The organism is Streptomyces sp. Ru62 (genome assembly GCF_002920615.1).
Classification (GTDB): domain Bacteria; phylum Actinomycetota; class Actinomycetes; order Streptomycetales; family Streptomycetaceae; genus Streptomyces.
On record NZ_PQSU01000008.1, the window covers coordinates 172,507 to 274,244 of the forward strand.

Consider the following 101,738-nt stretch of genomic DNA (forward strand, 5'->3'; position numbering starts at 1 on the left):
AAGGCCGACCTCGCCCGGTACTGCGCCCACCGTCCGAGCGTCCTGTACTGGGTGCTGCAGCCCGGCGCGGACACCGGAGGCATCGGCATGGGCCTGGTCCGGATGGTCCGCCCGTGGAACGAGTGGCTGCTGGTGTGGGGTTACGACATAGAGCAGCCGCCGCCGAGTGTCGACGAGGAGGCCGCCCGGAAGATCGTGCGCGACCTCGTCGGCGATCCCGACCTGCCGGTGGAGATCACGTCGACCTCGCTGTGGACCGTCAACCACGCCTACGCCGAGGAGTATTCGACCGGCAGGGTCTTCTGCGCCGGCGACGCCGTGCACCGCCATCCGCCGTCCAACGGACTGGGCTCCAACACCTCCGTCCAGGACGCGTACAACCTCGCCTGGAAACTCGCGATGGTGATCCGCGGCGAGGCGGGACCCGCGCTGCTCGACAGCTACACCGCCGAACGCGCCCCCGTGGGGCGGCAGATCGTCGAGCGGGCCAACCTCAGCCGCGACCAGTTCGGGCCGATCTTCGATGTGCTCGGTGTCGGCGGCGGCAGCGACGCGGAGGCCATCGCCGAGGGGATCGCGGCGCTACGGGAGGGGACACCCGAGGGCGCCAAGAAGAGACGGCAGCTCGAAGAGGCGATCCAGCTGAAGAACTACGAGTTCAACGCGCACGGCGTGGAGATGAACCAGCGGTACGTCTCCACCGCGGTGCTCCCCGACGACAGCCCGGCCGAAGTGTGGCCGGCCGACCGCGAGTTGGTGCACCAGCCGACGACCCGGCCGGGCGCCAAACTGCCGCACGCCTGGCTGGTCGACGCCCAGGGCGAGCGCGTCTCCACGCTGGACGTCGTCGGCCACGGTCTCTTCACCGTGCTGACCGGCCTGTCCGGCGGTGTCTGGGAGACCGCCGCACGCGCCTGCGGCGACGCCCTCGGCGTACGGCTGCGCGTGGTCCGTGTCGGTGACGACAACTACCGTGACGCCTACGGCGAATGGAGCCGCGTCAGCGAGATCGCCGAGGACGGCGTGCTGCTGGTACGCCCGGACGGACACGTCGCCTGGCGCCGCACCACCGCCGCCGAGACCGACGAGGCGGCACGGGAGGACCTCCTCGGCGCACTCCGCCACGTCCTGGCGCGTTAGGGGAGCATGCGCTCGCGGAACACGTGCCGACGCCGGTGAGGCCCTGGCAGACGTGACGGACGGACGGTCGTCCGTCGGGCGGGGCTGTCCCGGCCGAGGACGTCAGCCGTCCACGCGAGGGCAGCAGCCGCGACGACACCTCCCTGGTCCCCCCCTCGCCACGCCGGAACCGGCGTTCCGCGCGGAGGGCACCCTCACCGCCGCCTACGCCTCGCCGCAAGGCGGCGGGGCGGGCGTCGACCGGGGGTGAGCCGCCGGCGCGGGTGCGGCCGGCGGCGGTGACGGGCCCCGAGCCGCAGTACCTCGGGCTCGGGCCGGCCGACGCGATCCGCAGGGTGCTCGCCAAGGCGGACCTGGGAGTGGTCGCGCACCAGCCGGCTGCGGCCGGCACGGCGCGGGCACGTGGCTGGCGGCGCTGTGCACCGGGGTGGGCCGGGGAGGGGCGCTGGTGCCGGAACGCTGGGAGTCGGGCGCCCCGGTCAGCCCGAGCGGCGCAGCGCGGCCGGGGTGGTGCCGAGCCGGGCGCGCATCACCCGGGTGAGGTGCTCCTGGTGGGAGAACCCGCAGGCGACGGCCACCTCGGCGATCGGGTCGGTACCGGTGCGCAGCAGTCGGCACGCCCGCTCCAGACGCAGCGCGAGCAGGAACTGGTGCGGCGACTGTCCCGTGCTCGCCCGGAACTGCCGGGTGAACTGGCTGCGGCTCAGCGAGGCCGCGTCGGCGAGATCCGCGATCGGCAGCGGTTCGGCCAGCCGCTCCTCCATGAGCGCGCGGACGGCGGCGAGCCGGCGTGCGGACAGTCCGGACCGTTTGTCCGCAGGCACCGCCTCCCGGACACCGTGCCGGCGGACGAGCTGCGCGGCGAGCATCCCGGTCAGATGGTCGGTGTAGGTACGGGCCGACGGCTCCCACGAGCGCACCGCGCCGGCCAGCGCGAGCAGGAGCTGCTCGGCCAGGGGGTCGGTGGTGCCTAGTTCCTCGGACAGCTCCACGGGCCGTCCGTCGTTCGCCTCGCACAGCGCGTCGTCGGTGAGGTAGGCGTGGACCGTGTCGAGCGTGCCGCCGAGTTCGACGGCGAGGGTACGGCCGGCCGGCTGCAGGAAGAGCCCACCGGCCGGGATCGTCCGCGACCGGGTGTCCGCGCCCTGTCCCCGCCGCACGGTGACGGGGCCGCTCAGGTGCAGGATCAGCAGATGAGTGGGGGCCGGATCGAAGGCGGCACGGTAGGGCTGCTCCTCCTGGGTGGAGAGGTACAGCCGCTCCCACCCGAGCCCGGCACTGCTGTGCCGCGTCCGCACACCGGGTTGCCGCAGGATACCGACGGTGTCGGCCAGACCCAGCTCCGCCATGGTGCGACCTCCTCGTGGCACCGGATGTAGTTGAATCATAAACGGCAACGGCGGGGGCGGAAGGGGGCGCACCCCGATTTCCGGCCACTCCCGTCACGAGCAGCTCGCGTGACAGGGCGGTCACCGTCGGTCCCGACCTGTCCTCGCGACGCCCGGCAAGGGGGTCCGGACCACGGGACGGCACACGCAGGGCGGCCCGGACGCAGGCGCTTTCTCGGGGCGTGCACCGGCCTCGGGATCGCCTCGCTGACGGTCGCCGCCTGTGACGCGTCCGCCCCCACGCACGGGCACCACCGGGCGGCCCTCTCCCACCGGCCAGAAGTGGACCGGGACCGGTCCGGGACCCCGATTGGTGCATCACGTCCCGGGGTCCTGCCCCGGCCGTCGCCGGCTACGCGGACCGGGTGAGCGTGACGCCGGGCGAGGAGTGCGGCCTGTACGTCTCGACGACCGCGTCGTCCTTCCGGGTCTCGGCCTTCCGAGTCGGCTGGTACGGCGGCACCCAGGCCCGGCTCGTGTGGTCGTCCGAGCGTGTACGCGGCCGTGTCCGGCCGGAACCCCGCTTCCTGTCGGACACCCGCACCGTGCGCGCGGACTGGCCGCGCACGCTCACCTTCGGCACGGCCGGCTGTCCGGAGGGCGCGTATCTGCTGCGGCTGGAGGCGGACAGCGGCCACCAGCGCTACATCCCGCTGATCGTGCGTTCCACGCAGGGTACGGGCCGAACGGTCCTGATCCACGCCTCGGCCACCTGGCAGGCCTACAACCGGTGGGGCGGTTACAGCCTCTACGCCGGTGCCTCCGGCGCGTACGCCACCCGTTCCCTGGCCGTCAGCTTCGACCGCCCCTACGACGCCGACGGCGCTGAGAAGTTCATGGTGTACGAACGGGCGGCGGTGGTGCTGGCGGAACGGCTCGGCATACCCCTCGCCTACACCACCGGCACGGACGTGCACCGCGACCCGGAGATCCTGCGCGGCGCGGCCACGGTGGTCTGTCTCGGGCACGACGAGTACTGGACCCCGGAGCAGCGCCGACATGTCACCCAGGCCCGCGACGCCGGCACCAACGTGCTGTTCCTCGGCGCCAACATCTGCTTCCGCCGGGTCCGCCTGGAGCAGGGGCAGACGCAGCCGGACCGTACGGTGGTCTGCTACAAGTCCTCCGCCGGGTCCGACGCCCTCTACACCGCCCAGCCCGCCCTGGTGACCACCGACTTCCGCCAGAGCCCGGCGGCGGACCCCGAGTCCTCCCTCACCGGAGTGCTCTACGAGGGCTACCCGACGGACGCGCCGTACGTCGTCCACGCGGCGGACCACTGGCTGTACGAAGGAACGGGCCTACGGCCCGGCGACGGTCTCGACCACCTGGTCGGCGTCGAATACGACCGGGTCACACCCGCGGCCCCCGTCCCCGAGCCGCTGGAGATCACGGCTCAGGGTCCGGGCATCCATTCCGTGATCGCCACGGAGAACGCCCTGCGAGCCTTCGCGCGGGGCCCCGCCGCCCATCACCGCCCGGCGGCCCGCACGAACGTCAGCGAGCTGTGCAAGACCCGGACCTGAGGCGGCCTCAGCGAAACCCGGCCCCTGCGACAGCGCGAAGAGCGGCGACGGTCGACACCACGGCGATGTTCACCCGGAGGCGGGGAACCCGCAGCACCCGCGATCGCTCCCCTCAGTCGCGACTGAAGGCGTAGGCGCGCTCCACCCGCGCGACTTCCACGCTGTACGAGGAGTACCAGCGTTCACGTCCGAGCCGCTGTGCGTCGAGGTGTTCGGGGTGGGCCTTCCATGCCGCTATCGATGCCTCGTCCGCGTAGTAGATGACCACGAGGTCCCGGCCGTCCTCGTCCGTCAGCGACTCGCGGCCGAGATAACCGGGCTGCGCTTCACCGAGTTCGGCCATCCGCTTGCTCATCGCTGCGTAGCCTTCAAGATCCGCGGCGGGCCGGGTGGTGATGATCACTGCGTAATACGGCGGCTCGGGACGGACGAACGAGGTGGTCATGTGAGAAGCCCTCCGTCTGTAAGGAGTGTGAGGCGCCAAGGCTACTGACGTGTTTCTTCGGTGGCTACCGCCTCAGTCGGTGAACATCACAAGGGCCGAGCGGCGGCCGAGCGGCCGAAGCGGATGCATGCCGGGTGTGCCTTCTCTGTCGGGGGAGAGGTGCCGGTTGGCACTTACCTGGACAGCAACGCCCGGTTCGACGAGCCCAAAGATGACCGCCATGGCCACCGAACGTCTCACGATTCATGAGTCATGCGTCGGGCCTCACACCTCGCCCCCCGGCCGCCGCACGTGGTGTGCGCGATGCCGTCCGGTCCCACCAGGCCGGAACGAGGGCTGTCAGCATCAACAGCGCGGTCAGGACGAATGCCCAGGGGTAGCCGGTCGAACCGGCCACCAGGCCGAAACCGACCGCACCGACGCCCATGCCGGCGTCGTAGGCGACATTCCACAGGGCGCTCACCGTCCCGTACCCGGAGGCGGGGACCCGGGAGTACATCAGCGTGATGGTTGCGCTCTGGGAGATGCCGAAGCCGGCTCCGAAGATGGCCGCACCCACGACGACCGCGACGGGGACGCCAGTGAGGGCAACGACGAGGATGCCGGCGGCCGACGTGATCAGTCCCGGCACGACCAGCCCGGCGGCTCCACGCCGGTCGGCGCGCCGACCGGCGAACCAACGGGACGCGGTCGCGGCGGCCGGTTGCACGAACAGCGCTGCGGCGACCACGCCGGAACAGCCTGGCGCCACCGCCAGCGGCAGAAAGGTGACGACGATCCCCGCGCCCACCGCGGTTGCCGCGAACACGACCGTCGGACGGCCGAGCGGCCCGGAACGAGCCCCGGCGAAGAGCCCCAGGGGCGGCCCCGACACCGCTTCCCGGCCGGGCAGCCCCGGGACGGCGGCGATGGAGACCAGGCCGATCAGTGCCGCAGCCACGTAGACGGGCCCGTATCCCGCGTTCGAAGCCAGCCAGGTTCCGAGCGGCAGACCCACCAGTGAGGGCACACCGGCCATGACGCCGATCAGGGCCAGCCCCTCGCCACGGCGTTCGGGCGGGATCAGCGACGCCGTCAGCGCCCCACCCGCCACCAAGGTGAACGCGAAACCGAGCCCCCGGACGAAACACACCGCCACGATGCACACCATGCTGCGCGACACGGTCAGGGCCAGCGCAGGAGCACCCAGCAACAACAGCCCCGCCCCCAGCAGCACCCGGTAGCCACAGTGTGCGGCCAGCCATGGGGACATCAGCTCGCCGGCCACCGTGGCCAGCATCAGCACACCCGTGACCAGACCCGCCTTGTCGCTGCCCCCGCCCGGCAGGCCCTGCGCGTACGCCGGGACGACTGACAGCAGCAGATAGAAGCTCGCCGAGGAGCTGACGACCGTCACAAAGCGCAGTAGCAGCGCCCGGGTCACCAAACGCGGCCGCGCCTCAGCAACTTCCTCTCGGTCACGGTCACGGTATTCAGGATCGACGGAGGAGGCCATGCGGTGAAAGCTAGGGGACGAAACCGCCGTAGGCTCCCCGTTCTCAACCTCTTCAGCGTCCCGGCTCGTCGCTGGAATCTGTGGCCGGCGCCCCCTCGGCCGCGCGGCCTGGACCCAACGTCGTCACTTCAACCACTCCGAACTGGAGCTCGTCCGACCGCGGAGCCGCGCGATGCTGGATGCCGTACGGCCGTCCCGGCACCCGGAGCCGCGCCCGGGGTGGAGCGGGTCGACCTCGCGGCAAGCTGTCTCAATCGGCTGGGTCGCAAGGAGTCCGACACCGCGCTTGATCGGGGACCTGCCAGCGGACAGACTGCTCTCCATGGGATCGGTAGGCATGGCCACCAGGGTGCAGATCGGGACCCGGCGATGAGTGCCGGCCTGCCCTTCTTTCGCTATCACCCGGACCCAGTCGCAAGCGGGTCGATCCGGGCGACCCCCGAGACGTGCGCCTGCTGCAAGCGCAACACGGGCTGGATCTACACAGCCACCTTCTACACCGCCCAGGACGTCAGCGGCCGCTTCTGCCCGTGGTGCATCGCAGACGGGAGCGCTGCCGAACGCTTCGCGGGTGAATTCACCGACTCCTACGGGCTCGACGGTGTCAGCGAGGACGTCTTGCACGAGGTCACCCGCCGCACCCCTGGTTTCCATGCCTGGCAGGATCCGCACTGGCTCGTCCACTGCCAGGACGCGGCCGCCTTCGTGGGCGAAGTCGGGTACACCGAGCTCGCGGCGCATCCCGAAGCCCTCGACCAACTGCGGGCCGACATGCGCCTCGACGGCTGGCACGACGAAAGCCACCTTGAACACTTCCTCGCCAACCTGGGCGAAGGGGCGACCGCCATGCTCTTCCGCTGCACCGTCTGCGGCACCCATATCGCCTACGCCGACGCGTCCTAGCGACGATCACGCCCTCGCTCGATGACCAACACCACAACGGCATCTGTGCGCAACCTCGGCAGAAACGCAGCCGCGCCCCGCGCCGCCCCGACCACATGATCGCCGGCAGACGACCCAGCTTCGACCGCGAGACGCACCGTCGACGCAACACCGTGGAGCGGACGCCAACAGAGGCACGACAAGACCGCCACCTCCTACGAAAGTGGCGGTCAGCCTGGCTCGTTCCGGCTCCGGGCGATCGATTAGGTTTGCTCCATGTTCGAAGGAACGCTGGTAAGACTGCGCGCGCTGCGCTCCGAAGACGCTGAGCACCACGTGCGGTGGCGCAACGACCCAGAGGTGGTGCGCTGGGCGGCCGGCGGTGACCCGTTGTTCGGCCCGGTCACAGCGGAAGCGATCCGGCTCGGTTTCGACACCATGCTGCGACTGAACCCCAGGGAGTCGGCCGTGTTCACGGTCGAGGACCTGGCAGACGGGAAGGTGATAGGCATGGCCGACTACCGCGACCTGGACCCCTACGTGGGAGTGGCCACCCTGGGAGTCACCATCGGCGAGCGGGAGTTCTGGGGCCGTGGCCACGGCAGTGACGCGCTGCGGCTGATCGTGGGCCACCTGTTCGGGGCGTACTGCCTGAGCCGGCTGGAGCTGGACACCTGGAGCGGCAACGAGCGTGCCGTGCGCGCCTTCACCAGGCTGGGCTTCCGCGAAGAAGGCCGCCGCCGGTCGGCTGTGCTGGTGGAGGGGGAGCGCTACGACCGCGTCCTCTTTGGAATGCTGCGCGAGGAGTGGGCGGACCCCGCGTGACGCCGTACACGCCCTTCAACTGATCACTGTCCAGGCCGGCGACCTCCCCGACCCGCCGACCTTCCGTCCGCCTGTCGGCGAAGAACCGCAGCACCCGGCCCCCCGCGAAGGTGCTCGCCATGGGTGGACGGCCTGGAACAGCCGCTGCAGCTAATCGGCATCGCCCTCCGCAGACCTCACCGTCCGCGAGAAGCGACTCCCGCCTCCTCCTCGACCCTCGGCAGACCGGACGTGGACAGAACCAGCCCCGCTACCGACACATGCACCTCCAGGCCACCTCATTCGCCGATCCGGTGCCAGCAGCCGAGCTGAGTGCACAGGCAGGAGCCGTGTAGATCAGCCCAGTTCGATACGAACGGGGTACAGGTAGCCCCCGTATGCGTCAACCGGCCTCCCGGATGGTGGTGGCCGAGAAGATCCGCAAAGGTGAAGGGGCTCTGCACACGTACAGATAGGCTCTGCACACGTACAGACGAGGAGGCTTGCCATGCAGACTCGCCGCGCCGTCGTGCTGTCGGCTGTTGCCGCCGTCACCCTGTCCGCCGTCTCCGCACGAACAGCTTCCGCTGCGCCGCGCGAGGCCGGGCTTGTGCGGCTGAGACTGCCCGCACTCAGTGGGCCGTTCCCCGTGGGCACGATCTCACTGCGCCTCGTCGATGCCTCACGCCCCGACCCCTGGATGACCTCCCAGCCGTACCGCGAGCTCATGATCGGCATCCGCTATCCGGCTCGCGCCGTCGGCGCGTACCCGACCGCACCGCAGATGCTCCCCGGGGAAGCCGCCGGGTTCGCCGCTTTGAACAACTTCTCCGGTGTGCCCGGCGATGAGGTCGACTGGTCGGCCACTCGCACGCACGCTCATGAAGGCGCCCCGGCCGACCGGGACGGAGGCCCGTACCCGGTGGTCTTCTACTCACCCGGTGCCGGAGACCCGCGTTCCCTGGGTACCACGCTCTGCGACGACCTTGCCTCCCGGGGCTACGTCGTGGTGACACTCGACCACACCTACGACGCCACGGCTGTTCAGTTCCCCGGCGGTCGCGTCGAAAGCACCGTTCTTCCCGCGGAGTTCGCCAAGGCGTACCCGGACCTTGACCGCATCACCGCGCTCTTGCAAAAGACGCTGGCCGTACGAGTGGCCGACACCCGCTTCGTCCTCGACGCACTGCCCAGTGCGCTGCCCCGGCATCTGCGCGGCACGCTGGACCTGGACCACGTCGGCATGTTCGGCCAGTCCGCAGGAGGCTTCACCGCCTTGCAGGCGATGCACGACGACCCACGCATCGCAGCAGCAGCCGACTTCGACGGCGTTCTCGCATACGTCCAGGACGACAGCACCCCCGGCAACCTCTCCACCGTCGCCGCCAACGGCCTCGACCGCCCGTTCCTGCTGATCGGCAAGGAAGGCAACGACTGCGGCACTGTGCCGTCCTGGGACTCCCTGTGGCGGCACAGTCACGGCTGGCACCGGGGCCTGACCCTGCAGGGCGCAGGGCACGCGACCTACACCGACGCGGAGGCAGTCATCCCGCAGATCGCCCACCGGCTCGGCCTCCCCCGGAAGACTGTCGTCGAGAACATCGGCACCATCGCGCCGAGGCGCGCGATCAGCGCCCAACGGACCTACCTCGCTGCCTTCTTCGACCGCTGGCTGCGCGGCCGGGACGACCAAGGTCTGTTCGACGGGCGGTCCGACCGCTACCCGGAAGTGCGCCTCTTCTCCCGATGACCAGTGGTCGAGGAGCAGGGCGTGGGCGAAACTCCACCACACGGCCCCACCGCATGCTCCTGGACACCGCTCGCGGCCACACGGGCACGGCCACGTCACGTGGCCGCCGTGACGCACGCGGGACAGCGCGGCGCGGCCGCGCCGAACGGTCAGTCACACGTGTGCCGGGCACGGCCGGGCCCCGGCCAACAGCACATCAGTGGGTCAACAGGACCGCGGCGGCCAGCATGACCAGCACGGAGACACCGCAGAACGCCAGGTGTGAGCGCGGATAGTCGTATCGCTCGCGCGTCACCCCTTCGTTGATCTCGTGCGCCCACACCGCGAACAGCTTGCGAGTCGGGTACATGCCGATCGTCAGCCCGAGGAGCGCGAACGAGCACAGGACGAGCATGTCTGCCAGGTCGAAGCCGCGCCAGGATCCGAAGCTCACCGCTCCAACACCGCACACCACCCAGATGAAGGGATAAACCCTCCAGAACCTCTGGATGGGTATCCATTTCGCCATGGCGGAGCAGTGGATCACCAGTGCGGCGACAGCCAACAGCCACGGCCCATCCGTGGTAACCGACGTGAACACGGACTCCCCCTGAGTCATCTTGAACCCGCAAAGACTAGCAGCGAGGTGAGAGGAAGCTCGTCGGTCGGCGCCGGCGGTGCCGTCGGCCAGCCCCGCCGCTTAGCTGCCGGGCCTACGGTGGTCGCCGTGGCCGGTGAGGGGCGGCCAGGCCGCCGGGGCGTCGAGAAGGGGACCGGATATGACTCGTCACATCCCCTTGACGACCACGACCCTCGCCAGACATGAAGCAGCGTCGGCAGAAGAAACTCTCCCGCGACCTCCTCGAAGCAACTCTGCTTGCTCCTAAAGGCGGGTGCCTCCCCTGACACTGAGAGCAGGGGAGCGTGGCTCGGAGGGGACACCCTTGTGCGCGGCCGCGTGCTGGGGACACACCGAGACGGTGCGTGAACTGTTGAGTCGGGGGGCCGACCCGAACCTACGCGAAGACTACGGTACGGGCTGGTCGCCCTTGGAATGGGCGACCAACGGTCCTTTGACGAATAGGCCCGACGTGTCTCAGTCGCGCGCATCGAAAGGCCGTCGGATGAACTCCGGCTCGCCGAGCCGGCGTTCCATCTGCTGCGAACTCAGGTCCTCCACTCGGGTCTGGATCCAGTGCAGGTTCCCCAGTGGATCGCGCACCCGCCCGACCCTGTCACCGAAGAACAGATGCGTGACCTCGGTGACAGAAGTGTCGCCGGCCGCGACAGCCTGTCGGTGCACCTCGTCGGCGTCCTCGACGTAGAGGCGGAGGAAGCCGGGGGTAGGCGGCCACTCCGGCCGCGCGTCGAACATCATCACCGCCGAGTCACCGATCCGTACCTCTGCGTGCTCGATGCGTCCGTCCTTGTCGGCGAGACACGCGAGTTCCTCCGCGTCGAACGCCCTCTTCATGAAGTCGATGAGTTGCACGGCATCGCGAGAGATGATCCAAGGCGTCACGGTCTGGTAGCCGTGCGGAACAGGCTTGACGGACATGTGGGTAGAAGACGCCCTGACGGATGACCACGCAAACCCCCCACCGCAGCCCCCAAATCCAGGACAGAGAGGGCCTTTCAAGGCAGATCGGTGCGGCCCAGCCACTTCGGCTTGACTGGCACGCCGTCGGGGTATCGCTCCTCGGACGGCGAGGCGGACGGCATGATGTCCACGGGCTCAGGCTCGGTGGCCTCGCGTGTATCCATCGACTCCTTCGTGGGCTCGCATGCGTTCGTTGGCTTCGCCGGTGCGGCGGTGTCCTCCAGCAACTCCGCGGCCGTGAACCGGGTGCCCGAGGACCGCCAGGCGCCGTCATCGACGACCATCAGGAAGTCGTCGCCGTCGCGGAAGAGCCGGCGGCGCTTTCGCCTCTTGGGATGATGAGCCAATGCGTGCCGAGCATGCCGTTCCAGCTCCGCCAGAGCTTCTTCGTACGTACCTTCCACATATGCCAGCACGTGTGTCTCCGTGATGTAGCTGTCCCAGTGCTTCACGTTCGTCTCGCGGATCAGCCCCCAGGTCGCCATCGGCACCCCCTTCCATGGGATCAGTACGAAGCGCGGCGCGTACGTCGGCGTGGGCTGCCGACGTCGCCAAGCCTGTGATGCCCAGGCACGTGGCAGCGAGAACCAGAGTGGCCCGACGTGATCCCGACAGCCGAAACTTGCCCCGGCCAGCCCTTGGAGCGGCTGTCCCGCAAACCGAACAGGAGGGGGCTCAACGCACTGACGCAGAGTAAACACGCGGCGCCCTTCACCTCGCATCCGGTGAGGATCCACAGGGGGCTCAGGCGGAGTGCCACGCATGCTGTTTCGTTGCGCCAAAATCCGGAGAGGACGGCAAGCGCCCCCACCCGCAAGTCGCCCCCGCACTGGCTCACGCCTCCGACGAACGGCAAGCCGGACACCCTGCGAGCAGCATCCCGCAGTGTCGCCACCGGCAACTTCGCGACCATCCGTCGTACGCCGGAACTCGTCCGGCGGTCCGACCCTCGGCTCTACACGCTGATCCTGCCGCTCAGAGGCCAAAGCGGGGTTGCCCAAGCTGACGCAGCACTCCTCGAACTGCTGACCGCGCTGTTCGCCCACCACCTCGACGCGGACGACAGCAGCGCGCCCAACAGTGCGCGGCACGCTCTGGTCCTGCGGATCCAGGCATTCATCCGGCAGTACCTGCGAGATCCCCAACTGACCCCGCCGGCCATCGCCGCCGCACACCACATCTCCGTCAGCTACCTGCACCGTGGATTGCCTCTCGCTGGGCCTTCTCCCGAGCCGCCGACTTCAGCCGTGCGTTCCGCAACGCCTATGGCGTACCACCAAGGGACTACCGGGACCACGCCTCAACCCAGCTCTCCCTGCCTCCCGCTCCCTGACACCCCGCGGCAGAACACGACCCCGGGGGGAGCAGCGACGTTCACCAACCCAGCGCGCTGCGCCCGAGTCCGCCGGGAGGCGTGAGCGGGCGGTGGAGTGAGGGGAGGATCGGTCAGCGTTCGGCCGTACCAGGACAACACCTCTCGCCACTCACCCGCAGCCCATGCTGCACATTCCACGTCCACGCCGCCCCCTGCTCTCCGTTCAACCCGGCCGGTCATCCAGCCGACAGGAGCCCTCTGAGGCTGCCGATGGGTGCTGGGGTGTGTTGCCGGATGTGAGCGCCTGTGCGCCCCACCTGCACTCTGCCCGAGTCCCGCAGGTTCGGCGCACGGTCGACCGCATGGGGGCTACCAGTGAGCTGGAGTGCGTGGGTCGCGGTGATGGCAGCGGCTGCCCGCACGGGGCCGTACTGACGATCGACGCGAGGATCCCGGTGTACCGGTGCGATGACTGCCGGTACTACTGGGAGCTGGATGAGACGGAGCCGGGGCGCCGGGCGGAAGCGGATGATGCGCTGACCCGGCCGCTGGGGGATCCGGGAGAGGCCGGCCAGGGATCGGCGGCGTAGTCCGCGCGCGTCATGTTCGTTCAGCCCGTTGCCTGACGAGCCTACGGGGTCGTTCAGGGCCTGCGGCCGTGGAAGGTGCGGCGCAGATCGCTGACCCAAGCGTCGGGGTTCTCCCAGGGGATGAAGTGGCCGCCGTGGTCGTGGGCGTTGACGTTGACGTGGTTGAACCAATCGGCCTGCGGGCCGTTCTTGAACGCCCGGACGCGCTCGTCGGCGGTGTGGATGCCGGGCGGGTTCTCGTACGTGACGAAGGTGAGGCCGACCGGGGCCTGCACGACCGGGGTGCGGCCGTGGGCGGGGGACCAGGGATAGCGGTTGGCGTTGGCGTAGTAACGCATCGACGTGGCGATGGAGTTGTTCACCCAGTAGATCGTGGCGTGGGTGAGCAGGTCGTCCTTGGTGAAGACGGATTCGAGATCGCCGCCGTTGTCGCTCCAGGCGTTCCAGCGCTCCAGCAGCCAGGCGAGCAGCCCGGCGGGTGAGTCGCTCAGCCCGTGGGCCAGGGTGGCACCGTCGAGCATGTGCACGGCGAGGTGGGACGCGAAGCGGTGGTCCAGCTCGATCATGCGGGCACGCACGTCGGCGGGCTGGTCGTCGGTGAGGGGCTGATTCCGGGCGAAGTCCCAGGCACGGGGACCGGTGAAGAAGTCGAGCGGCAGCCCGGAGCCGATGTGGATGCCGTAGAGCTCGTCGGCGTACTTGTGGCCGAGCTGACTGGAGACGACTCCGCCGATGTCGCAACCCCCGGCGGCGTACTTCTCGTAACCCAGGGTCTCGGTCATCAGGGTGTGCCAGAGGTCGGACACCTTCCAGAAGTTGACGTCAGGAAAGCCGGTGAGCGGGCCGGGGAAACCGAAGCCGGGAAGGGACGGCACGATGACGTCGAACGCGTCGGCGGGGTCACCGCCGAACGCGGCCGGATCGGCGAGCGGGTCGATCACCTTCGACCAGTGCCAGAACGTCCACGGCCAGCCATGGGTGAGGATCAAGGGGATCGGGCGAGGACCCCGGCCGGGCTTGCGTATGAAGTGCACCGGGACACCGGCGACGCTCACCTCGTAGTGCTCGTACACGTTGATGGCGGCCTCGGCCTTGCGCCAGTCGTAGCCGTCCCGCCAGTAGGCCACCAGCTCACGGAGACAGCTGTCCGGGACGCCGTACGACCAGTCCTCATTGCCCTCCTCCAGCGGCGGACGAGTCAGCGTGAGACGGGCGCGCAGGTCATCGAGGACCTCATCGGACACACGGATCGAGGTGGGCTCCAGAGGGAAGGCGCGCGGGATGGTCATGGCGTGATGCCTTACTGGATTGGATAAGGGGTAGCGGTGCTGTCGGCCTGTCGGCCTGTCGGCCTGTCGGCCTGTCGGCCTGTCGGCCTGTCGGCCTGTCGGCCTGTCGGCCTGTCGGCCTGTCGGCCTGTCGGCCTGTCGGCCTGTCGGCCTGTCGGCCTGTCGGCCTGTCGGCCTGTCGGCCTGTCGGCCTGTCGGCCCGTCGGGTTGGTGGGCAGCGAGCCTGGCCATTTCAAGGAGCGCGGGCAGCGATGCGGCGGGTGCCTGGCTACGGCGCGGGTCGAGCTGGCCGACCAGACCACCGATGCGCTCCCTTCGCCGCGACACGACCATCCTGGCACCGGAGGGCATGACGTGCGCCAGCACCGCCCGCAGTCCGAGAGGCCCGGGAAGCCCACCGGTGAGTACGCGATCCCCGCCATTGTGCGGATGGCGTCCGAGCAGGGACACCGGGGCCTGCCGGGGGCTGCCGCTCGGAGGCGGGGGACTTACGCAGGGTGAAGGTGGCGATCGGCACGGCGCCGGCGAGCAGCGCCCGGATCGACGAGAGCTACGTCGCCTTCCTCCGAGCTGATGAAGAGTTCGACGCGATCTCGGCGCGCCTGGAGAAGAAGTCCCGTACTGGTCGAATCCTGGCAGGTCCGTCGAGGGCGGAATCAACCACAGTTATGGCGGTCGCTTCGCAGCTGTGACGCAGTGGACCTGGCAGCAGCGCCCCGTGCCGACCGGCCCTGCATGCACCGGGGTCGTAGGCAGGCTGCTCGGCGACTGGGTGATCAGGTGGTGGTCACCTATGTGTGTGATCGGTTTCCGGAGGGGGCGTGTTGCTGAGGCAGGGCGCCCGCGCCACCTCGCTGTCCGGTTCGGGGCAGTCGCCGAGGTCGGGTCCTTCGAGGATGAGGTCGAGGAGCAGGGCGGCACGGTTGGGTGAGTGCCGGTGGTGCCGATAGTGCTGGTAGAGGGTCTGGCGGGTGCCCCCGGCTCGCTCGGCCGGCGGGGCATAGCTCAGTCCGGTCGGCCCGACCGCGGGCAGGAGCTCCCGTGCGATGGTCACGACGCGGGTGCGTCAGCACTGTCCGCCCACGGGCGGAGAGAGCGGCACGTGTCCGGATTCAGCCGTGCGGACCGGCCACTGCCCGGGCCGACGGCGTCCATCGGGCCAGACCGCGTCCGACTCGTGGACGGATGATCGAATGACACGGCCCTGGTCGGGGTAGAACGGACGATGGCGTCTTCCCGCAAGGGCAGATGCCGCTACTCATCCCGGCCGGCACCCCCGGCAAGATCGAAGGACGCAGTATGGCCAGCGGCACCGTGAAGTGGTTCAACTCCGAGAAGGGCTTCGGTTTCATCGCCCAGGACGGCGGCGGACCGGACGTCTTCGCCCACTACTCCAACATCACCGGCAACGGCTACCGCGAGCTGGTCGAGGGCGAGACGGTCACGTTCGACGTCACCCAGGGCCAGAAGGGGCCCCAGGCGGAGAACATCGTCCGCGGCTGACGTCCCGCGCCGGCCCGCGCAGCCGGCGTAGAGCGGCACCACCGAATCGGGGGGGAGCAGCTCGGTAACTCACTGGGTTCGTAACCCAGAGGTCGCAGGACCCCGCCACGAATTTCTAGGGGCTCGGCATCAGCCGGGCCCCCAGACGCGTTCCTTCGACCCCACGTCGAACATTGGCGAGAACTGCTTAGCCGAGGTAGGCGGCCCACTCGTCGTAGGGCGGATGCGCCGCGTACCCGATTCGGTCGAAGCCGTTGAGCCGTGGCGGACCCGAGCACAGGACCGCCACGCCGACAAGCGGCCGCTGCCGTCGCCCGTAAGGTACATCTCGCACATCGTTACCCGGGATCGTTGCAAGGCACCTCGGTGTCGGACGGTCGCAGCCACAGCGCCTACCGTGGCGGGCCCAGTCCCTTGAAGGATCGAAGCCGAGCTGCTCGATCACCGCTGACGGGTGGCTGCCATGGGCCGCCGGTGCTGGCCGCCAGGTGGAGGAAGTAAGCCCGGCTGTCGGCGGCACGAGCAGGTAGCCGGCCGTGCCGCGGCCCCGCCCTCCGACAGCCCGGCCCCGCGACAGCCGGTGAGGTGCGGACACCCCTCCAATACACCGTGAGACATGGCCTTCGGCGGGTAGCCGCTGCTGTGATCGACGCAAGGCGCCGACGGCGTCCGCTTCGCGGGAAAGGAGAGAGCGCCTATGGCTACCGGCGCGGACTCGGCGAGGATCACAGCGAAGGTCCACGGCAGGGACATCACATTGGACGGTCCCCTGTCGAAGGACGAGATCCGGAACAGGATCTGGTGGTGGCGGAGCGCCGACGCCGACCCCCGGACTTCCAAGGAACGGGAAGACGGTCAGCAGGAGCACGACGACTCCCACAAGGACGTGATCACGACCCTGGGCGGGTACTACGAAATCTCCGCTGACCCTTGTACGCCCGAGGCCGAGAGACTGGTGGAGTTGGTGTACGACGAGCTCAACCCGGACGAGTGACTCAGCGCGGCACAGGCAGAGCCGGGATACAGGTCTCCGCCGTGAAGAAGTGCCCTCAGCCGAGTGCGGCAGCAAAGTGCATACGGTGATCAGGTCGGGGCACACGACTCCCTGGAGTACGCATCCACCGCTTCCAGCCGTGCAGTCCTCAGGCGGATGCGCGCTCACGGACGTCGCGGGCCCCGTCAAACGGCCCGCCTTTCGAAAAGGTTGTCGCTGTGTTGCTGCCTGCGGAGAAGGAACTACGCGCGGTACTGGCCCGCTTCGCCGACGCCCGCTTCCGCCATGACCTGCACCCCACCGGTCACTCCAGCCGAGAGCTGGAGGACGCCTCCTACACGCTGTGCGTGATGACCGGCACCCAGTCGGTGGACCAAGCCCTCATCGCCGCCGACGCGCTCCTGGAACGACTGCGAGCGGACCGCACGACGACGACCAAGGCGACGCAGACACTCGCCGCCTGACGCCAAGCCACCGCGCGGTCTCCGCACCCCGCCGGAGCACAAGCTCGCCGTGGCCTCCGGCTCGGCACGGCACGGCGTCGCGGGTCGGGGATTGCTCCGGGATCGGCTCGCCCTGGCAGCAGGACCCGTTCCACCCCGGCCCGTGCGGGCGGTGCGGCGATGTGGGTGGCGTCGGTGCGCAGGGACGTTGAAACGGTAGAGGGAACAGCGGGTTCGGAGCCCCAGACCGCAGAGGTCGAAGAGACCGCGGAGCGCCGCCCGCGGCGTGAAGAACCGCACCTTGCCATCCCTGTCGCGGGACGACCTCATCCTCGCGGGGAGTGTCACGGAACAGGCCCCGTGCACCCGCCGGGGGACTGCGAGGCGCCTGGCTTGCGGTACGCCGGTGGGTTCCTCGGGACCTTACACAGGGTGATTACTCGGTACCACTGGTAAGGCAATCCGGGCAGAAGCCTAATGCCTGAATTGTCCCGCCTTCGGGTGTGTGTGGGGCATGAGGAACGGGTAGGGGCGCTGCCGGGCCCCGCCGCACCACTGCCGACGCGGCCCGGCAAGAGGGAGAAGATCATGCAGATGACTGGACGGATCGCGATAGTCGGCGCTTCCACGGTGCTCGCCGCCGGCGCCATGGCGATCGGCGGCGGTCCCGCGACGGCGATCACAGCCCAAGCGCCCGAGGAGCATCCGGCCGTCGGCGCAACCGGTGGCACTCAGCACTCCTCCGACCGCCACCATGCCGCCCGGCAGCCCGCGGACCCTTGGATCGAGGACCAGCTGGCGACCTTCTGCCCATCGTCCAAGCAGCGGCTCGCGGTGTACGACCCCTGGGTGAAGGACCAGCTCGCGCTGTTCCAGAAGACCGGCCGGTGAGCGATGAGCGGGGAGGAGCCCACTCGCGAAGCTCGGTGGCCGCAGCTGCCGGGCCAGGCGGAACTGTGCGGCTGATCAATGGCGTGCCGCAAGAGCCGAAGGGGCGGGCGATGGCCAGGCCCAGCTGGGGTTGGCTTCGGAAAAGCTCCACGCCGCCGGTGCAGACCCCGGGGCATGAGGCCCTCATGCGATCCGAATAGGTCGGCCACTTCCTGAACGGAGCCATCGCGCAGCGACGTCGCCCCGGCCCGGGTCCTGGGACACCTTGAGCGCGACGGGGATGTGCTCCAGCAGAGCCCTGGGCTACTGCGGCCAACCAGACCCTGGTGAGAAGTCGGCCACCTAGAAGGCAGCCGGCCGCCGACCCTGCCGCGCCCGGGCCAGGTACCGGTGTGCCGACCTCGCCATCCAGAGTCCGTCGGCCCGATATGTGGCCCTCGCAGCAGCTCGCGCACACCGTCTGTGCCCTCGACGACGAGCAGCTCGTCGTCGAGGGCCGTGCTCCACTGCCCGTTGTGCGAGGACCCCGCCCTGCTCCCTGCCGTGGAGCACCCCGCCCTGCTCAACCTCGGCACCCTCAACGCCGGCAGTTTCGCCGTCGAGCGGTAGGTGTTCGCCCTCGCCGACACCGACGCCCGAGTGCAGCACACAGCCGCTGACGCCCCCCCGCCTGTCGTTCCCCGCCACCGACCGTGGCCCGGGCAGCCACGTGCACGGGCTGCACTTCGCGCGCGTGGGGGTCGAGGGGCGCTCGACGAGGACGCCGAGCCCGAGCCGTGCAGGTGACCTTGAGGGCCGGGCGATCCGCTGGCAGCAGCCAGACCGTACATTCGGACCACGTCCAGTGACGTGTCCACGACAAGCTCGGCAGATCGATGCAGAGCCGGCGCTGGGCATGCTGCCCGCCCGGGAGCGAGCCGAGGCGATCGTGAGTTCGGGTCGGTGTACGGAGGGCCGGGAGCACGTCGGACACCTGACCACGTCAGCGACGGGCTGGTCGGCTGACCGCCCGGCAGGGAGCCGCAGCTCGGGTTCGACACCGGATGGCGCGCAGGTTGGCCCAGGACGCGGCAGCTCGGACCGCGGTCACATCCGCCGTGCTCGGCTGTGGTCCGCGTCCGCGGTGGCCGCATACGCACTCACACTCGTTCCCGAGATCCCGCATACCGAGATCACCCGGGCGCACCTGCCGCAGAGGCTGGGGTCCGGCTCCGGCATGACCTGGTGGCGCCGCCTGGCTGCGTCGAACGAGGCAGGCATGCGGGACCAACCGCACGCGGTGCTGCTGAAGAAGCTGCGGTCGGCCAAGCATCAGGACAGGTCGCGGATGGTGATCAACTCCTTCCACCTGCAGGTGATCAACTCCTTCCACCTGCAGGCGGCCCGGCGGGATCCACAAGGAGAAACGTTCGCCTCCCCGCGAGGCGGGTCGCTGCCGTGAGACGCCGCTTATCCTGGGAGTACGGGCCGCTCACGGGAACCTGGGAGGTGTGCCCGTGTCCCGCTCTCCCCGCTTCCATCTCGACGTGGCAGGCCACTCCGTCACGGTGCAGACACGCTTGGCCACACATGAGGCCGAGCTGCTGGTGGACGGCAAGGTGGTCGGCTACGAGTGCACCCAGGCGGGACACCGCAGGCTCACCACGCTCACCGCCGAACTCCCCGGTGACCCACCCCAGCCCTTCGACGTCACTCTCCGCACCGGCGATGCCACCGGGCATACGGCCACCTGCGTGCTGGAGATCGCCGGGTGCAGACACCCTATGCCCGAGGTGCCCCTGGGACGAGGCGACACCATGCGGCCCGGTGTGTACCGGCCCTCACTGCGCCGGATACGCAGACTTCTGCGTCACAGTCTCCCGCGACACGCCCGCCGCCGCTGACAGGGTGCATCCATGGGACGTGCGCGCCACCTGCGGTAGTCCGTGCCTGGCGATCCATGTCGACCGCCGATGGGCCCGACCCGCGGCTGGCGGCTTCTCGTGCTGGTCCCCCCCGGAGTCGATGGGCGCTATGCGGGAGTGGAGGTGGTCGGCGGGGTCACCGACCGAGGCTGCGCACCTGAACCGGAGAGCGGAGTCGCCGGGGTCGTGAACGGTGCAGGCATGCTGCCTTCACTGTCTGTGTGACGTAGCTGCTGGGTGGTGTGCAGCGCGGCGTGAAGCAGGAGACGCGCGGGCAGCCCCAGGCCGCTGGCGTCGATGGCCATGCCAAGGAGAGGCGTGGCGAGGGGAGTGAGGGTGCGGACAAGTGACTGCACCGATGGAACAAGTGAGGTGCGGGGAAGCGTGATGACGAGAGTGAGAGGCACTGCGGTGTCCTAGAGCCGATCAAGCCGATCAAGCCAAGTCGAAGGCGGCTTGTTTTGCCGGTTTTCCTCAGGACAGTCCGCTTCGGAGGCGCGTAAATGGCCTCAATCTCTCATCTGTGCCAACAAAAGGTGAACGCGGATGGTGATCTACTCGGACGACTCGGACGGTGATCGCCGATTCCTGCACGGTTGGCCGTTGATCCGTAAACGAACAGACCCTGAATATGCATGCATCGGACATAATGAAAGAGGGGGTCAGCGAGAGTGATGGAGTGATCACATGACCCAGACGACAGCCCAGCCCCCCGCAGCAGCCCCCGCGGACGCGATCGCCGATCACACCCAGCATGACCACGACCGGCACACGATCACCATTCCGCTCGACAACGTCGCCCACGCCGCGCAGAAGGCGGTCACCCTTCCCATCACCGCCGCCCAGCGCATTCTGCCGGCCAAAGGCGGACTTCCCCTCTACGCCGGGCTCGGCGCCCTCGCTCTGGCAGGCGCCCTGGAGTGGCCCGTTGCCGCCGGAATCGGCATCGGCTACGCCGTCCTACGCCGCGGAGGAGCATTCCCGCCCCCACCATCGGCACGCCAGACATCCGCAGAGGCAGTCACGATCGACAAGCCCACAACCTCACCGCCCGGAGCCGACTGAGATTCCCTGAAGCACACACCGGCACTGCGGAAACGATGGTGACTCGCGACCCACGGTCGCCGGGCGCGCCGACGGCGCCGGGCGGCCGATATTTGTTCCTGCCCCCGCTTCCACACGGCCCGCTCCCGCACGGCCGCCATCCCCAAGGTCAGGCCGTGGCCTCGGCCAGTCTTTTCATGCCAGGCTGGTCGGTCACGCAGCCCACCAGACCAAGCGCCCGGGCCAGCGCCAGGTCGCGTTCATCGTTGACGGTCCAGGCCATCACGTCGATACCGGCAGCGCCGCACCTGTCCACAATGGCCTGGTTCAGCTGCCGCAACTCCACGCTGACCAGCGTGGAACCGACCTGCTGAGCGCGGCCGACGAAGGTTTCGCGGTGCGCGCTGGCGCCTGCCACCAGCACTGTGCGGGCCTGCGGCAGCAGGCTGCGGACCTCGATCAGCGCCGTGTCGTGGAACGACAGCACCGAAACCCGGTCCAACAGGTCGCGCTCGGCCAGCACTTTGGCCAGCGACCGGGCAGCGGCCACGTCCTTGATCTCCGCCTGGATCGGCAGCGTCGGCCCGACGGCGTCCAGCACCTCCCCGAACGTGGGGATCCGCTCACCGAGCCCGGCATCGAGCTCCTTGAGCCTTTCCAATTCCTGGTCGGCGATCGGACCGGAACCGTCCGTCGTGCGCTCCAAGGTCTCGTCGTGCATGACGACCAGCTCGCCGTCCTTGCTCAGATGCAAGTCCAGTTCGATACCGTCCAGACCCTCACGTTCAGCCCGCAGGAAAGAACGCAGGGTGTTCTCCGGCTCGGCGGCCATGACACCACGATGGCCGATGATGAAGAAAGACACTTGGTTGCCGTCCTTCGCAGTGATGATCCCGGGTAGCCGCACGAGCGCCCTACCCCCGTCGGACAGCGGGCGACCACCCGTCAGCACGCCCCACCCTAACGGGCCCCATCCGCCCGCACCTCCCGCCCCCGCCCAACCGCACCACAGCACACCTCAAAGCAGCATGTCTCCTCGGAGCTCGCTCACCAGCAGCAAGACCACACCCACACGAGGGGCCACCCGTTCAGGAACACGGACGTGGACGGACCGAAGGCACCCACATGGCTGCACGTCCGGACAGGCTTGACGGACTCGGTGCGGCGGCCTTACCCCGGAGCGCCGTCGTTGACCTCGTCGCCGGCCGCGGGCCCCGCGCTCTTCCTCTGGCCGGCGATCCTGGTGCTGCGCAGGCCGAAGGCCGAGACCGCCGCTCCCAGCAGCACCATGGCCACCGGTACGACGAGCGCGGTGCGGTAGGCGTCCAGCACCGTGCCCGGTGAGGCATCGGCACCGGCCGCGGTGGCCCCGTACACCGCGGTCACCGCGGAGATCCCGACCGCCGAGCCGAACTGGGTGAAGGTGTACAGCAGCCCGCCGGCCAAGCCCTGCTCCTCCTTGGCCACGCTGTCGGTCGCCGCGATGGTGAGCGGACCGTAGGCGAAGGCGAAGGCGGTACCCGCGATGATCAGGCTCGGGAACATCGCCGCGTAGGACCAGTCCATTCCGACCGGCAGGAAGAGCCCGTAGGCCACGACCGCCAGCAGGAAGCCGCCGAAGACCACCCGGCTGTTGCCGTAGCGGTTCACCAGGCGGGGTATGAGGGTGGGTGCCAGCACGGCGTCGCAACCCATGGCGATCAGCGCGATCGCGGCCTGCAAGGAGGACCAGCCGCGCAGCTCTTGCAGGTAGAGCGTGACGATGAACTGGAAGCCGAAGAACGCGCCCAGGAAGAGCAGCGCGGCGAGGTCGGCCCGCACCATCGTGGCCTTGCGAAAGATCCCCAGCCGGACGAGCGGCGCCTTGGCGCGTCGTTCGATCAGGATGAACGCCGCCACCAGCACCAGCCCGGCGGCGAGCGCGCCGAGGGTCAGCTCGATCCCTTCGCCGCGGTGCTCAAGCCGAATGATGCCGTAGGCGAACAGCAGCATCGTGGCGGCGGCGCTGGCCGCGCCCGGCAGGTCGTAGCCGCGCTCTGCGGGCCCGGAGCGGCCCTCGGATGGCAGCAGCCTGAGCGCCGCAAGCAGGATGGCGCCGGTCAGAAACACTGGGGCGAAGAACACCCAGCGCCAGCCGACTTCGGTCAGCAGCCCGCCGATGACCAGTCCCAGCGAGAAGCCGCCGGCGCCGACGCCGGCGAAGACCAGCATGGCCTTGTCGCGCTGCGGCCCCTGTGGGTACGAGGTCGTGATGATCGACATGGCGGCGGGGGTCATGAAGGCCGCCGCCACGCCGGTGGCGAACCGGGCCGCGACCAGCATCCAGCCGTCGGTCGCCAAGCCGCCCAGCAGGGAGAAGACCAGGAAGACACCCAGCCAGGTGAGGAACATCCGCCGCCTGCCCAGCAGATCCGCGGCGCGGCCGCCGAGCAGGGTGAAACCGGCGTAGCCGAGAACGTAGCCACTCATCACCCAGGCCGCGGTGCCGGTGGTCAGGCTCAGGTCGGCGCGGATGGTGGGGATGGCAACGGCCAAGATGGCGACGTCGCTGCCCTCAAGGAAGATCGCGCCGCACAGGACGAGCAACAGGGCCCAGGAACGTCTGCCCGTGCGGGCCGCGGGGATGGTGGACACGGCTGCGCTCCTCACCCGTTGAGCCGCATGGTCACGTCCGGTTCGTCAGGAACGGACGCTGTCCGTCGCTGAAGTTGCCCAAGTACAGCCACGTCGTCCGCGCCCGCACGTCAGACCCTCCATCCCGGAGCCTCCGCCATCACCATGGCCGCGACCGTACCGAGCAACAAGCAATCGGGGCCACACCTTTTGTCTGTGCCGCACTTTGGGCTGGGTGGTCAGTGCAGAGGTGAACAGAGCTCAGCGATTGACTTCGAGGTTCGTCAGGACGAGCAGGGCGTGCAGGAGGTGGGTAGCGCGGACGGAGTTGGCTCGTACCTTCCTGAGGGTCCGCCTGTTCTTCTTGGCCGTCACGAGCCTGGCGATGGTGGCCTTGACCGAGTGCGGGGCGTCGAAGGTGACGATGGTGCCTGCGAGTTCCAGGGGTGCCAGCAGCGGGCGGAAGTGCCTGGTTTCGTTGTACGGGGGCGCGGGTGACGGCCGACAGAGGTGAACACGCAGGTCAGCGAACCGGCCGTTGTCCAGCGGACGCAGGTTCTCCAGCGCAGCAGGGACAGGGGAAGATGCAACAGCAGGCATGGGACACTCTCGTGATCATCCGGCTAGGACGCCGGCCCAATATCCTGCGCGAAGTATGGACTGGACGTTTCGGTCGGCGGCGTAGGCCCAACACATGATCACCGGAGTCACCAGGGGGAGCCCGCAGCATGACCGGCACCACAGAGGCCCTCAGCGGGTCGGCTGCAGTCGAGGATGCAGTACGAAGTGTCACGCGCCCGTTCTACGTATACGCCGTGCTCGCCAACTCGCTGTTCCAGCGCGGCGTATTCGTCCTCTTCCTTCAACAGCGAGGCTTCTCCGCCGGGCAGGTGGCCCTACTCCAGACACTGCTCTACCTGGTCAGCGGAATTGCGGAGTTGCCGACGGGCATCATCGCCGACCGAATCGGCAGGCGTGCCGGCATCGTGATCGGGCAGGTGCTCATAGCTGGATGTCTGCTCGGTCAGGTGGCGTTCTCCAACTACTGGGTCTTTCTGGCGCTGTTCATCGGGCAGGGCGTGGGCATGGCATGTGTGTCCGGTTCGGACACCGCCCTGCTGTACGACCTTCTCGTGCGCCGTGGTGCAACGGCCGGCTACGTCAAGGTCAAGTCCCGGTTCACCATGCTCGGGACGGTCACCTCGGGAGCCGCCATCGTCCTCGGTGGTCAACTGCAGCAGATTTCCTGGGGAGTCGTCTACGCCGGTTCGGCGTCGTGCCTCGTCCTGGCCGTGGTGATCCTGATGTCACGGGTGCCCGAGATCCGCGGCGCGGACGCGGTGGACGAGCAGGACGGAACCGAGAAGGAGCACGGCGACGCCACAGCATGGCGGGCGATGCTTCGGGTCGCCACGCCGGCGCTCGTGACGCTTGTCGTGGTGTCCGGATTGATGCATGCGACTTTGACGCCGTACATCATTTTTACGCAGAAGACCCTCTCAGATCAGGGAGCGGGCACCGCATTGGTCAGCGTGGTCATATCGGCGGGATTCTTCGTCGGCGGGCTCACTCCGCTGCTGTCGGACCGCGCGGACCGGCGCATCGGGTATCGGATCATCGTCCCGGTGTCTCTCCTGACGCTCGCCGTGGCGCTCGGCCTGAGCGGCCTGGGCCTTGTCTGGGTCACCGTCGCCGCGTTCCTGACCCTGGTCGGGATACCCGAGATCACCGCCGTGCTCGTGGACAACGTGTTCAACGAGGCCGTGCCGTCGCGCCATCGGGCGGGCCTGCTGTCGATGATCGCATTCGTGGAGTCGGCGCTCATCGGCATCGGCTATCTCGTCCTCGGCGCGCTCATGGACGGGCTGGGCTCCAGTGTGGGCATGGCCACCTATGCCGCTGTCCCCCTGCTGGCATGTCTCCTGTGGCTCCCGGTGCTCTTCCGAGGGGCACGGGTGACCACCGAGATCTCCAAGCCCGCCGACCAGGAGGCATCCTGAAACAGACCATGTCGAGCAACGCCCCTGCCCGATGGCGGGGGCGTTGCTCGTTGACATGTCGCTCTCAGTCGGCGACGGAGTTGTCATCACGACGATCAGCGCCGAAAGGGATGGGAAGAACCGCGCCACTATGGCAGCCGTTCAGCCTGGATCCACCGCGCAACGGTCGGCCTACCGACGGCGAAACGACTCGTCTCGCCTCCCAGACCGACCCCGGCCCATGTCGGTTCCGCGCCCGGCGACCATGCCGCACGCCGGTGCACATCCGTGCACCGGCGTGAAGACGACGGCGGACCGGCTCGGCTCGGGCGCGTGGCTCGGTCGTTCCCCGGCGCCGCTACCCGACGCCCTTCACCGTGGGGCTCGGCCGCTCCCCGTCACCCTTCACCGCGCGGCGCTCATGATCTCCAGGGCAGCCGGGTGCCGGTCAGTGCGGCCCGTGGCCGAGCAGGGTGGCCCGCAGCTCGTGCTCGGTGATCTGCTCGGCGGGGCGGGGGAGCACCCAGCGGTGGGGTTCGCCATCCATGGGCAGCACCGCTACGACGGTCTCCAGCTGTGGGCGGTTGGTCTCGCCGCGGCTGAGCTGACGGATGATGACGGCTGTGTCGTCGTCCAGGTCGAGCAGGGCGCGTACGGCATTGTTCAGTTCACGCAGGCGCGGGCTCGGCCAGGCGATTCCTGGGCGTGGTTGCAGGTACATGGGGGTGTCCCTCGGGTGGTTCAGCCGGATGGTGTGCGGGTGGTGGCGCGGGCGGCCGCCCCGACGGGCGGCCGGGCAGCGCGACGGCGTCCGGCCAGGGTCACCTGCCAGATGGCGAGGAGGAGCAGCGTGCCGGTTTCGGCGAGGAGGCTGAGGACGGCTTGTGGCGCGGGTTGCAGACCGTGCTCGGTGAATCCGAACACGCCGACGGTCCGCGAGGCGGCGAAGCCGCCCAGAGCGCCGAGTGCGACGCCTGCCGCGGCGATCCTCAGCAGCAGGGGCGGTGTTCCGATCAGCAGCAGGACGGCGAGGGCGATGGAAGCGCCGGCCTGGAGCAGGAACAGGGGGCCGATGACGGGGATGAAGCGGTAGCCGTCGATGTAGAGCTGGGCGTGGAGGTATCCGGCGGCGGCGAGGGTCGCGGCGGTCGCCGCCCGCAGGGCGGGGTTGAGGAGTCGTCGGGTGTTCATGTGAGCCTCTGGTCCGTGATGGCCAGTTCTCGCTCGCCCCGGCGGTAGCCGACGGTGCGGATACCGAGTGCCTCTTTGAGCTGACGGGCGGGGACGACCTGCGGGGTCGGGGCGGGAGCGCGGCCCGGATGGGGCAGGGGGTAGGCGGTGGTGGTGGCGGAGTGGAAGGTGATGTTGCCCTCCGTCTTGGTGAAGAGCTGGTGGACGTGCCCGTTGAGGCAGGTGACGGAGGAGAAGCGGCGCAGGAGGGCGATGACCTTCAGGGCGTCGTCCGTGCTCCAGCCCCACCGCGGGTACATGGCGAACAGCGGGATGTGGCTGAAGACGACGATGGGGGTGTCCGACGGCACTCCGGCGAGGTCCTTGCGGACGAAGTCGATCTGGGCGTTGCCGAGGTGGCCGAGCTTCTCCAGGCTCAAGGTGTTGACCAGGGCGATGAAGTGCACGCCGTGGGTGTCGAAGCTGTACCAGCCGTCGCCGAGCGTGCCCGCGCCGAAGGTCCGCCGGTAGGCGCGGCCCGCGTCGCCGATGGAGTCGTGCTCACCCGGCACGGTGAAGACGCGGTCTGTCCGCATACCGCTCATCATCTGCTTGACCTGGTCGAACTGCCCGGCCGTGGACAGGTGGGTCAGGTCGCCGCTGTGCATCACGAAGTCGGGTCGGAAGCCCAGCGTGTTGACCTGGTGGATCGCCTCGGAGAACGAGCCGGCCACGTCCGTGTTGGCCGGACCCTGGAACCCGATGTGGCTGTCGGAGACCTGTACGAACCGCAGCGCCCCGCTGTCCGCGGCGGCGGCCCCGGCGATGCCCCGGGCGGTGCCTTCCCGGGAGTCGGCGATCTGGCTGATCACCTGTCCACTGGCTACGGTGAGCACCACGGCGCCACCGAACCAGGCGGAGTGGCGCATGAGTTGACGCCGGGTCATACCGTGCTCGGTTCCGGGCCGGCCGGTGTCATCGGCCGGTGCTCCGTCGTGGCTGTTCCAGTGGTCGGTCATCGGGTCACTTCCACGGTGGCGGTCATGAACGGATGGATGGTGCAGAGGTAGGCGTAGGTGCCGGGCTTGGTGAACGTGTGGCGGTAGGTGGCGTGGGTGGCCAGGGCGGCCGAACTCAACGGGCCGCCCGATCCGGTGCTGGTGACGGTGTGGGCCTCGGTGTCCTGATTGGTCCACGTCACCGTCGTGCCCACCTTGATCCTCAGCGTGGCCGGGGAGAACGCGAAGTTCTTGATCGCCACCGCGTTGCCGGTGACCGGCGCGCCCTGCGCGCCCTTGGTCGAGGGACTCATGGGCATGCTCATGCTCGGCATCGCTGAGGCGCCGGGAGCAGAGCCCGCCGCGCCCCCCGGCCCCGTGGCGCCGGGCATGCCCGCCATCCGGTGCCGGCCCGAGCCGGGTGTGAGGGCACCGACTCCGGTCGCCGGGGAATGCGACGACTGGCCGCATGCGCTCAGGAGCCCCAGAGCGCCGCCGGTGGTGACGATGACGACGGCCATCCCGGCCGCCGCGCGTGACCGGCGGCCTGGAGTGCGAAGGTTCAGATACATGGTGTTCCTTCCTCGTTGATCAGGCGGAGGCGTGGACCGCGCCGGATCGGCGCGCGCACCCGCGCGAATGTGTGGTGGATGCCGTGTTCGTGGGCGCGTGCCCGTCACCGGCCCGGCCGGCGGACGAACGGGCGAGCCGCCCCATGCACGCCGCTCGCCTCGACGTGCCCCGCGCCGTACTTCCGCCCCTGTGCGCCGTGAGCGTGTGGTCGGGGCGAGGTGGACGGCGCCGGGAGCGCTTCCGTCGCGTGACGTGTCCCGGCCACCTCCGCCCCCTCCTCTGCCACGCGGGGAACCGGTGAGACATCGCGTCGGAGTCGGCTCTTGTCCGGCTTCACGGACGGCGGGGGCCCCACGGTTCGACAGATGTGCACCTTTTCCGGACGAATCGGTATCGCCGCTGGTCAGCAAGGGTCACCGACGTCACACACGCTGGGTGCCGACGGTGCCGACGGTGCCGTGCGGCCCGGCAGGGACACCTCGCCCACGAGACTCGCTGAACGTCACCCGCGCCTCACCGTGCATTACAGGACAAAGGCGTACATGTGCGCGACGATCGACTCATGCCCTGGAACCAAAAACGTGGCCCGCGGACCCGTCCGGATCGCTCCGCGGACCGTGTCTCTGGTGAAGGGACCCTTTCGACCGCGGACGAGGAACTGCTGCGCGCGCTGTACGCCGAGCACGCGGGACCCCTGTTCCACTACGTACTGCGGCTGACCTCGGGAGACTGGCAATGGGCGGAGGACGTGGTGCAGGAGACACTGCTCCGGGCGTGGCAGCACCCCGCCGCGTTCGACCCCGCACGCGGCCCCGCCCGGGCGTGGCTGTGCACGGTCGCCCGGCACCTTGTCATCGACGCCCACCGGGCCCGGCAGGCGAGGCCCGCCGAGACCGGCGGCGAGGCGCTGGAGCAGGCCGCCGAGCAGAACCCGGGCGAGGACGAGATCGATCAGGCACTACAGAGCTGGGCGGTCGCCGACGCCGTCCGGTCGCTGTCCCCGGACCACCGCGCCGTCCTCCTGGAGACCTACTACCGGGGCCGGACCATGGCGGAGGCGGCACGGGTGCTGGGCATCCCGCTGGGCACGGTGAAGTCGCGGACGTACTACGCCCTGCACGCGCTGCGGCTGGCGTTGCAGGAACGCGGGATCGAGCCATGACAGAGGCGTGCGGGAGGTGGCGAACGTGAGTGCGGAGCACGACGATCTCCGGCTGGCGCTCGGAGCGTACGTCCTGGGCACCCTGCCACCGGAGGAAGCGGAGCCGGTGCGTGCCCACCTCGCGCACTGCGCCGAGTGCCAGGCGGAGCACGCCCGGCTGGCGGGACTGCCCGCGCTGCTGGCGACGGTGACCCTGGCGGAGGCTTCGGGGCGTACGGTGCCGACGGCCGACGGGAACCTGGCCGACCGGCTGGTGGCACGGGCGGGCGAAACCGTGCGCGGCCCTTCCCCGGAAGGGCCCACAGCGCCCGCCGTGCCCGTGACACCACGGACGCCGGAGAGAGGCGTACTGGAGAGACTGCTCCAGCAGGCCGCGACCCGGCGCCGCAGAACCCGGCGCCTGCAACTGGCCGGCGCGGCCGCCTCGGTGGTGCTCGTCGCCGCAGCGGCCGGCGGCACGTGGCTGGCCACCGTCGGCACCGTGGGCAGCGTGGCGACGCCGCCCGGGCCGAGCGCGCCCACGTTCACGCGCACCTTCTCCGGAAGCGATCCCGCCACCGGCGTCTCCGCCTCGGTGAAGGTCTCGCCCTCCGCTTGGGGCAGTGTCCTGCAGGTCTCGGCCAGGGGGGCGCCCGCCGGGACCACCTGCCGGCTGCAAGCGGTCGGGCCCGGCGGAGTCAGGGCGGACGGCGCCACCTGGTGGGCCGGCAAGTACCCTTCCGACACCACGATCCCCGGGACGGTCGCCATGGCCCCCGAGGCCATCCAGCACTTCGAGATCATCGCGGACAACGGCCAGAAGCTGGTCACGATCCGGGCGTGACCCGACGACGTCCGCCGGTTGTGACCGCGGGGCGGCACGAGATGCCGGGAGGGGGCCGGGCAGCCGACGGCAGGTGAGCCGCTACGACCGGTGGACCAGCCCGAGGGAGCGCGCACAGGACGCCGGTGCATGCCCTCCTCCGGCACGCGCCTGGGCACCCGCATGGCCTGCTCCGGCGCATGCGCGGCCCAGCGCCCCGCCCGGCACCGACCACAGGCCGGGGAGCGAGCTACTCGTGCCCGGTCCGCCCGCGTGCGGCGGCGCGTTCCGGCAGAGGGGCCGCGTGAGCCCGGCTGGGCCGCCGTCCTGATGTGAAGGGCAAGAAACCGAACAAATGGGCCGACCACCCGAACCGTTCGGCATGCGTCACCCGTGAAACCACATGAGCGCGCCATGCGGGATCAGCCCGCCGACAACCCGAAAGGGTGCTGCTGGTGGTCCCCTTCCCGGCCTCCGGACACTCACAGAAGAGCCAGAAGACCATGCTCCTGACCGACTCCCCCCGCACCAGTCCACAGCCCGGCCGGCCCTGCCGCCACGAGGCGCTGCTCACCCTGCCCGCGCAGGAGGCGCACGTCTACGCCGTCCGTCACTTCACGGCGGATCTGCTGGAAGCCTGGCAGGTACCCGCGAGCGAGCGGGACTCCGCCGTTCTCATCGTCGACGAACTCGCCGCCAACGCCGCCCAGTACGGCCGCGAGCGCATGACCCTGCGGCTCGTCCTCCACGACGGCACGCTGCACATCGTGGTCACCGACTCCGGCGGTGCGGTGGAGCGCCACCGCCCCGACATCGCCTCCGACGAACACGGCCGCGGCACCGGCATCGTCCAGTACCTTGCCCAGTCGACCCAGGCCCGCCAGACAGGCAGTGGCCGCGAGGTCCGCGCCTGCCTGAGTGCACGTCATGACCAGGAGGAGTGACCATGGACATCACCCCGGACAACGGTGAGGGCATCGACGTCCCGCCTGTGCACGAGGCGTACGCCAATGCACCGGGCCTGCGCCGCGAGATGCACCAGGTGCTCGCACTCGATGCCGAGCGCGACGGCCGCCGGGCCGGGCCCGGCACCGGTTCCCCGGCCGATGCGACGGCCGCCCAACGCGCCCGACTGCTGCGCCGGGCCGCCCTCATGGACCGCCTGGCCTCGGCCACCCCCGGTCCCGGCCCGGTCGCGGCCGCCGCGGAAACCGCCGAAGAACTCGTCCTGCACGACCGCCGCCACCCCGACCTCGTGGCCGGTCCGCACCATCCCGACGCGATCACACTCGCCCACAGCCGCCGCCTCTACGTACGCCAGGAGTACGCAGCCTGGACGGCTGCCGGGCACCCCGGAACCTGAACCGGCCCCGGCCCGGTCAGGACCAGGCTCCGAGCCGACCGGAAGAAGGAAAACATGACCAGCAACGACTGCGACACCTGGCACGTCTCCGCGCCAGCCGGCCAACCCCACTCACCTCACCTCCCCGGCCCGACCGCCGTGGGGGAACGCGCCGACCGACAACAGGAACGGTCACGCCGTATCGGCGCCGACGCGTTCGAAAGGGCGGTGTGACGATGTTCCGCAACGCGCTGGAACCCTGGCACCTGCTGGTCCTGGTCGCGGTGGTGATCATGATCTTCGGCTCGAAGAAGCTGCCCGACACCGCCCGGGCGCTGGGCAAGTCCATGCGGATCCTCAAGAGCGAGGCCAAGGCGATGAAGGACGACGGCGCCTCGGACGAGGCACGCCCTGAGCCGGAGCCCGCACCGGAACCGCGGACGACCCCGGACGCTCCCACAGACGCCGCCACCGCCCGCACCACGCCCACGGACGGCACGACCGGCCACCGCGGCTGAGCCCGGCCCTGCCCTGCCACCTCACGGCCCTCCCCGCTCCCGGCCCTGCCGCGCCCGGCCCTCCCGGGCTGCCGGTCCGTCCGCGCGGGGGACTGCCCCAGACCGTTGGTGACCGGTCCGCCGCACGAGATGAGGAAGGACACGGCATGCCCCAGTCGGTCCGCGACCAGAAGAAGGACTCCGAGCGGCGGATGCCGCTCGCGGAGCACCTTCGTGAGCTCCGCAACCGGCTCGCCAAGGCCGTCCTCGCCATCCTGCTCCTCACGGTCGCCGCGGCCTTTTCCTACAAGGGGATCATCAACTTCCTCACCAGGCCCGTACTGGCATCGGTGGGCTGCCCGACCTCATTCGCCGATCTGGCCGGGCGGCCCACGCACACCACCTGCGCGCACATCACGATCAACGGCCTGCTCGCGCCCTTCACCCTGGCGCTGAAGGTCTCGCTGGTCGGCGGTGTCGTGCTGGCCTCTCCGGTATGGCTCTACCAACTGTGGGCGTTCGTCGCCCCCGGCCTGCACAAGCGCGAGCGGAGATACGCCTACGCGTTCGTCGGAACGGGCGTCCCGCTGTTCCTCGGCGGCGCCTTCTTCGCCTACCACGTGCTGCCCAGGACCGCGAGGGTGTTGATCGGCCTCACACCGCACGGGGTGAACAACCTGCTGCCGCTGGACGATCTCCTCGACCTCGTCACCCGCATGGTGGTCGTCTTCGGTCTCGCCTTCGAGATGCCGCTGCTGCTGGTGATGCTGAACCTCACCGGAGTGCTGTCCGGTCGGCGGATGCTCGGCCGGTGGCGCGCCATGGTCGTGGGCATCACGGTCTTCTCGGCCGTGGCGACGCCGAGCACCGACCCGCTGACCATGCTGGCGCTGGCCGCGCCGATCTGGGCGCTCTACTTCGCCGCCGTCGCCGTTTCACTCCTCGGTGACCGGCGCAAGGCGCTGCGAGAGCATCCGATCTAGACCAGGCACTCTCGTTCGGATCACCGGGCGGGCCAGAGGACGATGCCTGTCCTCGGTGTGCTCGCCGGCGCCGTCCACAGATCCCCTCTCGGCGCGATGATCAACAAGGGGCTGAGCCACCGCGGGCCTACGCGGCGATCACGGAAAGCAGGACGGCTGCGTGCGCGCGGTGATCCGGCCGGGCGGCCGACCGTGGCCCCCACCGGCGCTCCTTGCACCGGTTTGCCGTCTGAGCAGGTGGGGACCCGGTTGACCATGAGTACTACGCCACGCCGCCGCCCGCGGACGCGGCAGAGCCGCCTCCTGCGGCTGCTGGACCGCCTGGAGCGGGAGCCCAGGGCCGACGCGCTGATCGCCACGGTCCGCAAGGGGGTGCAGGCCCTGCCGCTCGGCGACGGGCGGGATCTCCTGCACGGCAGGTGGCTGGGACACCCGGTACATCCGCTGATGGTGCAGGTGCCGATCGGCAGCTGGTTGTCGGCGGCGGTACTGGACCTGTACCCCGGCCGCTCCCGCGAGGCGGGGCTCCTGGTCGGCGTCGGCCTGGCCTCCGCCGCGCCAGCGGCTCTGGCGGGCTGGGTCGACTGGGCGGAACTGCACCGCCAACAGCAGCGTGTCGGACTGGTGCACGCCTTCGCGAACTCGGCGGCTGTCGGTCTGTATGCCGCCTCGCTCACCAGCCGCGTCCGAGGACGGCACGCAGCAGGCCGGGCCTATGGCTTCCTGGGCCTGACGGCGGTCGCGCTCGGCGGCATGCTGGGCGGCCACCTGGCCTACCGCCAGGCGTCCGGCGCCAACCACGCCGAAGAGGTCCCGCACGTCGTCACTCAGGGCTGGCACCGGATCGGAACCGTGAGCGAGTTCCCGGTCGGCCGGCCGGTACGGCGCAGTGTGGACGACGTCCCGGTCCTGGTCGTCCGGGAAACCGGAGGGCAGATCCACGCCCTGGCCGAGCGCTGCAGCCACCTTGCCGGACCGCTCTCCGAAGGCACGATCAGCGACGGATGCGTCCAGTGCCCCTGGCACGGCAGCGTCTTCCGGCTCTCGGACGGCTGGAACGTCCGCGGCCCGGCCACCGCACCGCAGCCGTCCTTCGACACCCGGATCACCGACGGCCACGTCGAGATACGACTGCGCCAACAGGACCGGGACGGGCAGGCGCCGGACGAGGTCGAAGCGGGGCAGCGACGCACGGGCAGCTGACGGCTGCCGCACACGACGTCCGCACGGGCTGCCGCAGCGCACCAGAGGCAGTACGCGCCAGGACATGACCGGCTGCTGTGCGGCCACCCCGCAGCCATGGGAGGCTCCGCCACGTACACGATGGTCCGGCGGGCCTCCGCTGTGTGAAGCTGCTGTCTCCGACCACGGTGACGTTCGGCCCGACCACCACCAGCTCCAGCCGCACCGCCAACTCCGGGACCGCCACGACCTGGTCGATGCGCGCCTACGACTACGTCGGCAACTGCCGCACCTCCTCGCCGGCTGTCCTCCACCAGCTACCTCGGCGGCAAGTCCCCTTCCAGCTCGGGCCATGCGTACGTCTACGTCGACGGCACCGAGGTGGCCACTGTCGACCTCAAGTCGGCAACCACCTTGTACCGGCAGGCGATCTGGACCAGGAGCTGGTCCAGCAGCGCCAAGCACACGATCAAGAGCGTCCCGTCACAGGGGCAAGTAGGGACGGGGGACGCGGGTGCCACGGTACGAGGGCGTGCGGGAGGTGGCCGATCATCGGTCCGGCTGTCGGGATGTGCCCGTGAGGCCCTTGACCGGGTCCCGCTTCGACGGAGGATGGGCGAAGAGAGCGGTCTGCGTGGTGAAGTGTGGGCCTCTGACAACTCCGACAGCAGGGAGCGTCTCTTCCGATGACCACACAGCCCGCACGCCCTGAGCGCAGCGGTCCCAAGACCGCCTCGGTCGTGGATGTCTCGCCGTTCAAGCCTTCTCTCGTCAAAGCGGTGTTCAGGGACGTGACTCCGATGCACGTCTCTCGGTCGGCCGCGTGGGCCGCCGCGTCGGTGACGCGGACAGTGCTCACGGAGATCATCGACGGCGCGAGGAGAGCGGCGGCGGAGGAGGCCCGGAAGAAGCTGATTCCCTCTGACCTTCTCTCGGCCATCGACCGGAACGTCGAGCTGGAGGTGGGGAGCAAGTGGTACGACCACAGCCCGACGTTCCAAGGCCTGACCGGTGTTCTCTACGACGCCGAGGGCATCATCGTGCCTCCTCGCAAGCGCAGCAGGTCGCGCAAACCGAGTGCTGTGGTCGGCGCCCACAGGTTCGAGGCCGGGGTCAGGAAGCTGCTGCGGAGCCAGGGGGCGACGGCCGTCCCAGCGATGGTCCGCGACCTGGACGGAATCGCGAGCGTGTTCCTGACCGACCTCGCCCGGGACGCGGCCATGGTCGTCCGCGAGGGCGGGGTTGAACGCTTCGGCACGGTCACCCCAGTGATGTCGGGCGAACCGGCCCCACTCCCGTTCCTCAAGGGTCCCCTCCCGGCCCTGTCCACCCGCAGAGGGGACGGGCGGACCATCGGCAGGGATGACATCCTGGCCGCGACCAGGATTCAGTTGTTCGGCGGCAACCTCAGGCAGCGAGCCCTCACCGAAGCCCGCGAGGTGACGCAGCACACTTCGTTCGGCTGAGCGGGTGCGCCCGACAGCGCCGCCCGCACCCTCGTCTGTCACCGCAGGCTCGCCGCATGAGACGGCCCCTAGGAGGCGGTGGTCCCACTGAAGGGCGGGGCCGCCGAGCGGGAGTCAGCGTCTCCGGTGGCATCGGGGCCGTACGGTCCCGGCTGTCGCGGAGTGTCCGTGCGGTGTGCTTGGTGAGAACCACATATTGGATTGACCAATCCAGAAAAGGCCGTACAGTGTGAGCATGGGACGCACCAGGGAGTTCGACGCAGACCAGGCCATCGACCGCGCGATGGACCTGTTCTGGCGCCGCGGCTACGCCGACACGTCCCTGCAGGACCTCCTCAAGGAGCTCTCGATTGGCAGTGGCAGCCTCTACGCGGCGTTCGGATCGAAGGAGCAGCTTTACGCCAGGGCCCTGGAACGCTACTGCGCACTCCAGGCCGGAGCTCTCGTGGAAAGCCTGGAGAACGCGACCGAGATCCGGCCCGCGGTGCGCCAGGTCCTCATGGGCATGATCGAAGCGGACCTGGCCGACCCCTCCCGAGGCTGCCTCGTGGTCAATGCCGCCACCGAGCGCGGCGACGACCCTGCCACCGTGGAGCGCGTCGCTGCCGCCCTGCGGCACGTCGAGTCGGCCCTGGCGGGGGCCCTGGAGCGAGCGAAGACGCGGGGCGAACTGTCGGCCGACAAGAATCCCGTGGAACTGGCCCGTTTCCTGACCACCTTCGTCCAGGGACTCCGCGTCGTCGGTCAGGCGCGTCTCGGCCGGCCCTTCACGCAGGACGCCCTGGAGACGGCCCTGCGCGTCCTGGACTAGGTCCGCCGCCTCTCCGCCGTATCGTCACCACGGTGGCGCCCGACGCGCCATCGGCACCCACTCCTGCACTCATACTTTAACAACCAATCCAGAAAAGGATGTCGTCATGGAACTGCACCTGAAGGACAAAGTCGCCGTCGTCACCGGGGCGAGCAAGGGCATCGGCCTGGCCGTCGTCGAGGCGATGAGCCGCGAGGGCGTCCGCGTCGTCGCCGGAAGCCGCAACTCCACGCCCGAACTCGACGCGCTGCGCGACACCTACGACGTCACCGTCGTCCAGGTCGACCTCTCCACCGCCGAGGGAGCCGAAACCCTGGTCCGGCACGCCACGGAACAGCACCACCGGATCGACATCCTCGTCAACAACCTCGGCGCCGGCGAACCGCGCAACGGATTCCTCGAGATCGACGACGCGGAATGGCGACGGATCTTCGATCTGACCTTCTTCAGCGCCGTGCGCACCAGCCGTGCCGCGCTGCCCCACCTCATGAGGGCCGACGGTGCGGCGATCGTCAACATCAGCTCGATCAACGCACGGCTCCCCTTCCCGATGGTCGTGGACTACTCAGCCGCCAAGGCCGCGCTGACCAACCTCAACAAGTCCCTGTCCGAGGAGTTCGCACCACGCGGCGTCCGCGTCAACGCGATCTCCCCCGGACCGGTCCGCACACCCTTCTGGACGGCGCCGGGTGGCTTCGCCGATGCCACGGCAGCGGCCGCCGGCACCACGGCCCAGGAGGCGCTCGACGTGGTGGTGCCCCAGAGCATGGGCATCAGCACGGGCCGGATCACCGAACCGCACGAAGTCGCCGACCTCGCCCTCTTCCTGGCCTCACCACTGGCCGCCAACATCACCGGCACCGAGATCCTCATCGACGGCGGACAGACCAAGACACTCTGAGGCACCACTGGCGCAAGGCCGGCCGCGACGGGGACACGGCACGGCCGTCACCAGGATGCACGCCGGCCCCATGGCCGTCGAGGCACTGCGATATCCCGACCAGGCCTCTGAGCTACCAGCGGTCGCCTGCGCACTTGCACCGGCGGCACCGTGACCGGCCGACAACGCCGGCCACGGCGGGATTCTTGTCGAGCGGCGGCAGCAACGGCGTGACATCGCTGCGGCTGCCGCGGTCAGGGACACCACGAACGCGATGGCCCGCTTACCGCTGCGCATTGACCACCTTGACCAGGAAGTCTGGGCAATGCCCACCCACCGTCTTGACCGCCAGCGGCGACCGTCGCGGATCTGACGGCCGTCACGCTCCACCACCCTCAGCACCGGACGGACCAGTGCTGAAAGCTCGTCACACGATCTTTTGGCCTCAGAGAGGAAGCACCGATGCTCACTTCTCGGAGTCGGACCAAGTCGCCACAAGTGCCCGCTGATCTGGAAAGCGGGGACCGGAGAGTATCTCCTGGGTGGGTTCACCGTTGAGCCAACACACCTGCTCGGGGGCGCCGTCGCCAGTGTCGAACAGGCAGCAGACTCCTCCGCTGTCGGCGGTGAGGTCGGTGAACGCCTTGCGAATGTTGGCCGACCGCGCAAACAGGCGGCTCATCCCCGATGTCGCTGCCCAGCACTCCACCGACGTGTAGCCAGGGTGCAGAAGGGACTTGAACCGGATCGTCGCGTAGATGTACCCGATCCGGATGCGCCCGTCCGCCTCGGGTTCAGGACCGTTCGTCTGCGCGAACTCACGCAGTGCATCATCGACGTCGAACATGAGGGACGTGTCGAGTTCGAGCGTGCTGCTCGTGGAGCAGTCGACCGGCTCGCTCTTGAAACGGGACGTGAACGGGAGGACGATCCGCTCACCGCCGGGCAGGGTGACCTCAAGCGGCGAAACGTAACGGGCCGGTGGCGCCAGCTCGGCCAGATTGGCCAATGCCCTGGCGACATTCCGAGGACGCAGATAGATGTCGTAGCCGTAGACCAGCCCCACATTTCCTCCCGCCCTGGATCGAACCACACCCTCTCACGACCCGCCCATTGGGCGGCAGGACTTGCGGCGGCCCTCGACAACACACCGTTCTCCGCGCGGCAGGACTTGCGGCGCGAGCCGACAAGCCGACGCCCTGGAAGCGGAAGCAGGCCCGCACCGCCCCGCACCTCGGGGCGCTCTCCGACCTGCGCAAGCACGGCTCGGCGGAGAACGGCGGACAGGTCCCGGGTGGGGACACGCTGCGCAACCCGACGCCCATGGGCCTGAAGGCCGCCTCCTACGAGCTGGGACGGCCGTACTGGAACTGATGGCCTGGCGCGACCGCTCACCGCCCTGTTCACCACCGACGTCCTCGCTACGCTCGGCACCCTGGGCGCCCTGCTCCACCTCAACGCCCGTATTCCTGGGGAAGTCTCGCTCATCGGCTTCGACGAGGCGGAGAAGCCCGGGGTGGCGCTCGCGGGCCGGGCCGGGGGGCCGGGCAGCTGGGTGTGCCCATCGGCAGCAGATCCGGTCGGGCGCGTGCGGCCCGCTGGACGCGTGGTTCACGAGACCGGTGACATTGCCGGTCCCGTCATGCCCCCCGACCGTCGACAGTGACACCGCCAGCCCCATGGCGGTGTCCTTCGGCCGTCGGACGCGTGTGCGTGCCGACGTAGCCGAACGGGCAGCTCGCCGCGACAGAGAGGACGACTCGTCGTGCCGCAGCCCCACACCAGCACCATGTCACCGGTCCACCGTCCGCACCCGGCCCCTACTGACCCGCGCACCAGCCGTCGTGGCCCCCGTACGGGACGGCTCGCGGCCCTCGCCGCCGCCGTCAGCGCCGTCTTCGCCCTGACCACACTCGGCGGACCGGCGGCCCACGGCGCGGACAACCCCTTCGAGCGCGGCCCCGCGCCGACCGAATCGAGCATCGAGGCGCTCCGCGGGCCGTACGCGGTGTCGGAGACCACCGTCTCCCGGCTCGCCGTCAGCGGATTCGGCGGAGGCACCATCTACTACCCGACCAGCACCGCCGACGGCACCTTCGGGGCCGTGGCCGTCTCACCCGGCTACACCGGCACCCAGTCCTCCATCTCCTGGCTGGGCCCTCGTCTGGCGTCGCAAGGGTTCGTGGTCTTCACCATCGACACGCTCACCACGCTGGACCAACCGGACTCCCGTGGGAGCCAACTGCTCGCCGCACTCGACTATCTGACGAAGAGCAGCTCGGTCCGCGGCCGCGTCGACTCCACCCGTCTCGGTGTGATGGGCCACTCGATGGGCGGTGGCGGCAGCCTGGAGGCCGCGAAGTCGCGTCCCTCGCTGCAGGCGGCGATCCCGCTGACCCCGTGGAACCTCGACAAGACCTGGCCCGAGATCAAGACACCCACCCTGATCTTCGGAGCCGACGGCGACACGATCGCTCCCGTCGCGACCCACGCCGAACCCTTCTACACCACTCTCCCCAGCTCCCTCGACCGCGCGTACCTGGAGCTGAACGGCGCCACCCACTTCACGCCCAACACCTCGAACACGACGATCGCGAAGTACAGCATCTCCTGGCTGAAGCGGTTCATCGACAACGACACCCGCTACGAGCAGTTCCTGTGCCCGCTGCCGCGGCCGAGCCTGACCATCGAGGAGTACCGGGGCAACTGCCCGCACACCAGCTGACCGAGTGCGCGTACCCGTGCATGGACCGCCCGTCCATGCCCCGGCGGCGGTCGCCCGTGTCGGCGACCGCCGCCGGCGTTGTGCCGGGCCACCGCCCGCAGCGGCGCGTGGTGTGCCACGGCACAGGCCGTTCCCGGGCGGCCCGCCGGAACGTGCAGGTGACGTCCCCGAAGCCTGGAGCGGGAGGCCCGGACGCATGGCTTCCACGCTTCCTTACGCGTCAGTAAGGTCGTGGGAATGACCGGACAGACGCCCCTGGGACTCGCCTCACCGCGGTACCGGCCGGATCCGCAACGGCACGTGATGGCCGTGTTGTCGGACCGGCTGCGTGGCGGCGGCGCCTGCGCCGTGACCGGCGAGCCGGGAAGCGGTCGCTCGGCCCTCCTCGCCCACGTCGCCCGCACCTTCACCGCCGGGCCCGTCGTGACCGTGGGCGCCCGCGCCGGGGAGTTCCGGGAGCCGCTGGCGGGGTTCCGCGCGCTGTGCCACGCGGCGGGGACGGCCGTCGTGGGCGAGGCGGACGCGGTGCCGGAACTCGTCGGTGCGCTGCGGTCGTCCACGGCCGCGCACCGGACCGTTCTCCTGTGCGTCGACGACGCCCACCTGTGGGACGCAGCCTCCCGGTCCGCACTCGGCCGACTCGCCGCTCAGCTACCCGACGGGGGCCGTGTCGCCCTGCTGTTCACCGTCGCCGGACACCGCCCCGCGGATCCGGAGTTCGCCGGCCTGCCGCTGCTGCGCCTGGCTCCCCTGCCACCGCCGGACTCCGCCGCCCTGCTGGACGACCTCGCACAGGGCGGGCTCGATCCCGGGGTGCGCGACGAGATCTCAACCGCGGCGGAAGGCAATCCAGGCCTCCTACTGCGGGTCTTCCACCGCCTGACACCGGCCCAGCTGCGCGGGCTCGCACCCCTGCCGCGGCCCGTGGTCGACGCCGAGACGCTGACCGCCCTGGCCGGCGGCCACCTCACCGGGACGCTTCCCGGGCAACGCGACCTCCTGCTGGTGACCGCCGCTGCCTCACAGGTGACGGGCGAGGCCACCGTCGACGCAGACCTCGCGCGGCGCGCAGCCGCGCGGCTCTCCGAGGGTGTGTCCTCCGGCCTCGGGCCATCGCCGCGGCCACTCGCCGACGAGAACCGTGCCGCGCCCGACTCCGGCCCGCCGTCCTGGCGGTTCGACAGCTCCGAGGTACGGGGCGGTCCGTGTCGGGTGTCGCCGTACGGGCCGCACCCCGCTGTGCACGGCGGCGGTGACAGCGGGGAGCCCAGTGTCCTCGGGGACGGTGACCTCGGGGACCGCGGTGACAGCGGGGACAGCCGTTTCCCGGCACAGGTCGCCCCGCTGCCCGAGCCGCTCCACGCTCGCGACGGCCGGATCGGTTTCCGCAGCACGTTGGTGTGCCGCACGGTGTACGCGGAAGCGTCGGCCGAGCGGCGCCGTGCCGCCCACGACGCGCTGGCCCGTGCGCTGCCCGACGGACGCGGTGTCATGGCGCTGCTGCACCGCTCGTGGGCCGCCACGGCTCCGGCTCCGTCGCTGGCGTCCGACCTCGCCGCCGCCACGGTCCGGGCGGATCCGGCGGTGTCGCCCGTACTGCGCTGCACGGCCCTTGCCCGTGCCGCCGACCTCACCGCGGACAGCGCTCAGCAGGTCCGGTGGTACACGGCCGCCGCCGAACAGGCGCTGCTGGCCGGGCAGTCCGACCGGGCCCTGCGGCTGCTCGACACGGCCCGCGGCCGCCCGGCGCCGTCGACGGTACGCGCGCGTGCCGAGCTGCTGCGGGGAACGGTGCTGCGGTGGGACGGCCCCGTCGACGACGCCCGCGAGACCTTGCTGCTCGCAGCCGAGCTGTTCGCTCCGCACGACACCGAGCGGTCCGCCGAGGCCGCCCTGGCCGCCGCGGACGCCGCCTGGTCGTCGGGCGACCTGGCGGCGTGCCTGCGCGCGCTGGCGGGGGAGAGCCCGGATCGGGACTCCTCCTGGTCCGGCGCTCACAGTGCGGGACAAGGTCCGGGCGGCGGGGCGCAGTCGTCCGGGGGCCTTCACCCGTTCGCCGGCCCCCGCCTCACGGGTGAGCCGGTTGGCACCGCCGTACCGTCCCCGGCCCTGCGCGACCACATGGCGGGCATGCGGGCTGTCCTGCAAGGCCGCTTCGACCTGGCCACCGCACCCTTGCGGCGGGTGGTGGACCGCGCTTGGACGACGGCCGAACGTGACCGGTTCGCGCAAGCAGCCGACTTCGACCCGCACCGGTGTGCGCAAGCGGCCGACTTCGACCCGGACCGTTTCGCGCACGCAGCCGACTTCGGCCTCGACCGGTGCGCGGACAAGGCGGAGGATCGCCTCGACCGTTCCGCGCACGCAGCCGATGCCGACCAGGACCGTTCCGCGCACCAGGCCGAGGACCACCTCGACCGGCTCCCGCGCACCTCCCACAACCCCCACGAAGAGCCGCACACGGCCGGTGACGGCCCCGGACAGGCGCGTACCGCAGTCCGCGCCGAACAGCCTCCGCCCTCCACGGCCGATCACCCTCGACAAACGCGAGTCACACACGCCCCCGACCGGCGCCCCCGCACGGCCGACGCCTCCCGGCGGTTCCCGCCCCCGCCACACGCCCCCGACACGCTCCTGCGCGCGGCCGCCGCGGCCCTGCTGCTCGGTGACACCACCGCTGCCCGGCGGGCCGGTGCGCGGGCGCTCGCGGTGGCCCGCGCGGACGGGTCCGCCGGGCACGAGGCGCGGGCCCTGGAGTTCCTGGCGTACGGCGAACTCCGGGCGGGACGGCACGCGTCGGCCCGGGCCCATGCCGAGGAGGGCCTGGGCAGCGCGTACCGCACCGGACAGCGCAACACCGCCGCCCATCACCACGCCGTGCTGGCCCTGTCGGCGTCGATCGAGGGCGAAGCGCACACCGTCACCGAGCATGTGACCGCCGCGCTGGCCACCGCCCGGCGGCACGGGCTGGCGCAGGCCGCCACGCTGGCCCAGTGGGCCGCCGCCCGCGCCGATCTGGGCCACGGCCGTCCCCGCGAGGCCGCCGAGCGGCTCGGCCCGCTGGTGCGGCCCGGCCCGGGGCGCGGGCACTTCGCCGTGTGGATGCTCGCCGTGCCGTGTTACGTGGAGGCGTGCGCGCTGGCCGGGCAGCCGGACGAGGCCCGGGAGGCGGTCGAGGACTTCGCGCGCTGGGCGGCGTGCGACGCCGACCGCCAGGCCCCGGCCCAGCTGCTGCGCTGCCGCGCCCTGCTGGCTCCGCCCGAGCCGGCCGACGCGCTGTACCGGGAGGCCCTGCGGCGGCACGGAGAGGCAGCCGGGGACTTCGAGCGGGCCCGCACCGAGTTGCTGTACGGCAAGTGGCTGCGCAGACGCCGCCGACTGCGCGAGGCGCGCGGCCATCTGCGGGCCGCCCTGCTCGGTTTCGAACGCTGCGGTGCTCGCCCGTGGGCGCAGCAGGCGGCGGCCGAACTGCGGGCGAACGGCGTGGCCGGGACGGCGGGGACGGCCGGAGCGGACGCGGCGGTGGGGGGAGGCGGCGCGTCGGCCCCGGGCGGGGTCCTGCCGGAGGGACTGGACCGGCTCACCCCGCAGCAGTTGCGCATCGCCCGCCGTGTCGCCCAGGGCCTCACCAACCGTGAGGTGGCCCTGAGCCTGTCGGTGAGCACCCGCACCGTCGACTATCACCTGCGCAACGTCTTCGCCGCCCTCGGCGTCCGCTCCCGGGTGGAGCTGGCCCGCCTGGTGGAGCAGGCGGAAAAGACCGGTGCACAACTCTAGGGACCGACCGGACGGTATGTCATTCTTCGGAGCACGACGCGTCAGCCGACCCTGGGGGAGACTTCCATGCGTCCTGCCGTACGGCCACGACCCGCGTTCCGCCCGGCGCCCCAGCCGGCGTCCCGGCCGCGCGCACCACACCCCCGGTCGCTGATCGACGCCGAGGCCCTGCGGGTGCTGCACCGCGCCGCCCGGGCGCTGCTGGACGACCTGCCCGGTCTCACCGACCGGTTGGTCTCCGCCCTCCGGGAACGGGAACCGGCCTACCGGGCCGCGCTGGAAGACGACCACCCCGATGTCTGGCAGGAGGTGCACCGCTCGTTGCGGCACAGCGTCTCCTCGCTGCTCGACCCGCGCGGCACCCGCGACGCCGCACACCGCTGCTCCTGGCGCATCGGCGTCGGCCGTGCCGAACAGGGGCTGCCCCTGGACGCGTTGCTGCACGCCTTCCGGCTGGGCGGCTCGCTGGTGTGGCAGGAACTGGTCGACGTCACCTCCCGCACCGCCCCGGAGGACGTACGGCTGCTGGTGCATGTGGCCGGCGACGTCTGGGACTTCGTCGACGAACACTGCACGCTCGTCGCGGACGCCTACCGGCAGACCGAACGGCGACTCGCGTGGCGGCGCGAGAACCGGGTGCGGCTGCTGGCCGCCGCGCTGCTGGACGGTACCGGCCGCATCGCCGACCTGCCGGAGACCGCGCAGGCCCTCGGTCTGCCCGAGCAGGGGCGTTACGTCGTCGTCGCGGTCGCGGGCGAGCGGTCCGCCGAGGCCGTACGGGCGCTGTTGCCCCCGAGCGTGCGGGCCCACTGGCACACCGGTCCGGAGACGGACCACGGCATCGTCCTGGCCGAGGACGGCGTCGTGCCGGTGCCGGACCAGCCGCCGCACGGGCTGCGCGTCGGGATCGGCCTGCCCTTCGACGGACTGGCCGGGGCCGGCGAGGCGCGCCGGCTGGCGGACACCGCCCTGCGGCTGTGCGATGACGCGGGCGGCACGGTACGGCTCGCCGACCATCTCCCCGAGGCGCTCGTGGTGTCCTGCCCGGAACTCGCAGGTCTCCTCGTCGAGCGCGCGTTCGGCCCGCTCGCACGGCTGGAACCGGCCGACGCGGACGTGCTGCTCGACACGCTGGCCGCCTGGCTGGCCTGCGACGGCTCCGCCCAGCGGGCGAGCAGAAGGCTGTACTGCCACCGCAACACCGTGCTGAACCGCCTGCGCCGCTACGAGCAGCTGACCGGCCGTTCCCTGTCCCGCCCCGCCGACCTGATCGAGATCGCCCTGGCCCTGACCGCCCGTCGGCTCGTCCCTCAACGGCCGACCTCCTGACGGCCGAGCGACTCCACCGTCGTCGGCCACCTCCGGCTCCGCCCAAGCCCGGCCGCCCCGCGTACCCCGCTGGGGCCAGTAGCCAACCGTCAGCTCCCGGCTCCCGTGCGGCTCCGTCCACCGCGGCCGCCCCGCGTACCCCGCTGGGACCAGTAGCCAACCGTCAGCCCCCGGCTCCCATGCGGCTCCGTCCAGCCCGGCGGCCCCGCGTACCCCGCTGGGACCAGTAGCCAACCGTCAGCCCCCGGCTCCCGTGCGGCTCCGCCCAGCCCGGCGGCCCCGCGTACCCCGCTCGGACCAGTAGCCAACCGGCTGCCCCGGCTCCCGTGCCGGACCCGTGCGGCTCCGCCCAGCCCGGCGGCCCCGCGAACCCCACTGGGACCAGTAGCCAACCGGCCGCCCACCGGACCCGCGCCGCCTGCAAATGCGCCCGTGGCTCCGTCCGCCGCCCCGCGCGCGCCTGGCACGCCGTCGGCACCGTCCCCAGGCTCCGCCGCCCTGCCCGAAAGGCCACTTCCCGCCCGGAGACGAGCCCCGCCCGGAGGCGAATTCTCCCCGAAAGACCGCCTGTACCCGGAGAGCCAACCCATGCCCCGCTCGCCGGCCCGGCCCCCCGCAGCCGACCTCCTGACCGCCCAGCGAGTCCACCGTCGACAGCCGCCCTCGGGCTCCCGCACAGTTCCGCCCGGCCCGACCCCCCCGTGTGCTCCACCCGGCCACCCTCCGGACCACTCACCAGCTCAGCACAGCCCGCCCCCACCCGGACCACTGGGCACCCGCACAGCTCCCCGGTGTGCTCGTTGGGCCGCCGCACCGACCGTGCCCCCGTGCCTGTCCCCGCTTCGGCCACCCGTGGTCTCGTGAGCTTCCTCCCAGTCCCGAGCACCCAGCCCGGGCCGTACGCCGACCCGGTTCAGAGGAGCCGCGATGCCCGAAGCACCACCGGACGACTTGCCCGCCCTGAGCGTCGAGCATGTGGACGTGACGTACGGGCGTGCCGTCTCCGCTCTGCGCGACGTTTCCCTGACCGTGCCGCACGACAGTGTGGTCGCGTTGCTCGGGGCCAACGGCGCCGGGAAGACCACGCTGCTGCGCGCCCTGTCGGGCACTCTCCGCCTGCACCGGGGCGCGATCAGCGCCGGCCGCGTCCGCTACGGCGGCACCGTCCTCGACGGCCGCGACCCCGTAGCCGCCGTACGGGCCGGGGTGGTGCAGGTGCCCGAGGGGCGGCGGGTCTTCACCGGCCTCACCGTCGACGAGAACCTGCGCAGCGGCGGCCTCGGTCTCAGCCGCCGCGGCGCCGCACAGGTGGCGGAGGCCCGCGACCGCGTGTTCACCCTGTTCCCGAGGCTGGCCGAACGCCGCCGGCAAGCCGCCGGGCTGCTGTCCGGCGGCGAGCAGCAGATGCTGGCCATCGGCCGTGCCCTCATGGCGGCCCCGCGTCTGCTCCTGCTGGACGAGCCGTCGCTCGGCCTCGCCCCGCTCATGGTGGACCGGATCGCCGAGGTGGTCCGCGAGATCCACGCCCAGGGCACCGCCGTACTGCTGGTGGAGCAGAACGCCGGCATGGCCCTGTCCCTCGCCGACCACGCCCACGTCCTGGAGACCGGCGAGGTGCGGCTGTCCGGCTCCGCCGCCGCACTCGCCGGCACGGACGCGGTGCGCCGTCTCTACCTGGGAGAGGAGGGGGCCGCATGACCGTCCCCGTTCTGAGCGTGCGGGACGTCACGGTCCGGTTCGCCGGTCTGACCGCCCTGGACGGCGTCTCCTTCACCGTCAGCCCCCGCACAGTCCACGCCCTCATCGGGCCCAACGGCGCGGGCAAGTCCACGTGCTTCAACGTGCTGTCCGGCCTCACCCGCCCCGCCGGCGGCACGGTCCGGCTCGGCGACACGGACCTGACCAGGCTCGCCCCGCACCGCATCGCCCGGCTCGGCATGGCCCGCACGTTCCAGAACATCGTCACCACCGCGGGCACGGTCGCCGACAACCTGATGCTCGGCCGGCACCTCCACGCGCGGGCCGGTTTCCTCGCGAGCGCCCTGCGTCTGCCGTGGGCGGTGCGCGAGGAGCGCACACACCTCTCCCACGCCCGGCGTATCGCCGAACTGACCGGCCTGGGCGCGCACTTCGACAGCCCGGTGGGCCTGCTGCCGTACGGCGACCGCAAGCGCGTGGAGCTGGCCCGCGCCCTGTGCCTGGAGCCGCGCGTGCTCCTGCTGGACGAGCCGGTGGCCGGCATGAACGCCGCCGAACGCGCCCGCACCGCCGAGGTGATCGGGCGGATCCGTGCCGAACTCGACCTGTCCGTCCTGCTGGTGGAACACGACATGGGCCTGGTGATGCGCCTCGCCGACGAGGTGACGGTCCTCGACTTCGGCCGTCGTATCGCCCGCGGCACACCGGACGAGGTCCGCCGCGATCCCGAGGTGCTGCGCGCCTACCTCGGCACGCCACAGGAGGGAGCCGCGTGACCGGTCTTCTCGACGACCTGCTCGGCGGACTCGCCCTCGGCGCGGTCTACGCCCTGGTCGCACTCGGCTTCGTCGTCATCTTCAAGGCGTCGGGCGTCCTGAACTTCGCCCACGGCTCGCTGCTCCTCCTCGGCGGCTACCTCACCGCCGTGCTGCACGACGACATCGGCTTCGCCGGAGCCCTCGCGGTGGGCGTCCTCGCCACCGCCGTCCTGGCCGGACTGCTCGACCGGCTGCTGCTGCGACGCGGAGATCCCGACCCGCACACCGCGCACGTCCAGACCATCGTCACGATCGGTGTCGACATCGTGCTGCTCACCGACCTGTCCCGGCGCATCGGGGGAGACCTGCTGTCGCTGGGCGATCCCTGGGGTGACGCGGTGACCAGGGTCGGGCCGGTGACGGTCGCCGACAGCAGACTCGCCGCGATCGCGGTGTCCGCAGTGGCCATCGCCGTCGTCTTCGGCCTGTTCCGCCACACCCGCTGGGGATTGTCCCTGCGGGCCGCCGGGGAGGACCTGGAGGCGGCGGCGCTCATGGGCGTACGCCTGTCCCGGGTGCGCACGCTCGCCTGGTGCCTGGCGGGTGCGCTGGCCGCCCTGGCGGCGGTGTTCCTCGCCGCGTTCCCCGCGCCGGGCCTGGAGCGGACCACCGGTCAGATCGCGCTGAAGGCGTTCCCGGCCGCCATCCTCGGCGGCATGGCCTCACCGCCCGGCGCGCTCGCCGGCAGCCTGCTGATCGGGCTGACGGAGGCGCTGGTCGCCGGTCACCAGTCGGAACTGCGCCTGCTGGGCGAGGGGTTCGGCGATGTCGCCCCCTACGCCGTGATGGTCCTGGTGTTGCTCGTCAGGCCCACCGGACTGTTCGGTACGAAGGGAGCGGCCCGTGTCTGACCGCCGCCTGCCGGGGCCGGCCCGGACGCTCCTGGTCGCCCTGGTCCTGTGTGTTCCCCCGTTCTACCTGGACGCCTTCTGGCTACGCATCGGCCTGTTCTCGGTGGCCGCGGCCATCGGCGCCGTCGGGCTGTCACTGCTCAGCGGCACGGCCGGCCAGCTCTCCCTCGGCCACGCCTTCTTCCTCGCGGTCGGCGCCTACGGCTACACCTGGCTGGCCGGAGAGCCGGGGCCGGGGCTCCCGACGGCCGTCGCCGCCGTCCTCGCGGTCCTGCTGGCAGGGTTCGCGGGAGGTCTGTTCAGCCCCGTCGCCGGCCGGGTGCGCGGCATCTACCTGGGCGTGGCCACGCTCGCCCTGGTCTTCCTCGGCCACCATGTGCTGCTCACCGCGGACTCCGTCACCGGCGGCTTCAACGGCCGCTCCGTGCCACCGCTGCGTCTCGGCGGCTTCGGCTTCACGGCGGACGAGCCCGAACTGACTGTGCTGGGCGTGCCGTTCGGTGCCGAGGAGCGCCTGTGGTTCCTGGCCGTGGCACTGCTCGGGCTGACCTGGTTCACCGGCCGGGGCCTGGTGCGCTCCCGCCCCGGCCGGGCCCTCTCGGCGCTGCGGGACAGCGAGATCGCGGCTTCCGTGATGGGCGTGGACGTGGCCCGCCACCGTGCGGCTGCCTTCGTCGTGTCGTCGATGTACGCAGGGACGGCCGGCGTCCTGCTGGCCCTGGCCTTCCGGCGCATCGTCCCCGACTACTTCTCCCTCGCCCTCTCGGTCGACTACCTCGCCATGATCGTGCTCGGCGGCCTGGGCTCGGTCGCCGGGGCCACGGCGGGCGCCTTCTTCGTCACCGCGCTGCCCCTGCTGCTGACCCGGTACGCCGACCAGCTGCCCCTGGTGGCCGCCCCGGGCTCCGCCGACGGCGCGGTCGGCCCGACGGAAGCGGCCCGCTACCTCTACGGGGCCGCCATCGTCGTCGTCCTGCTCCACGCCCCCGACGGCCTGCACGGCCTCACCCGCCGCCTGCGCGCCCGCCTCCGCCCCGGCCCGCACGCCCACCCCCCTGCTCATCCGTCCACGCGCGCGCCGGGACATTCCCCCAGCCACCCGCCCGCGCCCCCCATCGCCCCCGTACGACCCGAGGAGCAGACCCCGTGAACACCCCGCACCCCAGACACCGCGTCACCACGGCCGTCGCGGCCGGAGCCCTGGCCCTGCTGGTCGCCGCCACCGGATGCAGCGCCAAGGCCGGCGGCAAGAGCGCCACCGAAGGCGCCGACGGCGTCCGCACCGGCCCCGGGGTCTCCGCCCGGACCATCAGGCTGGGCGCCCTCACCGACCTGACTGGCCCCTACGCCACCCTCGGCAAGAGCATCGTCCAGGCCCAGCAGATGTGGGCCGACGAGACCAACGCGGCCGGCGGCATCTGCGGCCGCAAGGTCGAGATCATCGTCAAGGACCACGGTTACGACGTCCAGAAGGCGGTCACCGCCTACGCCGACATCTCTCCCGACGTCGTCGCCCTGCCGCAGGTCATCGGCTCACCCGTGGTCGCCGCTCTGCTCGACGACGTCCAACGCGACCACCTGCTCACCTTCCCGCAGGCCTGGGCCGCCTCCCTGCTCGGGAAGGACTCCGTCCAGGTCCTCGGCACCACCTACGACCTCGACATGATCGCCGCCGTCGACTTCCTCACCCGCACGAAGAAGCTGCGCAAGGGTGACACCATCGGCCACGTCTACTTCGAAGGCGACTACGGCGCCAACGCCCTGGAGGGCTCCACCTGGGCGGCGAGGAAGGCGGGCGTGAAGGTCGTCGGACAGAAGATCAAGGCCACCGACACCGACCTGTCCGCCCAGGTCTCGGCGCTGCGCAAGGAGGGGGTGAAGGCGATCCTGATCAGCGCCGGACCCGCGCAGACCGCGTCCCTCGTCGGTGTCGCCGCCTCCCGCGGCCTGCGCGTCCCCGTTGTCAGCAGCGCGCCGGGCTTCGCCCCGCAACTGATGAAGACCCCGGCCGCGCCGGCCCTGACCGCGATGCTCCACGTGGTCAGCTCCGCCCCCGCGGTCAGCTCCCAACTCCCAGGCGTACGGCGGATGGTGATGACCTACCAGGACAAGTACCCGGGTTCCCCCGTCGACTCGGGCGTGCTGTCCGGCTACAACGCCGCCAAGCTGCTCGGCGCCGACCTGAAGAAGGCCTGTGCAGCGGGAAGTCTCGCCCGCGAGGACGTCGTGAAGGCACACCGCTCGCAACGTCACGCGGACACCGGTCTCGGCGTCCCGCAGGACTTCTCCGACGTGCACCGTCCGGCGAGCGTCGCCGCCTACACGCTCAAGCCGGACGCGGACGCGCCGGGCGGCCTGGTGGGCGCCGAGGACGCGCATCGGATACCGGGCGCGGAAGAGTACCTGTCCGAGCACGGATCCGCGGGGTCGCGGCCGTAGGGCGTTGAGCAGGCCAGAGCGGAAGACGCCGGCAACGGCGTGCGGTCCCCGCCGCCGGATCCCACCGTACGGGCGGGTCCGGCGGCATGGCCGGCGTCCACCTGCCGGCAGGCAGCCACTCGGAGTGGCAGCGACTAGCCATCCATGGGGTGACGACGGCGGCGTTGGCTCCGGCGGTGAGCGCGACCCGGTAGCGGACAGGAGCCATGGCGGACGGTCGGGTCGGCTCGGTGGCGTGTGGGCGAAGGCAGAGGACAGGGACGGCACGATTCTCCTTGACCGTCTCGGCCAGGACACCCTGATGCAGCAGGGAGAGGAATTCGTCCGCCTGGACCGCTTCCTGCACGAGGCCCCGTGGGTCTGCTACGGCGAAGCAGCCGGTGAAATGAGGTCCATCGGGTCCGGCGACAGCGTGTTGGAGACCACATTCCCGCTCCAGGACCGCCTCGGCGCCTTCGCCGCGCTGGATGCCGCCATGCGCCAGGCCGGGGCGGTGCGGGTCACCTTCCCCGGATGTGAGGACGCCGAGGACGAGGAGGAGGAGTTGGCGAGGCGGCCGTTCACGGCGGTGGGTGAGCGACCTGATGCCACTGGTTCTTCGCCGTCATGGTGCACTTCACGGTCGTGCTGTCGCTGGAGCACGCCGCGCGCCTGTTCGTGTTCAGCCAGTACGGGTCCTGCTCCAGCAGGCGCTGGTTCGCGTTGAGGGCCGCGAAGCCGGCCATGGAACCGCTGGTGTCACTCCCGGAGATCGCGGACCGTCCACAGACCTCTTTCCACGTCGCCGTCAGCCCGGCGGTGACGTCAGGCGGGCACGTCGGTGGGGGAGAGGGGAGGCAGGGCGGCTGGAACAGGTACGTATTCGTGGTCGGAGCCAATCCTTTGCGCCAAAGCGTTCTGGCACGTGGTCGATACCGCGAAGGACAGTGACAAGCCGCTCGACATCGCCGTCGCCGATCATCTGTCGGCGCTGCCCGCCAAAGAGATCCTTGCCTTCGAGCATTGCCTTTCCCGTCTGCGTGACGCGGTCTACCGCTGGGACGTATGGGCAGCCGCCTTTCTCGTCGGTGGGGGCTGCTCCGATGACCGGTTCAGCGACTTCACGGCGGGTCTCGTGGCGCTCGGACGTGCGTGGTACGAACGGGCAGCTGCCTGCCCGGACGCCCTGGCCGAGCATCCTGCTGTACGTACCGCAGCAGATGCTGGAGACCAGGACGTCATCTTCGACGAAGACTTCAACTTCGTGGCGTCCAGGGCATACGAGCGAATGACTGGTGACTCGGATGCCTTCTGGGAGGCATGGGAGGCCTACGCCGACGCTCGTTCCTCGACCGAAGAGGAGGTCGAGGAGGGCATGGGCGAGCCGTTCGACTTCGGCGATGCTCAGCAGATGCGTCGACGTCTGCCGCGGCTGGCTGCGCTCCATCTCGGTCCTGGACCTGGCTGACGCGAACAGGCATCGTGATGCTTCTGTCAGAGAAGAGCCAGCTCGGCGAAGCCGGAGTCGCCGCTGACCCACCGTCATCGTCTCGCGGTCAGCGTGGTTCTGCGCACTTCGGCTCTTGCATTGGATGCATCTCGGCCCGGATGCGGTGCCAGCGGGCGGGGTGGCGCCACCGGCCGGTGGCGTCGTGGACGACGTCGAAGCCGACTTCGACCACCAACTCGGGCTCCACCAACGTGACGTCCAGCCGCTCCCGTCCCCGTCCGGCGGAGAACGACCAGCCTCACAGCAGCTGCTCGCTCGTCTGCGAGCCCCGCCGCAGGGTACGTGGTAGGTGCCGTCTGCGAGGCGGCGACCGGACCAGAGACCGGGTCTGTGTCGACAGCGGGATGTTTCGCCGGGCAGGTTACCTCACGAGTAGAAGCGCCGAAGCCCGGCTTTCCTGACATCTCAGGCGAGCTCTTGTCCAGGCCCACGCGCCATCAGGAGGTCAGTATGAGGATCGGCCGCAGGATCGAGAACATCGAAGACAGTACTCGCGGTCATCCGTGGAGCAACTTGGTCGCAGCGTTCCTCGCTGTCTACCTGCTGATCGGCATCGTGATGACCGTGACTGGTTCGTCGGCCAGGCAGGCATGGTTGGCACCGCTGCCCGTGCTGCTCGTTGTCGGAGCCGGCATCGGTACAACCCGAGCCCGCCGCCGATGATGCGTTCCGATCCCGCGAACCCGAAGGTCGGTACGCACACCTGAGGACTGGCTCATCGAGGAGGGCGTTCCGCATGAGCAGACGCGGGACGCCCTGCCGGCTCCCGCTGCCGTACGCCACCGCTGCACCCGCCACACCCTCGACGGCGCCGCCGTCCGAGCCGCGCTCCTCGACCTCGTCGTCCAGCCCCGGCACAGCTGCGCCGCCGCGGCCAGGCCGGCCCGAGCACTCACCCTGACCCTGCGCTTCGCAGACCGCACCGCCCGGGAGAAGACCCGCCGCCTGCCCGGACCCTTCCCCCACGAGAACGACCTGCGCACGCTCGCCCACCCGCTCATGAACGCCGCCAACTACACCTGTGCCCATATGACTCTCGACATGTACAGGTGAACGTCCGCGGCATACCGCTGACGCGTGGACATGCGGCAGCCTGCCCGGCGCCGGGCAGGCTGCCGGCCTACGCTGCGGCGGTTCGCATCCCGAGGGCGAGAAACACCACGGCTGTGATCCTCGCAGCCGCACGCTTGAACCGGGGTCTCTGCAGAGTGAGTGAGACGCGCCGGACAAGGACGCTCCAGACGAGGAGCCAGAGCGCGATCAGCAGCCCGTGAACGGTGGCCAGGGCGAGGATCTGGCCGTCGAAGGAGTGATCGGCATCGATGAACTGGGGAACCAGGGTCAAGTAGATGGAGGCAGCCTTCGGGTTGAGGACGTTGGCGAACAGAGCCTCGGCGTAGACGGAGTTCCATCGGACCTGCAGACGCAGGCGGGCGGGAGCGCGTCCCGGTGCCGTGGCGGAACGCCACGTCCATGCGCCCAGGCCGATGAGGTATGCGGCGCCGATGACCTTGACGATGGTGAAGGCCTGACTGGAGTGCATGACCAGGGCCGACAGGCCGCCGATGGCGATCGTTGCGTGGATGTACAGGCCGGTGACCGTGCCGAGGATGACGGGAAGGGCTTGGTGGCGGCCACCTTCAGTGACGTGCCGGACCAGAAGGGCCAAGCTGGCTCCGGGGGTGGCGACAAGGGGGAGGACCGCCGCCAGAAACCCGAGAACGGCATAGGGGTGGACCACGATGCCTCCGGATGGCGCGGGCGGAATCAGAGCACGACGCGGTAGTGGGTGGTCAGACGCCGGTCGTCGCCCAGGACGTGGAATGCGAGGCCGGGCGGCTGGTCCCGGTCTGCGGGACGATCGCCCTCCCAGGGCATGCGCAGGGTCCAGGTGACAGCTGGACCGACGATCAGGGGGCGGGCGGCGAAGGTCGAGACAGCTGCCGTGTGGGCGTGTCCGGTCAGCACGGCGACGACCCGTGGGTGTGCCTCCAGCAGAGCGGCCAGCTGTCCGGGCTGCTGGAGCATCCCGGAGTCGGGCAGCGGGTGGTGGAGTTCGACCGGCGGCTGGTGAAAGGCGATCAGTGCCGGAGTGTCCTGTGGCAGGCCGGCAAGGGTGGTGTCCAACCAGTCAAGCGTCTGGCCGTCGAGGCGCCCCTCGTCACGGCCGGGAATGGTGGAGTCGCACATCAGGATGGCGGTCCCGGCGATGTCGTGGAGTCGGTTGACGGGCCCGTGGTCGGGCGCCTCTCCCAGCAGAGCCTTGCGGTACGCCGCACGCACGTCGTGGTTGCCGGGGCAGGTGAGCACCGGGAAGGGGGCCGCCAGGATACGGGCTGCCTGCTCGTATTCCGCCTCCTCACCGTGATCGGCGATGTCCCCGGTGACCAGGACCGCATCGACCGGGCGAGGGAGGGCCCGCAAGTAGTCCATGACGCGTTCGGCGCGTCGGGTGGCTCTCTCACTGCCGTCCAGGTGCAGGTCACTGATCTGAGCAAGCAGCACCGTCATTCTTCGTCCTCTCATGGCGGCTCCGGCCACGGTTCACACCGACGCGGGTTCGTCACCCCACGCCACCTTCTAATGGAAATTCTCGTTTTACCGTTAGGCACTCTAGAGTGTGCGAAGGAATGTGATCAAGTGGTTGCCGATCAGACAGGGAAGGAGGCGCCGATGGAGCGCTGGTTGGCACTGGAACTCGCGAGCACGATCCGCCACGACGGAGACGGCGGCGTCACCGACGACCTCGCCACGACGCAGGGAACGACCCGCTGGATCCAGGCCCAGGCCGATCACTTGGCCGAAGCGGTCCTGGTCGGGGAGATCGCAGTGGACGACGGCCTACGGATCGAGATCGTCGAACTGCGCCGGGCGGTCCGGGCACTGTTCGCCCGGGCGGTCAGCCCCGCTTCCCCCAGCCCGGCGGACGCCCGTCGACTGATGCCGGCCGACCAGGCGTTGGCCCACCTCAACTCGGTCGCCGCTCGTGAGACAGTCATCCCCCAGTTGGACTGGCCACGGCAAGGCACGCCGCCCGTGGCCCGTCTGCTACCAGCGGAGAGCGATCCGCATACTCGACTCATGGCGGCCCTGGCACGCGCCGCCATCGAGTTCCTGAGCGGCCCGCAGCGCGAACAGCTGCGTGCCTGCACCGCGCCACGCTGTGTGCGTTACTTCGTCAAGAGCCACGGACGGCAGGAATGGTGCAAGCCGTCGTGCGGAAACCGTGCCCGCGCGGCTCGTCACTATCAGCGCCAACGCCTGGCGGCCAGTGACCGTTCCACATCCTCCTGACACCGTCATGCTCCCGCCGCAACGCATCGCCACCCCCGCGGGACCGCCTGGCCGGCGGGGGCCGCAGCTGGAAACGCAGACCTCTTCACCAGGAGACGGACAACGCTGAACACCGGCGCGTGCGTGCCCGCGTCGAGCACACGTTTGCCCGTGATGAAGAACCGGAAGATCCTCCGCGACTGCCACCAAAGGGGCGACGGCCTCCATCACGCCGTCCAGGCCGTCGCCACCATGCACAACCTCGCCATGGCAGGTGAACCAGCAGGTCAGCCATCACCCAGCGACGCCGCCACCGAGCATTCTGCAACACCCTTTGGACGCACAGCGAACAAGAGCTGGGCGGACAATGACAATCAGCCACGTTCAACGACGGAGGACCGAGTTTCGCTATCGGACCGTCGGATTCGGGAGTGCCCCGGTAGCTTGCCTGACACCAAACGGTTCACCGGGTACGACGCGGCGGGGCGTGAAGCCCGCCCTGGAGAAGAGATGGGGGGCCGATGCTTTCGGGGGCTGAGGGCGCGCTGTACGGCGCCGGCGGCGGGCTGGTGGTCGAGGCCGTCGTCACTTTCGGACGACTGCATGCGTGGCAGCAGGCGCGGCATGCGGCGCGGGTGGCCGTCGAGGCGTTACCGCGCCTCGGCACGTACATCGATCCGCCCGCGGATTCGCTCGCCGCGCTTTTCCGCATCGTGCTGGGCGGTGCAGCCGGCTGGTTGCTCCACGGCGAGCTGGCAGGGGTGTTCGCGGCCGTTGCGGTGGGGGCTTCGGCGCCTGCCGTGCTCGCCCAGATGGGGAGCGCCGCCACCGTCGCCGAGGCGCTCCAGGCAGGGGCTGCTCCCGGCACCGCTCCCGCCGCCGCCACCCCGGCCACCCCCGCCGTTCCGACGCAGCCCGGGCCACCGGGACACGACCGGGCCAGAGGGGAGGCCGCCCCGTGAGTCGCGGATCGGTCGCCCGGCGCTCCTGGGCGTCATTCACCGGCGGACGTCACACCAGCCCCCCGCGGACAGCGGAACGCGGACGTGCTGGATACGCTCTGTGGCAGCGCGCCTGGGCATCGTTCACTGGCATCGTCCTCCCCCCGCGTCCCATCCACGTTCGCTTCTCCGCTCCCCGACAGGCGTTTCCGCACCGGATGCAGGCCGGCCCTGTCGCGCGGGGCTGGTTCCCGCTGCCGCCGCTTCCTGCGGCCGGCGCGCTGACCGCCTCCGGGAGCGACGCGGTGGTCCTGGAAGCCACCTCCCCCGACGGCCTGACGGCTTTCTTGCTGCGCCACCCCGCGGGCAACACATCCGAGTACAGCCTTGAGCTGGTGGTGCGCGGCGCCGACGACGGGGACCGGCCGCTGCTGGCCACCGTCACCTACACGCCTCCGGACGGGCACGAGCACACTCTCCTCGTGCCCGTGGTGGCCGGTCGGATCGGGCTGGCGGCCTCGTACGTCCGCCTCCGCGGTTTCGGACCGGGCGTGATGTGGGCCGCCACCGGCCCGGCACCCGTGCCTGCGGATGCAGACTGGGCCCCGGCCACCGTCGTGGACTCCGTTGGCGCGGCCCTCAACGAGACGACCCGGGACGCCTGGCGCCGTGTAAGGGACTGTGTCAGTGAAGGGATGCGCGACGTCATCGACGGTGCGCTGCGATGACGCCCAAGCAGGTGCCGTCCGGCCCGGCCGGACGGCACCGCGCCGAGCTCGACGCCGTCCTGGCGGAGACAAGCCCTCAGGGCGCGGTGCACGAGCTGCTCGGCGAGCGGCAGCTGTGGTGGAGGTGTTGCAGCGAGGCGGTCCGCACGGACCCCTCCTGGCTGCGCTCCGGACCGGCCGAGGAGCTTGCCGCCTGGATCGACGCGACGGCCCCGGACCGCCCGTCCCACACGATGACGCCCGCCCCTCACGCCTACCTGCTGGCCCGCGCTTTGAGCGCACCGGTGCACCGGGCAGCCGAGCATGACGAAGCGCTGGCGCGGATTCGGAGCGCTTGGGCGGGCAGCGGCCTGCTGTCCGTCAACGCTGCGCCTGGTCCTGCGCAGCCTTCGGGCCGGGGACTCGACGGCCTGCCGGCCGACGTTGTCGAGCGGCTCAACGCCGTCCTGGAGCGCGTCGCGCAGCTGCCGGGCGACGAGCGAGAGCGGTCGCCAGCAGCGGACGGTGCGCTGATGGTCGCTGCACTGCTCATGGCGGGCTGCGAGCCGCGCAGACGGCCGCTGGTGCAGGTGCCGGTGGTGTTCGGGGAGACGGAGCGCCACGACGACGAGCCCGGCGCCACCGGTGTCCTGGAGCTCCGTGAGTTCCCCGCGGGGCCCCCGGGCCTCTACCCCGATCCCCGCTCCATGACGGGACTGCGCAACACCGACGGCCAGTTCGCCACTGCCCTCGGCCGGGCGTGGGCCGCGGCCGGGCCCGGCCGAAGCATGCGCTGTGTGCTGTGGCGCCTCGTCTTCACGGACCGCCCCACTGCTCCCGCGCGGATCGAGGGACCTTCCCTCGGCGTCGCCTTCGCCCTTGCCCTGAGGGAACTCGTGCGGCATCCCCGAACGCGACGTCCCAGCGTGGCCTGGCTGCGCGGTGTCTTCTACGGTCTGCGCCCGCGCACCGCGGTGACGGGGGCGCTGGGCCACGGTGAGAGGCTCATCGGCGTCAGCGGCATCGAGAGCAAGCTTCTGGCCGCGCGCCGCAAAGGGCTGCGCCTGGTCGCTCCCGCTGCGAACCGGCCCAGTGCCACCCACGCGCCCGAGCCCGCGGACGTGAAGTTCGCCGAGACGCTTCGCCAGGCCGACCGCTATGCCCGACGCTTCCGAACGGCCCGCCTGATCACCGCGCTGGCGCTGGTCGCAGCGGCGGTGACGTCCGGGGTGGTGGTGGAGCACCGGGAGTCCGAGGCGAGAGATCGGCTGTCCACGTCTCACCGGCTGGCCGATGTGTCGGAGAACCTGCTGCACAGCGACGTCGGGCTCGCTGGGCTGTTCGCCGAGCGCGCCTACCGCCTGCATGCTGATCCGCTGACCCGCCGGGCCCTGTTCCACGCGGTCACCGCGAGCCCTCATTGGGCCGCAAGCGTGCGAGCCACGGGGACGATCTCCACGGTGACGGCCTCGGGGAACGGAAAGCTCGCTTTCGCCGGGACGAAAGGCGGCGACCTGGAGGTGTGGGGGCTCGACGGCGGGCGGTTCACCGGCCGCCACGAGCGACTGGGCCGCCTGCCCGGCCCGGTGGAGACGGTCGCGTCCAGCGCCGACGGCGCCATCGTCGCGGCCGGCGACCGCAGCACAGTCAAGGTGTGGACGTCGGGAAGGACCTCCACCGCACCCCGCCTGCCCGACGGGCAGCAGCCCACGGCGATCGCGGTTTCCCCCTCGGGACGATTCGTCGCGGTCACCACGACGACCTCGGAGTTCGGCCTGCCTCGCACGCTCTCGGTTCTGGACCGGGACTCGGGGCTGACGCGAGATGTGAAGCTCGACGACATGACGTCGGACCCGTCCGCCCTCGCCTTCAACCGGGATGCGGAGGTGGTGGTCATCGAGTACGCCTACGGCACATGGAACCGGATCTCCATGAAGCGACTCATCCGTACCGCCGGCAGCACAGTCGGCTTCGGCGTGCACAACTCGGGTGCCGCGCTTGCCCCGGACGGCAGCCACTTCACCTACAGCAACAATGGCTCCGCACTGCCGGTGTGGCTGTCCCGGGGCAAGCCTGACATCGAAAGGCCGGAGTTGGAGGCGGAGACGCAACCCGGCACACCGGTGGCCCTGGCGGTCAGCCGCGACGGTACCCACGTGGCCACGGCGATCGGTTCCACCCTCCGAGTGAGCCGGACGCACGCGCCTGGCAAGCAGGCGGCCGGCCCACTCACCCTCCCCGGGGCGGGGCCGGTCACCCGGGACGCCCTGGCCTTCGTGGGCTCCGGCGGCAACCGGCTCATCTCGGCGTCCCGCGACGTCCTCACTGTGTGGGACCTGGAACAGCACTCCCGCATAGCGCACGCCGCGGAAATCCCGATCCCGGGCTCCTGCCTGGGCTGTGGGGCACCCCGCGTGTCCGTGTCACCGGACGGGCGCGACGCGGCGGTCCTCGACAGCGAGGGGACCCAGCTGTCCACCCTGAGACTCGGCCTTCCCGGCACGGACGAGCGGCAGAGGAGGCTGCCCACCGTGGTGCAGCTCCCCGGGTTCGCGGAGCTGCTGTGGCGGCCTGACAGCGAGCGTCTGATCGTGGTGGCGCCGGACGGCAGCGCGCAGATCCTCGCCCGGGGACGGGTATGGCGGCCCGTCGGCGCCTGGCCGGCTCTGCCCAACCCGCTCCGGCTCTCCGACCCGCCCGCGCTGCTGCAGTTCCTGCCCGGTGGCCGGAAGGTGGCCGAGGTGCACGCGTCCGGCACGATCCGCTTCAGGGACGCGGACTCCGGCAAAGTGCTGCGCGAGGTGCCGGGTCCGAGATCCATGGCTCCGACGGCCAACCCCACGTCCGGCCTGAGCCGCAGCTACGTGGCGCTGGACGCGCGAGCCGCGCACGCCGCACTGCTCGACGATCCGGCCGTCGGCAGGAGCGGCAGCCCCCACATCCGCGTCATCGACACCGCGTCCGGCCACATCCACACGCTCCCCGCGGCGGACGTCCGAGGCATCACCTACGCCGACGGCCGCCTCCTGGTCCAACGCGCCAGCGGCACAATGGAGTTGTGGACCGCGTCCGGCAGCCGACGCCTGGGCAGGGTCGAGGGCCCGGCCGACCCCGCGGTCGGTCCGGTCGCCGGCGGGGAGCTCGTTGCCGGGACGACGTCAGAGGACCACACCCTCCACCTCCTCGACCTGTCGTCGGAGACCACCCTCGGGACGCTACCGCTGCCCGAGGGCAACAAGTCGCAGTCGACGGGCCTCGCCCTCACGACGGACGGCACAAAGCTCGTCACAGCGACGGAGGCCGACTTCTCGGAGAGCAACGACGCCGAACCCGACGGCCCTACCACCAACGACATGGGGCAACTCATCGAATGGAGGATCGATCCGCGTGTCTGGATCCGCACGATCTGCTCGTCGGTCGGCGGGGAACTGCGACCGGACGACTGGGAACAGTACATGGGAACGGAGCCGCCGACGTCACTGCACTGCGGGGAGTGAGCAGCGGCGAGGGATCGCCGCGATGCTCGCACTCGCGGTGGCGTTCACGGTGGCCGGCTGCGGGCCGGGTTCGGGCGACCACGCGGACGACCGTCGTCCGAGCCCCTCCCGGTCAGCCCCCGCCGGGATACTCCTGCCCGGCAACGCCTCCCCCGGCGAGTTGACCCTGACCGACGACGGGACGCTGTGGGTCGCCGAGTCGGCGCTCGCCGCGATCGCGCAGATCGCCCCGTCAGGGAAAGTCACCCAGCATCCCCTGCCCCGCGGCGCCGGCTACCCGCCCATCCCATCCGACCTCCAGGAGTCCCCGGACGGCGGGATCTGGTACACCGCCGGCGACCAGATCGGACGCCTCGACCCCTCCGGCACGTTCACGTGGTGGAGCGACGATGCCTACGCACCAGGCAACGGCCCCGGAGCCCGCAGCCACGGTCCCGGCTTCCCCGACGCCCTGACCCTTGGCCCCGACGACACCATCTGGTTCGAGCACTCCGAACGCGGCTCGAAGGTCTTCAGCCGCGCTGACCCGAAGCTGGGGCTGAAGCGCATCACGCGACTGAGAACGCAGTTCAGCGTCAGCGCGGGAGGGATGACCCTGGGGCCGGACGGTGCGTTGTGGTTCACCCAGCAGGAAGAGTACGACGCGAAGCAGCGCGAGGGCATCGGACGGCTCACCCCTGAAGGGGACTACAAGAAGTGGCCCCTGCCCAAGGATTCAGCCCCGAACACCATCGTCGCAGGGCCCGACAAGGCGCTCTGGTTCACGGATCGGCGCAGCATCGGTCGCATCGACACCGACGGTCACCTCTCCCATTTCCCGGTACCCGCCTCCACGTACCCACGCGACATCACCCTGGGGTTCGACAGAGCCCTCTGGTTCACAACGGATCACCGCGTCGGCCGCATCACCACAACGGGGCGTATGAACCTCTGGCCTGTGCGGGGCGCGAAGGAGTTGGCAGGCATCGCGCCCGTCCGGGACGGCAGTTTCTGGTTGGCGGACCGCCAGGCCGACACGATCCGCCACTTCACACCGCCCCGATGAACCATCGCATTTCTCGGTCCGGATCATGCGGCGCAAGCTCTCCCGGTTCGGGGTGCCGAGCGCGCCGGCGATCCGGTCGGCCGCCACGCCGCCGGAGATCGGCGGGGAGGGCATCGTGGCGGAGGGGCTCTCGCCCGAGGTGCGGCCGTAGAGGGTCACGTTGTCCAGCCACGCCTTGAGGGTCGACGAGATCGAGTAGTTGTACATCGGCGCGCCGATCAGCACCGCGTCTGCACGCTCCAGTTCCTTGATCAGCTGGAGTCGTTCAGCGAAGGCGGCGGCTTGCTCGGGCGTGTGGGCGTTCGGATCGGCGGAGCCCACGGTGTGTGCGGCGGCGGTGATGTGCGGGACGGGGGTGACGGAGAGGTCGCGGTGCATCACCGTGGTCCAGCGCGACCCCGGCACCCGCGCCGGCGCTGCGCATCACCCACAGGAGGTCGGGCTCGGCCTCGGCATGGGCGCGCACGGCCGATCCGTCGGGCAGGACGACCTCGACGGCGCGGATGCGACCGCCGGGCAGCGCGGGGACTCGCCGCAGTTCGAAACCGTGCTGGAGAAGGTCAGCGTGCCCCGCATCGGACCGGGTCGACCGCGCGTCCGTCCTGATCGGGTGCGTGCTGACAAGGCGTACGCCTCCCGTAAGAACCGCGCCTACCTGCGCCGACGCGGGATCCGCTGCACCGTCCTGGATAAGGCCGACCAGGCCCGCAACCGCCGAAAGCTCTGCTCCCGCGGCGGCCGACCGCCACGCTTCACCCGGCCGACTACCGCGAGCGTCATGCGGTCGAGTGCGGGTCGACCGGTTCAAGAGGCACCGTGCTGTCGCCACGCGCTACGACAAGCTCGCGGTCCGCTACGAGGCGACCGCGGCCATCAACGAGTGGAAGTGACCGGCGCATTCGCAATAGACCTAGCTCCGGAAGCTCAGCTGGTCGATCTGGGCGAGCACCTGGTTCACATGCGGACGTACTTGGGCCCGCAGCGTCTCGCTCCAGCTTTCCTCGGAGTAGCGACAGTTGAGATAGAGATGCCTGGCGTGCTCCAGTACGGGGCGGTGTTCGGGCGGGAGCTGGGCGAGGGCCCAGTCGGCAGCAGCGTCCTTCGACCTGATGTGGCCGGTGGCGAGCGTGGTCCAGATGCGTGCGAGGGTCAGCAGCACGTTGCGGGTGTCGGCATCCAGGTCGTCGAGTAGGTCGGGAATGCCCGCCACGCCGGCCCGGATCAGATCGGAGTGCGGGACGGGATCGAGGACCTGTGCGGGCCGCGGGCCGGTCAGTGGGCGGTCTCCGGTCAGCACCATGGTGATCAGCAGGGCCAGGTCAGGCATCGGTTCCGGCCGGGGAACCTTGCCGGCCTCGTATTCAGGGCGCAACCACTCGCCGTAAAGGAAGTCGCAGGTCGGAGGGTATCGCCATGGCCGAACCTCGGACTGGACAACCACGATGAGCTCAACCGGGCGGACCTTGTTCCGAGAGCCGGAGGTTCCGAGCAGTCCGCCGAGGAGATCCCGGCGCTGCCGCTCGTTCATCGAGAGCCGGGAGAGGACGAGCACGTCCACGTCGCTGGCCGGCATGAGGCCACCGACGACGGAAGATCCGTGAAGGTAGGTGCCGATGACATCCTTGCCCAGCACACGGCCGACCAGGGCCACACTCTCCTGAAGCTGATTCATCGCGCCAGTGTCTCCCGCCGTCCGGTCCGACGGCACGGCGTTGTAGGCCTCGCGGTCTGCCGTCACGCGACTAGTCGGCGTCGCTGGGTGATGGCTGATCTGCTGTTTCACTGTGCCATGGCGAGGTTGTGCATGGTGGCGACGGCCTGGACGGCGTGATGGAGGCCGTCGCCCCTTTGGCGGCAGTCGCGGAGGATCTTCCAGTTCTTCATCCGGGCGAAGGTGTGCTCGACGCGGGCGCGGACACGCCGGTGTTCGGCGTTGTCTTCCTCCAACGCTGTGACAGGTCGGGACTCCCTCCTTTGCATGGCCTAGGGAGCCCGCACAAGGCATCCCGAAAGGCTTGAAACGCTGATGCGCTTCGCCTCCCAGACGTTGTCGGACGGCGTCACCGAACAGTTCTTCACCCTCGACGAGATCCCCGGCGTGCTGTGGACGCCGGAAGACGCCCGCGGAACTCGTCCCCTGATTCTGCTGGGCCACGGCGGCAGGCAGCACAAGACGGCCCCCGGCACCGTGTCGCGGGCACGTCGCTACGCCGCCGAGGGCTTCGCGGTCGTCGCGATCGACGCACCCAACCACGGCGACCGACCCCAAGACGAAGGGTTCGGCCGGATCGCGGCCCAGATGCGAGCCGGCATGGCCGCCGGTGAGAATTCGGGCGCGCTGGTCGCCGGCATGCACAGCTATCTGGCCGGTCAGGCCGTTGCGGACTGGCAGGCGGTCCTGACCGCGGTCCAGCGCCTCGACCAGGTCGGCGTCGGCCCGGTGGGTGATTGCGGCATGTCGATGGGGTGCGGGCTCGGCATCCCGCTCATCGCCGCAGAGCCCCGGATCCGTGCTGCGGTGCTGGGCCTGCTTGGCGTGCACGGACTGGCCGAAGACGCCTCGCGGATCACTGTGCCGGTGCAGTTCCTGCTCCAGTGGGACGACCAGACGGTGCCGCGGGACCAGAGCCTGGCATTGTTCGACGCCCTGGCCTCGGCTGAAAAGACCCTGCACGCCAACCCCGGCAAGCACGGCGATGTGCCGACCTTCGAAGTGGACAGCTCGCTGAGGTTCTTCACCCGGCATCTGAGCTGACACGGCATCACATTGCCCGGCACGCCGGCCGGAAGTCGTTTCCGGTCAGCGAGTTCGGTCCAGACTGTCCGGCATGGCCGAGCGGGTGCAGGTGCGGGAGATCGATGACGATGAGGGCGCCCGTCTGTTGCGGATCGTGCGGCGCGGCACCGGGTCGGTGGTGACCTGGCGGCGGGCCCAGCTGGTGCTGTTATCCGCACAGGGCATGCCCGTGGCGAAGATCGCCGAGGTGACGTTCACCAGCGCGGACCGGGTCCGGGACCTGATCCACAACTTCTACGCCGACGGCTTCGACTCCCTTTACCCGAAGTACAAGGGCAGGCGGCCGAGGACGTTCACCCTGCCCGAGCGGCGCGAGATCAAGAAGACCGCCAAGTCCAAGCCGGCTGAGCACGGCCTGCCGTTCTCGACCTGGAGCCTGGCCAAGCTGGCCGACTTCCTGGTCGCCGAGGGGGTGGTCGACGACATCAGCCACGAGGGCCTTCGGGTCCTGCTCCGCGAGGAGGGCGTGTCGTTTCAACGCGAGACCTGGAAGACCTCCCGCGACCCCGACTACGCCGCCAAGAAGGCCCGCGTCGAGCACCTCTACACGATCGCCGACGGCGAGGTCATACCCGAGGAAGGCGAGCCCGAAATCGTCTTCTGCCTGGACGAGTTCGGGCCACTCAACCTGCAGCCCCACCCCGGGCGGCAGTGGGCCGAGCGCGGCGGGAAGCACAAGGACCCCAACCGGGAGCCCAGGCCCCGCCGGCGGGCGACCTACACCCGCCCTCACGGGGTCAGACACCTGTTCGCCGCCTACGACCTCGGCAAGAACAGGCTCTACGGCCACATCAAGCCGACCAAGAATCGCACGAAGTTCCTGGAGTTCTGCCGCTGTTTGCGCAGCCTCTGCCCGCCGAAGATCCGCAACGCGATCGTGCTCGACAACTACTCCCCGCACCTGACCACGAAGAAGGACAGCCGGGTCGGTGACTGGGCCGCAGCCAACAACGTCGAGTTCGCCTGCACCCCGACCAACAGCTCCTGGCTCAACCGCATCGAGGCTCAGTTCACCGCCCGGCGCTACTTCGCACTGGACGGCACCGACCACACCAGCCACAAGCAGCAGGGCAGCATGATCCGCCGCTACATCATCTGGCGAAACAAGCACGCCGCCGACGAACGGCTCCGCGAGGTAGTCAACAGGGCGAACGTTGCCTGACGCGGCACTAGTTGGGTTCCGGGGTGGGGCCGGGGTCCATCTTGAGAAGGGCCCGGACTCCGCTGGAGATCCAAAGCGCGATCATGGCCACGTCCCGGTTCAACCGCAGCGCTGCGAACAGTGTGTTGAACCACTCGCCCGGGATCGAGCGCGGGACCGTCCCGCTTGTGGGCGACGGTCGACGGGGCATAGCCGAGCCCAGGGCTCGTTTTCCCGGTCACCGGGTTCGGGGCGCCGACTGTACGGGCCGGCCGCCGCCTGGCTGCAGTCGCTCGCAGCTTGACCGCCGGCTGGATCCAACAGCTGAAACCCGAGGTTGTCGCCCAGTACGGTCTGCGGTCGTGATGAACGATGGTGTGCGCGAGCGGGAGCTGTCGAGGTTGACCGTTCCTCGGTGGGGTCGGCTGATGGAGACCGGCGACCCGTACGAGCCCTACCGGCTCGTCGGCGCCGACGGCGCGGCCGTGGTCCCTGCCGCAGTGTTCTTCCAGGAGCTGCTCGCAGCCGGGAAGACGGCGGCGACCGTCCGCTCCTATGGCATGGACCTGCTGCGGTGGTGGCGGTTCCTGCACGAGTGGCGGGCCGCCGGTGAGGGCGGCCCGCCCGGCTCACGGGGTCGGCCGACGGGTCATACCGGGTCGATCACCCAGCGGGACGCCGTGCTGATGGTGGGCTGGAAGACGACCGTGGCCCCCACCCTTCCGTTCGCGTCCAAGTACTTCCCGCTCCAGTCGTGCCTGATGGACTTCGGGCTGCCGGACGTGGTCGTCCACTTCTGGTACGCGCCGCCGTTGCAGGGGAACGTGTAGACGTCCGCGCCGTTCCCGTCGAGGCAGTGGCCCGACGCCGGGTTCCTGAAGACGCCGCCGCTGATCTGCCACACCTGCTTCGCGCTGCGGTCACAGGTGCCGAGGACCAGGTCGCCCTTGCCGCCCGAGATGTTGACCTGGAGGCAGGAGTTGCTGCTGTTGCCGTTGATCACCTGGTAGTTCACGGCCGCCGCCTGAGCCGGGGCCGCGCCGCCGACCAGCAGCGCCGAACCGCATGCGAGCGCCGCGCCCGCGCCGGCGAGTCGGGTGAGGCTTGCCTTGAGTTCCATGGTTGATCCTCTCGTCGAGTTCAGGTCGTTGGCGTGCCGTCTGTGCCGCCGTCCACGTTGCCGGGTGGCGCTGCTCGGGCGCGGTGGTTCCGGAGGAGCCCGGATGCGCTGGGGTCCCCCGCTGGACGCGCCGCGTCCGCGGGCTCCGGAGTCCGGACGGTTCCGGAGAGCGGAGCGGGGGAAAGCCGCGTACATGAGGGGACCTGGCTCACCACAAAGCTGGTTCGTCAACCGGTTGCAGCGGTTGCGCACGTCCGCGGGCTCACCGGCCCAGGCGCTGTTGCTGGCCTACGACGAGCACAAGGTCCTCACCCGGTCATCGCTGTCGGACCTGCTGGCGGGCAAATTCAGCAGACCGCCCCCCTGGGAGCGGGTCGCGGCCTATGTGACCGCCTGCGTCCGCGCCGCGCATGCCCATCGGATCGACCTCTCCTGCGAGGAGGAACTCGCGCGGCTGCGGAGCGACCACGCCACGCTCACCGACCTGTTCGAGACCGCTGGCGGAAAGGTCCGCGCGCCGGCGGCCCGCCTCCCGGGCCCGCGGCACCGTCCGGCGACCTACCGGCTGCCGCCGCGCAACACTCACTTCACCGGCCGCGACGCCACCTTGCGCGAGTTACGGCAGCGCCTGGCCTCGGACGGCGACGGCGCGATGCAGGTCGTGCACGGGCTGGGCGGCGTCGGCAAGACACAGCTAGCGGTCGAGTACGCCTACCTCTACCGGTCGAAATACCGGTTCGTGGCGTTCGTGGACGCCGAGGACCCCGATCTGGTGCCCTCGCAGTTCGCTTCGCTGGCCCGGGAGCTGGGACTGGAGGAGGTGAACTCCGAACAGGTCGTCCCCCGGGTCTACGGCGAACTGCGGGACCACCGGCCCTGGCTGATCATCTTCGACAACGGCGAAAGACCCGGCACGCTCCTGGACGTGTTGCCGTCGGGTGATCTGGGCAGCGGCGGCCACCTCATCGTCACGACCAGGCTGCGCGGCTGGTCGGGCAGAGCCGGCGTCGTCGACCTGGACGTCTTCTCCCGGCGGGAGGCGGTGGAGCTGCTGACCCGGCGGGTGGACGGCATGACCGCAGCGGTGGCGGACCGGATCGCCGAGCACCTGGGGGACCTGCCGCTGGCACTGGAGCAGGCGGCCGGGTACATGGACTACCACCACACCGCGCCCGCGGAGTACCTGGCTCTGCTGGCGTCGCGACTGGAGGACATGATCGCGCTGGGCGAACTGACCGACCGGCCCGCGGTGGTGGTCGCGACCCTGTGGCAGCTCAGCGTGCGCAAGCTGCAGAGCCAGTGGCCGCAGGCCATGCGGCTGCTGGAGCTGTGTGCGCTGCTGGCACCGGAGCCCATCCCGCTGGACCTGTTCGGTAACGGCAAGGAACCGCTGATCGCGGCGGCTGCCGACCCGGTGGCGTGGGACACGACGGTCGGCGCTCTGGCCGGCCTGGGGCTCGCCCGGCGCGGCGCGTCCTCCCTGGTGCTGCACCGCCTGGTGCAGGCCGCCATTCGCGCCGCGATGCCGGACGAAGTGCGCACCGAGGCGCGCACGCGGCTGTGCCGGGCGCTGCTCGCGGCCGTGCCGCACGACATCCACGGTGACCCGCAGGCGCCGTCGCGATGGCAGGAACTGCTCCCGCACGCGCTCGCGGTGACCAAGGACGAGCCGCCGGCCGAGTGCGCCGCCCAGACGGCGACGCTGCTGCGGCTGGCGTCCGCCTTCCTCCTCTCGATCGGGGAGCACTCGGTGGCACTGCCCCTGTGCGATCGGGCTCTCGCGATCGACGAATCGCTCGGACAGCGGGACGCGGAGATCGGCTTCGACCTGATCACCCTGGCGCAGATCCACCGGGACCGCGGCGCTCCGGAGCGGGCACGCCCGCTGGCGGAACGTGCGCTGGGCCTGCACGAGTCCTGTCTGCCGGCGGACAGTCCCGCCATCGCGACGGACCTGGCCACCCTGGCCCGGATCCGCCACCTCCTCGGTGATCACGAGGCGGCGGTGCCGCTGGCCGAGCGGGCGCTGCGGATCGACGAGGCGGCGTACGGGCCGGAGGACCCGTACGTGAGCTTCGACCTGATAGCCCTGGCCAGTGTCCACCTCGACCTGGACGACCACGCCGCGGCCGTGCCGCTGATCTCCCGGGCGTTACGGATCCGCGAGGCCAGTTACGCGCCGGACCACCTGTACATCGGGTACGCCCTGCTGCTCAAGGCCCGGGCCGTGCACGCGTCGGGCGACCCGACCGCGGCGGCCCTCGCGCGCAGGGGCGCACTGATCCTGAACACCCGGCTGGGTACGTCCCACCCCAAGACGCAGGACGCCTTCGCTCTGGCCAAGCGCTTGCTGGAAGGCGGCAATTGCCGCTAACACGGGGAACGCTCCGCAGCCGACCAGGCTCACGAGACGGAGGCCGCCGCACCGGTCCAGGGCTCGCGTCCGTCACGGGGGCCGGGGGGCGGTGACGTGCGGCGTGGCCCTTCCGAGGCGGGGTGATGAAGCCGCGGATCGTGGAGGCCGGGACGCCCTGCGTCGCGCGCTGCCCACAGTCGAGGGATGAGCACGATCCCGGAGCGGCACCGGCCCGCCCGTGGCGCCCGGAGAACGAGCCGTCGCCCGTGGTGTGGACGTGGCCTCGTGGGACCGCCCGGCGCTGAAGGTGATGCCGGCCGGAAGGCCATCGAGTTCACCGAGACGCCCCGGCCGGCCGTCGCCTCGCCACCGTCTTCGATCGCCTGGTGGTGGAACCTGCTCGACAACTAGAGCCCGCCGTATGAGCTACGGCGTAGCTAGCAAGGGTGCCGAACGGCCAAACGAGCGCAGTGTCGTGCGGTTCGGCGCCCCCCGGGGGCGGATGATCAGCCGATTCCATCTGGCCGCGGGGCTGGCAGGCCCAGCCGGACCGGTCCCGGGGAAGCTGCGGAGTCGACCTGACTGATCTTGGACTCGGCGCCGGCCAGGCTGACGCGGAGCCCTTCGGTCTCACCGAGCCACCCTTCCCGCTCGGCCTCGGCGATCCGGTCGAGTCCGCCGGCCGGGGCTGAACCCGTGATGCGGTGTGGTCGTGAGCGCTGGGATCGCCGTGCCGCTGGATAAGGTCGACATGTGGACGCCAGCACAGGACGGCAGAGCGACGCGTTCGCCGGGGAAGTGCGGGGTGAGCTGTCGCCCCGGACGGCCCGGGCGCTGTGGTGCGGGTCGGCAGGCCTGGTGATCGTCGCCTTGGGTATCCCGGTGTCCGTCGTCGGTGCGGCCGACGGCCGACGGTTGCTCGCGGCCGCGGCCTTGGTCCTCGTACAAGTCTGTGCCCTGAGGTGGCAGGTGCGCGTCCCGATCCCCGTACTGGCCGTCACCACGATGGCGGGGATCGCGGTGTGGGAGTTGCTGCCCGCGGTGACGTTGACGGGGGCGCTGCTCGCGGCGCAGGTCACGTTGTGCGTGCTGTCGGCCACCAGGCCACGGCGGGTGTCGTTGTGGGCGCTCGCGGCGATGTGCCTGCCGGTCGCGCTGGAGTTCGGGGCGGGCGGCGGTGCGAGCCCGGCGGTCTATGTGCTGACGGTGGTCCTGGCGTGGACCCTGGGGCAGTGGCGCAGGGCGCGGCAGGAGCGGATGAGGGCGGAGGCGCGCCGGGCCGTGGCGGAGGAGCGTGCGCGGATCGCGCGTGACGTGCACGACGTGGTGGCGCACACCTTGTCGGTGATGGTCATTCAGGCCTGCGCCGCTGACGATGTGTTCACCGAACGGCCGGACCAGGCCCGCCAGGCGCTGCGGGCCGTCGAGATGGCCGCCCGCTCGGCGCTGGGTGAACTGCGTCTGACCTTGCGGGCGTTCCGGCCCGAGGCGGACGAGGGCTCGGCAGGGGGGCCGCGAAGGCCGGGGCCGCCCTCGCTCGCGCGTCTGGGCGAACTCGCCGATACGGTGCGCGCGACGGGGATGACCGTATACGTCCACCGCGAGGGAGCCACTGACGGGCTGCCGGCCGCGGTGGACCTGGCGGCGTACCGGATCATTCAGGAGGCCCTCACCAACACGCTGCGCCACGCGGCCGGCGCCGATGAGGTCAGCGTGCGCGTGACGGATGAAGGGCATTGCGTGAAGGTGACGGTGATTGACAACGGGCGTGCGGCTCAGGGGTTTTCGGCTGCGGCCGGAGGGGGACGCGGGCTGGTGGGGATGGAGGAGCGGGCACGGCTCGTGGGCGGCAGCCTGCGCGCCGGTCCACGGCCCGGCGGCGGGTTCGAGGTGGCGGCGCGGCTGCCGGTGGAGCGTGCCTCATGACACTGCGGGTGGTGGTGGCCGACGACCAGGCCCTGGTTCGTACCGGATTCCGCCTGATCATCGACGCCCGTGAGGACCTGGAGGTGGTCGGTGAGGCGGCGGATGGCCGGGAGGCGGTGCGGCTGACACGCGAACTGGCGCCCGACGTGGTCCTGATGGACGTACGCATGCCCGTACTGGACGGCATCCAGGCGACCCGGCAGATCGCGGCGAGCGGAAGCCGGGCCCGGGTCCTCGTGCTGACCACCTGGGACGTGGACGCGCATGTGGTTGCCGCTCTGCGGGCAGGGGCGAGCGGCTTCCTGCTGAAGGACATCCGCCCGGGAGAACTCGTCGACGCCCTCCGCGTCACCGCGCGGGGCGACGCGCTGCTGGCCCCCAGCGTCCTCAGCCGTGTACTCGACCGGTTCCTGGCAACGACCCCCGACCCGGCGCCGCCGCCATCCCTGAAGGACCTCTCCGTCCGCGAACGGGAGGTGCTCACCCTGATCGGGCAGGCCCTGTCGAACGCGGAGATCGCCGAGCGGCTGGGCCTGTCGGAGGCCACCGTCAAAAACCACGTCACCGGGGTGCTGCGCAAACTGAACCTGCGCGATCGCGTCCAGGCCGTCGTCGCCGCCTACGACCACGGCCTCGTACGGCCACGACACCCCTGACAGCCGCCTCCTCCTCAGGGAGGAGAACCGGGCCGCGCTCCTCCCGCGCTCCCAGTGCGCCTCCCCTCCCGCGGCCGATGTGTGCCCGCAGGTGCCGGCCCTACCGTCGAACTGTGATCGACGACCTGCCCTGCACCCTGTATCTGCTGGTCCACGACGAAGCAGCCGAAGGTCCCTACGACCGTTCCCGCGCCGCTCTGCTGGTCCGTGCCGCCGCCCTGATCGACCTCGCGCTGCGCGGCCGACTGGAGGAGCAAGGCGGCACGGTCACCGTCTCCGGCACGGAACCGACCGGCGACCCCGTCCTGGACCGGGTCCTGCGCGACGCCGGCGGCGGCCACAGCTGGAAGCGCCTCGTGCGCCGGCACCGCGCACAGACCCTGACGGACGCGGAGGACCGGCTCATCGCGGCGGGACTCCTCACCGCGAAGGCGCCCCGCACCCGCCTGGGCACACGCCGTGTGAACGTGACGGACCGCGCCGTGCCCGCCGCGCTCCGCGCCCGCGTGTCCGCGGTCCTGCACGGGGACGGCCCGGTGCGGGACGTTCCCGCCGCGGACGCCGCGCTGCTGGCGCTGGCCGCCGCGGGTCGGGTTCGTTCCGTGGTGTCCCGGCAGGACCAGAACGTCTTCCGGGCCCGCATCGACACCTGCACGGGGTCTCTCGCCACCCTCGCGCCGGGACTGGAGAAGGCGGTACGCGCCCTTCCGACGACCATGATCGCCGCGCAGGGCGGCATGGGCGGCAGCTGACCGAGGGGAGACGATGACCATGCACCGCGTCCTGATCGCCCTGGGCTGCGCCCTGGCCGCCGTCCTCACGACGGCCTGGTCCCCAGCGCCGCCGGCGCCGCCCGCCCCGGACGCCGCCACAGTGGTCCACACCCACCACGGCCTGGTGCGGGGTGTCCACCGCGACGGCTACCGCACCTTCGCGGGCATCCCCTACGCGGCGCCTCCCGTCGGCATCCTGCGCTGGGCGCCACCCGCGCCCGCGCCGGCCTGGTCCGGGACACGGGACGCGACCCGCCCCGCGAGCGCCTGCCCGCAAGCGGCCGGCGAGGTGCCCGCCGGCAGCACCGACGAGGACTGCCTCCACCTGAACGTCACGACGCCCGACGGCGCCGGACCGGCACGCCCCCGGCCGGTCGTCGTGTGGCTGCACGGCGGCGGGTTCACCACCGGAGCGGGCAGCTCATACGAGGCGCATCGCATGGCCGTCCGCGGTGACGTGGTCGTCGTCACCGTCAACTACCGCCTCGGTACCCTCGGTTTCCTCGCGCACAGCGGGCTTGCCGGCTCCGGCACCTTCGGCCTCGCCGACCAGCAGGCGGCGCTGCGCTGGGTGCGCGCCGAGATCGGCGCTTTCGGCGGCGACGCGCACCACGTGACCCTGGCCGGCGAGTCGGCGGGCGGCTACAGCGTCTGCGCCCAGCTGACCTCACCCGCCGCGGCGGGACTCTTCGACCGGGCGATCGTCCAGAGCGGCCCCTGCACAGGGCGTCCCGAGCGACCGTTCGCCCCCTCCTCCGTCCCCTTGCCCGCGGCGCGCGCGGCGGGCGCGGACTTCGCGGCGAAGGCCGGCTGCGGTTCCGCACACGACGTCCTGACCTGCCTGCGGCACGTGAAGGTCTCCCGTCTGCTCGCCGCCCAGAGCGCGGACCAGCAGCCCGCGAACGGAACCCCGTTGCTGCCCGGCGACCCCGCGGCGGCCATCGCCGACGGCCACTTCCACCGCGTCCCCGTGCTGATCGGCCACACCCGTGACGAGGGCAACGGATGGGCCGCCGGGATCATCCAGGCCGGCCATCCCGTCACCCCGGAGACCTGGCCCGACGTCGTCGCCTCCTTCTTCCCACCGGGACAGGCGAGGGCGATCGTCCGCGAGTACCCGGTGCACCGCACCGACGGCGGCCCGGTGTTCGGCGCGGTCATCGGCGACGCGAATCTCGCCTGCCCGACGGCACGCACCGGTCGCCTGCTCGCCGCCCGGGTGCCCGTGTGGCGCTACGAGTTCGCCGACGAACACGCCCCGCCGCTCACCCCGGGCGCGCCGCCCTTCCCGCTCGGCGCACCGCACGCGAGCGAACTGCCGTACCTCTTCGACCTGGGCGGCCGCCCCCGCGCCCTGACCGCGGCGCAGCACCGGCTGGCCGACACCATGATCGACTACTGGACACGCTTCGCCCGCGGCGCCGACCCGAACGGCCCGTCCTCACCGCACTGGCCCCGGCGGGCGGTGCTCTCCCTGGCGCCGGACCGCATCGTCGCCACCCGCACGACACCGCTCCGCCACCACTGCGCGTTCTGGAACGGCCTCGGGTGATCCCGGAAACGACGCTTCCACGAGCCCGTCGCACGTACGCCGTGGCCCACGAACCGACGCGGAACCCACCACACGAACTCCAGGGGGACAGCCATGAACGAAACCGTAGCCAGGCGTCTGACGGGCCTGGCCGGCATCGCCACCGCAGCCGCCTTCATCATCGACGTACCCCTGTACTTCCTCTACTCCGGCCCGCCACCGGACTCCAACGTGCTGGCAAGGCTCCTGATCGGAATCCTCGCGCTGGCACTCCTGATCGTGTTCGTCACGATCTTCCGTGAGCTGGTCAAGCGGACGGATCCCACAAGCGAGTGGCTCGGCAACCTCGCCTTCGCCGCCGGACTGGTCTACGCGACGATCACCCTGGTCTCCAGCGGACTGGAGGGCGGCGCGGTCATCGCGGCCGTCCACCCGATCGACCCCACCATCACAGTTCACGCCACCTACCTCCTCTACGGGTCGATCGGCCGTCTCACGCTCGCGCTCCTCCTGACCGCCGTGGGATGCGCACTCCGGCGGACGAGGTTGCTGCCGCGCTGGGCCGGCCGCTCCGCCTTCGTCCTGGCAGGGATCAACCTCGCCTTCGTGCCGTCCATGTTCTTCGGCCACACCCCCGCCCACTTCTACGCGGCGAACGGCTGGGGTACGACCGCCCTGATGGGCGCGCTGTTCAGCTACTGGCTGCTCGCCCTGGGTATCACCACCTACCGCAGCGGGACAGCAGGCACACCCGCCGGCTGACCGGCTCCGCGACGCCCGTGGGCGCTTGCGCGGCGATACTCTCTCGCGGCAGCTTCGGGGGGCATGGCCTTGCAGCAGCGCAGCAGTGGGGTTGCACGAGCAGTCGAGGGCGCGGCGGCCGTGGTGGTCGCCGCCGTTCCTCGACGACACCGTCAGCGCGGTCGACGGCGACATCGGGGCTGAGGGTCGCGCAGTGTCTCAGACAATGTCTCAGTTGGCGCGAAAGCTCGAAGACCAGGCAGGATGCGTCGGCATGGCAGACCCCGAGCTTGAGCGCGTCAACGGCATTGCCCTCACTGCGGTACAGGCCCTGCTGGGGCTGATCTCATCCGATGTAGTCGCGGTAGCCGTTACCGTCGAGGAGGGACGAGTGTTGCTCTCCTTCTGGGTGCGTCGCCATACCGCCGAGATTGACGAAGACATCGCCGATGCGATCGGCGACCTGGAGGCGTTTCTCCATCCAGACAACCCGCTGATCGAACCGCGTGTGATGGTGGGTGTGCCGGCGGCGGCCGCCATGGGTCCTCACGGGCGCATGATCTATTGGGCCAAGTCCTGGACCGAAGCGGCTCTGAAGTAGCAGATGAGGGTGCAGGCGATGCCGACGAAGGCGAGAAAGTGGTCGGCTGTGCGTTTGTAGCGGCGGTGCAGGCGGCGACAGCCGTTGAGCCATGACATGGTGCGTTCGATCCCCCAGCGGTGCCGGTCCAGGCGGCCGGACGACTCGGCGAGCCATGGGTCACCGCGGCATCCGAGCACCCGCCTCGGCCTGGCAACCCGGCGGTTGCCGCAGTTCCGCCGGTGCCGTTCGCAACGCCGTGTCGCGGCGGCTGCGACCCTGCGCCCTTCGATCGGATTCAGCGTTGCCTGCCCGAGCCACGGCGCTGGAGTCGCTGCGTGGCCCGTCGGGGGGCCGGACGGGTCGCGGCCGGCATCGGTCCGGCGGATCTCACGCAAGGCCTCGACCATCCCTTCGGACGCAGCACGCACGGTCCCCCGGCTTGAGGAACGGATGGCAGCGAGCGGGCGATCTTCTGCGCTTGGCGTCACTGCGAGCCTGTGGCTACCAGGGTCGCGGTGATGGGTTCGAGCTCGGTGATCAGTTCGTCGAGTTCGGCGGGGGACAGGGCCTCGTAGGGCGGGGTGGCGAGTTCGTCCGTGAGGGTTTCGATGCGTTGTTTGGTCGCGCGGCCGACGTCGGTGAAGTGGCCTTCGGTGTCGATGAGTCCGCGTTCGCGCATGCCGTCCATGACCGCGGCCAGGCGCTCTTTCGGCAGGTGATGGATGCGTCCGAACGACTCCGGGGGGTGGATGCCCTGGTCCAGAGCGGAGAGCACGTGGGCCTCCGTGCCGCCGATGCGCGCGCCGACGAGAGCGGCGATGTGCCCGTCGCCGCGGTGCTCGCGCAGCATGGTCGCGGAATGCCACAGCCGGGCGACGGCGTCGCTGGGTATCTCAAGGGTGCGCATGCCGGCGTACATCATCCGGCCTTCGGTGGGGGCGCTCGTCGCGGCCTTGGTGGTCAGGTCGGCGGCGCGCACCAGGCCCGGGGAGTCTGCCAGCTCGTCGCCGAGGATGCGCCGTAGGGAGGCCGCGCTGCCCCGCTCCCGCGCGGCGATGGAGGCCTCGGGCGGGATCGTCTCCCAGGCGCTGGGGATGTGCCGTGCGGCTTCCCCGTCGGCGAAGTTGTAGAAGGCTGCATGCACCACTTGGGCCGGCACCCGTCCCAGTGGTGCGGCGCGGCTGGCGAAGTAGCCGTCCCAGTAGGTGCGGTGGCCGAGTGCGGCCAGTTCCTCGTTGCACTCGTCGGCGAAGTAGGTGACCAGGCAGATCGGCTCCAGGAGCTCGAACATGCGACGGGCGAGGTGGGTCATTGGATGCAAGCGCGTCTTGCCCATCGGGTTCTCCCTTTGTCCGGTGTGCCGACTTGGACCGTCCGGCACACCGAAACTCATCGGCGATCGAAGGGAAGCAGTGCAGATGGGTTGGCGCCTTCGTGGCTGTGTATGCGAGAGCGGGCTCTGTGGGTGACGGTGGCGGCCTGCTGGTCGGTGAGGGCGTAGGGGCGTGGGTGATGATGGCGGCCCGGCCGGTGGCGGGGTCGCAGTCAAGAGGTAGGCGACGAAGGTGGCGTTGTTCGTCTGCGGCTTCACGGTGACCTTGGCCTCCAGGTCGCCCTGGACGCGCATGGGCTGCTCCAGCGGCGCGGTCGTCCAGACCGCGGCGACGTCGCGCTTGATTTCGGCGGTCCGGTAGACGTGAGGCAGTCCGGCACGCTCCTTCCAGCCGGTCTGGACGAGCTTTGGGGCGACGACGATCCCTGTGTCCGGGCCGGCGGGCTGCACGGAGCGGGTCCAGCCCGGCTGCGGCTGGTCCTGGATCATTGGTGCGTCCTGCTGCCCGCCGGGTACGGCGCCGAGGTGGAAACGCTGTTTTGGGCAGGGCGTAGCTCGCCCAGTCGGGGTGGGCGAGGTCGGACAGGAGGTTGTGCAGGTACTCCGAGCGGATGCGGAACTGCGGCGTGGCACCGTCGCCGGCGCTGCCGTCGAGGTGGTGGTCCATCCAGCGGTAGGTCATCTCGGTGGGCTCGGAAATGGCGCCGAACAGGCCGGGTAGTTCGCCGTTGCCGTGGTCGCCGATCTGCACCAGCAGCGATTTGGGGCCCTGCAGCTGCGTGAACAGGTCGATGACGGCCGGCACCGAGAAAATCGTCTGGTGCCAGTAGGCGGTCATCAGGACCGGCCGCTTGCGCTCGTTGTAGGTCTTCAGGTGCTGAATCGGCGAGCGCAGCCGGGGGAATTCCCTGACTTCGTCGTCGATGACGTTGTCACGGATCTTCACGTGCCCGATGCGCTGGCGCCGGGGACGGCCTTGACGCGGCGGTCCTCAGCGGCCACTAGCAGGCTTGTCCCGGTGCCGTAGGAGGCGCCGAAGCATCCGATCCGCTCCGCGTCGACGCCTCCGAGTGTGGTGAGCCAGTTGAGGGTTCGACGCCATCGGCGACGTCCTGGGGCCCGGCGACGTGGATCTCACGCTCGGAGCGGGCCAGGCCACGCTGGCTGTAGGCCAGGACGGCGTAGCCCCCGAGTGTCCATCGCGGGATTGTGCCGAAGCAGGCCTGGCGGCCGAGGTCGGGACCCGGATCGACGCCGGGCTGGGCATGCCGCGCCCTCTCGCGCCGGGGCAGACCTGCCCCGCCATTATCGTGCCTCCCCGAGGCCATGGGCATGGTGAACCTCGCCCCCGGCGAGTGGTTCGAGCCCTTCAGGACGGACCACGCCCGGGACCCTGGCCGCGGATTCCGCCTCTGACAACTCGGCCCCGGCCCGGCTGACCGCGCGGTCTTACAGCTGGGATCGGAGCACGTCCACCTCACAGCCCGGCGCGAACGGGTCGAAGTCGTGCTCGGTCAGCCAGCGAATGGCCAGCAGGCTGCGAACCGACCACCACGCGCGGATCACATCGAGGTCGACGTCGGTGCCGTAGCCGGCGACGACGTTGCCAAGGTGCTCGCCGTGTCCGAGCGTCAACGTGGCGAGGTCGAACAAGGCATCCTCTCGGCCCGCCTCGGACCAGTCGATGATGCCCGTGATCTCGTCGCCGTCGGCGAACACGTGAGTGATCTGCAGGTCGCCGTGGGCGAACACAGCAGTCCATGGCCGCAGTGCAGACTCGGCGATCATGCGATTGCGGGTGACCAGGCCGGCGGGCAGCACGCCGTTCGCCACCAGCCACTCGCACTCGCCGTCGAGTTCCGCCGTCAACTCTCCAAGGCCCTGGCCGCTTCGGCCGAACCAGGGCGGCAACGGCGCGTCGTGCAACGTCCGGATGGCGGCACCCGCCGCGGCCCACGCCGCCGGTGACGCGGTCGACGGCTCGCCGAGGCGGCCGAGCGCCGTCCCCGGGACCGTCGTGATCGCGAGCACGGGCGGCTTGCACCACAGAATCTGCGGGGTCGGGACCGGCGCCCGGGCCATTGCCTCGACCTCGACGTCGAGGGGCGCCTGATCGGCGTCCACCTTCAGGAACACATCGCCGACACGCGAGGTCGCGCGCTGGGCATGGGCGACGACGACCTGGACCTCATCCATGGCGGCCAGGATCGCGGATGACCGTCCGCGCCGCCGGGATCATCACGTCGCGGATCGCGGTGCCGCAGCTGCAGCCTCCCGTCCACCACCACCCGAGGCAGTCAGAAGCGGGCCCATCACCCGGAACCGGTGCCGTGAAGTCATCAAGCGGTGACCGAGACGGGCAGTAACGACGGCCGCGCTTTTCGAGATCACCCGAGGTGAAGATCTGTGACATTCGGCATACGGCGTGCTGCGTACGTCACCGATCGACGCAGAAGAACAAGCCTCTACCAGCGCTCACGTCCGGTCCACTGCGGCGCTGCGTGCCCTAACAGCCTTACGCACGACGGGATTTGGCCACCGACTCGTTGACAGTCACTGGCTCAAGGTTTTTACGCTGATGTATCTCCTTGCGCATGCGTTCAGCCATGCAGGTGCGGGGAGGGAACGGGGTTAGACCGCCAGGTCGCCGGGCAGTGGTCGGCACGGTCCCATGGCTGCCGAGCTTGCTCGCCCCCGGTGGGCGCGTCCTGCCCACAGGGCCGCCGACCGGGTGCAGGGCTGTACCGGGCAGATCCCTGGTGCCGCAGGGACGACCCGCCCATGGCCCCATGGACAGCGAAACTTGCGAGTCGGACAGAGGAAGGGCAAGCAATGCGGGTGCTCGTAGTGGACCACGACGCCGCCTGTGCACGGTCCGTCGTCCACTTACTGAGGCAGAACGGTTACGGCGCTTGGAGCGTGGGAACCGGCGAGGCGGCACTGGAGCTGCACCACCAAGCCGACCTGGTGCTACTCGACCTCGGGCTGCCGGACGTCGACGGCCTGCAGGTCTGCGCGGACATCCGTGCCGCGGCCGACACTCCGATCATCGCCATCACGGAACGCACCACCGAGCTGGAGCGCGTCCTGTGCCTCAAGGCGGGGTGCGATGACTGCCTCGACAAACCTTACGGCGTACAGGAGTTGATCGCGAGAGTCGAGGCCGTGCTGCGCCGTACCCGCGCCGCTGCGTATCGCAGCTGCATCGTCCACGGCCCGCTGCGGGTCGACGCCGCCCGACGGGAGGTGCACCTCTCCGGAAAACTGCTCTCCCTCACACGCAAGGAGTTCGACCTCCTGCACACGCTCGCCTCCCGGCCCGGTACGGTGTTCAGCCGCAGGGAGCTCATGGCGCGCGTGTGGCAGAAGAGTGCCGGGGAGACGGCCGGGCGGACCATCGACACGCACGTCAACAGCTTGCGGAACAAGCTCGGTGACAGTTCCTGGATTCTGACCGTGCGCGGTGTCGGCTTCCGTCTCGGGCGGGGCATGACCATGGCGGCCTGAGCGCTGGTGCGGGGCGTGGGCGGGCGCCCCCGCCCCGCACCGTGTCACTGACCGTACGGACGCTTCCGACGCGCCTCGCGCAGCGCCTCGGCCCACCATGTGAGCTGGTCCAGCATGGTTTTGGCGGCGGTGGCGGGCGCCTCGGGATCCTTCGGATCGCCGTTCTCGTCGAACTTCTCCCAGGCGTTGTGGAAGCTCACCTGCTCGCGGATGGTGACCGCGTGCAGCTCGGCGAAGACCGGCCGCAGGTGCTCGGCCGCGCGCAGGCCGCCGGCCATGCCGCCGTAGGAGACCAGGCCCACCGGCTTGGCCCGCCACTGGGTGTAGTGCCAGTCGATCAGGGACTTCAGCGAGGCCGGGTAGCTGTGGTTGTACTCCGGCGTCACCACGACGAACGCGTCCGCGTCCTCCAGACGGGGCGTCAGCTGTGCGAGCACCTCGGCGGTGCCGCTGCCGGGCGACTGGGAAAGCACCGTCGGCAGGGGGTGCTCGGCGAGGTCGATGTAGTCGACCTCGACATCGCCGCGCTGGCGGGCCTGGTCGGCGAACCACCGCGCGACCGTCGGACCGAACCTGCCCTCCCGGACGCTGGCGCAGATGACTGCGAGTCGCAGAGGCGACGTGGACATGTCTCTCCTTACTGGGTTTTCTCCGGTGAATATTGGCTACTGCTGAGGGGGAACGGGGCGCTCGAGGGTTTCGGACAGTGCCCGGAAGTAGACTTCTTCCGGCTGCGCGCCGGTCACGACGGTCCCGGTGTCGAAGCGCAGCAGCGGAACCTGGCGGACGCCCTCGGCACGGACCTTGGCGATTTCCGCCGTGAGGGCCCGCTCGTCGGGCTCCTCGGGCCCGCCGCGCCGGACGCCGGTCTCCGCAGCCAGCCGGTCGAGTGTGGCGGCGTCGCCGATGTTCGCCCCGTCGGTGAAGTAGGCGCGGAAGAGGCGTTCCGCCATCGGTTCCGCCCGCCCCTGGCGGCCGGCCGCGGCGAGCAGCCGGTGGGCGGGGAGCGTGTTGACGAACACCGCCCGGGCGAAGTCGAGGCGGAGCCCCTCCCGGGCACCCACGGCCGTCATGTGCTGTGTAATCCGCTCGGCCTCGGTCCCGAAGTCGCGGCGGTGGCGTTCGGTGAGCGGCTCGCCCCCGGCCGGGGCCTCGGGAGCGATCTGGAAGGGACGGAAGACCACCTCGATACGGTCGCCGTCGGCTCGCCGCCGTGCCGCGGCGCGCTCGAAACGGGTGAGGGCGAGGTAGGAGTGGACGCAGATGAGGTCGAGGACGAACTCGACCCGCCGGGTGGCTGCGGTGCGGGGGGAGTGCGGTGTCACGGTTGCCTCCGGTGGACGGAACTCGGTGCGCGAAGGGTCCGTGGAGCGACCTGGGAGGCGGAGGCGTCCGACACGCCGTCGCCCTGTCCGGCCGGGGGCGCGGTCGGGTTCCGTGGCGGACGCTTCCCGGTGTTCCCCGTGCCTCGGGTGCTCCCCGGCGCAGGAGCCCCCGCCGGGGCGTCGCCCTGCGCATCCCGCCCCTGCCCAGGGGCGTCCGGGGCGGCGCCCGCCCGGCCGGTGGCGGCCGTGCGCCGCCGGCCACCGACGAGGTACCCGCCGGCGACTACAAGGGCGCCGGCCGCGATGACCAGGAACATCGGCTGGATGCCGAGGCCCGTGACCAGCGGCTGGGTGACGATCGGGGCCAGGAACTGGCCCAGGAAGAGCGCGGTGGTCAGAAAGCCCGTGTACCGGCTGCGCGCCTCGGGCGGCGCCTCGTCGACCACCCAGCTGTTGAGTGTCGGCATCAGTATGCCGAGGCCCACGCCCATCACCAGGGTGCCGAGCGCCAGCACGGCGACGTGCGGGGCCAGGAAGAGCACCAGGTAGCCGACGGCGATGGCGGTGAAGGCGGCGGTGACCAGGCCGTACTCGCCGGCCAGGCGCCGGATGGCGGCGAAGCGCAGCGACACCAGGCCCGTGGTGAGCGTCTGCACCGCGATGACGGCTCCGGAGGCCACCGAACCGGCGTGGAAGTGGTCCTCGACCAGGAACGGGACCTGCACCGGCACCGAGTAGAAGGCCACCTGGCCCAGGAACATGGCGGCGAGCGCCGCCGCCGGCCCGGTGGCCGGGCCCCGGCGGGTGCGGGACGGTGAGGAACCCCCCGTGGGCCGGGCGCCGGCGGCCGCGGGCCGGGTCTGCGGCAGCTGCGTCAGCGCGGGCACGACGAGCGCCGCACCGAGCAGGTAGACCAGGAAGACCGTACGCCAACCGAGCCCTGCGAGCGCACCGCCGCCGACCAGCAGTGCCACGCCGCCGAAGGCGCCGGCCGCGGTCTGCCGCCCGAGCAGGCGCCGGCGCTCGGTCCCGTCGTACAGGTCCGCGATCATGGCCACGCTGTTGGTCATGATCAGGGACACGCCGAGTCCCAGCACGACGCGGCCGGCCAGGATGCTCGCCAGGTCGGGAAGGTAGAAGCCGGACGTGCCTCCCAGGGCGAAGGTGAGCATGCCGGTCACCAGGGCGCGCTTGCGTCCGATGCGTTCGGACAGGGCGCCGGCGAAGGGCGAGAAGAGCACGATCGCCAGTGCGTGGGCGCTGGTGATCATTCTGGCCAGCAGATCGACGTCGGCTGTGTCCGCGAACGCGGCGCGTATCCCGGGTATCGCGGGGGACACCACGGCTCCGGCCATGATCGTGAGCGTGCCGGCGAGCACCAGCACGGTCGCTCGGCCGGACCCGCCTCCGCGGCCCTGTTCCTGCACTGTCGGGTCGGAGCGCACCTGTACTTCTCCTTGGCGACGGTGATCGTGTTGCTGTCCTTGCCACGGTAAAACTTCAACTTAAGTTGAAGTCAAGCGGTGGCGCGGTCAGGTCGTGGGGCGCTGCCCCCACACCGAGAACAGCAGCGTCGTGACGTCACGGGCCTCGGGTCGATCGAGTTGGGCGATGAACTCGCTGAGCTGCTCCGCGCTCACCCAGCCGTTGTCGACCAGCGGCTGGCCCTGCAACTCGAGTCGGCGACGCATGAGTTCGTTCTCGTACTCGCCCTGCCCGGGGCCGAGGGGGCGCAGATGCAGGTCGACGGACGTCAGGCCGAGCTGTGCCAGCCGGGCGGGCAGCCGGCGGGCGAACCGCATGTCGGCGCCGTGCTGACGGAAGGCGCGCAGGTACGCCTCGATGACCGAGCGTCCCACCGGCGTCGCCGCGTCCTCGGCCGGCAGGAAGTAGAAGTCCTCCGCCACCAGCCAGCCGCCGGGGGCCAGCCAGCGCACGGCGCGCTCGAGCAGCTCGTCGGGGGCGCGAAGCACCGACAGCACCCCCCGGGCAAGGATCAGGTCGAAGGAACCGGGAGCGAACTCCTGCTGCTCCAGGTCCTCCTGGCGGACCATCAGGTTCGGCCTGCGCGATGCGTCCATCAGGCTCGTGTCCACGTCCACGGCGAGCACGGAGCCCTCTGGCACCCGTTCGGCGAGCCAGTACGCCATGGACCCGCTCCCGGCGCCGGCATCCAGGCAGCGGGCGTCGCGGCGCAGCGGCAGACGGCCGACGATCTCGCAGGTCAGTGGGTCGTAGTTGCGCTCCCACAGCTTGGACAGGATGGCCTCGGACTGGTTCACGGTGGGCTCCTCCTCGGATGTGCGGGTCACGGGGTCACCTTTCCCGGGGGACGGGGGTGCGGGCGCCGGTGTCTTCGTCGTGGTCGGGTTCCACCGTCACCGCGCCCATCGGGCAGCACTCGGCGACGGACCGGGCGAGCTCCACCGCGCTGTCGTCACGCAGCTCGCCCTCGACGGGCACGGCGTGCCCGGCACCGGTGAGCCGGAACAGGGCGGGCGACATGGCCTGGCACAGGCCGGTGCCGCGACACAACTGCTGGTCGATGCGCACCGTGCCGCGCGGGCCGGTCGGACGGGTGGTCATGCCGCACCCCTGCCCGCGGCGCGAACGGGGAGCCGGACCAGCCGCCGCATCGCCCAGTTCTCGATGTAGCGCAGCTCCTCGCGCGGCACCGCGAGGGTCAGCGAGGGGAACCTGCGCAACAGCGCGGGGATGGCCAACTGCCCCTCCAACCGGGCGAGTGCAGCGCCCAGGCAGTTGTGGAGTCCATGGCCGAAGCCGACGTGGCGCTGCCCGCCGCGGGTCAGGTCGAGGCGGTCCGGGTCGGGGAACTCGCGGGGATCGCGATTGGCCGACAGCAGCGCCGCGATGACCGGCGCCCCGGCCGGCAGGACCGTTCCGCGGAAGTCCAGTTCCTCGGTGGTCACCCGGAACAGGGCCGTGGTCAGAGCGCCTTCGTAACGCAGCAGTTCCTCCAGGGCCCCGGCCTCCAGGTCGGGCCGATCGCGCAGCAGCCGCGCCTGGTCGGGGTGGTCGAGCAGCGCGAGCACGGCGTTGCCGACGAAGGCGCGGACCGTGTCGCTGCCCGCGAGGATCATGGCGGCCACCATGGCCACCAGTTCCTCCTCCGTCAGCCGGTCCTCGTCCTGCCGGGCCAGGATCAGCGCGGAGGTCAGGTCGTCGGCCGGGCTGCGACGCTTGAGCGCGACGAGCTCCTCGGCGTAGCCGCAGATCCGGGCGAACCCCTCGGGCGCCCGGTCCATTCGGTCGGTGTCGGACGGGAAGGCCTGGGCGAGCGCGTCCACCAGTTCCCGGTGCCGGTCGATGCGCAGCCCCAGGATCTCCCCCATCACCGTGGACGAGACCGGGCCGGCGTAGTCGTCCATGACGTCGAACTCGCCCCGGGCCGCGCAGGCGTCCAGGACGGAGGCCACCACTCGCTCCACGGCCTGCCGCCACTGACCGATCCGGCGCGGGGTGAACGTACTCATCGTCAGCCGGCGCAGCCGGGTGTGTGCGGGCGGATCGACGACCGTGACCGCCTTCTCCAGCACGCTGCCCGCTCCGCTGACGAGGCCGGCCCTCTTGAACTCCGTGTTGCCCCAGGTGCCGCCCTCGGAACTGAACCGGGGATCCGCGAGCACGGCCTTCACGTCTGCGTACCGGGTCACCAGCCAGGTGTCCACCTCGCCCACCGGGAAGGCGAACCTGTGCACCGGGGAGTGGTCGCGGAGCCAGTCGAACACCGGATACGGGTTCTGGAAGTACGCGCCGGAGAACAGCGGCACGGGCGGAGCTGCCGACATGGTCATCCCTCTTCCTCCCAAAAGTTGAAGTAAAGGTGAGGTCCTTCTAGCGTGGTGGGTATGTCGACCACCGTCATCCCCAAGGAGCTATCCGTCGGCGAGCTGGCGCGGCGCAGCGGTGTGACCACCTCGGCGCTGCGCTTCTACGAGCGCGAGGGGCTGATCAGCAGCCACCGCACCGCGGGAAACCAGCGGCGTTACTCACGGGACATGCTGCGCCGGGTCGCCTTCATCAGGGTCTCCCAGCGGGTGGGCATCCCGCTGAGCGTCATCCGGGACGCCTTGAGCGTCCTGCCGACGGGCCGGGCTCCCAGCCAGGACGAGTGGGCGGCGCTTTCGGCGCACTGGCGCGCCGACCTCGACCGGCGCATCCAGCAATTGCTGAAGCTCCGCGACGAACTCGACGACTGCATCGGCTGCGGCTGCCTCACCCTGGAGCGCTGCGTGCTCGCCAATCCGTACGACGTGCTGGGGGAGCAGGGGGCGGGCCCGCGCCGGCTGCAGGTGGACTGACGGGCACGCCCCGGCCGGCCGGCCGGGCGGAGCGGGTCGCGGCGAGACGGCGCGCGGCGAGGCACTCCTCCAGGAACGCCAGGGCCCGCAGGTGGTACGCGCGCGCGGTCCAGCCCAGGCTGACGTTGTGGCCGGATTCCGGCAACCGGTCCACGCGGACCTGGGCCGCGGCGAACAGCGCCGTCAACTCGGCCAGCGCCTCGTCGTCGTGCCGCCACCAGCGCTCGAACTCGGCGAAGGTGAACCGGACCGGAACCCGCACCTGAGGGGCCAGCGCCGCAAGGATCCGCGGCCAGTGCCTGACCTCGCGCTCCTCTCGCTCCGGCATGGGACCCACCAGGGCAGTGGCGAGCCGGAAGGTGTGCGCCGGGTACAGGGCGAGCGGCCCCCAGTGCAGTGCGGCCGTGCGGGGGTCGTGCAGCGGGACGAGCCGCCGCGGGTCCACCGCGAACCGGTGACCCAGGCCGCAGATGTCCAGCCCGATCAGGTCCGTGCCGGCCGCGGCCAGGGCGAGGGCGAGCTTGCCGCCGTAGGAGTGGGCCACCACGAACACGCCACTGCCCACCGCGTGGTGCAGGTCGAGGCCGGCGAGCGCCGCCTGTACGGTGGCGCACTGCTCGTGCAGGGTCTGCCCGCGGGGCAGGTGCTCGGCCGAGCGGCCGTAGCCGGGCCGGTCCAGGGCCAGCACCGCGAAGCCGAGCCGGGGGCCGAGGGTGAGCAGCGACAGCCCCGGTTCGGCCAGGCAGTGGAAGTAACCGGCCCGCATTCCCCCGCCGTGCAGCGCCACGACGGTCGCCCGGGGCGGCTTGTCCGTCGGCAGGCCGAGCAGGCCGGAGAGCGGGATGCCGTTCGCGTCCAGCACGATCTCCCGTACGGGGGGCGGGGAGGCTGGGCCGCGCGGCGGGGCGGCGGCCGCGCCGCCCGGGAGGTCGGTGATCGGCTTCGAGGTCATGGTGCTGCGCCTTCGCGCGTCGTCGGGTGGGTGGTCCGGGTCTGCGGCGGCGTCAGTCGACGCCGCGGACGATGTGTGACTCGGCGGGGTCGACGTCCCCCGTTCCGGCCGGCAGCGGCAGGAACGGCTCATCGGCGATCGGGTCGGGAACCGGCCTGTCCGAGCCGGGCGGAGGGGACCCGCCGGGCCGTACGGAGGACACTGCGGGTGGTGGGTCGTAGTGGCACGTCGAGTCGGACACGGTGTCTCCGGAGGTTTCAGCAGGCTGTTGCGGACGGGGCAGCTGTCTCGGATGCCACGGTGCACACCAGGTACTCGGGGGGTGCGGTCTCGTAGCGGGAGATCTCGCTCTGCCCTTCGGCGATGCGGGGATCGGCCATCCACGCGTCATAGGCGGCACGGTCCGTCCACATCGGGTAGTTCACGAAGGTCCGCCGGTCGGGGCTGAGGTAGGGGGTGGCGCGGATGAAACCGGGAAAGTCGCGTTTCCAGGTTCCCGTGCGGTGGAGCAGAGCAACCACTTCGCCGGCCTGCCGCGGCCCGGCGAAGTGCCGGGTGGCCACGGCCACCACACCGGGCGCCCGCCCGGCCGCGGGTCCGCTGATGCCGCCGGCTGGGGCGCCCAGGAACACGGTGGCGGAGACCACCCCTGGCCGGCGGTGAAGGCCGCGCAGCGCGCCCGCCCGCACATCGCCGAGGCCGGAGGCGCGGTAGTCCGCCTCGCTGCGCCATCGGGTGTGGTGCACCACGGCCCTGCCGTCCAGCGCGACGTGCAGCCGGGACAGCAGGAACCCGGGCGCCTCGACGATGTGGGCCGTCACCTCTCGGGCGATGACGCTCATCAGGGTGTCGGCCGTTGCGGCGGCGTCGACGCGCAGCACCTCGAAAGCGGCGGCGTGCGCGGAGGCGGCAGGCACGGACCCCGGCTGTGGGGCGGTTTCGGAGTGCGTCGGAACCATGGCGTCTCCAGCTTCTGCTTGTCTCGTCGGGCGGCCCGCGCCGGGCGACGGCGTGGCCGTCCTGCCGTCAGCGGAAGGCATCGGCGTGCTCCTCGGCCCACTGCCGGAAGGTGCGGGCGGGCCGCCCCGTCACCTGGGCGACGACCGAGGAGCCGACCTCGGGCCGGCGGGTCAGGCGAGCGAAGTAGTCCAGCGCGCCGTCCGCATACGAGGGGGGCCAGCCCGCCGCCACCATCTGCTTGCGGGCCTCGTCGGCGTGGACGTCCTCCCAGCGCAGGCTGCGGCCGACGACGTCACCGACGATCTGCACCTGCTGTTCCTGGGTGAGCACCTCCGGGCCGGAGACGAGGTACTTCTGCCCGGCGTGCCCGTCCTCCAGCAGGGACCGGGCGCCGACCTCGGCCAGGTCCCCCTCGTGGACCGGCGTGCGGGCCGCGTCGCCATAGGGGAAACGCACCACGTCGCCGGCACGGATCTGCGCGGCGAAGCCGAGCGCGTTCGCCATGAAGCCGGTGGTGCGCAGGAACGTCCACTCCAGGCCGGTCCGCTCGATCAACTGCTCAAGGTAGGCGTGGCAGTTGTTGTCGACCGGCTCCAGACCGATGTGCACGCCCACGGAGGACACCAGCACGATGCGCCGCGCCTGCTCCTCGATCTTGCGCAGCACTTCCGGCGCCGTGCGCACGTCCAGGGTGAAGAAGGGCCACATCCAGAACACGCCGTCCACTCCTTCGAGGGCGGCGTCGAGCGTGCCGGGGACGGACAGGTCTCCGTGGTGCACCTCCACGTCGTCGGGCAGCCGCGTCACGTGCGGGTCGTCCTTCAGGACGAGGGCCCGTACCCGTGCTCCCAGGCGCAGCAGGTGAGTGCAGGCGTGCGGACCGACGTTGCCGGTGGCCGCGGTCACCAGCACGGTGGGCTGGACGGTCATCGGGTCACTCCTCGAGAGGGTCGGTGGTGCGGTGTGATGTGGTCAGACACCGGCCCCGGACGGCGGCCGGGTGCGGTGCAGCTCGCTGCGCCAGCTGCGCGCGCTGCGGTGGTTCAAAGCCCGCTCCAGGCGGCGCCAGGTGGCCGGCCGGTGCGCGCGCTGGGCGGCCGGCCCCACCCCGGAGGGGGCCGGGCCGCGGGCGTGCAGCAGCAGGACGACGGTGAGCGCGGCGAGCTCCTCAGGACCGGCCTCGCCGCGGATGACGCGGATCAGGGGAGCGGTGTCCGCGGTCTCCTCGCGGTGCATGCGGTGGTGTTCCCTTCGTTCCTGCGTGCTCACTGCGGCGGGTTGCCGTGCTTGCGGGAGGGCAGGTCGGCGTGCTTCTCGCGCAGCATCGCCAGCGCGTCGACGAGGATCCCCCGCGTGTGGCGCGGATCGATGACGTCGTCCACCAGACCCCGCTCGGCGGCGTAGTACGGGTGCATGAGCTGCGCCCGGTACTCCTTGATCTTCTGCTCCCGTACGGTTTCGGGGTCCTCGGCGGACTGGATCTCGCGCCGGAAGATGACGTTCGCGGCGCCCTCGGCGCCCATGACGGCGATCTCGTTGCCGGGCCAGGCCAGTGCGAGGTCGGCGCCGATGGAGTGCGAGTCCATCACGATGTAGGCGCCGCCGTAGGCCTTGCGCAGCACCACCGAGACGCGGGGCACGGTCGCGTTGCAGTAGGCGTACAGCAGCTTCGCGCCGTGCCGGATGATGCCGCCGTGCTCCTGGTCGATGCCCGGCAGGAAGCCCGGCACGTCCACCAGCGTGACCAGCGGGATGTTGAAGGCGTCGCAGAACTGAACGAAGCGGGCCGCCTTCTCGCTGGCGTGGATGTCGAGGACACCCGCCAGGACGGCGGGCTGGTTGGCCACGACGCCGACGGTCTCGCCGCCGAGCCGGGCGAGGGCGCACACGACGTTGCGAGCCCAGTCGGCGTGGACCTCGACGTACTCGCCGTGGTCGGCGATCTCCTCGATCACGGCCCGTATGTCGTAGCTGCGGCCGGGGTCGGTGGGCACGATGTCCAACAGCGCCTCGCCCGAACGGTCCTTGGGGTCGTCGCACGGTGTGCGGGGCGGCAGCTCCCGGTTGTTGGCCGGCAGCAGCGACAGCAGGTGGCGCACGTCCTCCAGGCAGTCTGCCTCGTCGTCGTGGACGAAGTGGGCGACGCCTGAGGTCCCGCCGTGCACGTCGCCCCCGCCAAGCCGGTCATGGGTGATCCGCTCGCCGGTGACGGCCTGCACCACGTCGGGTCCGGTGACGAACATCTGCGAGGTGCCCCGGACCATGAAGACGAAGTCCGTCAACGCGGGCGAGTAGGCGGCGCCACCCGCGCAGGGGCCGAGCATCACGCTGATCTGCGGGATGACGCCCGAGGCCCGGGTGTTGCGCTCGAAGATGCCGCCGTAGCCGGCGAGCGCCGTGACACCCTCCTGGATGCGGGCGCCCGCCCCGTCGTTGAGCGACACCAGCGGGGCGCCCGCGGACAGGGCCATGTCCATGATCTTGTGAATCTTGGCGGCATGGGCCTCGCCCAGGGCCCCACCGAAGATGCGGAAGTCGTGCGCGTACACGAACACCGTGCGCCCGTGCACCGTGCCCCAGCCGGTGATCACGCCGTCGGTGTAGGGACGTTTGTGCTCCAGGCCGAAACCGGTGGCCCGGTGCCGCCGCAGCGGTTCCACCTCGTGGAAGGAGCCCGGGTCCAGCAGCAGGTCGATCCGCTCCCGCGCCGTCAGCTTGCCCTTGGCGTGCTGCCGTTCGGTGGCGGCCGGGTCGGGGCCGTGGAGCACCTGCTCCTTGATGTGCGTGAGTTCCGTGAGCCCGTCGCGCTCCGGGGCGTCGACGGACCGGGGGGTCGCTGTGGTCATCGAATCGCAGCTCCTGGGTCTCTGGCTTCCGGCCCGGCGGCGATCGCCCGTGCCGGGGGAAGGACGGGTACGGGTCCGCGGATCGGCCGGCTACCGATCCAGGGGTGAGCGGGTGAACGGAGGCGCGGTCATGCGCGGTTCGGCGGCGCGGCCGGAGGCGGAACGGCGCACGGGACGCACCGACGCGGCCACGGGTCCCAGTGCCCCGAGCGCGACGACCAGCCACACCGCGGGGCGGTAGCCCTCGGCCACGTGGGCGCCCGGAACGCCGGACGACAGCAGCAGAGCCGCCACCAGCGCGGGCGCGAGCACGGCGGCCGTCTGCACGGCGGTCTGGTAGTGACCCGTGGCCGCCGGCCGGTCCGCGGCCGGTACCGCGGCCGCCGCCTGCACGTTCAAGGAGGTGAAGCACAGTGCGAAGCCGACCCCGACCAGCAGCACGGCGGGCAGCACATCCGCAGCGTACGAGGGGTGCGGGGTGAGCGCCCGCAGGTACAGCAGGTAGCCCAGCAGCGGTGCCGGGGCGCCCAGGGCGATCAGGCGGCGAGTGCCGAACCGTTCGATCATCCGCCCGGACAGGGGCGCGGTCACCACCAGCGGAAGGCTCGCGGGCAGCAGGGCAAGAGCGGTGCGCGCCGGTGACCAGCCCTCGGTGGTCTGCAACTGGAATGTGGCCACCAGCAGCAGCCCCAGGTACGAGCCGTTCAGTGTGACGGCGCCCAGCATCGCCCGCAGCAGGCCCCGGTGGGCCAGCAGGGCGGGGCGGAGGAGCGGGTCGGCCGCAGTGCGCTCCACCAGGAGGAAGGCGGCCAGCAGCGCGGCGGCGGCCGTGAACGAGCCGAAGACGAGCGGGCTGCCCCAGCCGCGCCCGGGCACCTGGACGATGCCGGTCACCAGGGCCGCCAGGCCACCGGTCAGCGTCGCCGCGCCGGAGAGGTCCAAGCGGCGCGCCGGCCCGTCAGGTCGGCCGCCTGGGATCAACCGCAGGCCGAAGGCGAACAGCACCAGCACCACCGGTGCCGGGAACAGGAACGTCCAGCGCCAGCCCACCTCGGTCAGCAGTCCCGACAGCAGGAGCCCGCCCGTGAACCCGCAGGCGCCGACGAAGGCGTACACCGACACGGCCCGGGAGCGGGCGGGGCCCTCCGGATAGGCCGTGGTGATGATGGTCAGGCCGGTGGGCGCGGTGAGCGCGGCGCAGAACCCCTTCACCACCCGGCAGGCGATGAGCAGGGCGGGCCCGCCGGCCAGGCCGCCGGCCACGGATGCGGCGGCGAAACCCACCAGCGCCGCCAAATACACCGGGCGCCTGCCCAGTCGCTCCACCACACGGGCGCCGAACAGCAGCAGCGCGCCGAAACCCAGGGCGAAGCCGGTGACGACGCCCTGAAGGGCCGTCAGCGGCAGATCGAGGTCCCGGCCGATGGACGGCAGCGCGACCATTGCCGTCGACACCTCGAGGGAGTCGATCAGCATGTTGCCGGCCAGGACCAGCAGCAGTCCCCGTTGTCCGGCGTCCCAGGACTCGGGCGCCGCATCCGGGGAGCCGGCCGGTCCGTGCGTCGAAGGTTTCACGGGAGTTCCGAAACAGGGTTGACGATGACGGGGCGTGCCCGGCCGGCCGCGACCTGGCAGCGAGCCGGGCAGAGTGCGTCGGGCCGGTCAGCCGAGCAGGGTGCCACCGGTGGCGTCGAGGAAGGCGCCGGTCACCCAGCGGCTGTCGTCCGAGGCGAGGAAGGCCACCACGTCGGCGACGTCCTCGGGCTCGCCGACCCGGTTGAACGCGGACAACCGGGCCATCTGATCGACCGCCTCCGGCACGTCGAACAGCGGGTTGCCGTTGCGCGTGATGCCGGGCGCGACACTGTTGATGGTGATCCCACGGGGCGCCAGTACTTTCGCGAAGTGCAGGGCGAGCTGTTCCACGGCCCCCTTGGTCATCGCGTAGGCGATCTCGTCGGGGTTGGCGAAACGGGTCAGCCCGGACGAGATGTTGATGATCCGGCCGCCGGTGGTGAGGTTCGCGAGAGCGCGCTGGATGATGAAGTACGGCGCCTTGGCGTTGACCGCGAACAACCGGTCGAACTCCTCCGGCGTCATCTTCTCGAACGGAACACCGCCCATCCGGCCCGCGTTGTTGACCAGGATGTTCAGGTCGGTGGACCCGGTGCGTTCCTTCAGGCCCCGCTCCAGCGCGAGGAACAACTCGTGGACGTCGCCGGGGACGCCGAGTTCGGCCTGTACGGCGAACGCCCGCCCGCCGTCCTTCTCGATGGCCGCCACGACCTCCTCGGCCGCGTCGCGGTTGGCCGCGCAGTGCACGGCGACCAGGGCGCCTTCTCCGGCCAGCCGGATCGCCGTCGCCCGGCCGATGCCCCGGCTGGCCCCGGTGACCAGCGCCGTCCTGCCCGTGAGCCTGCCCATGTGCGTGTCTCCCTCCTCTTCTCGGTGGTACTGATCGGCGAGGTGCCCTTCGGCGCGGGGTTGTGCGGGGCGCGGTCGCGCCGCTGTGCCGGGACCGGTCGCCTGCGGGGTGAAGGCCGCCGGGCCGAACCACGTCCTGAGGGCCTCGGCGGCCCCGTCCGGACCCGAGGCGGTCGCCGCCCAGACGACGTGGCCGTCGGGGCGCAGCAGGTACGCGTCCCGTTCGTGGCCCGGCCCGCCCGGGGCGGGCTCGGCCGCGACCAGGTCCACCCGGTCCAGCCAGGGGCCGCACTCCCGGCGCAGCTGTGCGTGGCGGGCCGAGTCGCCCGTGAGGTCCAGCAGCAGCCCACGTCCCGAGCGCAGCAGTGCGGTCGTCGTCGTGGGACCGTCGGCTGTGACGAGGGGGGCGGGCTCCAGGCGGGCGCCGATCTGCGGGTGGCGGTCCGCGCCGAGGTCGTAGCGGACGTCCAGGCCGCTGATCGTTCCGGCGAGGTGCCGCCGTACCCGCTCGTGGCCGCCCAGTTCGGCCAGGACCGAGCGCATCGCCTCCACCTCGGGGCCGCCCAGCAGCAGGGTGGTCTGGGCCTCGATGCCCCTGAGCACCCGGGCGCCGACGGCGTGCCGCTCGCGGTGGTAGGTGTCCAGCAGGCTCTCCGGCGCCATGCCCCGCACGACGGCTGCCAGCTTCCAGCCCAGGTTGACCGCGTCCTGCAGTCCCAGGTTGAGGGCCTGGCCGCCGACCGGCATCTGCTGGTGGGCCGCGTCGCCGGCGAGCAGGACCCGGCCTTGCCGGTAGCGGGCGGCCAGCCGGGAGGCGTCGCCGAAGGCGTTGAGCCACAGCGGGGTGCCGCCGCCGATCTCCTCCCCGGTGACGTGCCGCCACACCTCGCACACCTCGGTGAACTCCGGTGCCCCGGTGCGGGGTTGCGGCGTGCGCCCGTAGGCGTGGACCATCACCCGGGTCACCCCGTCGCTCCGGCGCGCGGCGATCGCCAGACCCTTCTGCAGGCGCTCGAAGCGGCGGTCGGGGATGTCGATACCGGCCACGTCGGCGCGGATCAGCTCCCTGACGGCCTCATGCCCGGGGAAGTCGATGCCGGCCAGACGGCGGACGGTGCTGTGTTCGCCGTCGCAGCCCACCACGTACCCGGCGCGCAGCCGCAGTGTGCCGCCACCGGGCCGTTCGGCCTCGACCTCCACGTGGTCCTGGTGCTCCGTCAGCCCGGTGACCTCGTGGCTGCGCCGCAGCTCCGCGCCGAGGCCGGCCGCCCACTGGGCGAGGATCGCCTCGGTGCGCGTCTGCGGCACCTTCCACTGGCCCGGGTGAGGACCGGGCAGCCGCAGGTCCAGCGGGATCCCGCCGAAGTGGCCCCGTACGTCGTTGGGCAGTTCCCCGAACCTCTCCAGCAGGCCTCGCTGGTCCAGCAGTTCCATCGTGCGGGCGTGCAGTGTAGAGGCCCTGGACTCGGTCGTGGGCCGGGCCAGCCGTTCCAGAACGGTCACCCGCGCGCCGCCGGTGCGCAACTCGCCCGCGAGCATCAGCCCGACGGGGCCGGCTCCGACCACGGCGACGTCGGTGTCCAGCATGAGCCCGGTCATGGTCAACGCCTGCTCTCGGCGTAGTCCTTGGCGTGGTTCAGGGTCGCGCGGCTGTTGGTGCTCAGCGCGCCCTGGACGTACGCACGGGCGTCCGCCACGGTGGCCTCGGGCCCCAGCACGGCCGCGATGTTGCCGGTGTTCAGCACCACCGTGTGCTGCGAGGTGGCGGCTACGCCCCCGTCCTGCTCCGTGAAGGTCCAGATCCCGGTGTGCAGGGTCATGAGCGCAGGCAGCGTGACCTGCTTGTAGGCGATGCGGTGGTGCGGAAAGGCCACCCGGTAGGACTTCGTGGTGTGCGTGGAGCCGTCCTTGGCGCGGGTGTCCATCTCCAGGACCTGCAGTCCCGGTGCGGGCTCCTCGAAGCGGACGCGGGCCACGTGCGGCAGCCGCTCCCGCCACAGGTGGGCGTCGTTGACGAAGTCGTAGGCGTCCTTGGCGGAGCCGGCGATGTGCACGGTGTCCTCGAAGGAGAACGTGATGTCCCCGGCTTCCTCTGCGAGTTCGACGTTGGTCTTCAGCGCGGCCAGCTCGGAGCGGGAGTTGCGGTCGACGGCCTGATCGATCCACTGCAGGCTGCGCGGGTCGTCGTCGACCGCTCGGTAGTCGTGCAGCAGCCGGATCCGGGACCTCGTGTCCGACAGCGGCTCGATGATCCAGGTGCCGCCCATCGCGGCGACCGGCGGGGCGGATACCTCCTGGCGGAAGGTGATGCGCAGGTTGTCCGCGTCCAGGGTGCGGCGCGACGTCCAGCTCTTGGCCTCGCCGTTGGCGGTGGCCCAGATGCGGATGCGTTCGTCGGCGTCGCCGCGTTCGACGTGGTCGACGTAGATGGTGGGCGGGAAGATCCGGGGCCAGTTCTCCACCTCGGCTATCAGCCGGTAGACGGTGGCGGCGGGGGCCTCGGCGGTGATCTCGTGCTCGACCTGACGTGTAGTCATGTAGGGGTTTCTCCTTCGAAGGACCGGACGACTGCCCCGGCCGGTCGGTGTCAGAAGTTTCCGAGGCCACCGCAGACGTTGAGGGCCTGTGAGGTGATGGAGGCGGCGGTGTCCGAGGCGAGGTAGGTGACGAGACCGGCGACCTCCTCCGGGGTGGAGTAGCGGCCGAGCGGGATCTTCGCCGTGAACTTCTCGAGGATGGCCTCCTCGCTGGTGTCGTACGCGGCGGCGTACCCCTGGCGGACGCGCTGGGCCATCGGCGTTTCCACATAGCCCGGGCAGACGGCGTTGACGGTGATGCCGGTCGGGGCCAGCTCGTTGCCGAGGGCCTTGGTGAAACCGACGACGCCGTGCTTGGAGGCGGAGTAGGGGGCGCCCAGGACGACCCCCTGCTTGCCTGCCGTGGAGGCGATGTTGATGACGCGTCCCCACGTCTTCTCGCGCATGCCCCCGGTGTTGAGGACCTCCCGGGTCATGCGGAAGACGCTGTTGAGATTGGTGTCGATCACGTCCTCCCACAGCTCGTCGGCGATGTCGGCGGTGACGCCGCCGCCGGAGCGGCCCGCGTTGTTGACGAGGATGTCGATGGTGCCGAAGGTGTCGACGGCGCCCTGGACGAACTGCCGGATCGCGGCTGTGTCGCGCACGTCGACGGCGCTGCCGTCGGCGGTCACGCCCTGCTCGCGCAGCTGCTTGACGGTGGTGGTCACGTTCTCCGCCGTGCGGGCGCCGATGTACACGCGGTGGCCCTGGGCGCCCAGGGACCGGGCGACGGCCAGGCCGATGCCGCTGGTGGCTCCGGTGACGACGGCGACTCGCGAGGTGTGCTCGGTCATGGCTTCTCCGGCTGTGTGCGATGCGGACGGGGGTCCGCCCGGGGCCGGCGGCGCGGGTGCGGGTCCGCCGGCCCCGAGCGGGAACAGTGGGCGTCAGGCGGCGGTGGAGGCGCCGAGCTGCGCGTTGACCACCTTCAGCAGGGCGCGCGGTGTCTCGGCCTCGGTGACCGCCGTCTCGTCGAACGTGATGCCGTACTCGCGCTCGATGCGGCTGCCGGTCTCCAGCAGGGCCAGCGACTCGTAGCCGAGTTCGTCCCAGCGAAGGTCCAGGATGTCGCCGTCGAGGTCGACGCTCTCGTCGGCGCCGGCGCTCTCCAGGAGGATGCGCTTGAGGTCGTCGAGGGTGAACTGCACGGTTCTCGTACTCCTTCTTCTTCCTGGTGAAAGGGGGTGAGGTACGTGGGAGGGTGACCCGGCTGCCTGCCACGGGAAGCCGCGGACCACGGCCCGCGGTGACGGCGCCCGGTCAGGCGGCCCGGACGACCATGGCCGAGTTGAAGCCGCCGTGACCACGGGCCAGCACCAGCGCGGTGCGCAGTTCGGCGGAGCGGGGGGCATCGGTGACCAGGTCCAGGCCGTAGTCGGCGGCCGGCCGGACGTTGACGGTCGGCGGGATCCGCCCGTCGGCGATCGCCAGCATGGCCGCCGCCAGATCGAGCGGCGCGGCCCCGGAGTACAGTCGCCCGGTCATCGTCTTCGGCGCCGTGACGGGCACACCCCGGGTACCGAACACCGCGGTGAGGGCCTCGGCCTCGGCACGGTCCTCCGCGGGCACGCCCGCGGCGTCGGCGAACACCACGTCGACGTCCTGGGCGTCGGCTCCGGCGTCGGCCAGCGCCAGCTCGATGGCCCGCCTGAGGCCACGCTCGCGGCCGCTGCCCGGTGCGGGGTCGAAGGTGGACCCGTACCCGGCGATCTCGCCGTAGGGCCGCGCGCCGCGGCGCCGGGCCGTCTCGGCGTCCTCCACGACGAGGATCGCGCCGCCCTCACCGGGTACATGACCGTTCGCCTGTGCGTCGAAGGGCAGGTAGGCGCGGTCGGGGTCCTCGCTGGTGCTGAGCCGGCCGCTCGCCAGCTGGGCCACCCAGCCCCAGGGGCAGATCGAGGCGTCGATGCTCCCGGAGACGATCAGTGGGGTTCCGCGCCGGATCTGCCGACGGGCCTGCGCGAGGGCGTCGAGCCCTCCGGCCTGGTCGCTCACCACCACGCCGCTGGGACCCTTCATACCGTTGCGGATCGAGATCTGGCCGCTGTTGACGGCGTAGAACCAGGCGAACGACTGGTAGGCGCTGACGTACTGGCTGCCCTTGCTCCACAGGTTGCGCAGTTCGTTCTGACCGAACTCGAAGCCGCCGCAGGAGCTGGCTGTGACGACACCCATGTCGTAGGGCGGCAGGTCGGCGGGTCGTACCCCGGCGTCGTCCAGCGCCCAGTCCGCGGCCACGAGGGCCAGTCGGGTCATCCGGTCGGTCTGCGGCAGCAGCCGGCTCGGCAGATGGTCCTCGGCGACGAATCCGCGCACCTGACCGGCGAGCCGCGCCGGATACCGGGACGGGTCGAACCGCTCGACGGGGCCGATGCCGCTCTCACCCCTGAGCGTCGCCGTCCAGAACTCCTTGGTCCCCAGCCCGTTGGGCGCGGCGACACCCAGGCCGGTGATCACCGCCGTCGCGGTCATGCCGCCCTCCTCTCGGCGCGGGTGAGGACCACGGCGGTCTGGAAGCCGCCGAAGCCGCTGCCGACCGTCAACACCGTGTCGGTCCGGTGCTCCCGTGCGGTCAGGGGCACGTAGTCGAGGTCGCATTCGGGGTCGGGGGTGTGCAGGTTGGCCGTGGGTGGCACCACGTTGTGCTCCATGGCCAGGGCCGAGGCGGCGATCTCGATCGAGCCGATCGCGCCCAGCGAGTGGCCGATCATCGACTTGATGGAGCTGACCGGCACGTCGTAGGCGTGCTGGCCCAGGCTCTTCTTGAACGCGGCCGTCTCGTGCCGGTCGTTCTGCTTGGTGCCGGAGCCGTGCGCGTTGACGTAGTCGATCTCCTCCGGGGCGACGCGCGCCTCGTCCAGAGCGACTCGGATCGCTTCGGCCATCTCCGCGCCGTCCGGCCTGAGGCCGGTCATGTGGAAGGCGTTGCAGCGGGAGGCGTAGCCGGCGACCTCGGCGTAGACGTGGGCGCCGCGCCGCCGGGCGCTGTCCAGTTCCTCCAGCACGAACACCGCGGAACCCTCCCCGAGCACAAAGCCGTTGCGGGTGCCGTCGAAGGGCCGTGACGCATGCCCGGGGTCGTCATTGCGCGGAGTGGTGGCCTTGATGGCGTCGAAGCAGGCCATCGTGATCGGCGAGATCGGCGCGTCGGTTGCGCCGGCCACCATGACGTCGGCGGACCCCTCCCGCAGCAGTTCCACCGCGTGGCACACCGCGTCCAGGCCGGAGGTGCAGCCGGTGGACACCACGCTGGTGGGCCCCTCGGCGCCCACGCTCCAGGCCACCTCCGCCGCGAACGAGCTGGGCACGAAGTGGTTGTACAGGTGGGGCACGGCGTACGCGTGGTCGACGAGCTCCAGCCGTCCGGCGTCGCTCACCACGCGATACTCCCAGTCGAGGCCCATCGTGGCGCCCACCGCGCTGCCGACGGTGACTCCCACACGGTGCGGATCGAGCTCGGCCGGCTCCAGCCCGCTGTCGGCGACCGCCTCCCGCGCGGCGACGACGGCGAGTTGGGCCGCACGGTCCATGCGCCGCACCTCCTGCGGGCCCAGGCCGTGCTCCTCGGGGTCGAAGTCGATCTCGGCCGCCACCCTGGAGCGGAACTGCGAGGGGTCGAAGAAGGTGATGCCGCGGGTCGCGGTGCGTCCCTCACTGAGCAGGTTCCAGAAGTTCTTGACGCCGATGCCGCCGGGGGCGACGACACCGATGCCGGTGATGACCACCCGACGCGCCGTCACGCCGACGCCTCCCAGTGGTAGAAGCGGGTGGCCATGGCGTCCTTGGGGGAACGCCAGGTAGCCGGGTCGTAGGCTTCGATGTACGGCTTGAGGTCCTCACTGATGCGGACGAACCGCGGGTCCAGCTTCGCCTCCTCTATGCGGTGGCCGCCGTCGTCCGAGTCGAAGTCCTGCAGATGGAAGTAGAGGCCACGGAAGTGGAACAACTGGCGGCGCCGTGTACCCATACGGTGCGGCATGTCGGTGCGGTCGAACTCGCCGAACAGTGTGGCGACGTCGGCTGCCGAGCCCGGTTCCATCCGCGCCACGATCAGCGTGCTGTGCATGTTCCCTGTCTCCTCACGACTTCACGACCGGTTCCGGTCGTACCGGTCATCCCGCAAAGTGCTGCGAGCACCGCGGGGACGTCACAGCCCGGGGCCGAACCAGCGCTCCAGGGCCATGGGCAGGTCTGCGTGGCTGCCGGGCGCGGCCCAGGCCACATGGCCGTCCGGGCGGACCAGCACGGCGGAGCTGCCGGCCAGCCGTTCCACGGCCCGCTCGCCCTGTGGCGTCGCTGTGACGACGTCGACGCGGTCCCGCCAGCCGGCCGCCCGGCGGCGCAGCACCGCGTTGTCCTCCAGGTCCAGCAGCACGCCGCGCGCCCGGTGCAGGGCCTGCGTGCTGCCGGTCGGGGTTCCGTCGGGCCGGACCAGGTCGACGTGCGGCATACGGCGGCCGAGCAACGGATTGGTGCCGCCACCGACGTCGTAGTGGATCTCCAGCCCACTGACCATGGCGGCCAGGTGACGGCTGACCTCCGGGTACTGGATGAGTTCCGTCATCACCTCGCGCAGCGGCTGCATCTCCGGGCCGCTGAGGAAGAGCAGGCCCTGGGCCTGGGTGTTCATCAGCAGCCGCCTGCCGACCTGGTGCCGCTCGCTGTGGTAGGTCTCCAGCAGACTCTCCGGAGCCCGGCCCCGCACCACGGCGGCGAGTTTCCAACCCAGGTTCACCGCGTCCTGGATGCCGGTGTTCATGCCCTGCCCGCCGGCCGGCAGGTGGATGTGCGCGGCGTCGCCCGCGAGCAGCACCCGGCCGCGCGCGTACTCGGTGACCTGGCGGGTCGCGTCACCGAAGGAGCTGACCCACACCGGCTCGCCGTGCGAGATGTCGTCGCCGGTGAGCCGCTTCCACGCGGCTGCCACCTCCTCGTACTCCGGTGGTGCGGTGCGACGCCGGGGAGGAGCACCGCGCTCGCACACGATCAGCCGGGTGATGCCTCCCGGCAGGTGACCAACCATGATCATGCCGCCGGGCAGCGTCTCACCGATCATGCGCGGTTCCAGCTCGAGGCCCCTGACGTCGGCGAGGAACATCTCCATCGTCGCGGCGGTGCCGGGGAAGTCGAACCCGGCCGCCTTGCGCACCGTGCTCCGGCCGCCGTCGCACCCCACCAGGTACGGCGCCGTGAACCGCTCCACACCCTGCGGGCCCCGGGCCTCCACGGTGACCGAGTCGCCCTCGTCCTTGACGGCGACGACCTCGTGTCCGCGCCGGATGTCACCACCCAGAGCGGTGACCCACTCCTCCAGGACCGTCTCGGTCTGCGACTGGGGGATGGTCTTGGCCGCCTGATGGGCGCCGTCCAGGAGGCTGAAGTCGACGGGCAGGCCGCCGAAGTGGCCCTGGTTGCTGATCTCGATCTCACCGAACCGGGGGAGCAGTCCGCGCTGGTCGAACACCTCCATGGTGCGTGCGGTGAAGCCGAGACCACGGGACTCGCCCGTGCGCCGCTCGAGACGTTCCAGGACGATCACGTCGATCCCGGCCAGACGTAGTTCGCCCGCCAGCATCATGCCGGTCGGTCCTGCACCGGCGACTATCACTTCGGCGTCCATGTGCCTCTCCTTGGCCATGAGTCCTTTCCTCGGAATGTCCTTGCTCTCGTCGTTTCCGGTGCGGACCGGGAACGCGGAGGAATGGTCCGAACGACGTGATGGTGCCTTTTTGGGCCGCCCTCGCCGATGCGGTGGCAATTCCGGCCGGCAACGGCGGTGAATGGCTCAGTTCTTGATTTCGCAGATGGCGGCGCCGGAGGTGACGGATGCGCCGATC

The 101,738-nt window shown here is 70.9% G+C and carries 98 protein-coding genes and 5 pseudogenes (1 of these 103 running past the window's edge); 57 read left to right on the forward strand and 46 right to left on the reverse strand.

Going from position 1 to position 101,738, the window contains the following annotated elements:
- Nucleotides 1–1,140, forward strand: the 3' portion of a protein-coding gene (locus tag C3492_RS13160) for an FAD-dependent monooxygenase (RefSeq protein ID WP_103811935.1). It extends 633 nt beyond the left edge of the window; only the last 1,140 of its 1,773 coding nucleotides appear in the window; its start codon lies beyond the left edge, outside the window; its stop codon occupies nucleotides 1,138–1,140.
- A gap of 479 nt (nucleotides 1,141–1,619) precedes the next feature.
- Here C3492_RS13160 and C3492_RS13165 read toward each other — a convergent pair whose 3' ends face one another.
- On the reverse strand, nucleotides 1,620–2,489 hold the full coding sequence (locus tag C3492_RS13165; RefSeq protein WP_103811936.1) for a helix-turn-helix domain-containing protein: 870 nt from the start codon (nucleotides 2,487–2,489) through the stop codon (nucleotides 1,620–1,622).
- A gap of 404 nt (nucleotides 2,490–2,893) precedes the next feature.
- On the opposite strand from C3492_RS13165, the gene C3492_RS13170 reads away from it, so the two are divergent.
- Nucleotides 2,894–4,054, forward strand: a complete 1,161-nt coding sequence (locus C3492_RS13170; RefSeq protein WP_258055671.1) for a N,N-dimethylformamidase beta subunit family domain-containing protein — start codon at nucleotides 2,894–2,896, stop codon at nucleotides 4,052–4,054.
- 112 nt (nucleotides 4,055–4,166) lie between these two features.
- On the opposite strand, the gene C3492_RS13175 is transcribed toward C3492_RS13170, so the two are convergent.
- Entirely contained in the window at nucleotides 4,167–4,499 is a 333-nt protein-coding gene (locus tag C3492_RS13175) for an antibiotic biosynthesis monooxygenase (RefSeq protein ID WP_103811937.1), read from the reverse strand.
- 250 nt (nucleotides 4,500–4,749) lie between these two features.
- Nucleotides 4,750–5,994, reverse strand: a complete 1,245-nt coding sequence (locus tag C3492_RS13180; RefSeq protein ID WP_103811938.1) for an MFS transporter — start codon at nucleotides 5,992–5,994, stop codon at nucleotides 4,750–4,752.
- Nucleotides 5,995–6,363: 369 nt separating this feature from the next.
- Here C3492_RS13180 and C3492_RS13185 point away from each other — a divergent pair, with 369 nt between their 5' ends.
- The 3 genes from C3492_RS13185 (at nucleotide 6,364) to C3492_RS13195 (ending at nucleotide 9,430) form a co-directional block, all read left to right on the forward strand.
- Nucleotides 6,364–6,897, forward strand: a complete 534-nt coding sequence (locus C3492_RS13185; RefSeq protein WP_103811939.1) for a CbrC family protein — start codon at nucleotides 6,364–6,366, stop codon at nucleotides 6,895–6,897.
- Between the two features lie 255 nt (nucleotides 6,898–7,152).
- Nucleotides 7,153–7,701: a GNAT family N-acetyltransferase gene (locus tag C3492_RS13190; RefSeq protein WP_103811940.1), complete on the forward strand. Its 549-nt coding sequence runs from the start codon at nucleotides 7,153–7,155 to the stop codon at nucleotides 7,699–7,701.
- Between the two features lie 487 nt (nucleotides 7,702–8,188).
- Nucleotides 8,189–9,430, forward strand: coding sequence for a hydrolase (locus C3492_RS13195; RefSeq protein ID WP_103811941.1), 1,242 nt, complete (start codon nucleotides 8,189–8,191; stop codon nucleotides 9,428–9,430).
- Nucleotides 9,431–9,626: 196 nt separating this feature from the next.
- Here C3492_RS13195 and C3492_RS45665 read toward each other — a convergent pair whose 3' ends face one another.
- Nucleotides 9,627–10,010, reverse strand: coding sequence for a hypothetical protein (locus tag C3492_RS45665; protein ID WP_258055672.1), 384 nt, complete (start codon nucleotides 10,008–10,010; stop codon nucleotides 9,627–9,629).
- A gap of 276 nt (nucleotides 10,011–10,286) precedes the next feature.
- Between C3492_RS45665 and C3492_RS13205 the strand changes: the two are divergent.
- Nucleotides 10,287–10,482, forward strand: a pseudogene (locus C3492_RS13205) (ankyrin repeat domain-containing protein); the annotation flags it as partial.
- A gap of 23 nt (nucleotides 10,483–10,505) precedes the next feature.
- Here the strand turns inward: C3492_RS13205 and C3492_RS13210 are convergent.
- From C3492_RS13210 to C3492_RS13230, 3 genes are all read right to left on the reverse strand, one after another.
- Nucleotides 10,506–10,967 (reverse strand): VOC family protein, encoded by a 462-nt coding sequence (locus C3492_RS13210; RefSeq protein WP_103811942.1) that lies wholly within the window; start codon nucleotides 10,965–10,967, stop codon nucleotides 10,506–10,508.
- A gap of 77 nt (nucleotides 10,968–11,044) precedes the next feature.
- Entirely contained in the window at nucleotides 11,045–11,494 is a 450-nt protein-coding gene (locus C3492_RS13215; protein ID WP_103811943.1) for a hypothetical protein, read from the reverse strand.
- 1,473 nt (nucleotides 11,495–12,967) lie between these two features.
- On the reverse strand, nucleotides 12,968–14,203 hold the full coding sequence (locus C3492_RS13230) for an epoxide hydrolase family protein (RefSeq protein ID WP_103812029.1): 1,236 nt from the start codon (nucleotides 14,201–14,203) through the stop codon (nucleotides 12,968–12,970).
- A gap of 503 nt (nucleotides 14,204–14,706) precedes the next feature.
- On the opposite strand from C3492_RS13230, the gene C3492_RS13240 reads away from it, so the two are divergent.
- On the forward strand, nucleotides 14,707–14,895 hold the full coding sequence (locus C3492_RS13240) for a hypothetical protein (protein WP_146075678.1): 189 nt from the start codon (nucleotides 14,707–14,709) through the stop codon (nucleotides 14,893–14,895).
- Between the two features lie 95 nt (nucleotides 14,896–14,990).
- Here C3492_RS13240 and C3492_RS13245 read toward each other — a convergent pair whose 3' ends face one another.
- Nucleotides 14,991–15,257, reverse strand: a complete 267-nt coding sequence (locus tag C3492_RS13245) for a TetR/AcrR family transcriptional regulator (RefSeq protein WP_258055673.1) — start codon at nucleotides 15,255–15,257, stop codon at nucleotides 14,991–14,993.
- A 245-nt stretch (nucleotides 15,258–15,502) separates the two neighbouring features.
- On the opposite strand from C3492_RS13245, the gene C3492_RS13250 reads away from it, so the two are divergent.
- The 8 genes from C3492_RS13250 (at nucleotide 15,503) to C3492_RS13280 (ending at nucleotide 21,003) form a co-directional block, all read left to right on the forward strand.
- On the forward strand, nucleotides 15,503–15,706 hold the full coding sequence (locus C3492_RS13250; protein ID WP_103812030.1) for a cold-shock protein: 204 nt from the start codon (nucleotides 15,503–15,505) through the stop codon (nucleotides 15,704–15,706).
- 697 nt (nucleotides 15,707–16,403) lie between these two features.
- A complete protein-coding gene (locus C3492_RS13255) occupies nucleotides 16,404–16,700 on the forward strand; it encodes a hypothetical protein (RefSeq protein ID WP_103811945.1) in 297 nt (98 codons plus the stop codon).
- Between the two features lie 218 nt (nucleotides 16,701–16,918).
- Entirely contained in the window at nucleotides 16,919–17,164 is a 246-nt protein-coding gene (locus tag C3492_RS13260; RefSeq protein ID WP_103811946.1) for a DUF5133 domain-containing protein, read from the forward strand.
- 567 nt (nucleotides 17,165–17,731) lie between these two features.
- A complete protein-coding gene (locus tag C3492_RS13265) occupies nucleotides 17,732–18,034 on the forward strand; it encodes a hypothetical protein (RefSeq protein WP_103811947.1) in 303 nt (100 codons plus the stop codon).
- Nucleotides 18,035–18,496: 462 nt separating this feature from the next.
- Complete coding sequence (locus tag C3492_RS44600) at nucleotides 18,497–18,643, forward strand: hypothetical protein (RefSeq protein WP_181140343.1); 147 nt, start codon at nucleotides 18,497–18,499, stop codon at nucleotides 18,641–18,643.
- A gap of 649 nt (nucleotides 18,644–19,292) precedes the next feature.
- The gene (locus tag C3492_RS46880) at nucleotides 19,293–19,475 is read left to right on the forward strand and encodes a hypothetical protein (protein WP_146075679.1); all 183 of its coding nucleotides are present in this window, start codon (nucleotides 19,293–19,295) and stop codon (nucleotides 19,473–19,475) included.
- A 118-nt stretch (nucleotides 19,476–19,593) separates the two neighbouring features.
- Nucleotides 19,594–19,917, forward strand: a complete 324-nt coding sequence (locus tag C3492_RS13275; protein ID WP_146075680.1) for a hypothetical protein — start codon at nucleotides 19,594–19,596, stop codon at nucleotides 19,915–19,917.
- A gap of 708 nt (nucleotides 19,918–20,625) precedes the next feature.
- On the forward strand, nucleotides 20,626–21,003 hold the full coding sequence (locus C3492_RS13280; protein WP_103811950.1) for a hypothetical protein: 378 nt from the start codon (nucleotides 20,626–20,628) through the stop codon (nucleotides 21,001–21,003).
- A 148-nt stretch (nucleotides 21,004–21,151) separates the two neighbouring features.
- Here C3492_RS13280 and C3492_RS13285 read toward each other — a convergent pair whose 3' ends face one another.
- The 3 genes from C3492_RS13285 to C3492_RS45680 form a co-directional block, all read right to left on the reverse strand.
- A complete protein-coding gene (locus tag C3492_RS13285) occupies nucleotides 21,152–21,847 on the reverse strand; it encodes a glycerophosphodiester phosphodiesterase family protein (protein WP_103812031.1) in 696 nt (231 codons plus the stop codon).
- A gap of 305 nt (nucleotides 21,848–22,152) precedes the next feature.
- Nucleotides 22,153–23,616, reverse strand: a complete 1,464-nt coding sequence (locus C3492_RS13290) for an MFS transporter (RefSeq protein WP_258055674.1) — start codon at nucleotides 23,614–23,616, stop codon at nucleotides 22,153–22,155.
- 240 nt (nucleotides 23,617–23,856) lie between these two features.
- Nucleotides 23,857–24,195 carry a hypothetical protein gene (locus C3492_RS45680; protein ID WP_258055675.1) on the reverse strand — a complete coding sequence of 113 codons (339 nt, stop codon included), beginning with the start codon at nucleotides 24,193–24,195 and terminating at the stop codon, nucleotides 23,857–23,859.
- Between the two features lie 128 nt (nucleotides 24,196–24,323).
- Between C3492_RS45680 and C3492_RS13305 the strand changes: the two genes are divergently transcribed.
- Entirely contained in the window at nucleotides 24,324–25,595 is a 1,272-nt protein-coding gene (locus C3492_RS13305; protein WP_181140344.1) for an MFS transporter, read from the forward strand.
- A gap of 427 nt (nucleotides 25,596–26,022) precedes the next feature.
- Here the strand turns inward: C3492_RS13305 and C3492_RS13310 are convergent, their stop codons facing one another.
- From C3492_RS13310 to C3492_RS13325, 4 genes are read right to left on the reverse strand one after another with little or no spacing between them, the layout of a single operon-like run.
- Nucleotides 26,023–26,295 (reverse strand): hypothetical protein, encoded by a 273-nt coding sequence (locus tag C3492_RS13310; protein ID WP_103811952.1) that lies wholly within the window; start codon nucleotides 26,293–26,295, stop codon nucleotides 26,023–26,025.
- Between the two features lie 20 nt (nucleotides 26,296–26,315).
- Nucleotides 26,316–26,765: a hypothetical protein gene (locus C3492_RS13315; RefSeq protein ID WP_103811953.1), complete on the reverse strand. Its 450-nt coding sequence runs from the start codon at nucleotides 26,763–26,765 to the stop codon at nucleotides 26,316–26,318.
- On the reverse strand, nucleotides 26,762–27,763 hold the full coding sequence (locus C3492_RS13320; RefSeq protein ID WP_103811954.1) for a metallophosphoesterase: 1,002 nt from the start codon (nucleotides 27,761–27,763) through the stop codon (nucleotides 26,762–26,764). Before C3492_RS13320 ends, C3492_RS13315 begins: the two co-directional genes overlap by 4 nt.
- Nucleotides 27,760–28,056, reverse strand: coding sequence for a plastocyanin/azurin family copper-binding protein (locus C3492_RS13325; RefSeq protein WP_103811955.1), 297 nt, complete (start codon nucleotides 28,054–28,056; stop codon nucleotides 27,760–27,762). The genes C3492_RS13320 and C3492_RS13325 overlap by 4 nt, the downstream gene beginning before the upstream one ends.
- An 821-nt stretch (nucleotides 28,057–28,877) precedes the next feature.
- Here C3492_RS13325 and C3492_RS13330 point away from each other — a divergent pair.
- From C3492_RS13330 to C3492_RS13380, 11 genes and pseudogenes are all read left to right on the forward strand, one after another.
- Entirely contained in the window at nucleotides 28,878–29,477 is a 600-nt protein-coding gene (locus C3492_RS13330; RefSeq protein ID WP_103811956.1) for a sigma-70 family RNA polymerase sigma factor, read from the forward strand.
- A 25-nt stretch (nucleotides 29,478–29,502) separates the two neighbouring features.
- Nucleotides 29,503–30,300: an anti-sigma factor gene (locus C3492_RS13335; RefSeq protein WP_103812033.1), complete on the forward strand. Its 798-nt coding sequence runs from the start codon at nucleotides 29,503–29,505 to the stop codon at nucleotides 30,298–30,300.
- Nucleotides 30,301–30,782: 482 nt separating this feature from the next.
- On the forward strand, nucleotides 30,783–31,223 hold the full coding sequence (locus C3492_RS13340; protein WP_258055676.1) for an ATP-binding protein: 441 nt from the start codon (nucleotides 30,783–30,785) through the stop codon (nucleotides 31,221–31,223).
- Nucleotides 31,224–31,225: 2 nt separating this feature from the next.
- Nucleotides 31,226–31,642: a hypothetical protein gene (locus C3492_RS13345; RefSeq protein WP_103811957.1), complete on the forward strand. Its 417-nt coding sequence runs from the start codon at nucleotides 31,226–31,228 to the stop codon at nucleotides 31,640–31,642.
- A gap of 215 nt (nucleotides 31,643–31,857) precedes the next feature.
- Nucleotides 31,858–32,139: a Sec-independent protein translocase subunit TatA gene (gene tatA, locus C3492_RS13350; protein ID WP_103811958.1), complete on the forward strand. Its 282-nt coding sequence runs from the start codon at nucleotides 31,858–31,860 to the stop codon at nucleotides 32,137–32,139.
- Between the two features lie 146 nt (nucleotides 32,140–32,285).
- Nucleotides 32,286–33,101 (forward strand): twin-arginine translocase subunit TatC, encoded by an 816-nt coding sequence (tatC, locus tag C3492_RS13355; protein ID WP_103811959.1) that lies wholly within the window; start codon nucleotides 32,286–32,288, stop codon nucleotides 33,099–33,101.
- Nucleotides 33,102–33,356: 255 nt separating this feature from the next.
- Nucleotides 33,357–34,304 (forward strand): Rieske (2Fe-2S) protein, encoded by a 948-nt coding sequence (locus tag C3492_RS13360; RefSeq protein WP_103811960.1) that lies wholly within the window; start codon nucleotides 33,357–33,359, stop codon nucleotides 34,302–34,304.
- 134 nt (nucleotides 34,305–34,438) lie between these two features.
- Nucleotides 34,439–34,763: pseudogene (locus tag C3492_RS45685) on the forward strand (N-acetylmuramoyl-L-alanine amidase); the annotation flags it as partial.
- 206 nt (nucleotides 34,764–34,969) lie between these two features.
- The gene (locus C3492_RS13370; RefSeq protein WP_103811961.1) at nucleotides 34,970–35,749 is read left to right on the forward strand and encodes a hypothetical protein; all 780 of its coding nucleotides are present in this window, start codon (nucleotides 34,970–34,972) and stop codon (nucleotides 35,747–35,749) included.
- 235 nt (nucleotides 35,750–35,984) lie between these two features.
- Nucleotides 35,985–36,560 carry a TetR/AcrR family transcriptional regulator gene (locus C3492_RS13375; RefSeq protein WP_103811962.1) on the forward strand — a complete coding sequence of 192 codons (576 nt, stop codon included), beginning with the start codon at nucleotides 35,985–35,987 and terminating at the stop codon, nucleotides 36,558–36,560.
- 106 nt (nucleotides 36,561–36,666) lie between these two features.
- Nucleotides 36,667–37,461: an SDR family NAD(P)-dependent oxidoreductase gene (locus C3492_RS13380; RefSeq protein WP_103811963.1), complete on the forward strand. Its 795-nt coding sequence runs from the start codon at nucleotides 36,667–36,669 to the stop codon at nucleotides 37,459–37,461.
- Between the two features lie 445 nt (nucleotides 37,462–37,906).
- Here C3492_RS13380 and C3492_RS13385 read toward each other — a convergent pair whose 3' ends face one another.
- Entirely contained in the window at nucleotides 37,907–38,506 is a 600-nt protein-coding gene (locus tag C3492_RS13385) for a hypothetical protein (RefSeq protein WP_103811964.1), read from the reverse strand.
- Nucleotides 38,507–38,553: 47 nt separating this feature from the next.
- Here C3492_RS13385 and C3492_RS44605 point away from each other — a divergent pair, with 47 nt between their 5' ends.
- The 9 genes from C3492_RS44605 (at nucleotide 38,554) to C3492_RS13430 (ending at nucleotide 51,077) form a co-directional block, all read left to right on the forward strand.
- The gene (locus tag C3492_RS44605) at nucleotides 38,554–38,814 is read left to right on the forward strand and encodes a hypothetical protein (protein WP_181140345.1); all 261 of its coding nucleotides are present in this window, start codon (nucleotides 38,554–38,556) and stop codon (nucleotides 38,812–38,814) included.
- Between the two features lie 415 nt (nucleotides 38,815–39,229).
- On the forward strand, nucleotides 39,230–40,165 hold the full coding sequence (locus C3492_RS13395) for a dienelactone hydrolase family protein (protein ID WP_103812034.1): 936 nt from the start codon (nucleotides 39,230–39,232) through the stop codon (nucleotides 40,163–40,165).
- Nucleotides 40,166–40,465: 300 nt separating this feature from the next.
- Complete coding sequence (locus tag C3492_RS13400; RefSeq protein WP_103812035.1) at nucleotides 40,466–43,942, forward strand: LuxR C-terminal-related transcriptional regulator; 3,477 nt, start codon at nucleotides 40,466–40,468, stop codon at nucleotides 43,940–43,942.
- A gap of 66 nt (nucleotides 43,943–44,008) precedes the next feature.
- A complete protein-coding gene (locus tag C3492_RS13405) occupies nucleotides 44,009–45,271 on the forward strand; it encodes a CdaR family transcriptional regulator (RefSeq protein WP_103811965.1) in 1,263 nt (420 codons plus the stop codon).
- 927 nt (nucleotides 45,272–46,198) lie between these two features.
- Nucleotides 46,199–46,969, forward strand: coding sequence for an ABC transporter ATP-binding protein (locus C3492_RS13410; protein ID WP_103811966.1), 771 nt, complete (start codon nucleotides 46,199–46,201; stop codon nucleotides 46,967–46,969).
- Nucleotides 46,966–47,745 (forward strand): ABC transporter ATP-binding protein, encoded by a 780-nt coding sequence (locus C3492_RS13415; protein ID WP_103811967.1) that lies wholly within the window; start codon nucleotides 46,966–46,968, stop codon nucleotides 47,743–47,745. The genes C3492_RS13410 and C3492_RS13415 overlap by 4 nt, the downstream gene beginning before the upstream one ends.
- The gene (locus C3492_RS13420) at nucleotides 47,742–48,638 is read left to right on the forward strand and encodes a branched-chain amino acid ABC transporter permease (protein WP_103811968.1); all 897 of its coding nucleotides are present in this window, start codon (nucleotides 47,742–47,744) and stop codon (nucleotides 48,636–48,638) included. Before C3492_RS13415 ends, C3492_RS13420 begins: the two co-directional genes overlap by 4 nt.
- Nucleotides 48,631–49,788, forward strand: a complete 1,158-nt coding sequence (locus C3492_RS13425) for a branched-chain amino acid ABC transporter permease (protein WP_103811969.1) — start codon at nucleotides 48,631–48,633, stop codon at nucleotides 49,786–49,788. The genes C3492_RS13420 and C3492_RS13425 overlap by 8 nt, the downstream gene beginning before the upstream one ends.
- Nucleotides 49,785–51,077 carry an ABC transporter substrate-binding protein gene (locus tag C3492_RS13430; protein WP_103811970.1) on the forward strand — a complete coding sequence of 431 codons (1,293 nt, stop codon included), beginning with the start codon at nucleotides 49,785–49,787 and terminating at the stop codon, nucleotides 51,075–51,077. Before C3492_RS13425 ends, C3492_RS13430 begins: the two co-directional genes overlap by 4 nt.
- A gap of 560 nt (nucleotides 51,078–51,637) precedes the next feature.
- On the opposite strand, the gene C3492_RS44610 is transcribed toward C3492_RS13430, so the two are convergent.
- Entirely contained in the window at nucleotides 51,638–51,802 is a 165-nt protein-coding gene (locus C3492_RS44610) for a hypothetical protein (protein WP_181140346.1), read from the reverse strand.
- Between the two features lie 152 nt (nucleotides 51,803–51,954).
- Between C3492_RS44610 and C3492_RS13440 the strand changes: the two genes are divergently transcribed.
- From C3492_RS13440 to C3492_RS46885, 3 genes are all read left to right on the forward strand, one after another.
- On the forward strand, nucleotides 51,955–52,524 hold the full coding sequence (locus tag C3492_RS13440; protein ID WP_103812036.1) for a DUF4240 domain-containing protein: 570 nt from the start codon (nucleotides 51,955–51,957) through the stop codon (nucleotides 52,522–52,524).
- Nucleotides 52,525–53,016: 492 nt separating this feature from the next.
- Nucleotides 53,017–53,229: a hypothetical protein gene (locus C3492_RS13450; RefSeq protein WP_103811971.1), complete on the forward strand. Its 213-nt coding sequence runs from the start codon at nucleotides 53,017–53,019 to the stop codon at nucleotides 53,227–53,229.
- Nucleotides 53,230–53,322: 93 nt separating this feature from the next.
- Nucleotides 53,323–53,619, forward strand: a complete 297-nt coding sequence (locus tag C3492_RS46885; protein ID WP_374938343.1) for a hypothetical protein — start codon at nucleotides 53,323–53,325, stop codon at nucleotides 53,617–53,619.
- 67 nt (nucleotides 53,620–53,686) lie between these two features.
- On the opposite strand, the gene C3492_RS13455 is transcribed toward C3492_RS46885, so the two are convergent.
- A complete protein-coding gene (locus tag C3492_RS13455) occupies nucleotides 53,687–54,307 on the reverse strand; it encodes a LysE family translocator (protein ID WP_103811972.1) in 621 nt (206 codons plus the stop codon).
- 26 nt (nucleotides 54,308–54,333) lie between these two features.
- Nucleotides 54,334–55,077, reverse strand: a complete 744-nt coding sequence (locus tag C3492_RS13460; RefSeq protein WP_103811973.1) for a phosphodiesterase — start codon at nucleotides 55,075–55,077, stop codon at nucleotides 54,334–54,336.
- 162 nt (nucleotides 55,078–55,239) lie between these two features.
- On the opposite strand from C3492_RS13460, the gene C3492_RS13465 reads away from it, so the two are divergent.
- The 7 genes and pseudogenes from C3492_RS13465 (at nucleotide 55,240) to C3492_RS45695 (ending at nucleotide 62,180) form a co-directional block, all read left to right on the forward strand.
- Nucleotides 55,240–55,860 carry an ABATE domain-containing protein gene (locus C3492_RS13465; RefSeq protein WP_103812038.1) on the forward strand — a complete coding sequence of 207 codons (621 nt, stop codon included), beginning with the start codon at nucleotides 55,240–55,242 and terminating at the stop codon, nucleotides 55,858–55,860.
- 110 nt (nucleotides 55,861–55,970) lie between these two features.
- Nucleotides 55,971–56,115, forward strand: a pseudogene (locus tag C3492_RS45690) (transposase); the annotation flags it as partial.
- A 245-nt stretch (nucleotides 56,116–56,360) separates the two neighbouring features.
- A complete protein-coding gene (locus tag C3492_RS13475) occupies nucleotides 56,361–56,801 on the forward strand; it encodes a hypothetical protein (RefSeq protein WP_103811974.1) in 441 nt (146 codons plus the stop codon).
- A gap of 197 nt (nucleotides 56,802–56,998) precedes the next feature.
- Entirely contained in the window at nucleotides 56,999–57,508 is a 510-nt protein-coding gene (locus tag C3492_RS13480; protein ID WP_258055678.1) for a hypothetical protein, read from the forward strand.
- Nucleotides 57,505–60,984 carry a hypothetical protein gene (locus C3492_RS13485; RefSeq protein WP_103811976.1) on the forward strand — a complete coding sequence of 1,160 codons (3,480 nt, stop codon included), beginning with the start codon at nucleotides 57,505–57,507 and terminating at the stop codon, nucleotides 60,982–60,984. Before C3492_RS13480 ends, C3492_RS13485 begins: the two co-directional genes overlap by 4 nt.
- 160 nt (nucleotides 60,985–61,144) lie before the next feature.
- Nucleotides 61,145–62,029, forward strand: a complete 885-nt coding sequence (locus C3492_RS44615) for a hydrolase (RefSeq protein WP_181140356.1) — start codon at nucleotides 61,145–61,147, stop codon at nucleotides 62,027–62,029.
- Nucleotides 62,030–62,054: 25 nt separating this feature from the next.
- Nucleotides 62,055–62,180: a hypothetical protein gene (locus C3492_RS45695; RefSeq protein WP_258055686.1), complete on the forward strand. Its 126-nt coding sequence runs from the start codon at nucleotides 62,055–62,057 to the stop codon at nucleotides 62,178–62,180.
- Here C3492_RS45695 and C3492_RS13490 read toward each other — a convergent pair.
- The 3 genes and pseudogenes from C3492_RS13490 to C3492_RS13505 all read right to left on the reverse strand — a co-directional run.
- Nucleotides 62,147–62,407: pseudogene (locus C3492_RS13490) on the reverse strand (NAD(P)H-dependent oxidoreductase); the annotation flags it as partial. The gene C3492_RS45695 and the pseudogene C3492_RS13490 overlap by 34 nt on opposite strands.
- A 532-nt stretch (nucleotides 62,408–62,939) precedes the next feature.
- The gene (locus tag C3492_RS13500; protein ID WP_103811977.1) at nucleotides 62,940–63,701 is read right to left on the reverse strand and encodes an aminoglycoside adenylyltransferase family protein; all 762 of its coding nucleotides are present in this window, start codon (nucleotides 63,699–63,701) and stop codon (nucleotides 62,940–62,942) included.
- Between the two features lie 107 nt (nucleotides 63,702–63,808).
- A pseudogene (locus C3492_RS13505) lies at nucleotides 63,809–63,973 on the reverse strand (transposase); the annotation flags it as partial.
- An 82-nt stretch (nucleotides 63,974–64,055) separates the two neighbouring features.
- Between C3492_RS13505 and C3492_RS13510 the strand changes: the two are divergent.
- Nucleotides 64,056–64,784, forward strand: coding sequence for a dienelactone hydrolase family protein (locus C3492_RS13510; protein WP_103811978.1), 729 nt, complete (start codon nucleotides 64,056–64,058; stop codon nucleotides 64,782–64,784).
- Between the two features lie 73 nt (nucleotides 64,785–64,857).
- Entirely contained in the window at nucleotides 64,858–65,988 is a 1,131-nt protein-coding gene (locus C3492_RS13515; RefSeq protein ID WP_103811979.1) for an IS630 family transposase, read from the forward strand.
- A gap of 628 nt (nucleotides 65,989–66,616) precedes the next feature.
- On the opposite strand, the gene C3492_RS13520 is transcribed toward C3492_RS13515, so the two are convergent.
- The gene (locus C3492_RS13520) at nucleotides 66,617–67,087 is read right to left on the reverse strand and encodes an RICIN domain-containing protein (protein WP_258055679.1); all 471 of its coding nucleotides are present in this window, start codon (nucleotides 67,085–67,087) and stop codon (nucleotides 66,617–66,619) included.
- Between the two features lie 193 nt (nucleotides 67,088–67,280).
- Between C3492_RS13520 and fxsT the strand changes: the two genes are divergently transcribed.
- The 7 genes from fxsT (at nucleotide 67,281) to C3492_RS13560 (ending at nucleotide 75,671) form a co-directional block, all read left to right on the forward strand.
- Nucleotides 67,281–69,461, forward strand: coding sequence for an FxSxx-COOH system tetratricopeptide repeat protein (gene fxsT / locus C3492_RS13525; RefSeq protein ID WP_103811981.1), 2,181 nt, complete (start codon nucleotides 67,281–67,283; stop codon nucleotides 69,459–69,461).
- 735 nt (nucleotides 69,462–70,196) lie between these two features.
- Nucleotides 70,197–71,369, forward strand: a complete 1,173-nt coding sequence (locus C3492_RS13535; protein ID WP_181140347.1) for a sensor histidine kinase — start codon at nucleotides 70,197–70,199, stop codon at nucleotides 71,367–71,369.
- Nucleotides 71,366–72,025: a response regulator transcription factor gene (locus C3492_RS13540; RefSeq protein ID WP_103811983.1), complete on the forward strand. Its 660-nt coding sequence runs from the start codon at nucleotides 71,366–71,368 to the stop codon at nucleotides 72,023–72,025. The genes C3492_RS13535 and C3492_RS13540 overlap by 4 nt, the downstream gene beginning before the upstream one ends.
- Nucleotides 72,026–72,138: 113 nt before the next feature.
- On the forward strand, nucleotides 72,139–72,777 hold the full coding sequence (locus tag C3492_RS13545; RefSeq protein WP_103811984.1) for a GPP34 family phosphoprotein: 639 nt from the start codon (nucleotides 72,139–72,141) through the stop codon (nucleotides 72,775–72,777).
- 13 nt (nucleotides 72,778–72,790) lie between these two features.
- Nucleotides 72,791–74,350 carry a carboxylesterase/lipase family protein gene (locus tag C3492_RS13550; protein ID WP_103811985.1) on the forward strand — a complete coding sequence of 520 codons (1,560 nt, stop codon included), beginning with the start codon at nucleotides 72,791–72,793 and terminating at the stop codon, nucleotides 74,348–74,350.
- Nucleotides 74,351–74,443: 93 nt separating this feature from the next.
- Nucleotides 74,444–75,091 (forward strand): hypothetical protein, encoded by a 648-nt coding sequence (locus C3492_RS13555; RefSeq protein WP_103811986.1) that lies wholly within the window; start codon nucleotides 74,444–74,446, stop codon nucleotides 75,089–75,091.
- Nucleotides 75,092–75,344: 253 nt separating this feature from the next.
- Nucleotides 75,345–75,671, forward strand: a complete 327-nt coding sequence (locus tag C3492_RS13560; protein WP_146075681.1) for a hypothetical protein — start codon at nucleotides 75,345–75,347, stop codon at nucleotides 75,669–75,671.
- A gap of 466 nt (nucleotides 75,672–76,137) precedes the next feature.
- Here C3492_RS13560 and C3492_RS13570 read toward each other — a convergent pair whose 3' ends face one another.
- Nucleotides 76,138–76,944 carry a MarR family transcriptional regulator gene (locus C3492_RS13570; protein WP_258055680.1) on the reverse strand — a complete coding sequence of 269 codons (807 nt, stop codon included), beginning with the start codon at nucleotides 76,942–76,944 and terminating at the stop codon, nucleotides 76,138–76,140.
- 1,491 nt (nucleotides 76,945–78,435) lie between these two features.
- On the reverse strand, nucleotides 78,436–79,182 hold the full coding sequence (locus C3492_RS13580; RefSeq protein ID WP_103811989.1) for a phosphotransferase: 747 nt from the start codon (nucleotides 79,180–79,182) through the stop codon (nucleotides 78,436–78,438).
- 636 nt (nucleotides 79,183–79,818) lie between these two features.
- On the opposite strand from C3492_RS13580, the gene C3492_RS13585 reads away from it, so the two are divergent.
- Nucleotides 79,819–80,493, forward strand: a complete 675-nt coding sequence (locus C3492_RS13585) for a response regulator transcription factor (RefSeq protein WP_103811990.1) — start codon at nucleotides 79,819–79,821, stop codon at nucleotides 80,491–80,493.
- A gap of 44 nt (nucleotides 80,494–80,537) precedes the next feature.
- On the opposite strand, the gene C3492_RS13590 is transcribed toward C3492_RS13585, so the two are convergent.
- From C3492_RS13590 to C3492_RS13615, 6 genes are all read right to left on the reverse strand, one after another.
- Nucleotides 80,538–81,122 carry an NADPH-dependent FMN reductase gene (locus C3492_RS13590; RefSeq protein ID WP_103811991.1) on the reverse strand — a complete coding sequence of 195 codons (585 nt, stop codon included), beginning with the start codon at nucleotides 81,120–81,122 and terminating at the stop codon, nucleotides 80,538–80,540.
- 36 nt (nucleotides 81,123–81,158) lie between these two features.
- On the reverse strand, nucleotides 81,159–81,818 hold the full coding sequence (locus tag C3492_RS13595; protein ID WP_103811992.1) for a DsbA family protein: 660 nt from the start codon (nucleotides 81,816–81,818) through the stop codon (nucleotides 81,159–81,161).
- Nucleotides 81,815–83,263: an MFS transporter gene (locus C3492_RS13600; protein ID WP_103811993.1), complete on the reverse strand. Its 1,449-nt coding sequence runs from the start codon at nucleotides 83,261–83,263 to the stop codon at nucleotides 81,815–81,817. Before C3492_RS13600 ends, C3492_RS13595 begins: the two co-directional genes overlap by 4 nt.
- An 87-nt stretch (nucleotides 83,264–83,350) precedes the next feature.
- Nucleotides 83,351–84,130, reverse strand: coding sequence for a trans-aconitate 2-methyltransferase (locus C3492_RS13605; RefSeq protein ID WP_103811994.1), 780 nt, complete (start codon nucleotides 84,128–84,130; stop codon nucleotides 83,351–83,353).
- A 4-nt stretch (nucleotides 84,131–84,134) separates the two neighbouring features.
- The gene (locus tag C3492_RS13610) at nucleotides 84,135–84,404 is read right to left on the reverse strand and encodes a ferredoxin (RefSeq protein ID WP_103811995.1); all 270 of its coding nucleotides are present in this window, start codon (nucleotides 84,402–84,404) and stop codon (nucleotides 84,135–84,137) included.
- On the reverse strand, nucleotides 84,401–85,633 hold the full coding sequence (locus tag C3492_RS13615; protein ID WP_181140348.1) for a cytochrome P450: 1,233 nt from the start codon (nucleotides 85,631–85,633) through the stop codon (nucleotides 84,401–84,403). Before C3492_RS13615 ends, C3492_RS13610 begins: the two co-directional genes overlap by 4 nt.
- Nucleotides 85,634–85,687: 54 nt before the next feature.
- Between C3492_RS13615 and soxR the strand changes: the two genes are divergently transcribed.
- A complete protein-coding gene (gene soxR, locus C3492_RS13620) occupies nucleotides 85,688–86,140 on the forward strand; it encodes a redox-sensitive transcriptional activator SoxR (RefSeq protein WP_103811996.1) in 453 nt (150 codons plus the stop codon).
- Here the strand turns inward: soxR and C3492_RS13625 are convergent.
- From C3492_RS13625 to C3492_RS13690, 15 genes are all read right to left on the reverse strand, one after another.
- Entirely contained in the window at nucleotides 86,055–87,092 is a 1,038-nt protein-coding gene (locus C3492_RS13625; protein WP_258055681.1) for an alpha/beta hydrolase, read from the reverse strand. The two genes, soxR and C3492_RS13625, sit on opposite strands and share 86 nt — an antisense overlap.
- 52 nt (nucleotides 87,093–87,144) lie before the next feature.
- Complete coding sequence (locus C3492_RS44165; protein ID WP_146075682.1) at nucleotides 87,145–87,333, reverse strand: hypothetical protein; 189 nt, start codon at nucleotides 87,331–87,333, stop codon at nucleotides 87,145–87,147.
- A 16-nt stretch (nucleotides 87,334–87,349) separates the two neighbouring features.
- Nucleotides 87,350–88,009 (reverse strand): antibiotic biosynthesis monooxygenase, encoded by a 660-nt coding sequence (locus C3492_RS13630; RefSeq protein ID WP_181140349.1) that lies wholly within the window; start codon nucleotides 88,007–88,009, stop codon nucleotides 87,350–87,352.
- Nucleotides 88,010–88,118: 109 nt separating this feature from the next.
- Nucleotides 88,119–88,982, reverse strand: coding sequence for an NAD(P)H-binding protein (locus C3492_RS13635; protein WP_103811998.1), 864 nt, complete (start codon nucleotides 88,980–88,982; stop codon nucleotides 88,119–88,121).
- A 42-nt stretch (nucleotides 88,983–89,024) separates the two neighbouring features.
- Nucleotides 89,025–89,288 carry an acyl-CoA carboxylase epsilon subunit gene (locus C3492_RS13640; protein WP_103811999.1) on the reverse strand — a complete coding sequence of 88 codons (264 nt, stop codon included), beginning with the start codon at nucleotides 89,286–89,288 and terminating at the stop codon, nucleotides 89,025–89,027.
- A gap of 29 nt (nucleotides 89,289–89,317) precedes the next feature.
- Entirely contained in the window at nucleotides 89,318–90,898 is a 1,581-nt protein-coding gene (locus C3492_RS13645; RefSeq protein WP_103812000.1) for an acyl-CoA carboxylase subunit beta, read from the reverse strand.
- A 90-nt stretch (nucleotides 90,899–90,988) separates the two neighbouring features.
- Nucleotides 90,989–92,473 carry an MFS transporter gene (locus C3492_RS13650; protein ID WP_258055682.1) on the reverse strand — a complete coding sequence of 495 codons (1,485 nt, stop codon included), beginning with the start codon at nucleotides 92,471–92,473 and terminating at the stop codon, nucleotides 90,989–90,991.
- Between the two features lie 87 nt (nucleotides 92,474–92,560).
- Nucleotides 92,561–94,921 (reverse strand): SDR family oxidoreductase, encoded by a 2,361-nt coding sequence (locus C3492_RS13655; RefSeq protein ID WP_103812001.1) that lies wholly within the window; start codon nucleotides 94,919–94,921, stop codon nucleotides 92,561–92,563.
- 2 nt (nucleotides 94,922–94,923) lie between these two features.
- Complete coding sequence (locus tag C3492_RS13660; protein ID WP_103812002.1) at nucleotides 94,924–95,859, reverse strand: aromatase/cyclase; 936 nt, start codon at nucleotides 95,857–95,859, stop codon at nucleotides 94,924–94,926.
- A 50-nt stretch (nucleotides 95,860–95,909) separates the two neighbouring features.
- On the reverse strand, nucleotides 95,910–96,695 hold the full coding sequence (gene fabG, locus C3492_RS13665; protein ID WP_103812003.1) for a 3-oxoacyl-ACP reductase FabG: 786 nt from the start codon (nucleotides 96,693–96,695) through the stop codon (nucleotides 95,910–95,912).
- 93 nt (nucleotides 96,696–96,788) lie between these two features.
- Entirely contained in the window at nucleotides 96,789–97,049 is a 261-nt protein-coding gene (locus C3492_RS45700) for an acyl carrier protein (RefSeq protein ID WP_132792780.1), read from the reverse strand.
- Between the two features lie 112 nt (nucleotides 97,050–97,161).
- Nucleotides 97,162–98,373 carry a ketosynthase chain-length factor gene (locus C3492_RS13675; RefSeq protein WP_103812005.1) on the reverse strand — a complete coding sequence of 404 codons (1,212 nt, stop codon included), beginning with the start codon at nucleotides 98,371–98,373 and terminating at the stop codon, nucleotides 97,162–97,164.
- Complete coding sequence (locus C3492_RS13680) at nucleotides 98,370–99,641, reverse strand: beta-ketoacyl synthase (RefSeq protein ID WP_103812006.1); 1,272 nt, start codon at nucleotides 99,639–99,641, stop codon at nucleotides 98,370–98,372. The genes C3492_RS13675 and C3492_RS13680 overlap by 4 nt, the downstream gene beginning before the upstream one ends.
- Nucleotides 99,638–99,967, reverse strand: a complete 330-nt coding sequence (locus C3492_RS13685) for a TcmI family type II polyketide cyclase (protein WP_103812007.1) — start codon at nucleotides 99,965–99,967, stop codon at nucleotides 99,638–99,640. The genes C3492_RS13680 and C3492_RS13685 overlap by 4 nt, the downstream gene beginning before the upstream one ends.
- Nucleotides 99,968–100,048: 81 nt before the next feature.
- Nucleotides 100,049–101,521 carry an FAD-dependent monooxygenase gene (locus C3492_RS13690; RefSeq protein ID WP_103812042.1) on the reverse strand — a complete coding sequence of 491 codons (1,473 nt, stop codon included), beginning with the start codon at nucleotides 101,519–101,521 and terminating at the stop codon, nucleotides 100,049–100,051.
- Nucleotides 101,522–101,738 lie beyond the last annotated feature (217 nt).

Bases quoted from the DNA above. Each gene is read 5' to 3' on its own strand.
- C3492_RS13590 (WP_103811991.1), bottom strand. From the start codon at position 81,122: ATGTCCACGTCGCCTCTGCGACTCGCAGTCATCTGCGCCAGCGTCCGG.
- C3492_RS13265 (WP_103811947.1), top strand. From the start codon at position 17,732: ATGCAGATGACTGGACGGATCGCGATAGTCGGCGCTTCCACGGTGCTC.
- C3492_RS13510 (WP_103811978.1), top strand. From the start codon at position 64,056: ATGCGCTTCGCCTCCCAGACGTTGTCGGACGGCGTCACCGAACAGTTC.
- C3492_RS13360 (WP_103811960.1), top strand. From the start codon at position 33,357: ATGAGTACTACGCCACGCCGCCGCCCGCGGACGCGGCAGAGCCGCCTC.
- C3492_RS13610 (WP_103811995.1), bottom strand. From the start codon at position 84,404: ATGACCACCCGTCCGACCGGCCCGCGCGGCACGGTGCGCATCGACCAG.
- C3492_RS13485 (WP_103811976.1), top strand. From the start codon at position 57,505: ATGACGCCCAAGCAGGTGCCGTCCGGCCCGGCCGGACGGCACCGCGCC.
- C3492_RS13315 (WP_103811953.1), bottom strand. From the start codon at position 26,765: ATGAACACCCGACGACTCCTCAACCCCGCCCTGCGGGCGGCGACCGCC.
- C3492_RS13330 (WP_103811956.1), top strand. From the start codon at position 28,878: ATGCCCTGGAACCAAAAACGTGGCCCGCGGACCCGTCCGGATCGCTCC.
- C3492_RS13550 (WP_103811985.1), top strand. From the start codon at position 72,791: ATGACCATGCACCGCGTCCTGATCGCCCTGGGCTGCGCCCTGGCCGCC.
- C3492_RS13370 (WP_103811961.1), top strand. From the start codon at position 34,970: ATGACCACACAGCCCGCACGCCCTGAGCGCAGCGGTCCCAAGACCGCC.
- C3492_RS13320 (WP_103811954.1), bottom strand. From the start codon at position 27,763: ATGACCGACCACTGGAACAGCCACGACGGAGCACCGGCCGATGACACC.
- C3492_RS13500 (WP_103811977.1), bottom strand. From the start codon at position 63,701: ATGAATCAGCTTCAGGAGAGTGTGGCCCTGGTCGGCCGTGTGCTGGGC.
- C3492_RS13190 (WP_103811940.1), top strand. From the start codon at position 7,153: ATGTTCGAAGGAACGCTGGTAAGACTGCGCGCGCTGCGCTCCGAAGAC.
- C3492_RS45680 (WP_258055675.1), bottom strand. From the start codon at position 24,195: ATGCCTGCTGTTGCATCTTCCCCTGTCCCTGCTGCGCTGGAGAACCTG.
- C3492_RS13180 (WP_103811938.1), bottom strand. From the start codon at position 5,994: ATGGCCTCCTCCGTCGATCCTGAATACCGTGACCGTGACCGAGAGGAA.
- C3492_RS13345 (WP_103811957.1), top strand. From the start codon at position 31,226: ATGGACATCACCCCGGACAACGGTGAGGGCATCGACGTCCCGCCTGTG.
- C3492_RS13250 (WP_103812030.1), top strand. From the start codon at position 15,503: ATGGCCAGCGGCACCGTGAAGTGGTTCAACTCCGAGAAGGGCTTCGGT.
- C3492_RS45695 (WP_258055686.1), top strand. From the start codon at position 62,055: ATGCGGCGCAAGCTCTCCCGGTTCGGGGTGCCGAGCGCGCCGGCGATC.
- C3492_RS13625 (WP_258055681.1), bottom strand. From the start codon at position 87,092: ATGACCTCGAAGCCGATCACCGACCTCCCGGGCGGCGCGGCCGCCGCC.
- C3492_RS13685 (WP_103812007.1), bottom strand. From the start codon at position 99,967: ATGCACAGCACGCTGATCGTGGCGCGGATGGAACCGGGCTCGGCAGCC.
- C3492_RS13305 (WP_181140344.1), top strand. From the start codon at position 24,324: ATGACCGGCACCACAGAGGCCCTCAGCGGGTCGGCTGCAGTCGAGGAT.
- fabG (WP_103812003.1), bottom strand. From the start codon at position 96,695: ATGACCGAGCACACCTCGCGAGTCGCCGTCGTCACCGGAGCCACCAGC.
- C3492_RS13615 (WP_181140348.1), bottom strand. From the start codon at position 85,633: ATGACCATGTCGGCAGCTCCGCCCGTGCCGCTGTTCTCCGGCGCGTAC.
- C3492_RS13675 (WP_103812005.1), bottom strand. From the start codon at position 98,373: ATGACCGCGACGGCGGTGATCACCGGCCTGGGTGTCGCCGCGCCCAAC.
- C3492_RS13175 (WP_103811937.1), bottom strand. From the start codon at position 4,499: ATGACCACCTCGTTCGTCCGTCCCGAGCCGCCGTATTACGCAGTGATC.
- C3492_RS13515 (WP_103811979.1), top strand. From the start codon at position 64,858: ATGGCCGAGCGGGTGCAGGTGCGGGAGATCGATGACGATGAGGGCGCC.
- C3492_RS13310 (WP_103811952.1), bottom strand. From the start codon at position 26,295: ATGTACCTGCAACCACGCCCAGGAATCGCCTGGCCGAGCCCGCGCCTG.
- C3492_RS13325 (WP_103811955.1), bottom strand. From the start codon at position 28,056: ATGAGTCCCTCGACCAAGGGCGCGCAGGGCGCGCCGGTCACCGGCAAC.
- C3492_RS46880 (WP_146075679.1), top strand. From the start codon at position 19,293: ATGCGGGACCAACCGCACGCGGTGCTGCTGAAGAAGCTGCGGTCGGCC.
- C3492_RS13640 (WP_103811999.1), bottom strand. From the start codon at position 89,288: ATGCACCGCGAGGAGACCGCGGACACCGCTCCCCTGATCCGCGTCATC.
- C3492_RS13635 (WP_103811998.1), bottom strand. From the start codon at position 88,982: ATGACCGTCCAGCCCACCGTGCTGGTGACCGCGGCCACCGGCAACGTC.
- C3492_RS13215 (WP_103811943.1), bottom strand. From the start codon at position 11,494: ATGGCGACCTGGGGGCTGATCCGCGAGACGAACGTGAAGCACTGGGAC.
- C3492_RS13340 (WP_258055676.1), top strand. From the start codon at position 30,783: ATGCTCCTGACCGACTCCCCCCGCACCAGTCCACAGCCCGGCCGGCCC.
- C3492_RS13475 (WP_103811974.1), top strand. From the start codon at position 56,361: ATGCTTTCGGGGGCTGAGGGCGCGCTGTACGGCGCCGGCGGCGGGCTG.
- C3492_RS13460 (WP_103811973.1), bottom strand. From the start codon at position 55,077: ATGACGGTGCTGCTTGCTCAGATCAGTGACCTGCACCTGGACGGCAGT.
- C3492_RS13410 (WP_103811966.1), top strand. From the start codon at position 46,199: ATGCCCGAAGCACCACCGGACGACTTGCCCGCCCTGAGCGTCGAGCAT.
- C3492_RS13165 (WP_103811936.1), bottom strand. From the start codon at position 2,489: ATGGCGGAGCTGGGTCTGGCCGACACCGTCGGTATCCTGCGGCAACCC.
- C3492_RS13480 (WP_258055678.1), top strand. From the start codon at position 56,999: ATGCAGGCCGGCCCTGTCGCGCGGGGCTGGTTCCCGCTGCCGCCGCTT.
- C3492_RS13375 (WP_103811962.1), top strand. From the start codon at position 35,985: ATGGGACGCACCAGGGAGTTCGACGCAGACCAGGCCATCGACCGCGCG.
- C3492_RS13555 (WP_103811986.1), top strand. From the start codon at position 74,444: ATGAACGAAACCGTAGCCAGGCGTCTGACGGGCCTGGCCGGCATCGCC.
- C3492_RS13255 (WP_103811945.1), top strand. From the start codon at position 16,404: ATGGCTACCGGCGCGGACTCGGCGAGGATCACAGCGAAGGTCCACGGC.
- C3492_RS13570 (WP_258055680.1), bottom strand. From the start codon at position 76,944: ATGTTCGAGCTCCTGGAGCCGATCTGCCTGGTCACCTACTTCGCCGAC.
- C3492_RS13195 (WP_103811941.1), top strand. From the start codon at position 8,189: ATGCAGACTCGCCGCGCCGTCGTGCTGTCGGCTGTTGCCGCCGTCACC.
- C3492_RS13655 (WP_103812001.1), bottom strand. From the start codon at position 94,921: ATGACCGGGCTCATGCTGGACACCGACGTCGCCGTGGTCGGAGCCGGC.
- C3492_RS13415 (WP_103811967.1), top strand. From the start codon at position 46,966: ATGACCGTCCCCGTTCTGAGCGTGCGGGACGTCACGGTCCGGTTCGCC.
- C3492_RS13405 (WP_103811965.1), top strand. From the start codon at position 44,009: ATGCGTCCTGCCGTACGGCCACGACCCGCGTTCCGCCCGGCGCCCCAG.
- C3492_RS44610 (WP_181140346.1), bottom strand. From the start codon at position 51,802: ATGGCCGGCTTCGCGGCCCTCAACGCGAACCAGCGCCTGCTGGAGCAG.
- C3492_RS13450 (WP_103811971.1), top strand. From the start codon at position 53,017: ATGAGGATCGGCCGCAGGATCGAGAACATCGAAGACAGTACTCGCGGT.
- C3492_RS13280 (WP_103811950.1), top strand. From the start codon at position 20,626: ATGACCCAGACGACAGCCCAGCCCCCCGCAGCAGCCCCCGCGGACGCG.
- C3492_RS13540 (WP_103811983.1), top strand. From the start codon at position 71,366: ATGACACTGCGGGTGGTGGTGGCCGACGACCAGGCCCTGGTTCGTACC.
- C3492_RS13380 (WP_103811963.1), top strand. From the start codon at position 36,667: ATGGAACTGCACCTGAAGGACAAAGTCGCCGTCGTCACCGGGGCGAGC.
- fxsT (WP_103811981.1), top strand. From the start codon at position 67,281: ATGAGGGGACCTGGCTCACCACAAAGCTGGTTCGTCAACCGGTTGCAG.
- C3492_RS13210 (WP_103811942.1), bottom strand. From the start codon at position 10,967: ATGTCCGTCAAGCCTGTTCCGCACGGCTACCAGACCGTGACGCCTTGG.
- C3492_RS13585 (WP_103811990.1), top strand. From the start codon at position 79,819: ATGCGGGTGCTCGTAGTGGACCACGACGCCGCCTGTGCACGGTCCGTC.
- soxR (WP_103811996.1), top strand. From the start codon at position 85,688: ATGTCGACCACCGTCATCCCCAAGGAGCTATCCGTCGGCGAGCTGGCG.
- tatA (WP_103811958.1), top strand. From the start codon at position 31,858: ATGTTCCGCAACGCGCTGGAACCCTGGCACCTGCTGGTCCTGGTCGCG.
- C3492_RS13560 (WP_146075681.1), top strand. From the start codon at position 75,345: ATGGCAGACCCCGAGCTTGAGCGCGTCAACGGCATTGCCCTCACTGCG.
- C3492_RS13660 (WP_103812002.1), bottom strand. From the start codon at position 95,859: ATGACTACACGTCAGGTCGAGCACGAGATCACCGCCGAGGCCCCCGCC.
- C3492_RS13580 (WP_103811989.1), bottom strand. From the start codon at position 79,182: ATGGATGAGGTCCAGGTCGTCGTCGCCCATGCCCAGCGCGCGACCTCG.
- C3492_RS13690 (WP_103812042.1), bottom strand. From the start codon at position 101,521: ATGGACGCCGAAGTGATAGTCGCCGGTGCAGGACCGACCGGCATGATG.
- C3492_RS13520 (WP_258055679.1), bottom strand. From the start codon at position 67,087: ATGGAACTCAAGGCAAGCCTCACCCGACTCGCCGGCGCGGGCGCGGCG.
- tatC (WP_103811959.1), top strand. From the start codon at position 32,286: ATGCCCCAGTCGGTCCGCGACCAGAAGAAGGACTCCGAGCGGCGGATG.
- C3492_RS13645 (WP_103812000.1), bottom strand. From the start codon at position 90,898: ATGACCACAGCGACCCCCCGGTCCGTCGACGCCCCGGAGCGCGACGGG.
- C3492_RS13230 (WP_103812029.1), bottom strand. From the start codon at position 14,203: ATGACCATCCCGCGCGCCTTCCCTCTGGAGCCCACCTCGATCCGTGTG.
- C3492_RS13395 (WP_103812034.1), top strand. From the start codon at position 39,230: ATGTCACCGGTCCACCGTCCGCACCCGGCCCCTACTGACCCGCGCACC.
- C3492_RS13465 (WP_103812038.1), top strand. From the start codon at position 55,240: ATGGAGCGCTGGTTGGCACTGGAACTCGCGAGCACGATCCGCCACGAC.
- C3492_RS13185 (WP_103811939.1), top strand. From the start codon at position 6,364: ATGAGTGCCGGCCTGCCCTTCTTTCGCTATCACCCGGACCCAGTCGCA.